Consider the following 104,068-nt stretch of genomic DNA (forward strand, 5'->3'; position numbering starts at 1 on the left):
GTAAAAACCGCCAGCTCATCAATGAGTAAGGAGGAGACCTTTGTTAAATTTGCACTTTCTGATTTTTGTTCTGAATTTTCTTGTATCTTAGCAGTCTGCACAGCTTAATGATTTTGTCCATATTTTTTGTTTGCACTTATAATATAGACTTTTATTTTTTAAGCTGTGCTCTTTTATTAATTAAATACACAAAAAGCAACCATACAGCAAAAGTGAACAAGACCCAAATAAAATACCCAAGCGGGTAATATATTTTAACATATCAATCCGACTGCAAAACACTTAAATAATGAACATTTTGTTATTCCCCTAAATATGGCAGAGGAGATTCATTGTATTCAAAATCTCTTTTCGAATGATTGGAAGAGTAAGTAATCCTGTCATTGGTTTTTGTCGGGTGAAAAGATAAAAAAGTGGTAATTTAGCTCAGTATTCTTTCCGAGTTGTTCGTTTAGCTTATAAATGAAGGTCTAATATAAAAGTAAAAAGCAATGGTGAGATTAAGAAAGTCAATATTGGTATTAGGGATGGCGATGTCACTCCTTGGTATGGGAATGAATCTCTAGTATGCATTGGGTGATTATGGTTGGGCAGACAATTTGATAATACAGGTTTTGGCTATTGTGACTGGTGGTTTTGATACAACAATATATTCAGGTCAACCGGTAGAACCGGGAAAAGTTCGAGATCAAGTGCCATGTATGTATACATATCAGGATGGCTCTTTTACTTCAAGCGTTGCATGGGTTTGTGTTGACCAATATGTATGTCCTTCTTGTAATTGTACTCCGGTCTCATGTGGAGGAATGCCTTGAAAGATAAAAAGGAATTGATTTTTATTTCGTAACAAACGAACAAATGGAATGCTTTATGAAATATATTACAAGTGTATTATTGTTTTTGTGCCTTATGTCATGTCATAATGGACGCCAATCGTCTTGTGCGGATGTCCCGGTAGAGAAAGACTCGCTACAATTACGCGTGATTCCAGTTTCTATTTCGGATACAGCCTATCGGAATGTGGACCAGACTTTCGAACAAATCTCGTATGTGGTATTATCGGACAATGTTGTAATAGGAGAAATAGTCCGTACTCTTGTTTCTGATGAGCGTATCTTTATATTGGATAATCAAAATAAGCTCTTTTGCTTCGATATGAAAGGAAAGGTCGAGTATGTGATTGATGAGCATGGTCCGGGTCCTGACGAATACGGGAATGTATTGGACTTTGCCTTGAACTCTCCGTTGAAGATGTTGTGGGTGTACGATTCAACACGCAGGAAGTTGCATTGTTACGATATGTATACCGGCAAACGTCGTCAATCTATCTCTGCCGCTTATATGGCACCGGAACGCATGGCGATTTGGAACGGCTCTTTTTTCTTTTTCATGGGAGATCATTATAATTATCCTGATAATCCGGAAATGCACTACTCGTTGTTCTATTCCTTGTCCGGAGCTAAAATAGATAAATCCTTTTTTCCCCATGATGAAACGTCAGAGTTTAGGTTTTCCTATGGGAAGGAACATCCTTTTTATTATAATAACGATAAGTTGTATTTTATCAAGGATTATGAAACAGTTGTTTATCAGTTGACATCAGAATCTGTTACACCTGTATATAAGGTGGAATTGCCGGACTCTTTACCGTTGGATGTTCTGATGGAAGTGACACCATCATTGAAGTTGATGCAAACCCGCTACTCATGGTTGTTGAGTAATGCCTATGAAGCGGATGGTTTTTTGAATTTATGGTTTCAGAAACAAGGAAGCTGTTATGCCGTATATTATGATTTGTTGAAAGATAAACTCATATATGCCGGCAAGCAGGTTAATAATCATCCCGTGAAAGATTTGTTATTTATATCTCAAATTCATGGAGTGTATAAAGATTTGTTTTTTTCCGTGGTTCCTTCTTTTGTTGTCCGGTACAAGATATCTGAAAATCCGGATGTTTTTCCGGATGATCTGAAAAATTTAACGGATGAAAGTAATCCGATTATTGGTTTTTATCGGGTGAAAAGATAAAAAAGTGGTAATTTAGCTCAGTATTTTTCCCGAGTTGCTCGTTTAGCTTATAAAACGGTGAAAAATGAAAAAACGGAACAATATTGTTAACTTTAGATTCTTGTTGGGTTTCTTGCTCCTTTACGGGCTGGTAGCGGTTTGCTATTCTCCTGTTTTCACCAACGGTTTTCTGGATTCATGGGATGACCAATGGATGGTGATGAACGTATTTACGGAGAGTGGTTTTCGGATGGAAAACCTGATAGCGGTGTTTACACAATCCTACAAAGGGCAATATAGCCCGTTGGTGGAGTTGAGCTATATGGTGCTGTACGGCTTGTTCGGCTATGATCCGTTTTGGTTCCATTTGATGAGCGTTGTCTGGCATTGTGGATGTGCCACGTTACTCTTTTTCCTGATCTGTCGTTTGTTGGAGATGTCCGGTCTGTCAGAATCCCGTACAAGTTTGCGAGTGGCCGCCTTGTCCACCTTTCTTTTTGCCATTCATCCGGTGAATGTGGAATCCGTTGCTTGGGTTAGTGCGGTGAAGGTTCCGATGTATGTATTTTTTTATTTGTCAGCCTTGTTGTTATATCTTCGTTATGTCCGGTCACAAAAACTCGGTTGTTATATAGCGGCTTTATGTTGTTTTGTCTGTTCGGGTTTGAGTAAGGAACAGGCGTTTGTCTTGCCATTGTCGTTGCTTTTGATTGATTGGTTTATTGGCCGTAATCTGAAATCATCGGATTTGTGGATGGAGAAATTGCCTTTTTTCATTTTGTCGGCAGGCTTTGCCTTGTTGACGTTGGACTTGCAGGGACCTCGTAGTGAGGCGGTGTCTTATACGGCAGTGCAACGTCTGTTGTTCGGCTGCTATTCTTTGTCCTTCATTTGTTGCTATCGCTACATGTCGTAGCCATGCCTCGTTTGGGAATAGTTGCTGATCGTTACCTTTATTTGTCCCTTTCGGGTATTTTGTTGTTAGTCTCATATAAAGTCATAGGTTGGGTGGAAAAAGAGTGTCGTGTGTTTTCTAAGTTCCTGTTGTTTTCATCAATACTTTTCTATAGCCTTTATTTTATGAGCTATACGTATAGCTACAGCAAACAGTGGAAGGATACGGACACCATGAAGCATTATTTGCGTAGTTTTTACAAAGGAGAATACGAAGAAAAAGATATAAACGGTCGTGAAAATCACGACTGAAGTATTAACAAATTAAAAATTTAAAGACAATGGCACAATTAAAGAAAAAAGCCGTGTTGCTAATGGGAGCATTGATGTTGCTCCTCGGTATGGGAATGAATCTCCAGTATGCGCTGGATGATTATGGTTTATACGATAATGATATTGTAATATCTGTTTATGCTCAACGAACAGGTGATTTTAGTGACTCGGACTCCCATACTTGTCAAATAGCGGAAGCTACAAGAACAGAAGCAAGTGGTGGGTGGACCTTTGATGCTGGACTACAACTTATATGAAATTCAATTGGCTTATATCGATAATTTAATATAATATGAAGTTAAATATTTTGTTTTTTATTTTATTGCTGTTGTCTTGCAATAGAAAAAATGAAGAGCTAAGCTCTGTTGGTAGAATAATAAATATAGGCATTCAAAATCTCCATAGCTTAAATATGATTGAGGTATATGATTCGGTTAATTATGTACCGTTAGAGCTTACGGAAAAATCACTGCTTAGTAATATTGATAAGTTATATAAGTCTGATTCATGTTATATCATACTCGATTGTAAACAAATGAATATATTTGTTTATAATTTGGATGGTAGTTTTCGTTGTATAGTGGGTAAAAAAGGGACAGGTAAGGATGAGTATACTTATTGGAATGATATTTATTATTCTCAAGAAGAACGGCGTATTTATGCACATGAAAGGTTCCAGAATCGTATATATGTATATGATACGAATGGGAATTTGATACTTAAAACAAAAAAATCGAAATATCAATTTAACTCATTTGTTAAGACTTCATTGGGATTTTTTGTGTATAGCTGTTTTAAAAAACCGTATAATATGGATGGCTATAATTTAATGCTATTAGATGAAGAACTTCAGGAATTGAAAAAATCATATTTTCCCCAAGAAGAATTTGTAAATGCAGTTGTTAGCTCTACTTTCTTTACATCAAACGGTAATGAATATTTTTATTATCCTTCCAGTAATATCGTATATAAGTTGGGTAATGAGGTGACACCATATTGTAAGTTTGATTTTGGAAAACGAACTATGCCTTATGAGGAAATTATTCGTTTGAAATATATTGAAACATACGAACAAATACTTTCTGGACATGGATATCTTGGTGATATTAGATATTGTTTGGCAAATGAAAACTGGGTGTCTTTTCAATTTTCTGATACAGATTTCAATAGGCCTGTTAAAAATTATTATTGTATGTACAATCTCAAAAATGGAAATGTTTATGTAGATACAGCTCCTTTTGTTAGTTTTGATATGTACCCTATTCATCGTTGTTTGAAATTTTTAGATAATGAAATAGGTATATATTTGCTGCCACCCTATATATTGGAAAAAGAAAGTTTGAAGATGTTATCTGAACAACTGAATGTACAATTGACAGAAGATAGCAATCCTATATTGGTTATTTGTTATTTAAAAAAATATAAGCATGAAATATAAGCTTTTGTTATTATCTGTAATCTCTTTGTTTATATTGTTCTGTATGGTTACAATTAAAATAAAAGAGAATGCTGAGGTAATTGTGGAAAATGTCAAACATGACTCTTTTTTATTAAATGGTTTATATGAAAATTTGAATATACAGTTTCAGAGTAATAATAGTTATATAGGAAATGAGACGAATTTGTTGGATCGATCAGGAAAGTCTGTTTATATGCGCAATGTTGTAGGCAAGATGAAATTTGTTATTCGCTTTAGAGGAACTCAATGTAGAAGTTGTGTGAACGTGTTTAATCAGTATGCTGAAAGATTGAAAACAATGATCTCGGATTTAGGAGTAGAATCAGTTGTAATATTATTGGATTCTAAGAATATATCAGATTTACAAGTTATTGCTGACAAGATGAATTGTGAAGTTTATAGTATTCCCAAAGGGAATCTTCCTATAGAATTAGATAATGAAAATCATGTTATACCATTTTATTTTTTTACGTTGTCAAATTTGTTGATGGTTCAAGATTGTTTTATTCCTGCTGATTATTTAGATGTTTTTTGGGGTATTTATATCGAATTGATAAAACGTGAATTTTATATTTTGGATGGTAATATCTCTTAATGTGATCGTGATCCAATTCTTGACGGTAAAGATAGTTCCGGTGAATCTAATGGTAACTGTTCGATTTGGGAGATTAGGAATCTATCGACAGGAATTGTGATTTTTTTCTTATGTGGAATAGGATTATTTGGAAATTCTGAAAAAATTAAAACAATTTTTCCGTGTATTGATGGATTGGCAGAGAATAAAGCTGTTAATCAAGTTTTGGCTCAAATTGCAGGTAGTACAGAAACAAGTAATCCTCCGGGAGAGAGATGGATCGTTATATATATGATATAATCAGTATGGAAATACAACGGGACAGAGATATGTTTGTTATCAACCGGGGTATAAAAGTTCATGTGTAAGTCATGGTTGTCAATAATTAAGAAAGGATATGGCTTGCCACATCCTTTAGATTTAACAAATAGAATATGAAATATTATATATTAGTCATAGTATTATTGCTTTGCTCCTGTTCAGATGTCGATAATTCGGGAGTTTATGAGATAATGGTTCCGGCTGAGACTAACCAAAAAGAACTATTGCTTTCTGCATTCGTTGAAAATATTCGGATTGTTCCATTAGATATGGATGATGAATGTTTGATTTCTCAAATTGATAAGGTGAAAATTTTCAAAGATGAAATTTATATTTTGGACAAAACGAATAATGCAATCTATATTTATGGAATGGACGGTAAACATCTTCGAACTTTATTTAAAGTGGGGAATGGTCCTGGTGAATATTTACAGTTGATGGATTTTGATATATATGATAATCAGTTGTTTATTTTGGATTTTGGCAGATGCCATATTTTGAAATATGATTGTGATTTGAACTATATAGATCGAATTCAGTATGAAACCTATTCTACACAAATTGCAGTAAACAACGGTTTGATCTATTTGTATAATTTGAAATCCCAAAAAGGAGAGGATTATAAATGTTCCATTTTGAATGATAGTGGTCGGAAAGTTGCGGATAAATTAATTAGAAGAGATCATGAAAATTTGTTTAATTATAATGAATGCAATGCTTTTGCTGTAAACAATGGAGAAGTCTATATTTCTCCCGTGTATGATAATCGGGTTTATCACGGAGAAGACTTGTATCCTGTTTATTGGGTACGATTTGTAGGAAAAGAGTTTCCGGATGAACAGAATGTAGAAGAGCAAGACGTAAATAGTCCAGATTTCAATTATGTGGTCAAAAATAACTATTATGTTTCCAATCGCTATTTTATTTTTGATTATTTGATTCAAGATCAACGTGTTTTTTGTGTGGTGGATAAATCGAATGATAAAGTAGAAGTAGGAGTGGTAAAAAATGATTTGATACAAGGTTATCGCTTCTTTCCACGTTGGGGAGATGAGAAATATTTAGTGGAAGAGATAAATGCGGAAATATTGTACGAATATTTTCCAACACTTTTGGAATCAATGAAGTTACATGATTTGTCACCAGATGATAATCCAGTTATTTTATTATATGAAATGAAAGAATAAAAGGATGAGTGCGCTGAATTTTTGTAAGAAGTGTGAATCTGGATAACGCTAATTTGTATATAATATTAGCTTAATTAGCCCTTTGAGGATAATGGATGAGAAAAATAATTGGAGATGGAGACGTATGCCGGGATGGCGAGAACCGCAAGAAAATGATATCGTCGTTTTTCGTGGCCCTGAAAACCGAAATATGCTTTTGGTAAAGCGGGTAATTCGAATAGCAAGTCGAGATGGTGCAAACCCTGCCATTGGTTTTTATTGGGTGAAAAGATAAAAAAGTGATAATTTAGCTCAGTATTTTTCCCGAGTTGCTCGTTTAGCTTATAAAAAGGTGAAAAATGAAAAAACGGAACAGTATTGTTAACTTAAGATTCTTGTTGGGTTTCTTGCTCCTTTATGGGCTGGTAGCGGTTTGCTATTCTTCTGTTTTCACCAACGGTTTTCTGGATTCATGGGATGACCAATGGATGGTGATGAACGTATTTACGGAGAGTGGTTTTCGGATGGAAAACCTGATAGCGGTGTTTACACAATCCTACAAAGGGCAATATAGTCCGTTGGTGGAATTGAACTATATGGTGCTGTACGGCTTGTTCGGTTATGATCCGTTTTGGTTCCATCTGATGAGCGTTGTCTGGCATTGTGGATGTGCCACGTTACTCTTTTTCCTGATCCGTCGTTTGTTGGAGATGTCCGGCCAATCCGTATCTCGTAAAAGTTTGCGGGTGGCCGCCTTGGCCACTTCCCTTTTTGCCATTCTTGTTGTTAGTCTCATATAAAATCATAGGTCGGGTGGAAAAAGGGTATCGTGTGTTTCCAAAGCTCCTGTTGTTTTCATCAATACTTTTCTATAGCCTTTATTTTATGAGCTATACGTATAGCTACAGCAAACAGTGGAAGGATACGGACACCATGAAGCATTATTTGCGTAGTTTTTACAAAGGAGAATACGAAGAAAAAGATATAAACGGTCGTGAAAATCACGACTGAAGTATTAACAAATTAAAAACTCAAAGACAATGGCACAATTAAAGAAAAAAGCCGTGTTGTTAATTGGAGCATTGATGTTGCTCCTCGGTATGGGAATGAATCTCCAGTATGCGCTGGATGATTATGGTTGGGCGGATAATTTGGCAGTACAGGTTTTGGCAGCAGTGACTGGCGATTTCGACACTTCATGGCCGGATCCAAATAAACCAGTGGAGCCGGGAAAAGTGGCAAGAACAGAATCTTGCGTTTTACAGACTGGAAACGGAGTGACAAATAGTGTTAAGCGGACTTGTTACGAGCAGTATGTCTGCCCGACATGTGGTTGTACCCCGGCTGCTTGTGGTGAGGCCTTTTATAATTGATTTGGTTATGAAATATTTAGTGTGTAGTATATTATTCTTTTCATTCTTTTCTTGTCATAGTAAAAAAGAAAAGAGTTCGATGGACATGTCAGAAGACTCTCTATCTGTTTTGAATATAAATATTGCGATTACAGAAAATACGCTTGACAATCTGGATCGATATTTCGACTTGGACTCTTTTGTAGTCTTGTCGGCTCAGTCATTAGTTGGCGAAATCCAAAGGACGTTGGTAGCGGATGATCGTATATTCATATTGGATAATGTACCAAAAATCGCGTGTTTTGATATGCGAGGCGATTTGGTTTATGAGATAAATAGGCAAGGCGGAGGTCCGGATGAATTCGGTACGTTAGTGGATTTCGGACTGGATGAAGAAGCCGGAATATTATGGTTGTATGATTCTTTAAAGAGGCGTTTGTCCGCTTACGATATGAAAACCGGTCACTACCAATATTCCATATCCGCGTCTTACATAGCTCCGGTTCGTATAGCCGTCAATAAAGGAAGCTTCTTTTTTCATACACCGGACCACTATAATTATGCTACACGTCCGGAGATGCATTATTCCCTTTTCTATTCGGTTACGGGGAAGCGTATAGACGGACGTTATTTTCCGCATGACGAAATAGCTGAATATATGTTTGGTTATAATCCCTTTTATTATAATGAAGGTCGAATCTTGTATATTCAGAATTTTGATAATATGGTGTATCGTTTGTCTGCAGGAGGAGAGATCGTTCCACTTTATAATATCAGTCTTCCTGACCCGTTGCCATTGGAGCTTGTCAAGGAAAAACCGAATCCGATGAAATTGGTAAAGAGCCAATATTCCTGGTTGTTGTCTGAGTGTTATGTTTGTGACAATGTGTTGAATTTTGCCTTTTCAAAAGGCGGTTATTATTATTGGGGACTTTATGATTTGAAGGAAAACCGGATAATCCATGTGGGAAAGGACCAGATGGAAACCGAGTTTCTGATAGATATGGCTTTTGACGGCATTTATAAAGAATGTTTTTTTTCCGTTATATCGTCACAAGTGATAGTCTGGAAAAAAGAGAAGTTTCCGGATCTAATCCCTGATAAATTGCATTCGCTTTCGGAGGAGGATAATCCGGTGGTTGTTTTTTATAAAGTGTGAAAAAATAGAGAGAAAGATATTCCAGTATGCGCTGGATGATTATGGGTTGGCGGATAATACTGTCGTTATTACCGTTTGGGCACAACAGACGAAAACTGGTGATGATCCTGCTGGTACAGGAGACATACAGAAAGGATGTAAGGATTGTAATCTTGCTGGGGGAGGAGGTGCTACTTCTTGTTCCTGTATATCAGGTTCAGTATCTGCATTTGGTGTAACTGCTACAGGTAAAGGATGTGAAGTCTCAACAGGAACTGGTTATTATTCATGCTGTAGGGTAACAAGCGACGGTTTATGCAGATGTCCATCTTGTAAAAATTAAAAATAGGGCTATACCGAAATTATACATTTTTTCCATATTATGATTGATTTGGGGTTCAATGTTAACTTAGAAAAAATTAGATCAGAATTGTCATGACAAAAGTGTATTATAGGAACAGCCCGTTAAACTAAATAAGAATATGAAAAAGAATATTTGTTTGTTGCTAATAGCGGCTCTGATGTGTTCTTGTGCCGGACAAGATCATGGAAAAGATGATTTTATAACTATTTCGATTGATCCTGAAGACTCTCAAATTGTATCCATTGCGGATTTTTTCGAAAAGATTGCAATTGTCCCGTTGGAAACGAATGACACTATATTGATAAATGCAGTGTATAATATTATTCCATTGAATAAATGTTTATATATTTTGGACCGGAGAAGTTCTTCTGTTTTTATTTTTTCTGATCATGGAGAAGCCAAAGCGGTTATCCATGATCAAGGAGATGGTCCCAACAAATATACAAACGCATCAAGCATTGCGGTTAATGAAGAAAAGAAAGAACTGTATGTGATGGATAACCAATTGAAGAAAAAGTTTGTATATGATTTGGATGGTCGTCTATTACGTGTGGATACAATTCCTTATAAAATAAGCCAAATATTGTTTTTAGGGGAAGGAAGGGAAGTCTGGGCACGATCAAGCATTGAACCTGAAGACGGATATATCATGAATTGTTTTAAACAGGATGAGTTAGTGGCACAATATCATCCTCATCATTATGAAAATGGTGCAACCGTTTCTTTTTGGGAGTCTCCGTTCGTTTTGTTTGAAGATGGCTTATATACCCATATTATGTATAATGATACGATTTATAAATATGATTTTGACCACCCCAAAGGAGGTTTAGTGATTAACTTAGGCCATGTCATTCCGAAAGAATTGATAGCTTTGCCGATGCAAAGCAGGGAAGATGAAATATTCAAATATCTCAGGAAAAATAAAAAGGTTGCTCATTCTCCTTATTTATATATTTCCGATGAGACTAAAGTCGGAGTTTCATATCAATATGATGGTTATAATTGCTTTTATATCTACGATAGGCTAAACGGGGAAAGTTGTTCTCTTCGAGGACCTCATATTGGGAAAGTCCATATTGTTGATATCTTATACGGTACAATTGCCTGTGGTGATTATTTCTATTATATACTTGATCCGTCTAAATATCAGGATCTGGAAACGAATAAAAAATCAGAGATACAGTCGTTTTATCCTGAGTTGTTCAACACGCTGGAAAAAGCATCTATTGATGATAATCCGATTCTGATGGTGGCAAAATTAAACAAAAAAATATTTTGAATATGAATAAAACTATACATTTTACATATATGTCTTTGATATTGATCCTGTTCGTTTTATTTATTATAGGTTATATTCGCCAAGGTGATAACAAATTGACTTATGAAGGTTTAAAGAAGGATTCGTATAATTATCATCAAATATATAGTATTAATTTAGAACAAATTAATACTGATAATGTAACAGTTTCAGATACATTGTCGGTTTTGAAAGAAAATGGAGAAAACATATTAGTATCTGAAATTCTAAATACAGGTGATAAATTTGTAATTCGTTTTAATGATGCAGGATGCATATCATGTATGCAATATTTTAAAAAGCACATTGATTATATTAACATGTTTATATCGGAAGTAGGAGCTCAAAATGTAATTTGTTTGTTGAATTCCAATAATCCGAGGATTATACGGTCGTTTAAAAAACAGTATTGCATTTCTTGTGAAGTTTATGGACTTTCAATAGGACTTTTATCTCCTATTATGGAAGTAAGTGATACTGTTGTTGCTTATTATTTTTGTGTTTTATCGAAGGAGTATTTAATGGAAAATTGTTTTATAAATATTCAAGAAATTTCAGAACGAACAGATGCTTATTTTGAATCGATAAAACGTAAATTCGCTGTTTTGGATGGTAAGGGGGATTAAAGTAATCGTTATTGTTGTATTTACTTGTGTGTTGATTCGCCTCTTCCTTGGTGAACCTTGTTACATTCCCTCCGAGAGCATGGAACCGACTTTATGCACAGGTGATTGGGTTTGGGTGGACAAAGTTTCATGTGGAGCTTTGTTACCGAACCGTTTTGCAGATATACCTTTGCTGAATGTTTTTACATGGATTAGCCCTTTGAGGATAATGGATGAGAAAAATAATTGGAGATGGAGACGTATGCCGGGATGGCGAGAACCGCAAGAAAATGATATTGTCGTTTTTCGTAGTCCTGAAAACCGAAATATGCTTTTGGTAAAGCGGGTAATTCGAATAGCAAGTCGAGATGGTGTAAATTGGTACTATATGATGGGAGACAACCGCAATAATTCGGTGGACAGTCGTTTTTTCGGGGAAATCCCGGAAAGTTCGATTGTTGGCAGGATCGGCTGGGTATTGTTTTCTATAAAAGATAAAAAGCGCATATTAAAAAGAATAGAATGATGAAAACGGGCATAGACCTGATATTGCCAGTCTACAATCCGGATAAGGGTTGGGAACTAACCGTTGTCTCGAAATATAAGGAACTGCAAATTTTGTGGAAACATGCAGACATTCATTTATATGTGGTAAATGACGGTTCGGCAAGTGGTGTTGAGGAAAATATTATTGATTATATCCGGCAAAATATACCGAAAGTTCATATTTTGAGTTATTCGATCAATCATGGAAAAGGTTTTGCGTTGCGTAAAGCCGTGTCTGTGTGTAATTCTGATTATATCCTTTATACGGATCACGACTTTCCTTATACGCTTGATTCTATGTCGAGGGTCTTGGATATGCTACAGCGGGGAGTTGATGTGGTTGTATCGACTCGGGATAAAACTTATTATGATCGTTTGCCGTTTTCTCGTCGTTTAATCTCCCGATTTGTTCGTGGATGCAATCGTTATTTATTGAGAATGGACTATTCGGATACGCAAGCCGGTTTGAAAGGGTTTAGTCGCAAAGGGCGTTCCGTTTTTCTTTCTACTTGTATAAATACATATCTGTTTGATTTGGAGTTTGTTTACAAAGCATGTCGTCATCCGGATTTGATCATGGAGGAAGTTCTGGTGAAGTTAAGAGATGCTGTTTGTTTTCCGGCATTTGGAATTGAAACTTGTTGGAAGGAATTTTTACGGAGTTTATATATTATATAAAGTAAAAAGAATTGTCGGATTAGTGATCGTTTTTGTTATATTGGGATGCAATTAATTGAAAAAAGTTCCCTTTTAGTTCAGTAGTTTTCCCGAGTTAGTCGTTTAGCTTAAGTAAAAAGAAATAAAATGGATTTTGATTATAGACTTTTAGCGAAATATTTGACCGATATGCTTTCTCCCGAAGAAATGGAAAAGGTGGAAGAGTGGCGTGCTTTATCAATTGAGAATGAAGAAGTTTTTTCTAAATTGGTGAGACTTCGCGTTTCGTGGAAGTTTACTCAATATAATACGTCTGAGTATATCGAAAAGGCATTGAATGGATTGAATGCCAAGATAAATAGTAGAAGGCGGTTTCAATTGTTTCGTTCCGTGATGAGATATGCAGCCGTAATTTTGCTGCTTGTTTCTTTTTCTTATGTGGGATGGAACTATTTGAAGCCTGCCAATTATGTGACGATTACGGTGAAACAAGGGGAAGATGTGAAAAAAATAGTGCTTGCGGATGGGTCGACTGTCTGGTTAAAATCAGGTTCCTCTCTGAAAATGCCTGAAACTTTTGCAACCGACAACCGTAAACTCTCCTTGCAAGGAGAGGCATTCTTTGACGTTGCAAAGAATGCACAATCTCCACTATATGTTTCGACGGATTATGTGAATATCGAGGTTCTTGGAACCGCTTTCAATGTAAAAACAGACAAGAAACACCAAAGCGTAGAAACCGTTTTAGCAAGAGGTAAAGTTGCTTTACTCGATAAGCAAGGGAAAACCGTTTTAGACATGTCGCCGGGGGAAAAGGTGACATATGACAACAATAAAAACGAATATGCCACAGATGTTGTGGATGTAAATATATGTACGGCGTGGCGACTGAACCAGTTTGTTTTCGAAAATGTCACGCTCAGGGAAATAGTCAACCAGCTCTCCGTAAAATTTAATGTAAACATAAATCTGGAATCATCGAAACTTGCCCGGCGCAAGTTCCGATGTGTGATCAATGAGGATGAAAGCTTGCCTGACATCCTGAAACTCTTGAAATTTTTAGCTCCCATCCAATACCGGATAGAGGGGAAGGAAATCTTTATATATGAATAATAAAAAATGAATGCCTATGGTGAAATAACAGAACAAAAAAGCAAAACACACACAAGCAAAAGAAAACTATAACTTAAGAACTTAGTACTAACATTATTGAATCACATGTATGATTAAAAATGCATCAATTGCTACATTAGCAATGTTTTTGTCAGCCGCATCGCCCGCCATGGCGACAAGCGATGCGCATTCTTTGTATGTGAATCTGGAACTGGCCTTGAATCAAACAACGGTCGGTACCGTCATACGAAGTATCAGCGAACAGACGGGATATGAATTTTCTTATGATGAGACCTTATTGAATAAGAAAATCTCCAAAGTATCTGTTAATCTTAAAAATGAACATATAGAAAATGTTCTGAAAGAGGTATTTAGAAATACGGGTATCTCTTATAAGATAGTAAATAACCGGGTATTCCTGAAGGATGATAATTCTAAAAGAGCTGTCCATTCCGAACCTGTTGTGACGGTAATCCAACAGCAGAAGAAAAAAATATCGGGTGTTATTGTCGATGATACCGGTTTGCCGGTGATTGGCGCGAATATTGTTTTGAAAGATGGAGCAGGGGTTGGAACGATCACAAATATTGACGGGGAATTTACGTTGGATGGAATTCCTGATGGAGCCACTTTGCTCATTTCTTATATCGGATATTTGGATCAGGAAGTTTTAGTGACGAAAGATAAAAGTACATTCCAAATCACCTTGCATGAAGATACCCAGAAATTGGATGAAGTTGTCGTGGTTGGGTACGGTGTGCAGAAAAAGGTAAATATGACAGGATCCATTTCGAATGTGAAGTCGGAAGAACTGTCGGTTATTCCTAATACTAACTTGTCCAATTCCTTGGCCGGACGTGCTCCCGGAGCAACCATTACCGGTAATTCCGGTCTGATGGGAGCTTCTTCTGAGATCCGTATGCGTGGTGGATTCGGCGATCCGTTGTTCGTTATCGATGGTGTTATCCGTGATAAAGAGGCTTTTGATAATTTGGAACCGTACGAAATAGATCAGATGAGCTTCCTGAAAGATGCCGCGTCTGCTTCTATTTACGGATCGGCTGCCGGTAATGGTGTTGTGTTGGTAACGACAAAAGGGGGTGTTAGGAATCAGAAACCTGTGTTTAACTATCAGGGATCCTATGCTTTTAGTAAACCGACCCAAGAACTGTTTGCGGATAGATGGACGGCTATCGATGACTTGGATTATCAAAATGCAGTAGCTCGTTTCCAAGGTACGAAAGAGCCGAACGGTGAGGCGGAATATGCTTACTTCCGTGATAACAATATCAATTATAATGTAAACGATTATATTTGGCAGAATCCTTGGAACACAAAACATTCTTTGAGTGTGACAGGCGGAAGCGAGAAAGTGCAATATTATGTAATGGGGTCTTTCTTAGCTGAAGAAGGTTCTTATGTATCGTTGGAAAATAAGAAATTTTCTTTGCGCTCGAATTTAACGGTGGAATTGAGCAAATACATTAAGATGAATGTCAACTTGGATGCGAATCAGTCTAATGACAAGCGTTTCTATTGGCCGTTCTCGGATGACGACGACCAGGCTGTGTATGATTTATACCGTTGTACGTTCAATGCGATGAAAACAACGCCGTTCTACTCTAATTTGGACGGGACACCTTCTGCTACGATTACAGATTATCCGATTTATCAGGATTATGGTTCATGGCAAGGATGGAATCCTGTAGACCAGGTTGTCGGCAACCGTTATCTGAAGACTCGTCGGCGCAATATGAATGGGATCGTTTCGTTCGATTTTAACTTGGATTTCATTACGAAAGGTTTGAGCACGAAGATTATGGGCAGCTATATTGGGCATGACTATAACCGGAAACGTTTCATGACTTTCCAGAAGAACTATAAATTTCAGCAGGCAGATCCTGAAGGAAATCGTTTCTTGCCGGCTCCTTTAAACTTGAATGAGTACAACACGTTCAATTTCTCTCAGAATTATGAGAACTTGGATTACCGGGCCAAACAGTTATGGACTGAGCAGTTTAACTGGTTTGTGAACTATGCCAATACGTTTGGCAAACATGATGTCAATGCAATGATTGTATTCGAACAAGCTGCTAATGGAGGCGAATGGATACAAGCAAAAGGGGAACAGCCGCTTGCTAACTTGGACCAGATGTTTAATTATTCGAAAGATGCTGAACGTCGTTGGGGTGACGCAGAAGAATATACCGGCGGACGCCTTTCTTGGATTGGCCGTTTTAACTATACATTCGACCAGAAGTATATAGCCGAGTTCTCTTTCCGTTATGATGGGAATACGTTGTTCCCTGATGGACATCGTTGGGGGTTTTTCCCTTCTGTTTCGGCAGCATGGCGTCTAAGCGAAGAATCATTCATGGAAAACACGACCGACTGGTTGAGTAATTTGAAGTTGCGTGCTTCGTATGGTACGACTGGTAATGACTTGGATTTGAGTAAGGATCCGATCGACAAGATTACGGCTTTTTCTTATTTGCAGAAGTATAACACGGGTGGAACATATGTTTTCGGCAGCAATTTGGCCAATACGATCGTGGCCGGGGCTACACCAAACTCGACACTGACTTGGGCGACTTCCACCACATATAACGGTGGTTTGGATTTCGGGTTCTTCAACAACCGGTTGTCCGGTACGTTGGATGTTTTCTACCGGAAAGAAGTGGATATCCTTGGCCCGCGTACGGTGACTCTTCCGAGCACGTATGGCCAGGCGTTGGCTCCGGAAAACTATGCTGAACGTTCTTGGCGAGGAGGTGAGTTGGCTCTGACTTGGATGGATAAGGCGGCTAACGGAGCGATCGACTATTCGGCATATGTAAACTTGGGCTTTGCTCGTGACCGTTGGGATGTTCTGGATGTTGAGGCGACTTATCGGGAAGGAGGAAACCTGTACGCCCTGTCGCCATTAGGTAAAGCTGACGGGATATTGACCGGTTTGATTGCGGATCATTTATTGACGGATCCGGCTGAAGTTGAAGCATTGAAAGCTAAAGGATTCAAACAATACGGACGTGACCCGTATCTGGGCGGTATTTTATATAAAGATACGCGTGGTGACGGATATACGGAAGGTCCCGATGGACGAATTGATGGTAATGATGCGTATAATTTGTTAAGTGAAAACGGTACGCCACGAATCAATTATGGTTTTGGAGGCAATATTAAATGGAAAGGCATCACGATAGACGTGCATTTCCAGGGGGTCGGCAAATATGACCGTTTTGTTGGCGGTGTCGATGGCGGTTTCTATCAGCATGGTGGTGCTGTCCGTCCTTATTTCCCGATTTGGACGAGTGATAAAGTGTACGATCCTGAGTTGAATCCGAATGGTGTTTATCCGCGTATTGTGGGTAACAGTTGGTATGAATCCGGTGCAGGAAATACAAGTTACTGGATGCGTAACGGCGCATACTTGCGTTTGAAGAATTTGAACATCGGGTATGATCTGCCGAAAGCGATCCTTCGCCCATTGGGACTTACGCATGCTCAGGTATTTGCCAATGCGACCAACTTGTTCTGTATTTCGGACGTAACGGAATTTTTGGATCCGGAACAGAAATATTATGATTCCTATCCGTTGATGAGAACATTCTCTTTTGGTCTTAATTTCTCATTCTAATTTTAAATCAGGAAGAATATGAAAATGAATAAAATCAAATATGCCATAATAAGTGCAGCCTTCGTATTGGGAGGAATGGCAACCGGTTGCGATACGTTGGATATCGACAACTTGAACAGTTACGATGAGTCGATGGTTTGGGATGACGTTAATCTGGCTACGGCTTACGTGAACAACCTTTATTCGGAATGCTTTGGCAATTGGAGCGCTTCTGCTGATGGCAATTCGGAGCAGGTAACCGGGATGCCGTGGTATTTAGGAACTATCACGGAGTCGGGAAGTGCTTATAAAAAGTGGGATTACACGACGATCCGTCATATCAACGAAGCTATCAAACGTTTGGAAGAAGGGCTGTTGGATAGCAAAACGGCTAATGGCTTGTTGGGACAGGCCTATTTCATGCGTGCCTATATGTATTATTGGATGGTTTTGCATCATGGTGGCGTTCCATATATAAAGGTTCCGCAAGACAAGGATACGGATGATTTATATGTAAAACGTAATTCTACTCCGGAGTGTTTCCAATTTATGGTTGAAGATTTGGATCATGCCATCACATTGTTGCCTGAGAAGATTGCCGGAAGTTCAGCCGATTACGGACGTATCGACCAGTGTTTTGCCAAAGCATGGAAAGCAAAGACTTTGTTGTTGAAAGCCTCTCCGCAGTTCAATCCGAACAATCCGTATGGCAATGCTTATTGGGAGGAAGCCTATGTGGCAGCAAAAGAAGCTTATGATTTTTGTGTGGCTAAAGGTATAGCTTTGACTCCGGATTATGCGGATATCTGGATACAGGAACAAGGACCGGAGGTGGTTTTTCCGGTGGTAAACTCGAATCCGAATAAAACTTCATCGTGGGAGTACACGACTCGTCCTGCTTCTGTCAGCCGTGACAAATCTTATAGTAACCCGACTTGGGAGTTTGTAAAAAGCTTTCCTATGTTGGATGGAAAACAGTATGATGATCCGAGTAGTAAATATTATGTTGGAGACGAACAGGCTTTACTGAAGTCTTTCTGGCAGAATCGTGATCCGCGCTTCAATAATGTCTGTTTATATAATGGTCGGGAATATCCGGTGGCTGGAAAACATGCTGACTATAGACAATATAATGCATTGGGAGTCAGTAGTCCGGATGATCAGTATGGTGTGAATCCGAATGCGCATACGAATGCTGTGAACAATGATATTTTCTCTGGCTTTTATATTTATAAAGCTGCAGATTTGACATTGACTCAAGATAAGGTGATGACATATGACATTGATTACATTCTGATGCGTTTTGCCGAAGTGATGTTTATCTATGCCGAAGCGGCTAATGAGACCGGACATTCGGATGCCGCTGTCGAAATGTTGAAGCAGATTCGTAAACGTGCCGGAATCGAAGCCGGAAACGATGGACTTTATGGATTGAAAGTCGGAAATCGTGAAGAGATTCGTCAGGCTATTTTGGATGAACGCAATATAGAGCTGTGTTTCGAAGGTCATCGTTTTTGGGATTTGCGCCGTACGCGTAATATGATGAAGTTGGCTGGCTGGACTAAGCATGGACTTGAAGCGATCGCTATCAACTCTGATGGCACGGACATGGATTTGAACACTGCCAGAGCAAAAATCAATAACAATGAGTTGACTACCGGAGATTTTCGTTATGTGATTCATCAAGTTCCTTATACAGAAGCGGCGGAAAGAGAATTTGTAATTGAAGAATCATTCTATTTCTTCCCGATTCAGAAGGCCAACCTTGACGAAAATCCAAATCTCGAACAAAACAATAATTGGGGCGGAACTTTTAATCCGACAATGGAATAAATTATTACTTTTGTTTTTTCATAAATAAAGAGGGAGGCCAAAAAGACTTACAACCCTTTGGTTGTCCCTCTTTTTTTGTTTTCGTTATTTATTAACTTAATCTATATCAGGCGATGAAAACTAAATTCTCTTTATTGATTTTTGCTTTGTTGTTTATGTGTTCCGGAATGATGGCTCAAGATAAGATAACGATCGGGGTCATCCAGTATGATTTGGGCGATATCGATAAAAGCTTTAAAGACCTGCATGAACAGGGATTCGGCTCTTGTGAGCTTAATTATCAGAAAAACAAGTTTACAAAAGATTTTGCTGAAAAAGTAAAGGCGGCATCCAAGAAACATAATATAAAAGTGACAACAGTTGTCGGCGTACCCGGAAGCCATTGTGTTTGGAATTTCCGTCAAGGACCGGCGACGATCGGTCTGGTCCCGAAAGAAGAACGGGCAGAGAAAATTAAAGTATATCACGAGATGATTGATTTTTGCGCTATGGCGGAAGTGCCTGCCATGCACTCCCATTTCGGTTTTATACCGGAAGATCCCTCTTCCGAACAATACAAAGATTTTATCAAGGTTATGCAGGATTTGGCAAATTATGCTAAGGAACGCAACGTGATGATCTATTTTGAAACCGGACAGGAAACGCCGACAACTTTGATCCGTGCCATTAAAGACATAGCTACGGGCAATGTGTTTATCAATTGCGATCTGGCTAATCTATTGATGTACGGGAAAGCGAATTCTCTGGATGCCGTGAAGCAGTTCGGTAGCCTGATCAAGGAATTCCATGCAAAAGACGGTAAATATCCGGACCCGAACAATCCGTATGAATTGGGAGCAGAAGTGCCCATCCCTACCGGAGAGGTGAATTTCCCGGCCGTCATAGCTGAACTGAAGAAGCAAGGATTTCAGGGAGCATTGACTATTGAATGCGAATTGAATGGTGCAAGACATGATTATGTGATAAAAACACGTGAATATCTGCAAGAATTATTAGATAATTAGTATATTTGTCAGATATTGTTTATATTTTTAAATAATAGGTTGCTAATCTATATAAATTATTATTTTATTATGAGAACAAGCAGAAGAGGTTTTCTGAAAACTCTTGGAGGGGTTGCGCTCTTTTCGATTGTGCCGCGCCACGTATTGGGAAACGGGTATATTGCTCCAAGTGATCAATTGACTAAAGGTATTATTGGTACCGGAGGGATGGGAAGAGGCCATGTGGGCTATGCCGGTACACGTTTGGTTGCCGTTTGTGACGTTGATAAAAATCACCTTGAACTGGGAAAGAAACTGGTGAAGGAAAAAATAGCCGCTTATCATGATTTCCGCGATTTGATTCTGGATCCGAATGTCGATATCGTGCACATCGCCACTCCGCCTCATTGGCATGGTATCATGTCCGTCGAAGCCGCTAAAGCCGGAAAAGATATCTGGTGTGAAAAACCGATGACCCGTACGATCGGTGAAGGAAAGCGCGTGATGGAGGCCGTACAGCAATACGGGCGTATGTTCCGCCTGAATACATGGTTCCGTTTTACAGACCAGTTTTACGGACTGGGCACTCCCGTCAAGCCGTTGAAAAAACTGGTACAAAGCGGATTGTTGGGATGGCCGTTGAAGGTGACGATCAGTGCGCATACCGGTTTCAACTGGAAGTTCTTCTGGGTAGGAAAAGAATATCTCGAACCGCAACCGGTCCCGTCAGAACTGGATTACGACATGTGGCTTGGCCCGGCTCCTTACAAGCCTTATAATCCGCATCGCGTACACCAGACTTTCCGCGGATACTGGGATTATGACGGAGGCGGACTCGGAGATATGGGGCAGCACTATATCGATCCCGTACAATATATATTAGGTAAAGACGATACCAGCCCCGTTAAAGTGGAAGTGGATGCTCCGCAACAACATCCGGACGCTGTCGGTACTTGGCGTTCCATTACCTACACGTATGACGATGGTTGTCAGATCGTCCTTTGGGGGGGGGGATTTCGGTGATCCGAATACGCCGTATATCGCCGGACCGAAAGGTAATGTTTATAAGAATTTTGTATGCGATATTCCTGATTGGGAGAAGAAACTTGCCGACTTCCCCGAACCTGAACCGCAGGTTACGGACTTTATCGAATGTGTGAAGACACGCCAGCCTTTCGCCCTGAACGAGAAGAATGGTTTCCGTTCGGCTACTATTGTCAATATGGGAGCGGTGGCTCTACGTTTGAACCGGACACTGAATTTCGATCCTGTAAAACTTGAATTTATTGACGACGAGGCTGCAAATCGTTTGCTGGACCAGCCGATGAGAGCACCCTGGAATATTTAATTCATTCAAAATTCGAAACATAATGAGAAAAGCATATATATCAATAGCTGCCTTACTGTTATGCGGAAGCATGCTGATGGCGCAGACTCCGGCCAACCGTACGGCCAAAACGACCGCTGCCGATGTGTTGGCTCAGATGCCTGCGGCGAAACAAGCGGCGTACAATAAACTGATTGGTGATTTGAGCTCTACCGGCGAAGAAGGTGTTCTGATGCTGGTAAACATGATAAATGCTCCGGGCAAAGGTAGCAACGCAAATGTCGACTACGCCTTGAGCGGCCTGACACATTATGTCATGGCAAAAGGCGAGGAGAATGCCCGGTTGGTGACTGCAAATGCTTATCTGAAGGCGTTGGAAATGGTAAACGAGCGCGAAACGAAAGCGTTTATTATCCGTCAACTTCAGATGTTGGGAAAAGACGAATGCATAGATGTACTGGCTTCTTATCTGAACGATGAGTCGTTGAGCGGTCCTGCCGCCCGTGCGCTGGCTGCCAACGGTAGCGAAAAAGCCGGACAGGCATTGGTTGCAGCCTTGAAGAGCCGTTCCGGTTCTCCTAAAACACAAAAGGATGTGATCCGTGCGATTGCTGATGCCCGGGTGGATGGGGCTGAACCTGTCTTGTTGGCGTTGCAGGGAGCATCTGATCCGAATATGCAGAAAGAGGTCTTGTTTGCCTTGAGTTGCATCGGAGGTCCTAATTCCTTGCCGGTTTTGGCGAAAGCGGCCGAGAACGCCGGTTACACAATGGAAATGACCGGTGCCAACGAAGCTTATATCGCTTTGTTGAAACGATTGGTAGAGAGTGATCGCGTGGCGGTGATGAAGGCCGCAAAGAAATTGCAGAAAGAAGCGGCCAAGGCCGGACAGGAACAGACACGGGAAGCCGCCTTGCAGATACTTTTAGCTACCGAGGAACCGGCCAAAGTATCCAAAATGGTCATCGCTGCCATGAAAGATCCGAGCAAGAACTACCGGAATGCGGCTTTGAGCTACGCTTCCGGTTTTGCGGATAAGGAGTTGTATATCGAACTGATGAAAATGGTTCCGAAAGCCAAACCGGAATTGAAAATAGATCTCTTGAACTGGATCGGACGCGAGGCCAAGAAACCGTCCAAACACGATATTATCCAGAATCTGGAAATACGTTTCGATCTTCCTGCCAAGCAAATCTTGTTGGAGCAGCTCGGTGATGCCGACTTCGACGTGAAGCAGGCTGCCGCTTGGACATTGGTGAAGATAGGTGATAAGTCTTATATCCCTTCGTTGGCCGAATTGCTGAAGAACGATGACAAGCAAGTTGTCTTGTTAGGACAGGATGCTCTGGCCGCTTTCCCCGGAGATATCGACGGAGCGGTGGCGAAGGCTGTCTCTTCTGCTGCCAATGCAGGCAAAATAGCCGGACTCGAATTGTTGGCCATGCGCAAGGCTACTGCTAATATCAACACCGTGCTGGATCAGATCCAGACGGGTGCTCCTGAAGTGAAGGCAGCGGCTTACGTGGCTTTGAAGGATGTGGTGGGAGAACGGGATATAACCAATATGTGCGGTATGCTGGAAACAGCCGACGCATTGGCTGTTCCTCCTATGCAACGGGCTGTTATTTCGGCATTGTCCTCTCTTCCTGCTGCCGACCGGGTAGAAATGGTGACACGCCGTATGTTGCAGGCTGGCAATAAGGATTATTTGTATTATCTGGTGTTGTCTTCTACCGGCCAGCCGGATGCGTTGGCGACGATCGTGAAAGGTTTTCGTTCCAATACGGGGGTTAAACGAGATGCTGCCTTCGAAGCTTTGCTGAACTGGAAGGGTATTGAAGTGGCGGACGAATTATATACGATCTGCAAGGAAAACCCGTCGTCCGATTATTTTGATCCGGCTCTCACTACCTATGTGAAACTGGTTTCCAATCCGGCCTTTACAGGTGAAAACCGTTTGTTGAGCCTGCGTAAGGCAATGGAAATAGCTAAAACGGATGCACAGAAGATCGCCATCCTGCAACAGATTGAAAATACCGGAACATTCTTGGGCATGTTGTATGCCGGCGAATTCCTGGACCAGAAACCTGTGCAACAGGCTGCTGCCAATGCTGTTATGAATATCGCTTTGGGCAATAAGGAATATATGGGGGCGAATGTCCGTGCCTTGTTGAACAAGGTGATGGATGTGCTTGACAATCCGGATGCAGGTTACCAGAAGGAAGCGATCAAGAAACATCTGGCCGAGATGCCGCAGGGCGAAGGATTCGTCTCGTTGTTCAACGGCAAGGATTTGACCGGCTGGAAAGGTTTGGTACAAAACCCGATTGCACGTGCGAAAATGAAACCGGCACAGTTGGCTAAAGAGCAGGTGAAAGCCGATGAAAACATGCGTCGGGATTGGAAGGTCGAAAATGGCCTATTGGTATTCGAAGGAAGCGGTTACGATAACTTGTGTACTGAAAAACAGTATGGCGATTTCGAAATGTATGTGGACTGGATGCTCGATCCGGCCGGTCCCGAAGCGGATGCCGGTATTTACCTGCGTGGTACGCCTCAGGTACAGATTTGGGATACTGCACGTGTAAACGTAGGGGCGCAGGTCGGTTCCGGTGGACTATACAACAACCAGGTGAACGAGAGCAAACCGTCGAAAGTGGCAGATAATAAGTTGGGTGAATGGAACAGCTTCTATATCAAGATGGTTGGTGACCGTGTAACTGTCGTGTTGAATGGAGAGAAAGTTGTGGATGATGTGATCCTGGAGAACTATTGGGATCGTAAACTCCCGATCTTCCCGACCGAACAGATCGAATTGCAGGCTCATGGCAGCAAGGTCTATTACCGGAATATTTATGTAAAAGAGCTGGAACGCAAGGAACCGTTCAAACTTTCAGCCGAAGAAGAGAAGGAAGGATTCAAGATTTTGTTCGACGGTACGAACATGCATGAATGGACAGGCAATACAGTCGATTATACCTTGGAAGACGGTTGTATCTCCATGATTCCGAGCAAGAGCTACGGTGGAAACTTATATACGAAAGACGAGTATGGCAACTTCGTATACCGTTTCGAATTCCAATTGACGCCGGGTGCTAATAACGGTGTCGGTATCCGTACCCCGATGGAAGGGGATGCCGCTTATGTCGGCATGGAAATCCAGATTCTGGATTGCGAACATCCGATTTATAAGGATATTACTCCTTTGCAGCATCACGGTTCCGTTTATGGAATTATCCCGGCTAAGGCGGATCATCATAGTGCGTTCAAACCTGCGGGTGAATGGAATTATGAAGAAATTGTAGCCGATGGCGATAATATCAAGGTGACGGTCAACGGTGTGGTGATTATGGAAGGCAATATCCGGGAAGCGACGAAGAACGGTACGGCCGACCATAAGGAACATCCGGGCCTGTTCAATAAGAAAGGACATATCGGTTTCTTAGGTCATGGCTCTCCCGTCAAGTTCCGTAACATCCGTATTAAAGAGTTGAAATAACGCTTTTTTATCTATAGTTAAATAGCAGCATAGGCAGGAATTAGCTTGTGCTGCTATTTTTTTTATGATAAATGATAGGATTGAAATACCTTGAATATTAAGGGAAATAAAATTTGTTGATCTGATTTATTATAACGACTTTTGTACGGAAGATAACTAAAGTCGTGTTCATGGAAGTAGACCGGTATCAATTAATATTAGATAATGCTCAAGTTGGCTGGTGGGAAGCTGATTTTGAAGAAAGATGTTATATCTGTTCGGACTATTTGATTAGTCTCCTGGAGTTGGATGGCCCGAAAATCCTCTTAGCAGATTTCCTTTTGTTGATCCGTGAAGACTATCGGGACCGTATTGCCAACGAGTTCGCTTTCTTTAAAGGGATTGGCATATACGAACAGATCTTTCCGATGAAAACTTGTTATGGGTACAGGTTTGTCCGCACAAAGATTTATAAACGTGAAAAGGCTCCCGACGGCAAGTTGACCGTATTGGGTATTTTACAGTTGATCCCTTTCAGCGAGACGGAGGAGAACAGGCCTGTTGTGAATGGGCAAGTCGATAGTGTTCTCAGGCATTTGGGGAGCTTGTCCCGTGCCTTGCATTCTTTTATCCAGACAAATGATTTGCACAAATCGATCCATTTGGCTCTTACGGAGATTCTGTTTTCGATCGATACGAAAGGCCGTGTATATATTATGGAATATGGGGATGAAGGGCTGATCGGCTGCACATATGAGGTGTGTAGTGAAGGGATTGAGCCTGTTCGTCTGTCTTTGCAAAACATTCCGGTTGCGACATTGCCCTGGTCTACACAGAAGATACGGAATTTATATCCGGTTTTGATTAACAATCTGGATGAATTGCCTCCTGAAGCGGCAGAGGAAAAACGTTATCTGAAAGTGCGCGGCGTTTGTTCCCTGATTTTGATACCGTTGATAATCAAAGGTGAGCCATGGGGATATATGGGGATAGATATAGTGGATAAATATCGTATGTGGAGCTTGGAGGATTACCAGTGGTTATCGTCTATTTCGAATATCATCAGTATAATAACGAAGATGGCTCGTACCAATGAGGCATTGGACCATAGCGAAAAACTGCTTCGGAATATCTATACCAATATACCGGTCGGTATCGAGCTGTATGACAAGAATGGCTATTTGGTGGATCTCAATAATATGGATGCCGAGATATTCGGTCTTCCCTCCAAAGAGTCGGCTTTAGGGATTAATATCTTTGAAAATCCGATAATCCCCGACGAAGTTCAGAAAAAGCTGATTCGTCAGGAGTCTGTCTCTTTCCATCTTGATTATTCGTTCAATACCGTTAAAAACGATGCTTATTATCCGACGGTAAAGAGCGGTACGATCGATCTTTTTACGAAAGTCAGCATGCTCTATGATATACATGGAGATCTGATTAATTATATGTTCATCAATCTTGATAATACGGATAAGGCGCTCGCCTATAACCGTATCGAAGAGTTTGAACATTTCTTCAGTTTGGTCAGCCGCTTTGCAAAGGTAGGATATGCCAAATTCGACCTGCTGAGTCGTGACGGTTATGCCATCGACCAGTGGTATCAGAATTTAGGTGAAAAAGAGGGAACACCCTTACCGGAAGTCATAGGCGTTTATAACCGGATTCATCCGGAAGACCGAAGAGTTATGCTTAATTTCTTCGAGCGCGTAAAGAAAGGACGGTCTGACTGTATCCGGAAAGAATTAAGGGTGAAGCATGGGGAGAACTGGCGTTGGACTCGTGTGAATGTGATGCGGAATACACAGTCTACCGATCCGACGAAGTTGGAAATGATTTGCGTGAATTATGATATTACCGAATTAAAGGAGACGCAGATGCAGCGTGAGAAAGCGGAAGAGTTGGATCGTTTGAAATCTGCTTTCCTTGCCAATATGAGCCATGAGATCCGGACTCCGCTGAATGCCATTGTCGGATTCTCCACGTTGTTGGTCGATACGGACGATCCGGAAGAAAAGAAGCAGTTTGTCGAGATTATCCAGAAAAACAATGAACTGTTGTTGCAGTTGATTTCCGATGTGCTGGATTTGGCCAAGATAGAATCCGGCATAATCGAATTGAAACTTGTCGAGGTCGACCTGCGTGAACTGTGTAAAGAACTGGTCGTTTCGATGCGCATCAAAGTGCCGGCTGAAGTCGCGCTATGTGTGGCTCCGGACCTGCCTTTCTGTATTATGCGTTGCGATAAGGTGAGGCTGACACAGATCATATCCAACTTTATTAATAATGCCATCAAGCATACCAACAGGGGAACGATCGTGCTTGGTTACGAGGTACGGCAGGATGAAATTGAATTCTCTGTGACGGATACCGGAGACGGTATGTCGCCCGAAGTGCAGCAGCATGTGTTCGACCGTTTCTATAAAGGAAACAGTTTCAAGCAGGGGACGGGTTTGGGACTCTCGATCTGCAAGAGTATAATCGAACAGGTAGGCGGAAGAATCGGGGTAGAGTCCGAAGAAGGGAAAGGTTCCCGTTTCTGGTTTACTTTACCCCATTAGATTTGTATTTTATTCTTTCTCACCGTAAGACAAATCACCGGCGTCGCCTAATCCCGGAACGATGTAAGAATGATCGTCCAGTTCATCGTCGACAGCCGCTACCCATACGGTTGTGATATCGTCCGGCATTTTACGTTGGATATATTCGATTGCCTGCTTGCTGGCAATGATGGAAGCGACATGGATATGTGCCGGGTGCCCTTTGGTGCGCAATGCCTCATAGGCCAGTTCCATGGAGCTGCCGGTAGCCAGCATCGGGTCCGTTATAATCAATGTCTTGTCCGTTAATCGGGGAGAAGCGATGTATTCGATATGAATATCGAAGTTCAGGCGGTCCTTGTATTTCCTGTAAGCGGAAACGAATGCATTTTCCGCATTGTCCAGATAGCTTAGGAAGCCTTGATGGTAGGGAAGACCGGCACGCAGGATCGTACTGATGACGACTGAATCGTCGGGAGTATTCATCGGTGCTATTCCCAGAGGAGATTGAATGTCTTTTGTGCTGTAAGTGAAATCCTTACTGATCTCGTAAGCCATGATTTCACCTATCCGCTCGATGTTACGGCGGAAGCGCATGCTGTCTTTTTGTATATTGATGTCGCGCAGTTCTGCGACAAACCGGTTTAACACCGAGTTTGATTCTCCAAGATTAACTATTTTCATGATTAAATTGTCATTTTCCGGCACCGAAATTACTTATAATTTGGACAGGTCGCAAAAAAGAAGGCAACCTTTTTTAGATTGCCTCCCTTTGTCAGGTAAAAAAAGTATTACTTCTTTTCTCCGGGTTTGTTAATTGCATCCAACAAATACTTACCCGGTTTGAACTTCACGGTCGTTCTGGCTGGAATCATAACAGGTGTTCCAGTCTTTGGGTTACGAGCTAAACGTTCAGTCTGCGGATGCGGTATCAATGTACCGAAACCGATCAATACGATTTCTTCGTTGTTAGACATGGCTTCTGTTACGATGTCGACATAAGCATCCAACAATTTCTTCGCTTTTTGTTTCTGTAATCCCGATCTCTGGGCCAGGGCCTCAATCAATTCTGCTTTGTTCATGAATGTTTTTATTTAATTAATGATATTCAAGGCAAATGTACGCTTTTCATTGATATGTTGTATCTTTTTTTGCATATTAAAGAAATCAGCGTTCATTTCTTATTTAACAACGCGTATATGCATTTGTTACGATTAGCGAAACAAAAAATGTTAAATAGCCTTTGGTTGCTATATTTGGAGCGCTTTTTTATATGCCTGCTGATTGATTTGATATTTATCGTTACTTTTGTCCTGCAAAATAAAAACATACGCAAGATGAGAATAGAAGAGAACTACTCGCTGGAGAGACATAATACTTTTCACCTTCCGGTGAAGACCCGCTGGTTTATGGAGTATACGAATGAAGAGGAACTGGGGCGTATCCTTCGGGACGAATATTTCCAGGAATGTCTGTCGTTGCATATCGGAAGTGGCAGTAATTTGTTATTCATAAATGATTTTAACGGGATTATCTTGCATTCGCAGATAAAAGGGATCTCTGTAGCGGAAGAGACGGACGATTCGGTACTGCTTCGTATCGGGGCTGCCGAGAAATGGGACGACGTAGTCGCTTATGCCGTGTCCAAAGGTTGGGGAGGAATAGAAAACCTCTCCGATATTCCGGGCGAAGCCGGAGCTGCCGCTGTCCAGAATATCGGGGCATACGGTACGGAAATCAAGGATGTGGTCGAGATGGTGGAGACGTATAACCAGCTTTCGTTCGAGAAACGTACGTTTACCAATGAAGAATGCCTCTATGGTTACCGGAAGAGTTTCTTCAAAGATGAGCATAACGATCCGCACATTGTTACTTATATCAATATACGCTTGAGCAAAAAGCCTCGATTATCTGTCAATTACGGCAATTTGAAGGAGGAACTGGCTAAATATCCGGAGATGACGTTGCAAGCCGTGCGGGACGCCGTGATTTCGATCCGTCGTCAGAAATTGCCTGATCCCGATGAATTGGGAAATGCCGGAAGTTTCTTTATGAACCCGGTTATTCCGGTTGCATGTTACGGGAAGTTGAAGGAGCAATATCCGGATATGCCGTCTTACCCGGCGGGAGAGGGAAAAGTGAAAGTGCCGGCAGGCTGGTTGATCGAGCAGTGCGGTTTCAAAGGCAAGTCGCATGGTGCGGTCGGCGTATATGAAAAGCAGGCATTGGTATTGGTTAATTTGGGTGAAGCCAAAGGGCATGAGATCGCATTGGTTGCCGAAAGTATTCGTACGGCCGTTCATGACCGGTTCGGTATCGAGATTATGCCAGAGGTAAAATATGTAGGATAAATGGAAATCATGTTTTTAGGGACGGGTACTTCTACCGGAGTTCCCGAAATAGGTTGTCAGTGCGAGGTGTGTACCAGTCCGGATAAGCGGGATTGGCGTCTGCGTACGTCCGTGCTGGTAGAGACGGATGGTAAACGGCTTCTGCTGGATTGCGGTCCGGATTTCCGTTGGCAGGCGATCCGTAGCAAGACGTACCATCTGGATGCAGTATTGATCTCGCACGAACATTACGATCATGTCGGCGGATTGGACGACCTGCGCCCTTTTTGCCGTGAAAGGGGGGTGGACGTGTATGCGGAAGATAATGTGGCGGAAGCCATCGAGACGCGCATCCCGTATGTGTTCCGTGCCCATAAATATCCCGGAGTTCCGAACCTGGAACTTCACCGGATCGGAAACGCGCCTTTCGTGGTTGCCGGAATCCCGGTCATGCCGGTCCGGGTGATGCATGGGAAACTGCCGATCTTAGGGTATCGTATCGGGAATATGGCCTACCTGACAGATGTGAAGTATCTTCCGGAAGAAGAATATGCCAAACTGGAAGGCTTGGATGTGCTGATCCTGACCGCCCTTCGCCGAGGTTCCCATCCGACGCATGAATCGTTGGAGGAGGCTCTTGTCAATATCGAGCGGATAAGGCCGAAGGAAACGTATCTGATCCACATGAGCCACCGTATCGGATTGCATGCGGAGGTCGAGAAGGAGTTGCCGCCTCATGTTCATCTGGCTTACGACGGGTTGCATGTTTCCTGCATTTCTTCATCTAAGGTATTACCGTCTTGTAAATAAGAGCTTTGAATTTATGTCTTGTCTCATAGCTTTTTATTGCGTAAGTAATAGGATTGGTCTTGTTCGACAATAGTCAAATGCTTGTCCGACATTTGACAAACAAGCGTTTGACTGCTGTCGAACAAGCATTCGATAGTTGACGGTTGAAATAGAAGCAGGCAGGTTTGTGTTAAGAGAATGGCTATTTGATCTTAAATAGCTGCTGACAGATGCAGTATTAATATTATTTCCTTCATCTGTAATAACGTGAATACAAAATATTTAAGTGTACAGATGAAGGATTATTTTTCAAAAACTTTTGTTGGGGGATGAGATCTCTCCGGCAATCAATTCATACCCCTTGTTGTTCGGATGGAGGCCGTCACCTATAAACAGGCTTTCGTCTATTTTGCCGTCTTGCTGCAATAGGGCTGTTCCCGGATTGGCAAATTCGTAACCTTCCGTTTCCACCATCTCCTTAATGTCGAAGTTGATGTTCCTGACCCATTGCTCCTGATTGCGGCGGGGGAGGATGCCGATCACTTTGACGGAGGCTTCCGGTTGTCGCCGGCGGATGGCGGAAAGGAGGAAGCGGAGGCCTTCGACGATCTCTTTGTCACTGTTCAGGCCGCAATTGTTCGTGCCGATCATCAAGACGACTTTTCCGGCCTTATAGCCATCCAGTTCGCCATGGTATATACGCCAAAGCACGTTTTCGATACGGTCCCATCCGCAGCCCAAGTTCTGGAAACCGGCAGGACGCATGACTTTTTCCCAGGTCTCCCGTCCGTTCTTGTTGCGGTGTTCCGGTTCGCCACCCCAATAGTGGGTGATCGAATTGCCTAAGATTACAGCTTTAGGCGGATGGTTGCGTACCTGCTCCAGGAAAGCGCGGTGACGGGAGAGCCATTCGTACATATGCGGTTCCCGGCGTTGGGTGACGGGGATGGTGGTGGTCAGGGAGCCAAGAGGAATATGCAGGATTTCCCGTACCTTTCTTTCTACGACAACCGCCTGTTGCTTCATTCCGAAGTCGGACGGGTGCACATAGTCAACCCAACCATCGGACGGTATGTTCAGGTCTTCGCGGGACAAATAATATATATCTTTAATTCCTTCGGACTGAATCTGCTCGTATGCTTTACGGGAAGCACGGTTAACCAGGGTGACTTCGTTGTATTTTATTGAATCCATATACATATTGCTATAGCCTCCGTGTTCGATCAGCAAGATGGGAGCCGAATGTTTTTCCCGAAGTTGCTTGACGGCGGCGATCGCCAGAGCGGTCACCTCTTCTTCCTTCTGATTGGGCAAGTTTGGCATGCAATCCAGTATGTACAGCCGGGCATCCGTTTCGCCGATGAATTGCAGCACTTCTTTCGCCAGTTTGCCATTGCCGGAAAAGCCGAGGTTTATGAGCGGATAGTCCAGCGAACGTTGGAGGATCGTTCCCCAGGCCATTGCCGGGCGGGAAGCGCAGGCCCCTTGTGCGATCGAAGTTCCGTACAGGACAATCGGCCTTTCGGGAGAAACCGGGATGAATTCCAACTTCGCATCTTCGGGCGTACCGATCTCCAACCATTTCACTCCGTTGTACAAGGGCAGATAAAGCCGGTATTCGAAACCTTGTTTGTGGTAGCGGTCTTTGCCTATATTATTATATGTATAGGTGATCGTGTCCTTGAAAGAATAGTTGCCGAAACAAAAATGCCATTCCCCGTCGCTGTTAATGCTGTAAAGGTCGACTCCCGACACTCCGGTCGAAGGCATATGCGGCATATTCAGGCTACCGGTAACGGTGTAGCGCACTTTGATCTGCGGGGCATTACTGTAGAAATGAATGGCGAGTCCTGCCGAATGCCGCGACAGGTTCCATACCGGTTCGCTCACCACGCCTTTTGCACGTTCGGGCAAGCGCGTGTAAGAATTTCCGATCTCTTTTGTGAATCCTTGATTTTGGATAACCGGAAAACCGGCTTCCATCGGGTTGTGCCATTTCCATTGGGCGGCAGCCGGGAGGAAAAGCAGGCAACAAAACAATAAACAAATAAGCTTTTTCATGGGTATTATCTCCTTAATAACCGTATTATGATACAATATCTACAAAGATAAGACAATTTTGCAAAAGCATTTCCTGATTAATCCTGTATATTTGTCGCCAGTTAATAAAATTTGAAAACCATGAAATTAAAAGTTCTTATTGCGCTCTTCCTGATGGGGAGCATGTCGCTGACGGCTCAGAAAAGCTATCAGTTGCAATCGCCGGACAAAAAACTGCAAGCTGTCGTTACGGTAGGTGACGATATTCGTTTTTCATTTACACACGACGGGACGGAAGTCCTCGCCGCATCTCCGATCTCCATGACGTTGCAGGACGGAGTTGTCTTAGGGGCCAGCCCCAAAGTATCGAAAGTGCTGAAAGCGGCAGTCGATAAAGTGATCCCTTCTCCTTTCTATAAAAAGACGGAAGTGCAGGATGTCTATAATGAAATGACACTTTCGTTCCGGGGCAACTACGGCCTTGTTTTCCGTATGTATAATGACGGCCTGGCCTATCGTTTCACGACGAAGATGAAGAATGATATCGTCGTGATGGATGAAGAAGCCGACTATAATTTTTCTTCCGACCATACGGCCTTTGCACCTTATGTGAACAGCAAGAAGGTTACTTTTGAGGAACAGTTCATGAACTCTTTCGAGCAGCCGTATGTACACGAACCGATCACGAAGTTGAACAGCGAACGTCTGATGATCCTTCCGTTCCTGGTGGAATTGGACGGTGGCAAGAAACTCTGTATCACTGAGGCGGACCTGGAAGATTATCCCGGTATGTTCTTGAATAACTCGACTGACAAGCCGACGTTGAAACCGGTGTTCGCCCCTTATCCGAAAGTGAAAAAGCAAGGCGGCCACAATAATTTGCAGATGTTGGTGGAAGAGCGCGAGGATTATATAGCCAAGACAAGCGGCACGCGTGCTTTCCCGTGGCGTGTGTTTGTCGTTTCCGAGAATGACAAGCAGTTGGCCGATTGCGATATGGTGTATCGTCTGGCTTCTCCTTGCCGCCTGCAGGATGTTTCTTGGGTGAAACCGGGCAAGGTGGCATGGGACTGGTGGAATGACTGGAATATCTACGATGTGGATTTCCGGGCCGGCATCAACAATGAAACCTATAAATATTATATCGATTTCGCTGCCGAACATGGCATCGAGTATGTGATTCTCGATGAAGGATGGTCTGTCCACTTGGCTGCCGACCTGATGCAGGTCATTCCGGAAATCAATATCCCGGAATTGGTGGATTATGGCAAATCCAAGAATGTAGGTATCATTCTCTGGGCGGGCTACCACGCGTTTGACCGGGATCTGGAAAAGGTGGTGAAGCATTATTCCGATATGGGTGTGAAGGGATTCAAGGTCGACTTTATGGATCGTGACGACCAAGAGATCATCGACTTCCTCTACAGAGGCGCCGAAACTTGTGCAAAATATAAGATGATGGTCGATTATCACGGCATCTGCAAACCGACAGGCTTGCAACGTACTTATCCGAACGTGATCAACTACGAAGGCGTTCATGGCTTGGAAAATATGAAATGGGCGGAAAAGAGCTACGATATGCCGCTTTACGACGTGACGATTCCTTTTGTCCGCATGGTTGCCGGTCCGATGGATTATACGCAAGGCGCCATGCGCAATGCGATTCGCAAGAATTATGCTCCGATCTATACCGAGCCGATGAGCCAGGGAACGCGTTGCCATCAGTTGGCTACTTACGTGATCTTCGAGTCTCCGCTGAACATGTTGTGCGATAATCCTTCCAACTATAACCGGGAACCCGAATGCAGGGATTTTATCGCCAATATCCCGACCGTATGGGAAAAGACGGTTGCTCTGGATGGTAAAGTGGGCGAGTATGTAGCCATTGCCCGCCTTCATGGTGATAACTGGTATGTGGGCGCTTTGACAAACTGGGATGCCCGTGAGGTGGAGCTTGACTTGTCTTTCTTGGGCGATGGCAACTATAAACTGGAATTGTTCAGAGACGGCATCAATGCCGATCGTGCCGCTTGCGATTATAAAAAGGAAGTCATACCGGTTCCCGCCGATCGCAAGGTAAAGGTGAAGATGGCTCCCGGCGGTGGTTGGGTTGCCAAGATTTATAAATAAAACGTATTTCCCGTGTAGTTGTAAAACACACGGTCCCCGAATGTCTGCCGGAACAACGCGTATTTGTCTATACCCGTACAATGACAAATACCGATCTGTTCCGGCAGATTGTTTTTCAGGTAGTCCGCTATGATACTGAATTTCTCGTCCTGGGCATTGTGGATATGAAAACCTCCGGCCAGGAGTTTGAATGTATATCCGTGGAAACAGTTGCCGATAGTCCGGAGAATATTGGTGATTCCCCGGTGGGAACAGGCGCTCAATACGGAATATGTGTTTTCTGCTATCAGTGCGACCGCCAGTTCGTCATTGAAAATATCGGGAACAACTCCTTCGGGTGTTTGGGTGAAGAACCGTTCGAAGTGAGTATCTTCAGGATTTATAACCGGAAGGTCCGGGAATAGGAACAATCCTGGAATAAGTTCCGTCTGCCCGGTGATAAAACGGAATCGGGATAAATCCAGCAGGTTGGAGTCAATGACTCCGTTCTCCCGTTTATCTTTAAACTTCCGGTAAAGAGCTTCCTGTTTACAGATAACCGGAGCTTTTTTATTGACGGAAAGGAAATGCCGCAATCCTCCTGTATGATCACTATGTCCATGTGACAGGATAAGGAAATCCACTTCTGCAATATCGATATTCAAAAGTGCCGCATTACGGATAAACAGATCCGACTGTCCCGTATCGAATAATAGTTTATACCCGTCGTTTTCAATAAGCAATGAAAGCCCGTGTTCCGCCTGTAAGTTCCGCCCGTAGACGGCATTCTCCACGAGTGTCGTGATCTTGTAATGCATAATCTTATCCTTTTAATTCCCAATTACCGGACAAAAATAAAAAAGAAGGAGTGTCAAAAATAGAAAACGGAACGCAGATGACACAGATCCGACAGAGAACCGCAGATTTTTTTTATTGATCAACAATAATCAATCTGTGTGAATCCGTCTCATCTGTGTTATCTGTGTTCTAATATACAGATTTATGACATACCCCCTTTTTTAAGGTCCCTGGCGGATTTTAGACCACCAAGATAATATTTTATTCTCAATTGATTATATTTATAGTTCCGCTACTGTAAAACAAATATTCTATTTAAATTTTTTGTTAATGGCTATAAAAATGTGGGAGTAAACTCAATTCCTAAAGCACGAGCAATACGAAAGAAGCTCGAAATCTGTATATCTGTCTCTCCTTTTTCCACACGGGCAATATAGCTTCTTGCTGTACCAACTTTCTCGGCTAACTCCTGTTGGGTTATTTTTAACTCTTTCCGACGATCACGTAATATCTCACCATAATACCATGCAATCGACTTTTCATGGAAAGAAGTTCGAGAATCCGTTCCAGCTTCTCCATATTTATTGTCCAGTAGCTCACCCGCTGTATGCAACTTAGCTAACTTATTTTCATCTAACTTTCTCATAACTCAAAGTCTTTTAATATCCGTTCTGCAATCTTTATTTGTTTACTATAGTCTTTTGTGGATTTCTTCAGAAAACCATTCAAGAGTAGTATCTTCTTTGAAAGAATGATGTTCTCATTATCAACAGCAAAAAGAATCGTTCTATATTCATTCGTATTAACAGAAACCCTCATTTCATACAAGTCCGTATGCTCCAAGTGTTTCACGAACTTCGTACTAAGTACATACTCTGTTCTGATAATATCCATAGTATGTTCAAACTTAGCTTTTACTTTATCTTGCAACATACCGTAGAACTCTGCAAACTCATCTGAGAAATACAGTTCACGTATATCATTATCCTTTTTATCTGTTGCTCTCATAATGCAAATGTAACTAATCAGATACAATTAAGCAAATATAATATAGACTCTTGGATGTATTTAACACAAATCCGAGTTCTTTTTACTATCTTTTCATAGAGCACATCTAAGCCATGATAGACAAATACTTCTGCAATGCAGCTATTTCCGCTTCAACAACCAGCTTCTGAAAATCTTCCGTCAGATGTTCCGCGTGTGACTTTTCTAAAGCCTTGTAGTAGTTTACCTTTGCATCATTACTACCTTTCAAGGTAATAATAACATAGCCATGACGAAGAAGATACAAGTTCATCAACAGACGAGAGGTACGCCCGTTACCATCTATAAACGGATGAATCCGCACCAATTCATCATGTAGATAGGCAGCAATAAGAACAGGATGCACCTTTTCTGCTTCCATTTGCTTGAAACGGAGAATGAAATCTTCCATCTGCTTCTCTATCAGATAAGGTTGCGGCGGCATATGCGTACTACCTGAAATCATAACCGGAACAGTGCGATACCTTCCGGCATTCTCACGGTCTATCCCATGAAGAATAAGGGCGTGTATTTCTTTGATGGTTCGCTCGCTTATCTCTATATCTTGTTTGGCAATATCTTTAATGTAACTAATAGCTTCCGCATGATTGATAGCTTCCAAATGTTCACGCATGGACTTACCCGAAATAGTAACACCTTCGTTCACTACAAGGGCTGTTTCCTGCAATGTGAGCGTATTGCCTTCTATACGATTACTTTCGTAGGTATATTCAATATCCAAAGCATCCTGAATCTTTTTCAAGGCTTCTTCGGGTAATGGGCGTAAAGCTGATAGCTGTTCTTTCTGAACATCCACCTCTTTCAGCATAACATTTATATCTTCACTCATGGTTATTCTATTTCTTTAATTCGTTCTACTTGCTTATTCAGGAAGTAATCGGCATACGGAGAATAATTTCCTGTTTCATAAAAGGCAATCTGTCCTTTCCTGTAGTTCAGTATATCAGCATCCCTTGAAGAATAAACAGGAATAATATCAGCATTCATCAATGCAATGCTTTCCATCATTCGGGAGGTACGTTTGTTCCCGTCTATAAAAGGTTGTAGTTTGGCAATGTTGCAATGAATATAAACGGCTCGCTCCAATGGATTTGTATATTGTTCCTGTTGATAAAGTATTTCGTTCAACTTTACCCGAATGTCATGCAGATTCTTTGGCGGTATATATTCAGTACCACTAATGCGGACAGCCCTTGTTCTTAAAAAGCCTGATTCTTCATCAGAAACCAACCCTGTAGATATAGATTGATGCACTCTGAATAAAGTACGCTCGTCTATCACTTCCTGATTTTTCCCTTTATTGATACACTCCAGTTCAGAGATGAAGGTATTATATAAATTCTTCAACATCTTAGCATCCTCATATTTCTTTTCAGAGGTGATGCCATCTTTGAGCAATGCTTCTGTTTCCACATAAGTATAAGTGTTACCCTCAATTTTTCCTGAATAGTAACACCATACAACGGCTAAGTCCTTTATTTCATTTGAACGCAAATCCGATAGCTTTGCCAAAGGATGATTTATAATGAATTGCGCTTTCTCCTGCTGCTCTTTATTAAATATCTGTTCCATAGCTTATGGTCAAATCTTGTTATTTCCTATAATACTCTTACCTTCATAATACTTAATCCTGCCTTTGAGTTCATCAATATCCTTCTTGATGGAATCAGAGATAGGAATATTATGCTTGTCTAAAAAAGCAGTGAGCTTTTGAAGCTCTTCCTGTACTTCCATTTTCCGGATGCCATAATAATAGGTAGAAGTGAAATCAAATTCATCTTTGGTCATTAATACCCGTGCCACATCTTTAGGCGTGGTCCTGTCGGTGATATGAATATCCGTTTCCAGCATCGAGGATATGTATTTTAAATCCGAAGCATCTGGACTATACTGTTTCTTTAGTATATCAAAGAAATAAGCAGGTTCTACATTAAAGTATTGAGCCATACTTAATAATGTGTCTATTTTAGTAGAGTTTGCTTTGATAATTTTGTGCAAGCTCTGCTCTGTCATACCCAATTCAACAGCAGCCTGTTTCATTGTTACGTTTTTCTTTTCGCACAACTCCTTTATTCTTTCAAGATGAACCATGTAATTGTATTTAAAAGTCAAATACTAAATAAATAGTTTATTTTGGTATATTATTTCTATATTTACAGTATCAAAGATAAGAAATAAAATTTAGTATTCAAATGATAAACAGATTTTCTAACTAAAAAAGTAGAAGCATGGAAACAGTAATTTTCTCCGTTTTACTGTAAAACAATTGTAAAACAAAAGCTGAAAACTATGAAAATTCTTCTTCCAATCCTTTTATTACGGAGGACGTAAGTAGCTGAAAAAACAAAAGGATTAGAAATTTTCATTCTAATCCTTTCTTGCTTTTTGAGGTTCCTGGCGGATTCGAACCGCCGTACACGGTTTTGCAGACCGCTGACTAAGCCACTCATCCAAGGAACCGGAATAAAATAGTAAAAAGTAATTTCCAATTCTCAATTTTGAATTTTCAATTACCAAGAGGTTCCTGGCGGATTCGAACCGCCGTACACGGTTTTGCAGACCGCTGACTAAGCCACTCATCCAAGGAACCGATACATTTAAAAAATAACCATTCCGGTTTTGCGAGTGCAAAGAAAGATAATATATTTGGAATATGCAAATCTTTTTCTCCCTTTTTGTATTCGGGGAGGTTTGGAGAAGTAAGGAAAAAGAAGTTACTTTGTCATCTGTTAGTATAAACAATAAGATAATGACATATATTGAAACTGAAATCCCAGGCGTGTGGATCATTGAACCGAAAGTGTTTAAAGATGCACGTGGATACTTTATGGAGGCTTGGAAGAAGGCGGAGTTTGAAGAACATATCGGCAAAGTGGAATTTGTGCAGGACAACGAGTCGTGTTCGTCGAAAGGCGTGTTGCGAGGATTGCATTACCAACTGGCTCCTTACTCGCAGTCCAAGTTGGTACGCGTGATAAAAGGATGTGTTTTGGATGTGGCTGTCGATCTGCGTAAAGGTTCTTCGACATTCGGGAAATATGTCGCCGTAGAGTTGTCGGACGAGAATAAGCGTCAGTTTTTTATCCCGCAAGGATTCGCCCACGGTTTTCATGTTTTGAGCGAGGAGGCTGTTTTTACTTATAAGGTCGATAATCCTTATATGCCTACCCATGAACGCGGATTGCGTTTTGATGATCCTTCGGTCGGTGTGGATTGGAAGATCATGGATCCGTCTATCCTTAACTTGTCGGATAAAGACAGGAACGCCCCCTTGTTGCAGGATGCCGAATTGAATTTCGAATTATAAATCTAAAATCATAAATCATAAACATGAAGACTTATTTGGTTACCGGAGCCGCCGGTTTTATTGGCGCGAACTTCATTAAATATATGTTGGCGAAATATCCTGAAATAAAGATCGTGGTTCTGGATCTGCTGACCTACGCAGGTAATCTCGGAACGATTGCCGAGGATATCGACGGGGAGCGTTGCGAGTTTGTAAAAGGTGATATCTGCGACCGTGCGTTGACGGACGGGCTCTTTGCCAAATACCAGTTCGATTATGTCGTTAATTTTGCGGCGGAAAGCCATGTGGATCGTAGTATCGAGAATCCGCAGCTTTTCCTGGTCACGAATATATTGGGTACGCAAAATCTGCTCGATTCCGCCCGCAAAGCTTGGGTGACGGGCAAAGCGGCTACCGGTTATCCCGAATGGCGCGAGGGGGTCCGTTTCCACCAGGTATCTACTGACGAGGTGTATGGTAGCCTGGGGGCCGAAGGCTATTTCCATGAAACGACTCCGCTGGACCCGCGCAGTCCGTACAGTGCATCCAAAACGAGTGCCGACCTGTTTGTACAAGCTTACTCCGAAACTTATAAGATGCCGGTCAGCATCACCCGCTGTTCCAACAACTACGGTCCGTATCATTTCCCGGAAAAGCTGATACCGCTGATTATTAAAAATATCCTCGAAGGCAAGCCGCTTCCGGTTTATGGTGACGGGACAAATGTACGTGACTGGTTGTACGTGGAAGACCACTGCAAGGCTATCGACCTGGTGATCCATAAGGGACGGGCAGGGGAGGTCTACAATGTGGGCGGCCATAACGAGAAGCAGAATATCGAGATCGTGAAGTTGACAATCAGCACCATTCGCCGGTTGATGACGGAACAACCCGAATACCGCCTGATTTTGAAGAAAAAAGAGATCGGTGCGGACGGGCGGATTTCCATCGACTGGATCAACGACAGCCTGATTACTTTTGTAAAAGACCGCTTGGGCCATGACCAGCGTTATGCCATCGATCCGACAAAGATCACAAACGAACTGGGCTGGACACCTGAAACTTCTTTCGAAACCGGAATTGTCAAGACGATCCGTTGGTATCTGGACAACCAGAAGTGGGTGGAAGACATCACGGGAGGAGACTATATGAAATATTATGAGCAGATGTACGGGAACCGTTAAGGTTCCCTTTCCTCCGCAGCCTTTACCAAAGCTAAGTTTTTCCCTAACTCCGGTGCCGCTTCCTCGATCTGTTTGCGTACTGCGTCGCGGATATCTTTCCGGATATTCTTGCGTGTGCTGTCCAGTTCCGCCTGCTTGGCCGGCTTGAATATATCCTTGTATTTACATTTCGTGATCTTATATTTGAAATCATCCAGGTTGCCGGTGATGTCGATTCCTAATTTGAAAGGAACGGGCGATTTGAGGACCGATAGATGGTAATTGAATGTCATATCCAGATTGTGCGTTCCGCCGACAGCCACTTTGTAACGGTCCATCTCCACCAGGAATGGGAAAACTTCGATCTTATTGTCTTTGATGGCAAGGTCCACTGAAATACTGTCTATCATATTCCGCTTCTTGTTTTTGAACATCAGTGTCTTGGATATTTCGGTAAATGTTTCTCCATCGAGCAGTACCATATTGTTCCCGTGCAGATAGCAAGACGAGTTGATGGACGGCATAATGAGAGACATGGTCGAATCTATCTTGCAGGTAGCCGTGACCTGGCAATCCAAGACGCCTTCGAACGAACGGAGCATCGGGACTAATGTGTCGATGGAAGGAAAGAGGGCGATCAGCTTCTCCACTTTCACATCTTCCATATCAAGGTCCAAACCGGCGGTCGCCTCCTGTCCGTTCTTAGCCCGGTAGACCATTGTCAGGTTTCCGTTCCCCATATTGGATTGTATGTTGAGCTTGCTCAGGTTGATACTCTGATCGCGCAGGACAATCTCGCCGACCACGTTCTCTAATTCCAAATCCTTGAAATCGATGCGTTTTGCGTTCGTATGGAGAGCCATGTCGAGAAAGGCGGGAAGAACGAATAACTGGCTGGTCGTGTCGGTTCCCGTCTGCGCGATACTATCTTGCAGCGATTCGGTATTGAGTTGTGCGATATTTTCATCACTGAGTACCGGCAGTTCCGAGTTTACCGCATATTGCATACCGTTGTTGATCGCCTGCATCAACTGGTTGCAATCGATATAGTCCGAACTCAGATTGAAATCTCCTTTCAATTTTCCTCCGCGAAGCATCGCCCTCCGGATCTGGCTGATCTCGCCGTTAAGGGTAAAATTGCTTTTGCCGAGATGCAGGCGGGCATCTGTCAGTGTGATGTCGTTTGTGTTGAACTTCATCGTCGTCGGCTCCATCCACATCGGGAGCGGGAACATGCGGCTGAACCCCCGCATTTGTTTGAAAGAGATGCTGCCCCGTGCTTCCCATTTGCGCAAGAATTGGCTTTCTGTTCCGGTGCTGTCGCCGGCGGCGGTTTTCCCGGCCATGTCCTTTCTCTTTTCAGCCAAGCGTGCACGTTGTTCGTCGGTCAGTATGCGCCGTTGCCGGTTTGCCATCTGCTGGCGCCGTGCATCCCGGTAGGGAAGGGCCTCGATCGTAAACGAACTTTCCGTCAGGGAGAGTCCTGTCCGCAGAGGTACACTGATGTATTTCAGCGTGTCGATCGAAATAACGGCGGCAGCTGTCGGGGTTAGTTTGTCGGAAGCGGACGGTTTGATGCCGCCTTTCAGTTCGGAACGTCCGGCTACGATCCAGACGGAATCGGCCGTGCGGGTTCTCAGATGACTGAAAGCCAATCGTCCGGTCATCGGTATGACGGCTGTCGTGTCGATAACAGGCGATGTCTGAGCAAGCATTTCCAATTTGCTTATGTTCGTGCTGATTTGATCTTTATATCGGATGTTCAGGCTGTCTATTCCCATCGTCATCCTCATCAGGTTGGACGATTCGATGTAGAGGCTTTTCTGATGTGTCGTGTCGATTGACAGATGGGCGCCGGAAATGAAAATATCCATACCGAGCGGCTGGCTGAACGCTTTCAGTTTGTCAATGTCGAGTTTTCCCGAACTGTGTATCTTCCCGAACCGGCTTTCGACAAGGTCATTCACGGTAAAAGCGGTCGACAGGTCTGCATCCATTGCGCCTTCCACCAACAGCGTGTCCGGATTAAGGAATTCCTGGCCCAACCGGGTGAAATCCACCTTCCCTTTCATTCCGACCCGGACAGCCGGGTTCTTGAACAGGTTGGTGACTTTGGCTTGCATATCCAATGAAGTGTTGAGTCCTTTCATCGTGAGTTGTTCGAGCGAGACGAAAGAAGAATCCGGGAAAGGTCCGTTTAGATGGATATCCAGATCCATTTCCAGTGTGTCGATACCTTGCTTGATGTCTTTGATATGATAGGAACCGTTTTCTATTTTGCAACACAGGTTCACGTTGGGCACGATACTGTCCCCTAAGAACCCGTGAATGTTTCCTTCCATAAGGATCGAACCCTCCGCCAGTGTCTTGCCGCGATTCTGGAAATACGCATCGGGTATGAATTTCAGCAGATCGTTCATATCCGAAATTTTCAATCCCATATCCATATCGATACGGGTGCGCCGGTCTTCCGGGAAGTGGCGTATGGCGCCGTCGGCAGTGAAAGGCAGATTGTTTACCTTCAATTCCGCATCTTTCAAGGTAATCGAATTGTAGTGTTCGGCGAGCACTAACCGGCTTCTGAGACGAAGCGACAAGTCGTTCTTCAGCGTATAAGTCGGGTTGCTGAATAAAAGGGATGAACAGCCCGTTTCAAAATCGAGCGTATTGGCTCCTCCAGCCAATGAGCCGTCGAGACGCACGAAGAAGCCCTGAATTTCGGTAAAAAGGTCTGACTGGCGGTCGTCATACGTGAAATGTCCTCCGTAAATGCGTACCTTTTGCAAGTCGATAGGTGGCAAGGTTTTTTTGTCTGTATCGGCCTCTGTCGAATCGGTCTCGCTTTTGTAGATATCCCAGTTCGCACGTCCGTTTTTATTGACGAATCCGTAGAAACGCGGGTTCTCGATGGAAAAGTCCTTGATCGTGATCTTGCCGCCGAAAAGGTAATCGAGGGGTTGCAAAGACACGGTTGCCCGGCTGAAAGCAAGCAGCGAATCGGAAGGAATCGCCAGTTCTTCTTCATGGGCGGTCGAATCTTCGGCTGCGTGCGAGATCAGGTGGCCGTTTGTCAGTTTCACGCCTAAATAAGGATAGGTTTCGAAATAGGTCAGTTCCACCCGTTCGCAATCCAAATGTGCATCAATGAACTTATTAGCCTGCTCGATAACCAGCGGCGTCAGCTTCTCCGGCGGCAATACTCCCCAGTTCAGAATGCTGAACCCGATAGCCGGGAGTATGAATATCAGGGTTATGGTTGCCAGAACGATGATCGTCAGTATTTTCTTTTTCCTTTTCATATTTATCTTATGTATGCTTCTGTCAAGAATTATAATATACAAAAGTATGAAAAAGCCGGAGATGACGAAGGTGATCTGTTGCCTTTTTTGAATAATCCGTTTAGTGCTCATTCCGTTTTGCCATTTGAAGATTGGGTCGTGGTTTAAAAAAAGATAGACAAAGTAAGATTAGGATTGCGTGGCGAGCCCCCTTATTGTCAAAAACGATCTGAAATTGCAAAATCTGAGTTAAAATAAACGGTTTGCAGAGGTCTGTTTTCTGTTTAAAAGGTGGTTAGGAAAAGCTTGTTCCCGTGAGGTGCGCAGTTTTTTCCCGCGAAGACGGTCTTCGTTGCCATGACGACCGTCTTTGTATAGGGTGAAGTCGGCATCCTAGGGCGATGAAGTCCGTCTTTACGGCGATGAAGACGGTCGTCACGGAAACGGGGTGCCGGAATCCTTGAAAATACCCTCGGATTTCTTTCCATATTCCCTTACTCTCCCTTTTGTTTCCCCGGATATCCGATTCTCCGGGAGTTTGGCTTTGTCGGAATGTCGGGAATTCCGGTAAAAAGATTGACAAACAGCCGGCTTTTTTCATTTTCCAAGCGGACCTTTTGCATATATGCCACGAAAAGCGCCGCTTCGGTGTGTAAAAGTCAATCTGAAAGCGTTCAGCTTTTCGATTGAAATAGAAAAAACAGGGGATATTGTAAAATTTATCCTTGTGAAATAATAATTGACTTTATTTGAGTTCGTGCCTAAACAATGCAGATGTGCAGTTTTGGACAAATATCGTTTTGCTATATGTATTACGATAAGGCTGTATATTTGTTATGTTAAAAAATATTACCCGCAATACTATTCTAAAAACATGGGATAGAAATCCGATTTTGATGGGGTAGTAGTGACATTTTGATTATCCTTGCTGCGGATAAGAAACTTTTATGTATCTGTCTGAAGACAGTACGAAGCGGAGATTAAGGAAGTTGTTGGTAGCGATTGAGCGACCGTGTAACTGAACTGAACTGCTGCGCTTTGCATCTCGTCAAACAACTCTATTCAAACTTTCAATGCGGCAGGAAAGCCGATGTAAGGCATACACTGGATAACGGCTTCCAACGCATTCAGCACTTTCGGGAATCCGATAATTGGAGAACACTGGTAAATCGCTTCGCGCAATTCAATAGGTGTTACACCGACATTGAGTGCCGCCCCTGCATGACCTTTCAGTTGGGGCAACTGCTGCATGGTGGCAAGGCACACGCAGGTAATCATCCGTTTTTTCGGTTGTTTGGGCTTTTGCTGAGAACGAAACGACGACCAGCAATAAGCCGAGAAATACTTTTTTCATTGTTTTCAAATATTATTTGTTGAATAAATTGCGGGCGTTTTCCGAGAAGAACCGTTCCGAATAGGGCGACAATTCCTTGTCTGCGGTAAATTGTTCACGCATCCGTTGCAGGTTTCCAAGCAATACACCGTCCGGCATATAAGGATAATCCGAGCCGTAGAGAATGTGATCCGGCGAGGTGATTGTCAGCATCATTTTCACGATTTCGGGGCTTGCTCCTCCGGCAAGGTCATAGTACAGACGGGATAAATTACCGTCCCAGTCAATCGAACCCATAAATCCCTTTGCCTGCATAGCCGGATGAATAGCCTTCATGCGGGGGATCGCCATCGGCAAAAACGACCCGCAATGAGGAACAATCATCTTGATGTTCGGATAGCGTACCAACACGTTACGGGAAATCATATTGACAACGGCACGGGTCGTTTCAGCCGGATATTCATAGACCGCAAGCGGGGCGGTGGCTATAATGCCGTCATTGACCGGCGTGGGCTTGTGCGGGTGAATGATTACGGTAACATTTCTACGGTTCAAGACCTCCATCAACGGGTCGAGTGCTTCATCCCCGATATATTGTCCCCGGCTGTTCGTGGCCAGCTTGACGCCATCCGCTCCAAGTGTGTCGAGTGCATAAATCGCCTCTTCGATAGCCGCGTCCACATCGGGCAAGGGCAATGCCGCACAAAATTTGAATTTCCCCGGATAGGTTTCTTTCAGTCGGGCACAATACTCGTTGTACTCCCGAATAATCCGTCGGCTCTCCTGCGTATCTCCGAACCACGGTTGCGGAGCGGGCATCGTCAAGACGGAATATTCGATTCCCGCTTTGCGCATGAAAGCGATATGCGATTCCACATCCCACGCGGGAAGCGGAAAGGTCTCCTCCATCGTGGCATCATGTTTTTCCAGCACTGCCATATAGCCGGGCAATATGTTATGGCAATGCACGTCGATAGTCTGTTGTGCCCCGGCTTGCCTCATAAAGAGTATGGACATGACGATATACAGAATGAATCCCTTTCCCATACCCGTTACTTTTCATCGTTTACATTGGCGAGCCACTCCGCAAATTGCGCTTTCGCCAGCTTCCCGTTCAAGAGTTTTCCCGTACACCAGTCGATTCCGGGGTACGCTTTGCGAAGATTCTTCTCGCAATTTGTCGCCGCTGCCAATTCCTCGGCAGCTTTTCTCGTCGTACCGCTACAAGAGAAATAGGCGACCAAAATCTTTCGACTATCCATATTCTTTTTCATGTGAACGTGTCAGATCATCGGCATTTCCCACGAGCCTCTCGTATCGACACCGGTATTTTCGGCTGCATTTTCCAAACTTTGCATTTCGTCGGCAGTCAAGGAAACCTTTGTCGCTTGCAAGGCGTCCTGCACTTGCGAGGGCTTCGTCACGCCGATAATCGGTGTCGTGCCTTTCGCTATCGCCCATGCCAGAGCCACCTGCGCCGGCGTGATGCCGTACTTGTCGCCCACGGTGCGCATCACGGCAACGAGCCGCTCGATTTGCGGTAACAGCGGATTGTAGGTATCACCCCGCTGGCTGCCGGCGGGCAGTGGGTGCGTGGTATCGTATTTCCCGCTCAACGCTCCTTGCTCCAATACCATGTAGGCCCAGAAGTCGATATTATGTTCTTTGCAATAATCCAGAATACCGGCCTTTTCCGACGAACGGTAGAGCAGGCTGTAATGGTTCTGCACGGCAGAGATATGTACCCCTTCTTTCGAGAGAATCTCCTCCGCACGCTTGATCTGCGCGAGGTTGTGATTGGAGACGCCGACCCGCTTTACCTTTCCGCTTTTTACCAACGGGATAAGGTAAGGCGTCCATTTCTCCACGTCGGCCGGGTTGTGTATCCAGTAGATGTCGATGTAATCGGTGGCGAAGCGTTCGAGGCTTCCTGCCAGCATATCCGCTACCGGGTTCTCCGTGTCGCCCGCAATCTGCGGTGTGAACTTGGTCGAGATAAGTATATCCTCCCGTTTGCAGTTTTTCGTAAATGTCGAAAGCACCGTTTCCGAAGCTCCCATGCCGTACACCACGGCGGAATCCCAGAGGTTCAGCCCGTTGGCCATCGCCTCGTCGAATACGGGTTTCAGTTCTTCCACTCCGAGATTGTTCCCGAATACTTGGTCGCCACCGGCGAATCCTGCGCCCCACGACCATGTTCCTAATGCTATTGACGGTTGATTTTTCATTTTATATTTCTCCTTTACTGCGACGGCACAATGGGCATATTGCAGTCCGTCATGTATTTGTTCATTTGGTCAGTTTTTTGTTGTAACTTCAATTTCAGATAACCATTCCGCTACACGGCTTTCCGCTTGGGAAAGAGTGCCCGATGTCAGCAACAGGCTTTCCGTGTAAGTCGCGTCGGGACAATGTTTCCGGGCGTCACTGACCGAAGTCGATATTCCGCTACTTCCACTGGTTGCGAACAATGCGATGCGCTTGCCTGCCAGTTTTGCCGCGTGTTCATGCAAGAAGGTCTGCATCGGCGTTGCCATATGGCTATACCAGATAGGATAACCGATAAAAATAATGTCATACTCCTCGAAACTCTCGACCGAGGTTTTCACCGGCGGAAAATTTCCCGTCTCGATAGCCGCTTGTTCCTGTTGTGAACGCTCCAACATGGCATTGTAATCCGTGTCGTAGGGCGTTCCGGGTTCCACTTCGATAAGATCGCAGCCGAGTGTCGTTCCGATTCGCTGCGCCACACTTTCCGTATTGCTCGTGCGTGAACAGTAAAGCACCAGATAACGTCCGTCATTATCCGGCGTTTCATCTTCATCATTATCGTTTCCCGGTGTTTCGGGTTGTTCGGTGGCAGAGCCTTCCGGTTCGATAGGATCTCCGTTACAAGCTGTCGCTGTCAAAGCGAGCAGTAGAAAAGGGAAAAATAGTAACTTTCTCATCGTTCTAAAAATTAAATGTTCATATTATTTTGATTTCTCTGCGGCAAAGGTAGGGCGTTTCGGCTGCTCCCGCTGTATCCCGATTACGGATTGAAGTAACAGTATTACGGATTATAAAATCGGGATATAAAACACTTGTAATGAATAGGATGTAGTCGAAATGACGGTTCTGTATACGTATTACGGATATTTGTAACCGTATTCCGGTTTTCACATCGGAAGGTGTCGGATATTTATGTGGAATCCTTATTTTTGCACAAAACAAAATGATAATTGCTATGGAAGAAGTAATAAAGGTCGATACAATCGATCAATATAATAAGTTATTCGGGTTGGAAACTTTGCATCCTTTGGTTGCCGTTGTCGATTTATCGAAAGCTCCGGTATGGCCGGAACATTTCCGGTTCAATTATGGTGTTTATTGTATTTATCTGAAAGATGCAAAGTGCGGGACGATTCGTTACGGACGTCAGACTTACGACTATCAGGAGGGAAGTGTTATCGCTTTCGCTCCCGGACAAATAGCCAATGTCGATATGGAACGGGGCATGAAACCTTCGGGATTGGGATTGCTTTTTCATCCCGACTTGATTCGGGGAACGGCTTTAGGGTGCGAAATCAAACAATATTCATTTTTCTCTTACGACTCGAACGAAGCACTCCATCTTTCCGAGCGGGAACGCACTATTTTCACGGATTGCCTCGATAAGATCGGTCTTGAGTTGGAACACTCCATCGACAAGCACTCCAAACGGTTGATTGCAACCAATATCGAATTGCTGCTCGATTACTGTATGCGGTTCTATGACCGACAGTTCGAGACTCGTTCAACGGTAAACCACGATATACTGGTACGGTTCGAGCGTCTGATGGACGAGTATTTCCAAGATGAACGCTTGCGGCAAAACGGATTGCCGTCAGTCAAATATTTTGCGGACAAAGTTTGTCTGTCGCCCAATTATTTCGGGGATTTGGTAAAAAAAGAATCGGGCAAGACAGCGCAGGAGTATATTCAGGATAAAATCATAGATGTCGCCAAAGAGCAGATCTTAGGAACAAACAAAACGATCAGCGAAATCGCATTCGACATGGGATTCCAATACTCCCAGCATTTCAATCGCGTATTCAAGCGGAGCGTGGGATACACCCCGGCAGAATATCGGAGGATGCAGGCATAATCATGGGAATGATTTTGGATATGGTTAGTATGGAAAACAAGAAATGTGATGGTAATCTATTGAATAATAGATTTTTGAAGAAGAAGAGTGTAACAATGGGTAACGATATAGAAACGAGCCAACTTCTTTAGTTTGCTGTATTTTTCCATTGTTTCAAATAACTCTACCATAAAGACAATCATTCTTAATAAATATTACTCCATTTGTGCGTATCTTTGCAATTGTCATGAAACATTTGCCTGATTGAGTAGTATGGAGCCCTAAACTAATAAAAAATATAAATGAACGTGTAGTAGATGACCTTGATAGCAGATTGTCTTCTAAATCAGAGTTTCTCCGAAGTTAAGTATGGCAAGATTGACAGTTATGACACGTTAATGAGTTTGGTAAAGTAAAAAGTAATATATTTATGGATTTTCGTCTGAAAGTATTTCACAGCGTAGCCACGAATTTGAGCTTTACGAAGGCTTCAAAAGAGTTGTTTATCAGTCAGCCAGCCATCAGCAAGCATATTCATGAATTGGAGGTGCAATATAAAACACCGTTGTTCGATCGGGTGGGAAGCCATATCGGACTGACCCATGCGGGTGAATTGTTGTTGTCGCATACGAAACAGCTGTTGGCTGCATACCGGCAGATGGATTTCGAGATGAACCTGTTGACGGATAATTTTGCCGGGGAACTGCGGTTGGGGGCAAGTACGACGATTTCCCAATATGTGCTGCCGCCTGTCCTCGCCTCTTTTATCAAGAAGTTCCCGGAGATAAAAGTCTCTTTGCTGAACGGGAACAGCCGCGATATCGAACAGGCCTTGCGGGAGGGAAAGATCACCCTTGGCCTGGTCGAAGGAACGGCGCACCAGAGCACGCTTCACTATACCCCTTTTATGAGAGACGAACTGGTCGTCGTGGCGCATACGGGCAGTTCATTGGCGGCCTATGACGAGATTTCGCTCGAACAGCTCCGTACGCTGCCTCTTGTCCTGCGCGAAAACGGTTCGGGAACGCTGGATGTGGTGGAAGCTGCCCTGGCGGAACATCAGGTGAAACTTTCGCAACTGAATGTGGTGTTGCAGATGGGGAGTACGGAAAGTATTAAGTTGTTTTTGGAGAACTCCGAGGCGTTGGGAATTGTTTCTATCCGTGCCGTGACCCGCGAATTGATGTCCGGCAGGCTGAAGGTGATCGAAGTGGAGGGGTTCCGCGCCGAACGGATGTTTACCTTTGCCGAGCCGCAGGGACAGAACGGGGGAGTGGAAGAGAGCTTCATCCGATATGCCTGCCAAAACTGGCGATAACCTGATGTTATACTCTATAAAAACATATTAGGAAAGGATAGAGGAAAAAAGCCTTACTTTTGTCACGGTTTTAAAAAATAATGGATTTTAAACTTGATTGAATATGTTTAGCGAAAAAAGGAGTAACGTACTTCATGGCATTCTGTTGATCGCCCTTTTCTCTTGTTCTGCTTTTTACATAGCAGAGTTTCCCTTTGTCAAAAATCTATCCTTCAGTCCTCTGATCGTCGGTATCCTGTTGGGAATGGTATATGCGAACAGTTTGCGCAACCATCTGCCTGAGACATGGGTGCCCGGTATTTTGTTTTGTACGAAGCAGGTGTTGCGTGCCGGTATCGTGTTGTATGGTTTCAGGCTGACATTCCAGAGCGTGGTCGAGATCGGGCTTCCGGCCATCCTGATCGATGCGATTATAGTGGCGGCTACCATATTCATAGGTTTGTTTGTCGGGCGTTTGCTGAAAATGGATAAAGATCTCGCTTTGCTGACATCCACCGGTAGCGCGATCTGTGGGGCTGCTGCCGTATTGGGAGCCGAGCCGGTCGTGAAAAGCGAGCCGCATAAAACAGCGGTGGCTGTTTCGACAGTCGTTATTTTCGGCACTTTGTCGATGTTTATCTATCCGGCCATGTACCGTGCAGGCATATTGGACCTGACACCTGAACAGATGGGGCTTTATACCGGATCGACCTTGCACGAGGTGGCGCATGTCGTGGGAGCGGGGAATGCTATGGGGAAAGAAATTTCGGATACGGCTATTATCGTGAAAATGATTCGGGTCATGATGCTGGCTCCCGTCTTGGTGATAATGAGTTTTGCTTTGGCGCGTACTGCCGTGAAAGCCGTATCCGGTGGCGTAAAGGGAACGGCTGCCGCTCCCGCAAAACGGGGCAAGATCACGATCCCCTGGTTCGCTTTCGGTTTTCTGGCCGTGATCGGTTTCAACTCTTTTGACCTGTTGCCTCATACGGTTGTGGACGGGATCAATAATATAGATACGTTTATGTTGACGATGGCGATGACGGCGTTGGGAACGGAAACCAGCATCGAAAAGTTTAAAAAAGCGGGAGCGAAGCCTTTTATCTTGGCGGCAGTATTGTATGTCTGGTTGTTAGGCGGCGGCTATTTATTGGCGAAGTATTTGGTTTAACATAAATTGCTTGCTACAGTGGTGAAGGAGTGTCCTATAAATTATTACCTTTGTGCCCAAAACAAGAAAGATAGAGAAAAGTGGCTTCAAAGGTAACAAAAGGTATTATAATTTCGTTCTGGGTGCTGTTTGCCATAGCAGTAGGTGCTGTAGTTTTATTGTTTTCAGCGATAGCCAAAGGCTCGATAGGCTATATGCCTCCGGTCGAACAGCTTGAAAATCCGATTGATAAATATGCTTCGCAAGTGATATCATCGGATGGAAAGACACTCGCAACTTATGCCCACAGTCAGGATAATCGTATTTTTGTCAACTATAACGACCTTTCGCCGGATTTGGTGAAAGCATTGATCGCAACCGAGGATGTCCGTTTTGCGGAGCATAGCGGTATCGACGCGCAGGGACTGTTCCGTGCGGTCGTGAAACGTGGAATCCTGATGCAGAAAAGTGGCGGTGGCGGTAGTACCATTACGCAGCAGTTGGCTAAACAGCTTTTCTCGCCGAGTGCCGACAATGTGATGGAACGTCTGTTCCAGAAGCCGATCGAATGGGTGATTGCCGTTCAGTTGGAACGCTTTTATACGAAGGAAGAGATCATCAATATGTATCTGAACAAGTTCGACTTCCTTTATAATGCAGTCGGCATCCAGTCGGCTGCCCGCGTTTATTTCGGAAAAACGCCCAAGACATTGAAGATCGAGGAAGCGGCGACGCTGGTCGGGATGTGTAAGAATCCTTCTTATTTCAATCCTGTGCGTCATAATGAACGGACACGCGGGCGTCGGAATACGGTTCTGGAACAAATGCTGAAAGCCGGTTACATCACACAGGCCGAGTGCGATTCTCTGAAAAAGTTGCCACTTACCGTACATTTCAACCGTATGGACCATAAAGACGGTTTGGCGCCTTATTTCCGCGAGTTCCTGCGTCTGACCTTGACGGCGAAGAAACCTGAATGTAAAAATTACCGGGGATGGCAGATGCAGCAGTTCAAGGAAGACTCGCTTGCTTGGGAAACAAACCCGATGTATGGCTGGTGTAATAAAAACAAGAAACCTGACGGAGAGTTTTATAACCTGTACACGGACGGGTTGAAAATCTATACGACGATCGATTCCCGTATGCAGAAATATGCCGAAGATGCTGTTCGTGAACATATCGGGGAGTATTTGCAGCCTGCTTTCTTCAAGGAAAAGAAAGGCAAGAATTATGCTCCGTTCTCACGTGATTTGCGGCAAGGTGAAGTCGATACGATCTTTATGCGTGCGATGCATCAGACAGATCGTTACCGCGCGATGAAAAAAGGCGGAGCAAGTGAAAAGGAGATCAAGGCGGCTTTCAACGAACCTGTCGAAATGCGTGTCTTCAGTTGGAACGGAGCGATCGATACGATCATGTCACCGATGGACTCGATCCGTTATCATAAGAGTTTCCTGCGTACCGGGTTTATGTCGATGGACCCGCGTACCGGTCATGTGAAGGCTTATGTAGGAGGCATCGATTATAATGATTTCCAATACGACATGGTGAATGGAGGACGACGCCAGATCGGTTCTACTATCAAGCCGTTCCTTTATTCGCTGGCGATGATCGAGGGGATCAGCCCTTGCGACGAGATGCTGCATGTTCAACAACGGTTGACCGATGAGAACGGCAGGCTTTGGGAACCCCGTAATGCGAATAAGAAACTGATAGGAGAAATGGTTTCCGTACAGTGGGGGTTGCAGAACTCGGACAACTGGGTGACTGCCTGGTTGATGAGCCAGTTATCTCCTTATACGTTCGTCCGTCTGCTGCATTCGTTCGGCTTGAAGAACGAGATGGACCCGGTGATTTCGATTTGTCTGGGTACTCCGGATGTGTCGGTGGGCGAGATGGTCAGTGCCTATACGACTTTTGCCAATAAAGGAATCCGTGTAGAGCCGTTGTACGTGACCCGTATAGAAGATATGTCCGGAAATACGATTGCCAACTTCAACCCCCAGATGAGCGAGGTGTTGACGGAAGATGCTTCCTATAAGATGCTTCACATGCTGAAAAACGTTATAGACGGCGGCACCGGTAGCCGTGTCCGCTTCCGTTACGGCATCAAAGCGCCGATGGGAGGAAAGACCGGTACGACACAGAACAACTCCGACGGTTGGTTTATGGGCTTTACGCCGAGCCTGGTGTCCGGTGTCTGGGTCGGTGGCGAAGACCGTTCCATCCACTTCGACCGGATGGCGGAAGGACAGGGAGCCAGCATGGCTCTGCCGATCTATGGGCTTTATATGCAGAAAGTCTATGCCGATAAAACGTTGGGCTATTCGCAGGAAGAAGATTTCGAGATCCCCGAACAATATCAGAATCCGTGTAAGATGACCTCCGAGGAGGAACGGAAGCAGACGCCGACAGACGTGGGGGGCATCGATAAGATGTTCGAGTAAAGGGCGATTTGCCTTAGAGTGCAATAAAAATGCATGGTTATGGAATTGTCATTCCATGCCCATGCATTTCTTTTTTTATGCCTGTGTGTTTCTTTTTTATGCCGTTGGAACCATAATCGGAATTTATTTGTTAGATTTGTAAGTGTTAACTTTTAATGACGCGGGATATGGAACGGGAATCTATCATTTCTCAATTGTATGACAAAGGCAAGATCTTTGATTTTGTCGTGATTGGCGGCGGCGCTACCGGTCTGGGTGTGGCGCTCGACGCCGTGACCCGCGGATACAGTGTGGCTTTGTTTGAGCGCTCGGACTTTACGAAGGGAACTTCCAGCCGGAGTACGAAACTGGTGCATGGAGGTGTCCGTTATCTGGCACAAGGCGATATCGCTTTGGTTCGTGAAGCGCTTCGTGAACGGGGGCTGCTCCGGCATAATGCTCCCCATTTAGTGAAAGACCAACTTTTCCTGATCCCTTGCTACCGTTGGTGGGAGGGACCTTTTTATACGGTCGGATTGGTGCTTTATGATCTGATGGCGCGTGGTCTCAGTCTCGGAAGATCTGTCTGCATCGGTCCTAAACGGGCGGTCCGGACAGTCCCGATGCTCCGCCGCAAGGGGATGACGGCGGGTGTGCTTTATCATGACGGGCAGTTTGACGATTCGCGCCTGGCCATTAACCTCGTGCGTACGGCGGTCGATGCCGGTGCATGTGTCTTGAATTATATGAATGTAATCTCTCTCCTGAAAGAAGAAGGCAAAGTGTCCGGTGTGCAGGTCCGTGACGAAGAAACGGGTACGGTCTATTCCGTGCAAGCCCGTTCCGTGATCAATGCAACAGGTGTTTTTGCCGATGATATCCTGCAGATGGACAAGCCGGGCAATCGCCCGACCGTGCGTCCCAGCCAGGGAGTGCATCTGATTTTAGATGCTTCTTTCCTGGAAAGCGATTGTGCCGTGATGATCCCGAAGACATCCGACGGGCGCGTGCTCTTTGCCGTCCCCTGGCATAATAAGGTGGTAGTCGGCACGACCGACACGTTGATGGAGCATGCCGAGACGGAGCCGGTCGCACTCGAACAGGAAATACAATTTATACTCGATACCGCAGGGAAGTACCTGACACGGGCTCCCCGGCGGAGCGATGTCCTCTCCGTGTTTGCCGGCCTCCGGCCGCTTGCGGCTCCCCGTAATGAGGGTAAGAAGACAAAGGAAATCTCCCGGAGCCATAAACTGATCCGGGAAAAGTCCGGTTTAATAACGATTATCGGGGGAAAATGGACGACATACAGGAAGATGGCGCAGGATACGTTGGACTATGCGATCCGTTATATGCATATCCCGACACGGGAGTGTGTGACGGAGCATTATCCGGTTCACGGTTCCCGTCCGAATCCGGATTTCTCCGATCCGTTGTATGTTTACGGGACGGATGCGGACGAGATACGGGTTTTAACGGCTTCCTCGCCGGAGATGGGCGAAAGGCTGCATCCCCAATACGCTTTTACCAGAGGAGAGATCGCCTGGATCGTGCGGAACGAAATGGCCCGGACCCTGGAGGATGTCTTGGCACGCCGGTTGCGTGTGCTCTTTATGGATGCACGTGCCGCGATGCAAATGGCTCCTGCCGTGGCCGCTGTTTTAGCAAAGGAACGGGGAAAGGACGAAACATGGCAGGCCGCCCAGCTTAAAGACTTCGAGCGGGTAGCATCAAATTATATATTGAATGGATAACCAAATGAAACGGAAGATATGAATTTCAGAAATAAATACGTGCTGGCTATCGACCAGGGCACGACCTCTTCGAGAGCCATTCTTTTCAGCCATCAGGGCAATATCATCACGCTGGCGCAGAAAACATTCCAGCAGTATTTTCCTAAGCCCGGCTGGGTCGAACATGATCCGAACGAGATTTGGTACACGCAATCGTCAGCCATCAAGGAGGCTATGGCCAAAGCGGATGTGACGGATGCGCATATCGCCTGCATCGGCATTGCCAACCAGCGCGAAACGACGATCATATGGGACCGGGAGACCGGCTTTCCGGTCTATAACGCCATCGTCTGGCAGGACCGGCGTACGGCAGACTATTGCGAGGAGTTGAAAGCAAAGGGGTATGCTTCCCTGATCCAGCAGAAGACGGGATTGGTGATCGATGCGTATTTCTCTGCCACGAAGATACGTTGGATCCTGGATCATGTGAAGGGTGTCCGGGAACGTGCCGAGCGTGGGGAACTTTGTTTCGGTACGGTCGACTCCTGGCTGGTCTGGAAACTGACCCGCGGGACCGAATTTATTACGGATATCACGAATGCCTCCCGTACGATGCTGTTCAATATCCATACGCAGGAATGGGATAAGGAGCTGCTCGACCTTTTCCAAATCCCGGCCTCCATGATGCCGGAAGTGAAGAGCAGCAGCGAGGTCTATTGCGAGACTTCCACCCCTGTCTTTAAGACCGGCATCCCGGTTTCGGGGATGGCGGGTGACCAGCAAGCCGCCCTGTTCGGGCAACTGTGTACGGATATCGGCATGATCAAGACGACATACGGGACTGGATGTTTTATGATCCTGAATACCGGAAGCAAGCCCGTTTTGTCTCAGAATAACCTGTTGACGACGATTGCCTGGAAGTTGGACGGGAAAGTGACGTACGCGCTGGAAGGAAGTGTTTTTGTCGGGGGTGCGGTCGTCCAATGGTTGCGTGACGAGTTAGGGCTGATACAGAGCGCCGCCATCACGGAACAACTGGCCAATTCCGTGCCGGACAACGGAGGCGTCTATTTTGTCCCGGCGCTGACCGGGCTGGGGGCTCCTTACTGGGACCAGTATGCCCGTGGCGCCATCATCGGGATCACACGCGGAACGAGTACCGCCCATCTGACCCGTGCCGCCCTGGAAGGTATTTGCTACCAGGTGTATGATGTCCTGATGGCAATGGAAAACGATATACATGCCAAGCCGAAAGAGATCCGCGTGGATGGCGGGGCGATTGCCAATAACTTCCTGATGCAATTCCAGGCGGATATCTGCCGTTGTCCGGTGGTCCGTCCGCGTGTCCTCGAAACGACGGCTTTGGGCGCCGCCTATCTGGCAGGATTGTCGATCGGCTACTGGAAAGATGTGGACGAGCTGAAAGAACAGTGGTCCTTGGATAATATCTTTAGTGCCGAAATGCATGAAGAGACGGCCGAGGCCTTGCTGACCGAATGGCATAAGGCGGTCGGGAGGAGCTTGAACTGGGCGGCGGAGTAATAGGCAATTTATACATCATAAATCTAATATCATGACTCCATTTATAGCGGAATTTTTAGGAACCATGCTTCTGATCCTGATGGGAGGAGGCGTTGTGGCGAATGTGTGCCTGAGTAAGACGAAAGGGCACGGTGCAGGCTGGATGGCCATTACGACAGCCTGGGCTTTGGGCGTGTTCATAGGCGTAGTGGTGGCCGGCCCCTATAGCGGGGCGCATCTGAATCCGGCTGTTTCCATCGGGTTGGCTATCGGGGGTACTTTCCCCTGGTGCGATGTGTGCCATTATATTATAGCCCAAATGTCAGGGGCGGCTTTAGGGGCGCTTTTGGTCTGGCTTGTCTATAAAGACCACTTCGAGGCGACGGACGATCCGGACGCGATGTTGGGTGTCTTCTGCACCAGTCCGGCGATAAAGAGCCCGGCCATTAATTTCCTGACGGAAGCGGTCGGAACGTTTGCCCTGATGTTTGTCGTGTTTTATATCACGGGCGGCGAGCTTTCTTTGAAGGATAGCAATAGCACGTTGCCGATCGGGTTGGGCTCCGTAGGGGCGTTGCCGGTGGCGTTTACCGTTTGGGTGATCGGGTTGTCGTTGGGCGGTCCGACCGGTTATGCGATCAATCCGGCACGCGACCTGGCTCCCCGTTGCATGCACGCCCTTTTGCCGATAAAAGGGAAAGGCGGGAGCCAGTGGGGATATGCCTGGGTCCCGGTCTTAGGACCGATCGCAGGGGCGGCCGTAGCAGCTATGTTGTATTATATTCTATAATTATATGCCATGAATTTACGAAATAAGGTTTCTCTGCTTGTATTCTTTTTTGTGACGATTCCCTTGTTTGCCCAAACACCGCAACGGGAATTGGAGAGGCTTCGGCAAAACTATATCCGGTCTTTCATATCGAATGACGAACAGACCGCTTCGCTGGTGGAACTTTTGTCCGGCATACAACCTGAGACGGAGATCTCGGACCAGGTCGTTGTCGAGCTTCACCAGCGTTATCCCTTTAACATCGAAAAGATAACGGGTTATATCGAGACGATCCGGGAAGACGGTTCCTGGCCGGATATCGACTACAACGACCGGAAACGTTCGGGTTGGTCTGTCAAGCAACATGCCGACCGGGTGTTGGAACTTGCCAAACTCTACCGGGCGGAAGAGGGCGATTGCCATTGGGGGCCGAAACTCGAATCGGTCATTCATCAGGCATTGGGATACTGGTTCAGGGAGAAACCGGTCTGTAAGAACTGGTGGTATAACCAGATCGGCATCCCCAAGACATTGGGGCCGGCTTTCCTCCTGATGAAAGAACGACTGAGCCCGGAGGAAAAGGCAGGAGCCATCGAAGTTATGGAAAATGCCAAGTTCGGCATGACCGGCCAGAATAAGGTCTGGCTTGCCGGGAATGCGCTGATACGCGGGTTGTTGCAAGATGACTTCGGTTTGGTGAAGGCAGCCCGTGACACCATTGTCTCCGAGATTACGACCGGGATGCAGGAAGGGATCAAAAGCGACTGGAGCTTCCACCAGCACGGGCCTCAACAACAGTTCGGCAACTACGGGCTGGCGTTCCTGACGGAGATGAGTGCCTATTCCGGCCTGTTTGCGGGAACCGTTTTTGCCCTGAGCGAGGCGCAACAGGACATTTTGAATTCTTTCCTCTTGAACGGTTATCGCTGGATCGTCTGGAAAGGATATATGGATGTCAATGCATTGGACCGGCAATTGTTCCATAGCGCACAGATACATAAGGCGTTCAGCCTGGCCTTTGCCACAAACGCCTTGATGCGTGGCAGTTCCGGAGATGATATCCGGCTGATGGATGAGTTCCTGCAAGATAACTATGCGCCCGAAAGAAAAGGAAGCGCTTTCACCGGACATAAGCATTTCTGGGATTCCGACCAGACCGTCCATCGCTCTCCGGCCTGGATGGCTTCGGTCAAGATGGCTTCCGACCGGGTGATCGGGACGGAGCTGGTGAACGAAGATAACCTGAAAGGATTTTATATGGGCGACGGTGCTCTGTACACCTATTGCCGGGGCGACGAATATCTGAATATTTTCCCCTTCTGGGACTGGCGCAAGATTCCGGGCATCACCTCTTATGAGAGCGAAGCTCCCGTGCCCGCCTTTTTCCACTATGGGGCGCATGTGCGGAACAAGACTGCTTTTGTCGGTGGCGTGACGGACGGACAGGCCGGGATGACGGCAATGATCCTGGATCGGGATGGTTTGCAAGCCTATAAATCCTGGATCTTTACCCGTGATTATGTCCTTTGCCTGGGAGCCGGGATTCATTCGGACAGCACTTTGGCGGTTACGACTTCCATCGACCAACGGGTGAAACACGGCGATTTGCTTCGTTATGCCGGCGGCGACTGGTTGCCGGTACAAGGAAAGTATGTTTCTTCCGCGGAAAAACTACGTTTCTTCCATGACAACACTGGGTATATCCTGTTGCAACCCTCCGCATGTGTGGCTGTCTCGGAAAAGCGTTCCGGCCGCTGGTGCGACTTTATGGGTTCGTACGCTCCTAAAACGGTCGAAGGCGAGATCGTCGGTCTATATATCGATCATGGAAAAGAAGATAATGCCGGTTATCAATATCTGATCCTCCCGGCTTCCACTTCCGAAAAAACGGCCGCTTTCCCGGTACAGGATATACGAGTGATCCGTAACGACAAAGCGGTCCAGGCGGTTGCCGCCGGCGACTGTTTTTATGTGACGGCCTATGAACCGCAGAAGTTGGATTTGCAAGAAGACTTGCGGGTCGACATACAGACGCCGGGCATTTATATGTTTCATCGGCATAACGGCAACTGGCAGATCGAAGCGGCCGATCCGACTCATAAACAACCTTTTTTGTCACTCAAAATGAACGGGCAGGATGTAAAGGCCGTCTTCCCTCCCTCGCATGAACCGGGGAAAAGCATTTCTGTGCAGCCCTTTATCAATGCTCCTTCGGTCAAGGGGATCAAAGTGGATGGGAAACGCGACGATTGGAAAATCGCTCCGGCGGTAACTGGGCTGACCGCTCCCTGGGACGGGGCGGAGAAAGACGGGACTGCTTTTTATGTCTGTCACGATAAGAAGAACCTCTATTTCCTGTATGTCGTGTCTGATACGACTTTGGTCTATAATGACGAGAAGACGGAAGCCTCTGTCGGCAATGGCGACCGGATCGAGTTTTTCATGAGCAAAGACCCGGAGATGAAGACCTATTATTGCGCAGAGATCGACCCGCAAGGGAAAGTGATGGATTATGAAGCGCATGCCTATCGTAAGTTCGATTTTAGCTGGGACTTCAAGGACCTGAAGCTGGCAACCTATGTCGGTAAAGATTCCTACCGTGTGGAAGGTTCCATCTCGTTGAAGTCCTTAAAAGCATTAGGGCTGGTTTCTCCTGACGGTGAAATCCGCATGGGGGTTTACCGGGCCGATTATTTCGGGGATGCCGGTGACCGGGTGATCTGGTCGTCCTGGATCGTTCCCGATGCCGCCGAACCGGATTTCCATATTCCGTCTTCTTTGGGGGTATTAAAGCTGGAATAATTAGAAGCCGTTGGCGCAGTTCAGCGCCTTAGGCGGCGCAGTTTAGCGCCTTCGTTGGCGGAGTTTGGCGCCTTCGTTGGCGCTGTTTAGCGCCTTAGGGGGCGCTGGGAATCGACAAGAGCGATTGTTTTGGTAAGAATTCCGTACCTTTGTCACAACTAACATAAAAAAGATATGAATAGAACACTGATAAAAAACGCCACCGTCATCAACGAAGGCCGTACCTTCATCGGTTCGGTACTGATCGAGGGTGATAAGATTGCCGCAGTATATGAAGGAGATGTTCCGGCTTCGGCCGGGGATGCGGCCGTGATCGACGCTACCGGGAAATTCCTGCTTCCCGGCGCTATCGACGACCAGGTGCATTTCCGTGAACCGGGACTGACGCATAAGGGCGATATCGCCAGCGAAAGCCGTGCCGCCGTGGCCGGTGGAGTGACTACCTTCATGGACATGCCGAATACGAAACCTCAGACGACGACCCTTGCCGATCTGGAGTGGAAGTGGCAACGGGGAGCCGAAACGTCGGTCGCCAACTATTCCTTCTTCTTCGGCGGGACGAACGACAATATGGATGAAATCCGTAAACTGGACCGTAGCCGTGTGCCGGGGCTGAAACTCTTCCTCGGTTCTTCCACCGGTAATATGCTGGTCGATAAGAAGGAGAGCCTGGAACGTATTTTCGGCGAAGCCGGAATGCTTATCGCCATCCATGCTGAAAAGGAGGAAGTCATCAAACGGAACATCGCCCACTATACGAGCCTGTACGGTGAAGACCTGGATATCTCCTTCCATAGCAAGATCCGTAGCGAGGAAGCCTGCTATGCCTCCTCGTCCGAAGCTGCCGAACTGGCTGACCGTCTCGGTTCCCGCCTGCATATCCTGCATCTTTCGACGGCAAAGGAACTTTCTTTGCTGAGCAACAAGCTTCCGCTCGGTGAAAAGAAGATCACTGGTGAAGTATGCGTGCATCATCTCTGGTTCCATGAGGACGATTATGAACAGTTCGGAAACCGTATCAAATGGAATCCGTCTATCAAGACGCTGGCAGACCGTACGGCGCTCCGCGAAGCCGTTAACAACAACACGATCGATATCGTGGCGACCGACCATGCCCCGCATCTCCTTTCCGAGAAGGAGGGAAGCTGCCTGAAAGCCGCCTCCGGAGGCCCGCTGATCCAGCATTCGCTCATTGTCATGCTGGAGTTGGCGATGGAGGGCCGTTTCACCTACGAGAAGGTGGTGGAAAAGATGGCGCATATGCCGGCAGAGCTTTTCCGTGTGGATCGCCGCGGCTATATCCGTCCGGGCTATTATGCCGACCTTGTCCTGGTCGATCCGAAAGAAACCTGGACGGTGGCAAAAGAGAACATACTGTATAAATGCGGCTGGTCTCCCTTCGAAGGCTACACATTCCACCATGCCGTCTGGAAAACATTCGTCAACGGGCAACCGGCCTACGACAATGGCCGGGTGAACGATGAGGTGCGCGGGATGGAAGTACGGTATAGTTGAAAATTAAGAATTAAGAATTAAAAATTAAAAATTAAAAGTTGAAAGTTAACTTCGTGTCTTTATCACTTTCATTTTTTAATTTTTAATTTTTAATTTTTAATTTTCAATTGATATTTATCAGCTTGTGTGTCTGCAGGCTGAGACGCCATTGGGGGTGGTGGAGGATATACTCTACCACCTCTTTGGTGTTCCGGCAGGAGCAGGGTTGGAGGAAATGCCAGGTCGCTTTCAAGCCTGCATATTCCGTCAGGTCCTGCCCCGTATAAACCACCTTTACTTCATCGATATGCGCCAGCCGCAAAGGAGCCCCTTTCGGGGAGCAGGTTACCCAGTCGATGCCTTCCGGCAACGGGTTTGTCCCGTTAGTTTCGATGCAGATATATTTCCCCGCACGGTGCAGCAGGTCGATAAACGCCTGGTCGATCCAAAGCGAAGGCTCTCCCCCTGTCAGGATAACGACATTTGAAGGGAAGGCCGAGACTGCCTGTAAAATCTCTTCATCCGACATCGAGGTCCCTTCCTCGTGCCGGGTATCGCAAAAGCTGCATTTCAGGTTGCATCCGGAGAAGCGGACGAAGACGGCAGGCGTTCCCGTATGGAACCCTTCTCCTTGAAGGCTGTAGAATATCTCGTTAATCTTTCTCATAGATCGCCGTGTTTCCTTCTGATTCCTGAACTTCTACTTTATAGCAGGTGGGGAGCTGGTCGCATATCCACCGGGCGATATTCTCGGCCGTCGGGTTAAAAGGGAGCACCTCGTTGAGGTTCCGGTGATCGAACTGATCTTTCACAACCTGCTTGATATGGCTGAAATCGATCACCATACCATCTGCGTTTAATTCTTTGGAACGGCAATGCACAATGATAATCCAGTTGTGACCATGCAGATATTCGCATTTGCTCGGATAGGAAAGCGACAGACTATGGGCTGCCGAAATCTCCATACGTTTGATAACGGTATACATACGATAAAACTGTTTTAGAATGTTATGTCTGCACCTAATGTCACCTCGGTACGTAGTGCAAAATTACAGAAAAATCGGATACTGAAGCGATACTTGATGGGTTGAAATATTAAAAATATCTGTAGCGGTTTGTATGTATTTAAAACAATGCTCCGGGGGGGATCTGTCGTGAAAATGTGTTTTTTTATTGCAGAATAGGAATATTATGTATTAATTTGCTTCATAATCAAAGATATGAGGTGGTTTTGATGTCTCTGAACCGGTATTCCGGCAGCAGTCCAATATTGTTAAAAAATAGAAGAAGCTGCAAATAAGTTTCGATAATCTTAAAAATGTGTTTTATAATATCTTTTTTTATTTGTTCAGTAATTTAAAATGCCTCATCTTTGTAAGCAGATAACCTAAACAATCTTTTTGCCTTAAAGACTAATACCTATTAAAACCTATAAAGAGGACCTTTGAGAAAAGGTCCTCTTTATGATTTTTAGGGGGTTACTCTTCTGTCTCTTCTATTTTTGACGATATTTTCCCGATCGCTTCATTGAGCCTTTCTTCCGGTGGGATCACGTTGAAGTTGCCCCAGAACTTTTCGTCGTAAGCAAATCGGGTTTCCGCAAAGACTGTCCGTGTCGGTAGCGCTTCGCTACGGGCAAAGCGATTTACCCGGTTCGTGTCTATTTTGCAGGTGACCATTTCGAACCAGGTATGCAGCGGGAAAGTTCCGAACAGCTGTTTCCTTTTCTTTATCTTGAAAAAGAGGTCGCCCCGGACATGGTTGATGTAATACTGGCCGTTGTAAGGTTTGTACGTTACGGTATAAATCACCTTTTGGGGAGTGATCTTCAGGTTGCGGCTCTTTTTCTCCACCAGCATCCCGGTAGCCTGTTTGATATGTTTCGGGTTGATTTCGAAGTGGGCGCGGAGCAATGCGTTGTTTTCCGTGTCGATATACAGTTCTCCCCGGTAAAGGGCGGAGCCGATATTTCCTTTTTGCTCGAAATAGATCACATGGGCTAACCGGTCGTCGATCACGGCGATATCGGTAGAGGCATACATATAGGGTTCTATCTTTTCATCCGTCAGAAGAAAGTCGGGCAATTCCTTTATCAAGTCCAGGCTCAGGCTGGCGCTGATTCCCGACTTCATCCGGGCGATGAGCGTGTCTTTTTCCTGTTGGCTGATGATCCGGCGCATTTTGAGCAGTTTGACCTGGTCCGGTGCCGGACCGGGCTTGTAGGCCGATTTGTAAACTTTGAATACGCCCTCCGTCAATCCTACGAATCTATTTTTCCGTTCGATTCCTTCCCGGTAGAAAGTGGTCAGGTAAGCGGGGGATTGCGGGTAATTCTTCCGGATGTTTTCCTTCATGTCGCGAAGCAGGCGGAGCGGGTTGACAATGCGCACCACGACTTCCTGGATCGGGATCACTTTGGCATCGAGCGCGATCACCGTGTTCTGTCCGGCGAGAGGGAAGGCTTCTATCTTGCGGGGTTCGTAGCCCAGGTGGGAGAAGTAGAGCGTGGACCGGCGGAGCGAATCGGGCAGCGTGAGCCGGAATTCCCCGTTTGCGTTGGTGATGCTGCCGATTGAAGTATTAAGGACTCCTATGGTGCCTGCTTCGATCGGTTCATTCGTCTGTTTGTCCTGTAGGATTCCTTTGACAATGAAATGGTGGTCTGTTATTTCTGGAGGAAGGCTATCGGGAAGGGCAACTTGCCCGGCGGATTGCGGCCCGGAGATCAGGATGTGATCGCCTATGACACGTAGGTTCAGCTCTTTGTTTCCTACGATCAGGTAGATTGCCTGCCGGATGGTGTAGTCGCCTTTCGGGATGCGTACCGTTTTTTCATTATCGATCAGCTTGCTGTCATAGATAAAGAGAAAACCGGTCTGCTCCGTTACTTTGTCAAGCAGGCGGTAGACGGTATTTTTTTCTTTGGATAAATGAATCATGCGGGCCAGGACATCATCGCCTCCTCCTGCGCGTAACGGACCTGTCGGAAGCAAAAGCATCCAAAGGCACAGAAAGAGAAGGCGAAAAATCTGAATCATTAGCTTCACTGTATTATAGAAAAACAATCAATTGTAAATTATCAATTGTCAATTGAATAAGAGGATCGTGTTGTCCTGCCGTGTTTTCTTCAGGTCGAGGGCAAGGCAGATCAGTTCAGCCATTGCTTCGGGCGTATCGTTGGAGAAGGTGACGGTAAGCGTCCGGTCCCATAGCTCCGGCGTCGTCTCCAACCGGATATCCGGATTTTGTAGATTGATCACCCGCAGGATATTGCCCAACTTCTCGTCCTTGAACCTGATTCGTTCGGTATAGCGGTCGAACAAGGCCGGGTCGGGCGTCGTGCTCAATTGCAGTCTCCGGGAGAGGAGCGTGACGGTTTCCCCCGCTTTTACGTGGATGTCCTGTCCGTTCTTCTTCAATGTCACTTTTACTTCCCCCCGCTGTACGGACAGTTCGAAAGGAGAGCTACCGTTACTTTTCACATTGAAAGCCGTCCCTAACACTTCGATACGCGTATCTTCGGTTTCGATCACGAACGGCCGCTTGCGGTTACCGGCTATGTCGAATAAGGCATTTCCCTGCAAACTCACTTCCCGCCGGTCGGAAGAGAAATGTTCGGGATACATCAATGAAGCATTTCCTGCCAGATAGACCACGGAACCATCTTCAAGGGTGGTTACCAATGCCGTTGCCGTCTCACTGTTCTGGCGGGTGAGCAGATTCGGGTCCGCATCCTGTCCGGGCCTGCTCAGATAGGCGACAGACACAAGCAGGCAAAGAAGGGCGATGGCGGCTGCCGCTCCTCCTCTCCACGCAAGGCCTCTGAATGGCGAAGCCGGCCCGCCCGAAAGCAGCCCTTCTTCATCCAGGCGTTGGTACAGCGTGTTCCACGCCCGGTCTGTTTTTCTTTTATTTCTTTCTGTTTCAATCATATTTCATGTAAATCTCTAATTCGTCCCGTAGTGTTCGGAGTGCTTTCGTCATTTCGGCCTCGACGGTCTTGACCGACAGGGAGAGGCTGGAAGCGATCTCCGCATATTTCTTTCCTTCAAAGCGATGCATCCGGAATATGCGGAGACGGCGTTCGGGGAGCTTTTCGAGTGTCCGGTTTACCAGGGCTTCCAGTTCCTTGTATTCGATCTGCTCCTGCGGATCGTCCCGCGTGCCGTCTTTGTCCGGGCGGGAGAGGACGGCATCCCGGTAACGGTTGCGTACATCCTGTTGTTCCCAGTACTGGAGGGATTGGTTACGCACGGCTCCATACAAATAGCTCTTTATCGTATGGAACAATTGTAACCGTTCCCTTTCCTTCCAAAACACATAGAATAATTCCTGCACGATCTCTTCCGCGATATCCATTCTCCCGGTTATGCTGGCTGCATACATACAAAGAGGCAGATAATACAGACGGAAAACTTGTTCAAAAGCCTTGACGTCTCCATCTTTGATCTTTGTAAGTATAAGCAGGTCTTTCATGTTTTGTAATTATTCAATGTGCCGATATGCCAATGTTCCGATTGGGAAATGTTGCTAATTTATACATTAATCTATTCATTCGCAAATCGGCAGATTGTTTGATCGGCATATTATTTATGTTGCTTCTTCAGCCTGTTGACGGCATGTTCCAGTGATTCCGTCGGTTCGATGATATTGTAGGAACCCCAGAAATCTTCATCGGCAAAGTTGGAAACCTTGTCCGATAGGGACTGGTTTTGCCTGAATGCCATTTTGTAGGGAATGGTGTTTGCGTTGCTTTCCTTGCCGTCCGTTACGACCATCTCCGAAAGGATGGTGTAATTGGTCGAGAACAATTTGCGTTTCCAGTCGCATTTGAAGCGGACGCCGTTACGGATGTAGCTCAGATATGTCAGCCCGTTGCGATCCTTGTAGTTGACCAGGAACGAGACTTCGACCGGTTTGAACCGTAGCCCGAACGGCTTTTTCCGGAGGATCGCCTGCGTGGCCTTGTTGCGGTCGTTCATGTCGAGGAAGAACTCGGCCCGGGTGAAAGAGAGCCGTTCCTTGTCGATGTATAGTTTTCCGTAATAAAGCGCATACGGCAATATGGCTTGCGGTTCGAAATTGATAACATATTGCGGGCGGTCGTTGATCGTTGTCGCTTCTTCCATCCGGAATTTATAGTAAGGAAGGCTTTCGAGGTCGAGCAAGACATCCGGATTCTTCACCACGTCCACATAGACGGACATGTTAGGACCTCCCAATAGCTTGACAGCCAATGTATCGCTCGCTTTCTGGCTGAGCAGCTTGCGGCCTTTGAATATCTGTACGCGATCGCGGTCTACTCCCTCGTCGTAAGGAGTCTTGTAGATATCGATCACCGCTTCCGAGATGTTGATGTACCGGCGTCCTTTCTGGGCCGTTTCGCGGTAGAACCCGGTCAGGAGGCTATGTTTCGAATTGTAGTTGGCCGGAATCTTCTTTATCGCTTCTTCCACCAGGTAGCGCGGGTCGCGGGCATGGATGATCACTTCGTCGAGCATATTCGTGTAGGGGGTCAGCCATACGGTCTGTTCTTCCACATCCTTGCCGTTGAGTTCTATTTTGCTGTTGAAATATCCGAGGTGCGAAATCTCCACTTCTTTGGCATGGATGGAATCCTTTACCTTGAAGGAAAACTCACCGTCGGCGTTCGTGACCGTGCCGGTCGTACTGCCCGGAATGGAAATATTGACATATTCCAGGCTCTTTTTGCTCTTTTTGTCTTTTACGATACCACTGACCGTGATGTAACCCCCTTCGTCAGCCGAATCCGTTTGCGCCTGCAGAGGAGTGAATCCCGCCAGCAACAGTGTAATGAGCAAGTATCCCCATAATTGTGTATGCATTGCTTTCATATCTCATATAGTTTGATAAGTTAATACTCGTGTCTGTATTACCAAGATGGTTCAGCCGGCAAATACCCTATGCTTCGTCCCGGATTTTTTTATTATGATGGACATAATTTGAAAATTTGACTATTTTTGCGCAGGTTATAGAAGATGAGACGATGACAGAGCAGGAGATCAGAAAATATTTAAGGCAGATCGAAGAAGAGAATTCCCAGACTGCTCTGCGCTGTTTTTATAATCTTTGCTTCGACCGTTTCTTCCGTATAGCCTACTACTACCTGCATACGGAAGAATGGGCGCAGGAGGTCGTCCTCGATGTGTTCCTGAAAATATGGGAACGCCGCGAGTCCTTGCACCATATCGCCAATCTGGAAGATTATTTCTTTATCACGATAAAAAATGCCTCCCTGAACTATCTTGAAAAAGAACAGCGCCGGAAAGACATGGCGGCGGATGCTTTTGACGGTACGCTCCTATCCGGCGAATCACCTGAAGACATCCTGGTTAGTGAGGAACTTTTCGCCCACTATGTCAAGGCCCTCGACCGCCTGCCGGAACGATGCCGTGAAATATTTATCCGTGTACGCGAGGAAAAACAGTCCTACGCCGAAGTCGCGAAAGACTTGGGCATAAGCGTCAATACGGTCGACGTACAGTTGCAGAAAGCGACCGGGAGGTTGCGGGACATGTTGGCGCGTTATATAAGCGGAACCGAAAAATGAATACCTTTTCCGTCCGATTTAACAAGGGAATGAGATGAAAGATATGGATAAATTCATCGCGCAACAGCGTCTTCTCTATCCGGCCGAAGTTCTTGTAGTTATTGTACGGTTTCTCAAAATACCCGTTGGTCCAAATCGAAACAGTAGTGCATGAAATTTGGTTTTCTACCCCGTTTATTTCAAATTTCTATTGCGGGTAATATTTTTTAAGAAACCTTCAAAAGTATAAGGTGCTGGATGACAGATAAATATCAATATCGCTCTTTTAAGGGATGTTATTGTATAATTTAACATTTCAAATAAAGGATGTGCCATCATTTCTTCTGATTATCAAACGAGGTCTTGTCCCCATGAAATATCGGTGAACCTATTCTTTTCCATATGCACTGCAGCGTTTCTTTCTTCCAAAGCATCTTATCGTAAATAGGGATTATCGGACGATGAAGCGGTCCGGATCGTTAAAGTATATATAAATGCTTGGAAACTATTTGGAAACAGCTATATTTGTCAATAAAATGGATGGTTTTTATTAATGAGGCAGAAAGGGTATTAAACTTACCCCCTTGTATTTAGTCTAAAGAGTAGAAAAATTATAAAGTAGAGGAGAAACGAATATGAAACCCATGAAATTAACGTCTTTGATGGTGATGCTTCTGGTTGGCTTCAGTGCCGCAGCCCAGGAGGAGTTCTTTGATGATGTGTATTTCTCTTCCAGCAAAAAAGATAAAAAAGAAAAAACAGAAGAGAAGGTTATACAGCCTAAAGAGAAAGTGGAACGCACGGCAATAGCTTCTACATACAGCACCAGCAAAAGAAAAAGCGCTGTGTCTGATGAAGAACGCGATGTAGATGAATATAACCGCCGCTATACTTCGGTCGACGTGGAAGAACCGTATGACGAAGAATCGGACGGTGAGGTCCTGGCCGAATATAACGACGATATGGATAATGAAGCAACGGTCGCTTCCGGTTCTAAAAAGGAACGCCGTTCGGATACGGAATATACCGAGCGTATCATCCGTTACCATTCACCGAGCAAGATTACGATTGCCGGAGCAGACCAGGTCGATCTGTATCTGAGTGACGGGTATTACGGGTATGGCTACGATACGGACTATTCCAACGGCAATGCCAACGTAAGTGTCAATGTGAACATCGGCAACGGCTGGGGCGGTTACTATGATCCGTGGTACAGCGGATGGTATGGTGGCTGGTACGGCGGTTGGTATGATCCCTGGATCTATAGCCCGGCCCGCTATTGGGGCTACGGTCCGTCCTTCGGCTTCGGCTGGGGTTGGGGCGGCTTCTATGCCGGCTACTGGGGCCCGTCTTGGGGCTGGGGGCCTGGTTACTGGGGACCTGGTTACTGGGGACCCGGTTATTGGGGCGGTGGATATTGGGGTGGCTCTTGGGGGCATCATCACCATCATGCAACACCGTATTATCGTACTAATGCAGGTCGTTCAACTTCTTATGCAAATAGTTATAGAGGTAGCGGAGGTAGAAATGGTAGTTCGACTTATAGGCAGTCTTCGCGTGATAGATACAATAATGGCTCAGCCACTTCTTTGAGAGGAGATGGAAGCACTTCTGTTGTCAGTAACAGAAGCAATCGATCTGGTCGCCCTTCTGCTTCACAGGGTACAACTATCCGAAATGAAAGTATTACAGCGCGTCCATCCTCTTCCAGTAGCTCGGCAAGAACACGTGTAAGCCGTCGGAATGATGCTAATACAATTGGATCATCTTCATCTTCACGTATTTCTTCTCGCTCATCATCTTCTAATTCTTCAAACCGTCAGTACACAGCTCCGGCAAGAAGTAATAATAGAAGTAGTTTTGATAATAGTAGTACTCGTTCTTCTCAGTCAAGAAGCCAGAGCACTTATACACCTTCAAGAAGTAGTAGTTCCGGTTCTTCTTACAGTGGTGGCGGTGGCCGTTCTGGTGGTGGTGGCGGTAGCGGCAGAAGCGGTGGTGGCCGTCGGTAACGAGTTGTTTGTAATATAAAATATTGAGGGGCAGATTTCTGCCCCTTTATCAATAAAAGGTATTAGTAAAAGAAAAAAGTGATGAATAGAATAGCATGCTTATTAGTTTCAGCATTCCTGTTAAGTGGTGGTGCTGCGTTTGCGCAAGGCGAGTTGGATGCCTATAGGTATTCTCAAACCGATTTAAATGGTACTGCCCGCTATTTGAGTATGGGAGGTGCTTTTGGTGCATTGGGGGGGGATATTTCTGCAATGTCTTCCAATCCGGCCGGCCTGGGAATCTATCGTAGCTCGGAAGTGGTTACAACATTGAGTTTGTCATCGATCAAAACGAAATCCGACTGGAATGGTTCAAAGGCTGATGGCAGTAAAACAAAGTTTAATTTTGATAATATCGCCTATGTAGGATATTTTCCCACAGGAAATGATGAAGGGGTAATAGGGTGGAATGTTGGCTTCTCTTATAATCGAGTAAAGAACTTCAATCGTAATTATCGTTTATCCGGTACTCAAAATTTTTCGTTAGCTGACTATGCTGCAGCTAAGGCTTCTTATGTTGGAACTGATAATAATGGTGGCTGGTTTGGTGTTAAAGAAAATGATATGCCTCCATTTAATCAGATTAATAGTGAATCAATTGCAGCATATAATGATTTAGGAGGAGTTTGGTTACCAGGGTTAGCTTATCAATCAGGAATGATTGGAGCAAATAAAAAGGATGCAAATGATGATATGTATCATTCAACTTTTGCAGAGTGGGATGAGGCGAATCAGACGTGGTATCCTGATAGTCGACCGGATCTTTCTTCATTGGAAGTCAGTGAAAGAGGGGCTATTGACCAATATGATTTTTCGTTTGCTACAAATATTTCAAATAAGTTTTTTTTAGGTGCTACTATTTCTGTAACTGATTTGAATTATCGGATGTCTTCTGAATATACAGAAGAATATTATTATACAGATGGTTCTATAGATCATTTGTTTTGGGATAATGAGTTAAGAACCGATGGTACTGGGTATTCATTTAATATAGGAGCAATTATTCGTCCTTCTGATTACCTGCGTTTAGGTGTCGCTTATAATTCTCCTATTTGGTATAAGTTGACAGATTCTTATTTTGGAAGTGCAGAAACGCTTAATGGAAATTTTGATCCAGCAAAAGCAAATGGTGCAACTCCAAGTAATCCGAATCCTTATACAATGTATAAACTTCGTACTGCGGATAAGTGGATTTTTAGTGTTGCTGGTATTATTGGACAAACCGCTTTGATTAGTTTGGATTATGAATTAGGAAATTATAGCTTTATGAAGCTTTCCGACCAGGATGGATATGAATATACAGATATAAATAAAGATTTAATTAAAAAAGATTTTGGTTATGCTCATACGATAAAGCTTGGAACTGAGATAAAAATAACTCCTCAATTCGCTATTCGTGCCGGTGCTAACTGGCGGACAAGTCCGATGAAAAAGGAGTTTAGAGAAGGGGCTTTCGAGGTATTTCCGGCAGGAACAGTTGCCCATTATACCTTGGATAAAGGAACAACTTCGTATTCCGTAGGTTTTGGATATCGTTTTACTCCTAATTTTTATATGGATTTGGCTTGTGTATATCGTCAATATAAGGAAGATGCTTATACGTTTTCTAAAGTTATTATAGAAGATAATAATGGTTTTCACACGCTTGTCGATTCAGAAGCAATCGGGCTGAAAACAAATACTACCCAAGTTGCCCTTACGTTAGGTTATAAGTTTTAACTAATATAGATTATATAATTCATCCTCTATCCGTGTAACTTATTTACGGGTAGAGGTTTTTTTTTGAAAAAACAAACAAAAAATTTGTTTATATGAATGTATTGTATTAATATTGGAGTGTTGATTTATTATTTTTCTGTACAGAGAGTGAATATATCTTAGATCCTTACATTTCTTCCTAAACCTTTGTGTTTTTATCAGAATTTGCCTGATGGAACCAACCTTTTATAAAGAAGTGCTTCTATTTGTTTTTAACTACGTTGTTTTTATGTTTTTTTATTTAAATCTGAATGTTATGGAAATATTAAGTAAGCTATTGGCATGTTTATTAGTATGTAACATGCTCTTTTCATTGTCGTGTCGTGATGAAATAATTCCAGAAAAAGACTCACTTAATAATTTGTGTAAGATCAAAAGAACCATTATTTTTGTCTTATTCTAAAACTGAAGGGAATGTCCGTAGATGCAGTAAAACAAGAACTGTTGGCGAAGTTGAAGCAAGAGCATTGTTTCTGGTCGTACAATGAAAGCTCGGTCAATGAGGTTTCGGATGAAATATTGATAGAGAAAACTTTGTTGCACTTGGATTTGGAAGAAATCAACCAGCTGTTTCAGATATTTTCATTCAAGAAGATAAAACAAGTGTGGCTGGACTATCTTATTCCTCAAGAGGAATATCTTTATACGTTGAACCGCTTTTTTGCTTGGTATTACTTTAAAGTAAAGAAACCGGATGCCTATATCAAATCTATGGCTACTCGCCAGAGTGAAGATTTGGACTTTATGAAGTGGCGTACTTGTAAAACGGAGAAGATGGAAGTCATGTTACGGCGAAGTTATTTCCGTGATTATTATGATATCTTTTCTATTTTGAAAAGTGGTATGTCTATAAATGATTTAATTTCTTTGGCTTTAAGTTATTCCGGGCATAAGTTGAAATCTAAAAATTTGTTGGCTATGCTTACTAATAGCAATCGTTTCACAAGAGATGCCGGATTTGATCAATTGCAACCAGTTTATTCTGTTACTGCACAAGAGATAGAAGAATTTATCAAATCCAGCCTGTTGTGAATGGCGACTTTGTTCGTAAAAGCCCCCTGTTCGTACATAAAACGTACGGGCAGGGGGCTTTTTTGCTTAAAAATAAAGGAAATGTTTGCCTATTTAAAATACTTTTCGTTCTTTTGCCTTTGTAAATATAAATAATAGTATTGTCTAACAATTTTAAACATCGTTGCCTATAGCATAAACATTACTCAAGAAAAAACTAAAAATATAGAAGTAATGAAGACTTTAAGAATGATGACTGACGAAGAGTTGGTTGTTCTTTATGCAGAAGGTAATAATGCTGCTTTCGATGTATTGTTGAATCGTTATAAAAGTAGCATACACTCCTACATTTACTTTATAGTTCATAACAAAGATCTCACAGAAGATATCTTTCAGGAGACTTTTGTCAAGGTGATTATGACTATTAAACAAGGCCGTTATACCGAAAACGGTAAGTTTAAGGCATGGATTACCCGCATTGCTCATAACCTGATTATCGACAACTTCCGCCAGGAACGTAGCGAAAATACGGTTTCAAACGATGAGGTGGAAGTGGATCTTTTCAATAATATCAAACTTTGTGACGGTACGATCGAAGATAACATCGTACGCCATCAGGTATTGTCCGATGTGAAAAAGTTGGTGAAGCATCTGCCCGACAGCCAACGCGAAGTATTGGAAATGCGTTATTATCAGGATCTCAGTTTTAAAGAAATTGCCGATATTACCGGTGTGAGCATCAATACGGCTCTGGGGCGTATGCGCTATGCGATCTTGAATATGCGCCGTATGGCGGAAGAAAACAGTATCGAGCTGTCGATGGCCTGATCGTAAAAAATGAAAATTTATTTTCTTGTCATACAATAAGGAGAAAGCCTTCCCGTTTTATTATCAAACAAGATAAAAAACGAGCTGCCTATGAAGAGACTTTCTACTCAATGTATGAATGAAATAGAAAATAAAACAGACAGGAACCGAAAAGAAAGGAAAACAACGCCGCGTCGGCAAACACTTGATTTCCTTACTCAATTTGCGAGGGTTTATCATTCAGAACCCGCTTTACGCACGGAATTCTGTGGTTTGGTAATGAACTAAGAAATTTGGAAAGAGGATGCCTTTACTGGTATTCTCTTTCTTTTTTCATACCTTTGCAGAAAAGCAAAAAGAGTATGAAACATAAAATAGCACCTTCTCTGTTGGCTGCCGATTTTCTGAACCTGCAGCGGGAAGTGGAAATGATCAATAAGAGTGATGCCGATTGGTTGCATCTGGATATCATGGATGGGGTGTTCGTCCCTAATATATCGTTTGGCTTTCCGGTTCTGGAAGCGTTGAAACCGATCTGCAAGAAACCGATGGATGTACATCTGATGATCGTGGAGCCGCAAAAGTTCATTCCGGAAGTGGCGGCTACGGGCGCCTATATGATGAATGTGCATTATGAGGCCTGTACGCATCTTCACCGTACGGTGGCGGCGATCAAAGAGACGGGGATGAAGGCGGCTGTCACATTGAATCCGCATACGCCGATATCCCTGTTGGAAGATATCTTGCAGGATTTGGATATGGTGTTGCTCATGTCGGTGAATCCGGGGTATGGCGGACAGAAATTTATCGAACATTCGATAGATAAAACGGCTCGTCTGAAAGATATGATCCTGGCAAAAGGATTGAACACCTTGATCGAAGTCGATGGCGGGGTGAATATGCAGACTGCAAAACCTTTGCTTGAAGTGGGTGCAGACGTGCTGGTTGCCGGCAGCTTTGTTTTCCGTTCTCCTGATCCGTTGAAGACGATCCGGGAACTGAAAGAATTATGATAAAAGAATTACAGATCCGTCCATTTGCCCGTCCGCTGCTTGTCTGGATCACGGGGATTATGTTGCAGACCGTTTTTTCGTGTTGTATTTATTCTTGGGTATTATTATTGCTGCCTGTTATAGCACTTGCCACAGCCGGTCTTACCTTGAGAGGGCGGGAATATTTTTGTTATGAAACCCGTTGGCTGTGGGGAGCGGTTTTTTTGTCCCTGTTGCTTTTCCTTTCGATACAAAAGACTGCTTATTCGCAGTCTGAATCTGTATCGGAACATCCGGTTTCCGGCCTTTCCCGTTGGACCCGGGAAGAACAGCAGCGATTATTGGAACCGATCGCAAAACTGAATCTGACCGATGAAGAAAAATCCGTACTGGCCACTATTACCGTGGGTTACCGGCAAGCCATGAGCCGGGAAGTGAGAGACCGCTTTTCAGCTACAGGGGTAGCGCATGTTTTGGCCGTAAGCGGCTTTCATGTGGCAATCGTCTGTGGATTTTTGTCTTTTCTTCTTTCTTTTCTCCCCCGGAACGGGCTTGGCAAGTGGGTCCGGTATCTGTCGACCATTGCGTTGTTGTGGGCTTTCGTTGCGGTGACAGGGTGTGCCGCCTCGGCTGTCCGGGCAGGATTAATGCTGACTTTGTTTCTGACGGGACTTGTCTTGGGGAGGATGACGGAACGGTATAATATTCTGGCGGCTTCGGCTTTCGGCATGTTGGTTTATGAACCGCTTTTTCTGTTCGACATCGGTTTTCAACTAAGCTATTTGGCCGTGTTTTCCATTTTGTATTTTCAGCCCCGGTTACAATATTTGATAGAAATCCGCAATCCCCTTTTTCTGACTCCGTGGAGATGGATCACCGTAACGCTGTCGGCACAAATCGGCACGACGTTCCTCTGTCTTTATTATTTCGGGCGATTTTCAACCGTCTTTTTGTTGACGAATCTGCCACTTACCTTGTTGGCGACGCTGTTGGTGCCTGTATGCCTGGTCTGGATGTTGCTGCCGGCAGGTTTTCCGGGTGCTGAGTGGTTGCAGGTTGTTGTGGAATGGCTCGCGCATCGTTTGCTCTGGATCGTAGATTCTTTTAGCCGGGTGCCGGGAGCGTTTTTTTCTTTCCGGTTCGATTTCCTAATGATGCTGGTGGCGTATGGAATGCTTTTGTCCACCTTATTGTATGGCCATACCGGGCGTTCGCGCTATCTGTTTGTCACGCTGTTTTTGTTGTTAATTATACTCCTTGTCCGGGTGATTGAGAATTTAAAGCTGTGCGGAATCTAAAAAAAGTAGTACCTTTGTCACTGAAAATAAGAGAATATATGATTACGAAAATCATTCACGAAGAGAAAATTCAGAAAGCCAAGAAGTACGTCGAGAAAGGCGAAAGTTTTGTAATAGTGACACACGTTACCCCTGACGGGGATGCTATAGGTTCCGCATTGGGACTGTACCATTTTTTGACAGCCTATGGAAAAGATAATGTGGCGGTAGTGGTTCCCAACGATTTTCCCCAGTTCTATAAATGGATGCCGGGTCATAAGGAAATCGTCATTCATGAGAAATATCCTGATTTTGCCGAGCAGTTGATCCGGGATGCGGATGTCATATTCTGCCTCGATTTCAACGAACCCAAGCGTATCGAGAAACTGGCTCCGGCTGTTGTGGCGGCAGAGGGGCGTAGGGTGATGATCGACCATCATCTGAATCCGGCCGATTTTTGCCGGGTTACGATGTCATATCCTGAAATGTCGTCTACGAGCGAGATGGTTTTCCGTTTCATCTGCCGCATGGGGATGTTCGACCTGATCAATAAGGATTGTGCCGCTTGTATCTATACGGGCATGATGACGGATACCGGTTCGTTTACCTACAACTCGAATAAGCCGGAGATTTATACGATCATAAGCGAACTGATCAAGAAAGGCATCGATAAGGATTTGATCTACCGGAAAGTGAACCAGGTCTATTCGGAAAGCCGTTTGCGCATGATGGGATACGTCTTGTATGAAAAGATGAAGGTTTATCCGGAGCAAAACGCCGCTCTGATCACGCTTTCGTTGGAAGAGATGAACCGTTTCCATTATGTGACAGGCGATACGGAGGGATTTGTCAACCTGCCGTTGAGCATCGAGAATGTGGCTTTCAGTGTCTTTATCCGCGAAGATAAGGATTATGTGAAGATCTCGCTTCGGTCTGTCGGAGATTTTCCCTGCAACCAGTTTGCAAGCCGGTATTTCAATGGCGGCGGACATAAAAATGCTTCGGGTGGAGAATTCCATGGTTCATTGGCCGATGCTGTTGCCGTGTTTGAGGAGGGTTTAAGGGGATTTAATCCTAATAAAACAGAAGATTTAAACAAACATGCCTGAGATATGGCTGAGATTATATACATTTGCCATTCATTTACAATAAATACGTAACAGATGAAGAGAGGTTTTTATATCCTGTTGATTATGTGCACTGCCATAATGGTGGTGTCGTGTGACAAGACAAAGTCATACACTGATATGTTGAAGGCCCAAAGAAAAGCGATCGAGCGTTTGCAGGTTGATAGCGGATTCGTCTTTTTAGATGAATTTCCTAAGGACAGTATTTTTAAGGAAAATGAATTTGTTGAGTTGGATAATGGTGTTTATCTGAATATCGTCAATAGAGGAAACAGCGAACGTGCGGTGTTGGGACAAACGGCGATCCGTTCCCGTTTTATTGCTCAGATGTTTATGGAAAATAGCAGCATGGGAACCGGTACTGTCAACCTGCTCGGGCCGCATTCTAACGGAACGTCTCCAGTTGAGTTCAGGTATGGTTATTACACCAGCCTTTATCCGGATATGGATTATTATTATGATATATTTATTTGCGAAGGTTTAGGTGCCGGACTTCCTTATGTGGGAGACAGCGCGGTTGTCAAACTGATCGTTCCGTTTAAACTGATGAGCAGTGATTTCCAGAGTACGGGAACTCCTGTCTTTTTTGAGAAAGTGAAATATACTTTTATAAAATAAATCTAACTAAATGACACTGATTAAATCTATTTCTGGTATCCGTGGGACAATAGGCGGAAACCCGGAAGACGGGCTCAATCCGTTGGCTATTGTCAAGTTTGTGGCCGCTTATGCTACATTCATTAAGAAAAACACGAAGGTGACAACAAACAAGATCGTGGTAGGCCGTGATGCACGTATCTCCGGTCCGATGGTTAAACAAGTCGTTCTCGGTACGCTTACCGGAATGGGCTTTGATGTGGTAGACATCGATCTGGCTACTACCCCGACCACAGAGTTGGCCGTTGCCTGGGAAGAAGCTTGTGGCGGTATCATTTTGACTGCCAGCCATAATCCGAAACAATGGAATGCCTTGAAGTTACTGAACGAACGGGGTGAATTCCTGAACGCTGCCGAAGGCGCCGAGGTACTGAAGATAGCGGCTGAAGAAAGTTTTGTATTCGTCGATGTCGACAATTTAGGAAAAGTCTATCTCAACAATACCTACAACCAAAAGCACATCGAGAGTGTATTGAAGCTGGATTTGGTGGATGTCGAGGCTATCAAGGCCGCTAATTTCCGTGTCGCTATCGACTGTGTAAACTCGGTAGGCGGTGTCGTTATTCCCGAATTGCTTTCTGCTCTGGGGGTAAAGGAAATTTTCAAGCTGCATTGTGCTCCTCACGGTAACTTTGCACACAATCCGGAGCCGATCCCTGAAAACCTGACGGAGATCTCCGACTTGATGAAGCATGCCAAAGCCGATGTCGGTTTTGTCGTAGACCCTGACGTAGACCGTTTGGCTATTATCTGCGAAGACGGGGAGATGTTCGGCGAAGAATATACATTGGTGGCTGTCAGCGACTATGTTTTGAGCCATACACCGGGCAATACGGTTAGCAACCTGAGTTCAAGCCGTGCTCTGCGTGACGTAACCCGTGCTCACGGTTGTGAGTATAACGCGGCAGCAGTGGGCGAAGTGAATGTCGTGACGAAGATGAAGGATACTAACGCCATCATCGGTGGTGAAGGCAATGGCGGTGTGATCTATCCGGCCAGCCATTACGGTCGTGATGCTTTGGTGGGCATCGCCCTGTTCCTGACTCATCTGGCAAAGAAACAGATGAAGACAAGCGAATTGCGTGCTTCCTATCCTCCGTACTTCATTTCGAAGAAGAAAGTGGAACTGACTCCGGATATCGATGTGGATGCTATCCTGGCAAAGGTGAAAGAGAGATTCGCCCAGTACGATATCACCGATATCGACGGTGTGAAGATCGACTTCCCTGAAAAATGGGTTCATCTGCGTAAGAGCAATACGGAACCGATTATCCGTATTTATTCCGAAGCCCACACGATGCAGGAAGCTGAAGAAATTGGTGACGAGCTGATTCAGATCATTCGTGATATGTGTAAATAATCTTCATCGAGATAAAAAGAAAAGAGGTTATGCTTGATTGCATAGCCTCTTTTTTTGTCTTTTCATAACACCGGTGTTATGAAATCTTTGTTTTCCTTTTTAATGGTGGAACAACCGTATGCCTGTGAATGCCATTGCGATGCCGTATTTGTCACATGTGTCGATCACATGGTCGTCACGGACGGAACCGCCTGCCTGTGCGATATAATCCACGCCGCTCTTATGCGCCCGTTCGATATTGTCGCCGAAGGGGAAGAAGGCATCGGAACCCAATGAAACGCCTTTCAGCGTGTCCAGCCAGGCACGTTTTTCTTCTCGTGTCAGGACTTCCGGTTTTTCAGTGAAGAACTGCTGCCAGATGCCGTCGGCCAAAACATCTTCATGGTCGTCGCTGATGTAGACGTCGATCGTGTTGTCGCGGTCTGCACGGCGGATCTTCTCGATCCAGGGCAGGTTCATTACTTTCGGATGCTGGCGCAAGTACCAGATGTCCGCTTTGTTGCCTGCCAGACGGGTACAGTGGATACGGCTTTGTTGGCCGGCACCGATACCGATGGCCTGTCCGTCCTTGACGTAGCAGACGGAGTTGCTTTGTGTATATTTCAGCGTGATAAGAGCGATGATCAGGTCGCGCTTCGCTTCGTCCGGGAAGTTTTTGTTCTGGGTCGGGATGTTGGTCAGCAGGCTTTCGTCCAGCTTGATCTCGTTACGTCCCTGTTCGAATGTGATACCGAAAACATCTTTGTGCTCGATGGGGGCTGGGCGATAAGCCGGATCGATCTTGATGACATTGTAAGTGCCTTTCCGTTTATTCTTCAGGATTTCGAGTGCTTCCGGCGTATAGTCGGGAGCAATGACGCCGTCGGAAACTTCGCGGTTGATGAGACGTGCAGTCGCTTCATCGCATGTGTCGCTGAGTGCGATGAAGTCACCGTAAGACGACATGCGGTCGGCACCGCGGGCGCGGGCATAGGCGGTTGCAAGAGGAGTGAGCGGAAGGTCGTCCACAAAATAGATCTTTTTCAACGTGTCACTCATTTCGATTCCCACGGCGGCTCCTGCCGGACTTACGTGCTTGAAGGAAGCGGCGGCAGGCAGTCCGGTTGCTTCTTTCAGTTCCTTTACCAATTGCCAACTATTGAAGGCATCCAGGAAGTTGATATATCCGGGACGTCCGTTCAAGACTTCTATGGGCAGTTCCCCTTGCTGCATGAAAATGCGCGACGGCTTCTGGTTGGGGTTGCAGCCGTACTTGAGTTCTAATTCTTTTGCCATTGTTTTATGCTTTAGTGTTTTGCAGTTTACATGAATAACCGTTTGTATTCCCCTTCGAAGTTGGGCGTGAAAACTCCTTTTCCCATATTTTCGAGGATTTCGGCAGAGGACCAGAAACGTCCGCCGTCCAGTTCGGAAGGGTCGGGGGTGACCGGACCCTCGTAAGTGGTGCGGTAGGTATTGACCAACTCTTTTTCTATGGCCGATTCGAATACATAACGGGTGATGAATCGCGGGACGAAATCTGTTATCCCTAATTCTTCCCGTACTTCCCGGCGAAGGGCTTCTTCGACCGTCTCTCCGTAGTCGATATGGCCTCCCACGGCCGTATCCCATTTACCGGGTTGGATATCTTTGTTCATCGAACGCTTTTGCAGGTAGAGATCGCCCGCTTCATTGAAAATATGCAGGTGCACTACTGGATGTAACATCTTCGATCCGCTATGGCACTCTTTGCGCGTCGCCTTCCCTATCGTCTCTCCCTCCTCATTCACCAAAGGAAACCATTCTTCTTTCATTGATTTTTGATTTTGAGAACAAAGATAGAGAAATAAGGTTATCATTGCCAACAAATATATGATATATGGAGCAGGAAGATTTAAATAAGGAGCCTAATCGTTTGCAGGAACCAATGGTTGAGAGTATCATGCGAGACAATCAATTACAAATATTGACTGTCTGGGATAATTGAATGAATCCGGACACATTAAATCGTATTATTTCCCAATCCCGCTAATTACCTTTATCAATTCCTCATCCGATAGTCCGTCGCCGTATGTGGCGTAGTCCATGCGGAAGGTGCAACCATTCTTATATTCGGAACAGCCGTAAGCGGTTTTGCCACGCAGGATGCCGCCTTTTTTGCAGATAGGGCATACCGGCTTTGCGGGAGCGGTTGTTTCTTCCGGCTGACCGGCAGTCTTTTCTTTTTTGGCACGCGGCTTGCGCGGTTTCTTTTCTTTCGGTTCTTTTTCGGCTTGGGGCTTTTCCGGAGCAGCCTGCTCGATCGTGATGGTGCGTCCGGTCTGGTCGGAGAGGACGTTGATCACTACCTGATGGACCATCTGCTTGAGTTCTTCCAAAAAAGTACGGGCTTCATAAGTGCCCCGTTCGATCTGCCGGAGTTTCTTTTCCCAGAGACCGGTCAGTTCAGCGCTTTTCAACAGCTCTTCCTGTATCGTGCCGATGAGTTCCACACCGGTAGCCGTGGGGAAGAGATTCTTACGTTCCTTGCGGATATAATTACGTTTGAACAACGTCTCGATGATGGCGGCACGGGTGGAAGGACGGCCTATGCCGTTTTCCTTCAATGCGTCTCGCAATTCGTCATTGTCCACGAGTTTACCCGCGGTTTCCATGGCGCGGAGCAATGTCGCTTCGGTGTAAGGTTTGGGCGGCTGTGTCCATTTTTCGCCTAATGTCGGTTTGTGGGGGCCGCTTTCTCCTTTTACGAAATCCGGCAGTACGCCTTCTTCGTCTGAAGGTTCGGCATCCGGATCCTTTTGTTCGGCACCGAACACGATGCGCCATCCCGGTTTCAGAATCTGTTTGCCTGTTACTTTGAAATCGACTTTGCCGACTTTACCCAGTACCGTAGTTGTCGAGATTTCGCAATCCGGATAGAAAGCCGCGATGAAACGGCGGGCCACCAGGTCGTACACTTTCCGTTCGTTGTCTGTCAGGTTACGTGCCGGTACGCCGGTCGGGATGATGGCATGGTGGTCCGTCACCTTCGAGTTGTCGAATACACGTTTGTCTTTCCGGATCTTTGCCTTCAGCAATGGAGCTGTCAGATCGGCATAGTCGACCAAGCCGCTAAGCGTGTTGGGAACTTTCGGATAAATGTCGTCACTCAGGAAAGTGGTATCGACACGCGGGTAGGTCGTCACCTTCTTTTCGTATAGCGACTGGATCAACTTCAACGTCTCGTCTGCCGTGAAAGCAAATTTCTTATTGCATTCCACCTGCAACGAAGTCAGGTCGAAAAGGCGGGGAGCATATTCCTTACCCTTCTTTTCAGATATGTCGGTGACGATGAAATCCTCTTGCCGGACTATTTCCAGGAAGGCTTCCCCTTCTTCTTTCTTCGTGAATTTGCCTTTGGTGGCCGAGAAGGTCGTATTTCGGTAAACTGTCTTCAGTTCCCAATAGGGTTCCGGCTTGAAGTTGTCTATTTCAGCTTGCCGGTTTACGATAAGTGCAAGGGTAGGCGTCTGCACCCGTCCGATAGAGAGCACTTGTCGGTTTTGTCCGTAGCGGAGCGTGTAAAGGCGTGTCGCGTTCATCCCTAACAGCCAGTCACCGATGGCGCGGGAAAGACCGGCCTCATACAACTTGGTGAAATCGGACTGTTCTTTCAAGTGTTGGAAACCTTCGCGGATCGCTTCTTCGGTCAACGAAGATATCCACAGGCGGTAGACCGGGCATTTGCAACCGGCCTTTTGCATGACCCAACGCTGGATCAGTTCTCCTTCCTGGCCGGCATCCCCGCAGTTGATGACCATTTCGGCGTTCTGCATCAGCTCTTCGATCGTTTTGAATTGCTGTTCGTATGTGGGGTTGCTGATCAGCTTGATCCCGAACCGGGGCGGGATCATCGGGAGGGAAGCCAGGCTCCATCGTTTCCAGTTGTCCGAATAATCGTTGGGTTCTTTAAGAGTGCACAGATGACCGAAAGTCCAGGTTACCTGATACCCGTTTCCTTCAATATACCCGTTCATCTTTTTTGTTGCCCCGAGAACTTCTGCAATTTCGCGTGCTACACTGGGCTTTTCAGCTATACATACCTTCATCCGTAAAACACTCTTTTTTGAAATAAGCATACAAAAGTACGTTTTCCCGGTGACTTTCCGAAATCATCTGTATGATTTTACCTTGTCTTCGTTATCTTTGGTCCCGTATCCGGCCTGCTGACCGGATGCGTGAAAACTGATAATCTGACCTCCGATCAGGAGGCAGGTGTTTATTCGATATTCTTCCTGATTTTTGTCAGGTATTCCTTCATCCCTTCCGAATCCTTGTCTTTGATGATGCCCTGCAAGATGTCCAGTTCTTCCTGGATGCGTGCGATCTGATGAGGCGTACGCGGGTTGAAAAGGATTTCCGTCAAGAGATAATCATCTTCTGAAAGAAGACCTCTGGCGATCTTCATATGACGTTTGAAGGTTGTACCCGGAGCATCCTGGTGCTTCATCGTGGCAGCGAATACCATTGTAGATGCAAACGGAATTCCGAGCGAGTAGGCCACGACTTTGTCATGTTCCTCGAAAGTATATTCGCAGATATGCAGGCGCAGGCTGGAATAGATATCTTTGAAGAATATTTTCCCCAGATGATCCCCTTCGGAGATAATGATCGTATTCTCTTTTTCCAGTTGTCCCAGGTTTGCGAATGTCGGGCCAAACATCGGGTGGGTGGAAACATACGGGAAACCGCATGTCTCGTAAAATTCCTTCAGATGCGTCTTGACCGATGCGATATCCGAGATGATGCAGTAGGGTTGCAGGTAAGGCATGACATTCTTGAACGCTTCGATCGTATAGCTTAATGTCACGCAGTTGATGACTAATTCAGGTTTGAACTCGGCTACTTCTTCCGGCTTCTGCAGGCGAAGGGCGTTATAAATGAAACGCATCCGCTTCGGATCGTTTTCAAGCACGGCTACTTCATGTTCAAAACTAAGCAAATCGGTGAAGAAAGATCCCATCTTCCCTGCACCTAATATCAGTATTTTCATTATTAATAATTTTTCAATGTGATAATGTGCCAATAATAACGTGCCAATGTGCCAATGAAACATGCCTTCTGATTGACACATTGGCAAATTATTATTATTATTCATTCATGATGATCATCTGTTGGCGTACGGATTCTTCATGGATTTCTTTCAGGATTTCTTTTACAAAGTCCGTGTTCAGTTCCATCTGTTCACCCATATTGGAACGCTTTTCCAGAATCTCGCTGTATCGCGGTGATTGCAGGATCGGCATATTGTGTTCTTTTTTATACACGCCGATCTCGCGGGAGATACGCATACGTTTAGCCAGCAACTCCAATAATTGTTCGTCGATACCGTCTATCTGGCGACGGAGTTCGGCCAGGTTTTCCGTTGTCTGGTTGGAGTCGCGGATAACCAGTAAATTCAGAACGTAATCCAATACATCCGGCGTGATCTGCTGTGAAGCGTCGCTCCAGGCGCAATCCGGGTTACAATGCGATTCGATGATCAAACCGTCGAAACTCAAGTCCATAGCCTGCTGGCAAAGAGGTGCGACCAGTTCGCGTTTGCCTCCGATATGGCTCGGATCGCAGAAGATCGGCAGGTTCGGCATGCGGCGGCGAAGCTCGATAGGAATATGCCAGAGCGGTAGGTTACGGTACATCTTTTTATCGTACGAGCTGAAACCGCGGTGGATGGCACCCAGGCGACGGATACCGGCACCGTAGAGACGCTGGAAAGCACCGATCCACAACTCCAAGTCCGGATTGACCGGGTTCTTGATCAATACAGGAACGTCCACGCCTTTCAGAGCATCGGCGATTTCTTGTACGGCGAACGGGTTAACCGTTGTACGGGCGCCGATCCACAACACGTCGATCCCTGCTTTCAATGCTTCGAACACATGGTCTTTCGTTGCCACTTCGGTAGCCACGTACATACCTGTTTCCTTTTTTACCCGTTTCAACCATTGTAGGCCTTCTGCACCGATTCCTTCGAATCCACCCGGTTTGGTACGAGGTTTCCAGATTCCTGCTCGGAACAGCTTGATGCCTTTGTCGGCGATTCCTTTTGCTGTTTCCATTACCTGCTCTTCTGTCTCTGCGCTACACGGACCGGCGATTACGACAGGGCGTTGCGGGTCTACACCGGGTAACATGATTGATTCTAATTCCATTTCCATGACTGTATGATGATTTATGATTTATAATTTATGATTTATGAGATTATGATTTGATGGCGACGCATAAATCATTAATCTTTTTTACTCTCATTAGCGCTTCTTCCAAAGTCTCGTTTTTGCAACAGAGCGAGATGCGGATGTAACGTTCGCCCTGGCTGCCGAAGATGAATCCCGGTGTCAGGAATACATTGGCTTCGTACAGGACCCGGTCGGCTATCGCTTCGCTGCCTTTTGCCTCGGCGGGGATTTTTCCCCAGAGGAACATGCCCACCTGCTTTTCGTCATATTCGCATCCCAACGTATGCATGATCTGTCCGGCGAGGTCGCGCCGGCTGCGGTAGACGCGGTTCATGTTGTCGTACCATTCTTTCGGGGCGCTCAACGCTTCGACGGCTGCGTGTTGCATCGGCTTGAACTGTCCGGAGTCGATATTGCTTTTCACTTTAAGGATCCACTGTACGAACTGGGCGTTGGAGGCGAGCATCGCCATACGCCAGCCCGGCATGTTGTGCGCCTTGCTCATGGAGTTCATTTCGATACAGATGTCTTTGGCTCCCGGTACGGACAGGATGCTCAACGGATGCTCGTTCAGGATGAAGCTGTATGGATTGTCGTTGCAGATGATAATCCCGTGCTTTTTTCCGAAAGCGACCAGCTTCTCGTACAGTTCCATGCTGGCATTTGCCCCTGTCGGCATATTCGGGTAGTTGGTCCACATCAGTTTGACGTTCGAGAGGTCCATTTTTTCCAGCTCTTCGAAATCCGGTTGCCAGCCCAGTTCTTCTTTCAGTTCGTAAGGGATCAGGTTGGCTTCAACCAGTTTGCTTACCGAACTGTAGGTCGGATAACCCGGATTGGGAACCAACACGCCGTCGCCCGGATTCAGGAATGCCAGCGAGATATGCAGGATTCCCTCTTTGGAACCGATCAACGGCTGGATTTCCGTTTTCGGATCGAGATCGACGTCATACCATTTCTTATACCAGTCGGCGAAACCTTTACGCAGTTCGGGAATGCCTACATACGGCTGATAGCCGTGTTCGTTCGGCTGACGAGCATGTTCACACAAAGTCTCGATGGTCCGTTCCGAAGGAGGAAGGTCGGGACTGCCTACGCCGAGGTTGATCACGTTTTTGCCTGTGGCATTCATTTCGGCTACTTCTTTCAGTTTCCTGGAAAAGTAGTATTCCTGTACGCTACCTACACGGTTAGCGGGTGCAATTGTTTTACACACTTTGTTTTCCTTCTGCATATTCGCCTAATATTTTTAAGTCTTTTGTCAACGGTCTAATAGCATCCAATGCCTGTTTGTAGCGCAGATAATCTGTAAATGTCAGATTGATATAGAACAGATATTCCCATTCGCGTCCGATGATCGGCAAGGATTGTATTTTGGAAAGATTCATGTCGTAGAAAGAGAGGACGGAGAGAACTTTGGAGAGGCTGCCGGCTGTGTGGGGGAGGGCGAAAACGACGGATGCTTTGTTTTTGTCTTCACCTTTGAGCATCTCGTCTGCCGTCCATCGGTCGGCGATTGCCAGGAAGCGGGTGAAGTTGCGTTTGTTGGTTTCGATCCCTTCGGCCAAGACTTCCATGTTGTAGATCTGGGCGGCCAATTTTCCGCAGATGGCGGCGTGTCCTTTCAGCTGGTTTTCCGAAATCCACCGGGCGCTCATGGCGGTGTCTTCCTTTTCGACCACTTTTGCATTGGGCAGCGTATCGAGGAAATCGGTACATTGCATCAAGGCGATCGGGTGGGAGTTGACCTCTTTGACATCGTGGATATTGGTCCCCGGAAGTGCAACCAGCGAGTGGGAGATACGCAGTTTGTATTCACCGATAATTTGTAAACCGCTTTCGCGGATCAACTCGTGGTTTTGCAACAAGCTGCCTGCGATTGTATTTTCGATCGCCATCATTCCTAAAATGGAAGGATCTTTCTTGATGGTCGAAATAACATCTCTGAATGTATTGCAACCGATAATTTCAATCTCTTCACCTTCGAAATAATTACGGGCGGCTATGTCGTGATACGAACCGGCTATTCCCTGGATTGCTACTTTCTTTTTCATCTTCTCTTTATCTATTAATTTTCAATTCTCAATTTTCAATCACAAAAAAAGTCCCACCGAAACCGGCAGGACTTCATATTTTGTTATTGATATATACATTCATTCATCAACGCTTCACATACAAACTCCTGCCTTCACTCTGCTAAAGTAAAAGTAATAAAAGTAATATGTAAAGCTAAATCGATTCATTTTGTCTCTTTGTTTTTAAATACGCAGCAAAAGTAACGCTTTTTTGGAAACTACAAGCATAAAGTGATAATTTTTTTCATTACATCCGAAATATTTATTCCGTCAGGGTTGTCTTCTTAGCCAGATAGACATGAATCGGTCGTATATCATGTATCCTTTTGCCGACTTGTAGGCAATCTCTCTATCAATCAGTTTTCCTAATGCCGTGTTCACGCTGCTGGCGGCTTTCAGCTTGTATTTCGAGATGAATTTTCCGGAGTTTATTTCGGCTACGGTTCCCTCTTTCGCTATCGCTTTCATTAATTTGGCCGCCATTCCGAAATAGACTGCTATCAGATTTTGGTATCCATAGACACCTTCGTCCGTCAGTTCCTGTATGGTGCGATTGGTGAATGTTTTGTCTGTTATATCTGTGTCATAACCGTATAATCTGTTTATCAGTGCCTGCATATACCTGGTATGTCCTTCAAACTCGTCATACATATAATAGAACGTGACACTGTCGAATTTCCGGTTTACCTCTTGGAAGAAATGACAGGTAAAGTCGTAGTACTCTTCCTTCCGGCAAAGATAAAGCGGGCATTGGGAACAAATTGGATATAAGAACGTAGCAGGGCTTCGACCCCTTTTTCCGGATATTCGTCAATCTGCTGAAATTCGTCAATTGTGAAAGTTAATAAAGCGAAGGTAAAAAGAAATGTGCTATGAAAAACGAGTACTTGATATCTTTATGCGTGCTATTTTTATATTTTGCAATCTTCACTTTTCCCTAATTCAAGCTTCTGGAGTGAAAAGCGAGTGAGATTAGGCGAGGTTTTGGAAATGGTCTAAATCATTTTTCAAATCATCTGAATGTTTTCTTGAAACTATTGGGATGATTTCGGGCAGTTATACTGATGATTGCTGAAAATGATTTAGATCATTGGAGGAAAGTGGTTCGAGAAAACGAAAAAGTTGTCCTGTCTTTCTTGGATAATATGTTTTCAAGCAGTTTTTTAAGGTTGAAAGAGCTATAAAAAGGAATGAATCCCAATTGTCTTCCTGATGAAAAAAGAACCTTTTTGCTGACGATCTTCCGGGGATGACCTGCATAAAAGTCAAATCGATCAACGTTGTGTCACATAAATTGGCAAAAGAATAACTTATTGCCGGACCTTAACTCCCGGAGAATCGTTTCTATAGCTTCTTTCCTTGCCTTCTACACTTGCACGACAAAGAAAAGGCAGTTGTTTTATCATTTTGTAAATTACTTCTCCTTTTGCGGTTTGGTGACTGTGAATTTGGAATACTTTTCATATTGGCTTCCTCGGCTGAAGACATCCGGCAAATGTTTGGCGGCGAACCGTAATTTTTCTTCATCTGTATGGAAGTCTTCCCCTTCGCAATATCTTTCTATGGTTGCGGCTGCCCCAATAAGAGCGTTCTTTTGAGATTCTGTCACGATCGGCAGTTCGGCGAAGTCCGTCTCAATCACGTTTTGGGGATTTACAGGCGCAATTATAAAGATTTTTTCGTCACATTCTCCTTCTTTCAACCGGAATAGCCGGTACTGTTCATCTGTAAGTTCAAGGAAATCTTCTTCCTGAGGAATAAATCCCAATTGGAATATAGACTGGAGTGCTTGCCCTCCCAAACCGAATAATAAATCAAAAACATCCATAGTGTAAATTTTATTATAGTCAATTAGACAATCCGATGATAAACAAGGTGGTCTTTTTCAGACCACCTTCAATCCCGCTTGCAGCGTACGCATTTCTTTTGGAACGGATTTCCGGATACTTTCGATCAGAATACTTGAAACCGAATGCCGGATAAAATCCTTGCGGGTTATCCAGACGATTTCGCGTGCCGGTTTGGGGATGGCGAACGGGCGTACCAGTTCTTTTTGCTGTTCGCTTAACTGATAGGTAGCCAACTCCGGAATGAAAGTGACGCCATTGCCGCTTTCTACCATACGCATAAAAGTTTCCAGGCTTCCCAGGCGGTAAGCTGCCTGACGGAGTTTGACTTTTTCCATTTGGCAGAAACGCATCAGCTGGTCACGGAAACAATGCCCTTCATCCAACAGCCAAAGACGTTCGTCGCTGATGTCTGCGGAACGGACCATCTCTTTCTTGAACACGTTTTCGTTGCGGGCTACATAAGCATAAAACTGTTCGTAGTATAGGAGGTCTCCCTGTAGCTGCATCTCCGTCGGTTGGTTCGCAATAATGGCGGCGTCTATCTCGCCGTTGAGGAGAGCTTTCATTGTAGGGGCCGTTTGCATTTCCAGGATGCGGATGTCCAGATCGGGGTGCTTCTCCGATATTTGCTGGAAAAAGCGGGGGAGCAGATAAGGAGCGATCGTCGGTAATACGGCGAGGCGGAACGTGCCTTTCAAAGATTGCTCTTCTTCGTTTACGATATCTTTAATCAGAGAAGTCTGGTAGAGGACGACGCGTGCTTGGTCGATCACCTTACGGCCGGCAGGGGTAGGGCAGACCGGCTGGATATTTCGATCGAAAAGCTTCACGCCCAGTTCATCTTCCAGTTTCTGGATCATCATGCTTAATGTCGGTTGAGTTACGCGGCAATGTTCTGCAGCTTTGGCAAAATGGCGGTAGGTGTCTACAGCCAGGATGTATTCGAGTTGTTGTATATTCATATTCTTTGCTTTAATAGTCACGAAGGTAGGAAAAAAAACGTGAAATACACATTTATTTCGATTATTTTGTCGAGGTTGTCTACTTAGCCGTATAGACATAAATCGGTCGAATATCATATATCCATTACCAACTTGTAGATGTCTATTTATCAATTAGTTTTGCTAATGCCGTGTTCGCGTTGCTGGTGACTTTTCTATTTGTGCATGATCATATAACATGTTTAACCGTGTCTGTAAATATTAGGTATGTCCTTCAAACTCACCATACTTATCTTATGTTCAAATTATCAAATTTATTCATTCTTGATTTTTTTGTGGAAAATTGGTGTGGTTATTCTGTTTTTTTGTATTATTGCAATATGTAATAATTGGTTGGCTTTTATCTAATATTTATGAGTGAAGCGGAACGAAGTACAAGATTGACAAATATTGCAGATTATCTGATTGTTAATGCCAGTTTCTTGAATGATATAGGATTGTATCATGGAAAAATGGGGATTAGCTTGTTTTTTGCGTATTGTGCATCCTATTTTCAGAATGATATATATAATGACTTCGCAAAGGTCTTGTTAATGGAGGTCAGTGATGAAATATCTGAAGACATGAATATGAGTTTTGAAAATGGGATTTCAGGAATAGCATGGGGAATACTCTGTCTATGGGAAAAAGGCCTTATATCTGGGAATTTGAATGATTTATTGAAAGATATAGATTGTAGAATGATGGAAATTGATTTGTTAAGACTATCAAACTATTCTTTGCAGAAGGTTGGTAAAGGCATTTCTTGTTACATAAAATATCGTTTAAGATTAGTTGATGATGATATTGAAAAGACTTCGTTCGACAAACTATATATATCGGAATGGATAGAGATGAGAAAGAAACTAACGGAGTTGGATGATATGTCGCTTGCAAGTATTGTTTCAATGAATCAATTTAAATATGATTTATTAACCAGTCGGGTCTGGAAACTTGGTTTGCAAGATGGCTGTGCTGGTTATGGGCTTAATTTGATTATGTTATGAAAAAGGTTTATTTGCTTTTGGAAAATAATAGGTCATCTTTATATGGCATTGGCACTTATGCTACTCAAATTTCTCGATTGGTAGAATATTGTAACAGTATTTCATTCAGTATAGTCCGACTACATGCAAATGTGAATTTTCCAATTGTGAAAAAACATGATTCATATATGGAATATTCAATACCAGATAGTAATGTCTATGGTGTTAAGAATGATTCTATCTATTATAGAAATATATGTTTTGTCTTGCAAAGATATATACATAGAGGTGAAGGTGTGGATGTGATTTTTCATTTGAATTATTATCAACAATATTATTTGATAGATTATTTAAAAGAATGGTTTGTTGGATGTAAAATAGTTTTCACTATTCATTATCAAGAATGGTGTTTCTTCTTGAATGGAAATACAGATTTGTATAAAAAAATTTTGCACCAAGAAATATTGGGATATGATCAAATCTTGGACTGGTACAAAGGGGAGTGTAGTTTGTTTGAAAAAGTTGATAAAATAATTTGTTTATCAGCTTATACAAAAAGATTGTTAATAGATGAATATCCTGTTACTGAAGATAAAATATCACTTGTTTATAATGGACTTTTTGATGAATATCAAGTTACAACAAATGAATATAGGCATGCTGTGAAAAAGAAGTATTGTCTGCCAGTTGATAAAAAAGTAATATTGTTTGTTGGAAGACTGGATGAAATAAAGGGTGTGGAATTTTTGATTTCTGCCTTCTTGAAATTGCAAGAAGGAATTGATGATTCAATATTGGTAATAATAGGGGATGGAAATTATTCTAAATATTTAGAATTAAGTCGCTATTGTTTGAGTAAAATATTTTATACAGGACGTCTAAATAAAAATGAATTATATGATTTTTATCGTATTGCAGATATCGGTGTTATGCCTTCAATGCACGAACAATGTAGTTTTGTTGCAATTGAGATGATGATGTTTAATATTCCTTTAATTATATCTACTACTACAGGTCTAAATGAGATGATGGAGAGAGAATATAATATAAGAGTATATAGTAAAGGTGATTCGATGGAAATTTCTTCTGTGGAGTTGACTGAAAAAATTAAAAAAATATTGAATATGTATGATGTGATTAATCGAAAATGTAGGGATAAATATTTGAAATTATATACGCTTGATAAAATGATGTCAAATATGAAAAATATATACTTGAGTTTATGAAAAAGATTAGTGATAATATATTAATAGCTACTCTTCAGTTATTGAAAGTAAAACATACAGAATATTATTCTCGTAATTATTATGAAAATCATCCGTATAAATATAATTTGTATGGTCTATCTATGATGTTTGATCATTATGGGGTAGATAATGTTGCATTGCAATTGGAACCTCAGCGTCTTTTAGCAATAAAAACTCCTTTTATTGCTTTTGTTGATAATGACTTTGTAGTTGTTTTTGATAAAACTGATATAATGGTTAGTTTCTATTGGAGAGGAAAAGATATAACTATTAGAAAAGAGCAATTTTTTAAAATTTGGTCGGGAATAGTACTCTTGTTAGATCCTGATTTAGAAAAAAGTGGTGAACCTGATTATTGGATGCATCAAAAAGAAATTTATTTTTCGATAGTTGCTAATCTATTGTTATGTTTTTGTTTTATTGCTTTTTCTTTAATTGTTTATTCAAAGCAACAAGCATTAGTTGATTTGAAAATGAATATGTTGCTTCTTTTAAATGTATTGGGAATTATATTTACTTATGTTCTTGTATATAAGCAGTTATATAAAAATGAAAAATGGGTTGATAGAGTTTGTTCCTTGTTTAAGGGTGCTGATTGTAATTCTGTATTAGATTCTCCAGCTTCCAAAGTGCTTAATTCCTCGTTTACATGGAGTGAAGTAGGTATTAGTTTTTATGTTTCAAATGTGGTAATTTTGTTGCTATTTCCATATTTTTATTGGGGTGTTGTAATTATAAATGCAATAATATTACCATATTCATTTTGGAGTATATGGTATCAAAGATACAAAGTAGGTCAATGGTGTATATTGTGCATTCTTTCTCAATCTGTATTTTGGTTGACATCTATTTATCATTATCAGCTTGGTTTTTTTTCTTTAGATTCAGTTTCTATATTAGATATAGTTCCTTTGTTTTTCCTTTATTTGTTGGTGTTGCTTTGTGTGAGGAAAATTGTACATACTTATGAAAAAATTGAAAGTTTAAAATATCAAGAGAGAAAAGTTAATAGTATAAGGTTGAAGGAAGAAGTATTTTCTATTCTATTAAATGAAGAGAAGAGATATGATGTATGTAATTCATCTTCATTAGTGTGGGGCGATATAACTGCTAATATTCAAATATTATTGGTTACTAATCCATATTGTTACCCGTGTGCTAAAATGCATAAAATAGTAGATAATATTTTTAGATTAATTGGTGATAAAATTTGTCTTAGATATGTGTTGTCCTCTTTTAATAACAATTTAGAAGAAACGAATAAATTACTTATTGCGATGTATATGCATACAGATTCTAATATCTCATTTGATCTGTTTTGTAACTGGTATGATAATTTGCATAGACAGGATATCGGTTTTTTGAGAGAGTATGAAAATAAGATAGATAATGTAGTTCAAGAAGAGTTTTTTCGGCAAAAAAAGTGGTTGTTTGATAATGCAGTATCCGTTTCTCCATTGCTTATTGTTAATGGATTTAAGTTTCCAGAGTATTATTCAATTGAAGATTTGAAGTATTTTTTGGAGATAGATGTTTAGATTTTTTAAAAAATGAAGAATAAATGTATTGTTTGTTAATGTCTTTAAATCTTGTTTAAATATAATGTTTAATTTAAATTTTAAAGCGTATGAGTTTTTTAAGTAACATGAAAGATTCCTTATCAATGGATGAGAGAATTTTGACGAAAAAGGAAATGAAAAATATCCAAGGAGGAAGTTCTTATGGATATGGTGTAGATGGCTGTTCGATGACACGTTGCGGTGGTGTTTGTTATTCGGACACGACAGGTTCTGTAAAAGGAAATTGTACTCAATTTGTGGATACGAACGGCTCTCCTGTTTGTAAATGTGTTTATCATTAATCATCTAATGCATTGTGCTTAGTAATGAGTGCAATGCATTTTAAATGAAACGAACGTCTTATGAAGAAGTTGTTATCTTTTGGGATGTTTGTCCTTTTGTCGGCGAGTTGTTATGCTTCCGATACGACCTTGCAGGTCGTGGCCGGTAATTTGAAGCGTTTATACAACTTATATCCCATTGAGAAAATCTATATACATCAGGACCGGACGATCTATCGGGCTGGAGAAACGATGTGGTTGAAAGTATATCAGGATTTTCTTTCCGAAAGTGAAGGCAAAAGTCAAGTTGTTCATCTTCAACTGATCGATGGATATAACCGGTTGGTGCTTGAAAAGCAATGGCCGTTGAGGGATGGGAAGGCGGTAGGTGATGTGCTGCTTCCGGATACACTGCCTACGGGAAACTATCAGTTGCGCGGTTATACGAATTATATGCGGAATTTCGGCGAGGAGCACTTCTTTACGCGTGAGTTGAAGATTGAGGGGCTTGGTGCTTTGTCTCAGATTAAAATAGACTTTTCGGTCAGACAGAATAACGTGTCTGTCCAACTGAACGTACCTTTGAAATTGAGGCAAGAGAAGAAATTACGTTACTGTGTGAGGGTTAATGGCAACGAATCCCGAAGTTATTCATTTGCAGCAGATGAAGCAGGGGATGCCCGATTTGATATTTTGTTGCCGGATGAGGTGAAGAGGGAGGACGAGATTGAGTTTGTGCTGTTTGTGGGTGAGCAGAAACATTCCTATCCGGTCCCATTCAAACAGACGACGGAGCTGGCCTTGCTGCCGGAAGGCGGCTATTGCGTGGAGGGGTTGGTTTCGAAGGTTGCGGTCAAGCTGACCGGTTCGAACGGGAAAGGCTTGGCGGCAAAGGGGTGTATATTGGATTTGACTGATGACGAGGAACGTCCTTTCCATACTTCCGATTTGGGGTTCGGATCGGTTTATTTCCAGCCGGAACCGGGGCACGAATATGTTGCGGTGGTGGATAGTTTGCAGTTGCGAGTTCCTATGCTCGAACCTTTGAAGCAGGGAATCGTCCAACAAATCAGATATTGGAATGGGCGTATGCGCATCATGCTGTCTCAAAATTTGGGTGCGGATGTTCCGGTCTTTCTTCTGATCCATCACCAGGGAATGATTTATTATCATGCCAAACTGCATTTAACAGAGGAAAAGACCGTGATGGATATCGCCTACGACCTACTTCCGGCAGGACCTTTTACAGTCACGCTCTATGATGGGCAGGACCGGGTTTGTAGCGAACGTCTGGCTTTTGTCAAATATCCGGAATGTATGCCGGTTGCCTTGTCTGGCGATAAGGCCTGCTATGGACATCGTGAAAAGGTGACACTTGAAGTCAGGGTTGATAGTCTTTTGCATAGGGCGATGGATGGTGATTTCTCGTTATCGGTTGTACGAAAAGAGTTGGATCCGATTTCAGAGCGGAGCAACTACTACGTGGATTATTATTTGGGAAGCGAGTTGAAGGGGTATATAGAAAACCCGAATTCCTATTTTGAAGAACGGGATTCCTTGTCGTTATCCCGTTTAGACTTGCTGTTGTTGACGCATGGCTGGAGGCGTTATTCATTAAAAAATATATTGCAGGGCGGTTTGCTTGAGATGCCTTATCCGGTCGAACGGAGTTTAGGATTTTCGGGTTGTATTCTGGATGGTATGCGTTTAAAGCCGGAAGAGATGGAGATCAACGCTTTGTTTAAACAAGATACGATTGCCCAGACTTTTACATTCCATCCGGCACGGGGTGGTGTGTTCCGTTTTTCCGGATTCGATTTTACAGGGACGAGCGAGATGTTGCTGTCTGTCACTGACAAGCAGAAGAATGCGCTGGATTTTACATTGATGGAGTCGAAATCTCCCCGGTCTGCCTATTACAGTCCTCTGCTGACCTTGCAGGATTCGTTAGCCCAACTGTCTGTTCGGATGTCCCGGTATGGGAATGTCGGGAAGGTGAAAGATATTGATAAGGTTGTCCATGAATTGCCGGAAGTGACGATCATGAAGCGCAAGAAACACACAAAAAGTTTTAGTCTGCACAATGAGGACTTTGCCAGTCATTCGTATGTGGTGCGCGAGAATGAACATTTTTCCCCGAATAGCATGGCTTCTTTGCTGTCTCGGGTTCCGGGACTGAAGGTCTATCCTTCGCCGGATGGTTTGGGTACGAGAATACGGGTAAACGGTGCTGTAACGACTGGCGGTTTTAGTAGGGGAGGAGGCAGTAGTTCTAACAACTCTAACGAGAATAAAGCCCCGACCCCGGTATTCAAGGGAGCTTCTGCGGGTGCATTGGATCCGGTAATCGTATTGGATGGAGTGATCGACTATATCGGCTATGCATTGCAGATGGATCCGAATCGGGTTAAAAAGGTGGAAGTCCTGGTCGGTACCGCGGCAATGGTTTATACTCGGAACTCTTTTGCCGGCGTGGTGGTAATCCACACGAAGTCGTGGAAAGACCGGATTGACTCGACACCCGTAAAGTCGAAAAACTACCGGTTTGTAGGCTATGACCAGGTGAAAGAGTTCTACTCTCCGGATTATTCGTTGGAGAAAGATCGTTCCGGCTGGGTGGATGAGCGGAACACGTTGTATTGGAATCCTTCGGTGACGCTGAATGGAGAGGGAAAGGCGGAACTTTCTTTTTACACATCGGATATGAAAGGCGAATATGAGGTGATTTGTGAAGGCCGTTCCGGAGGGAAGATCGGAATTGGCCGAGGTGTCATAGTGGTGAAGTAACGGCTGTGTGTAGGTATGCGACGAAAACAAATGCAGGCCGGATGAAATATTTGTGTAAAAAAGACATTTTATTGCCGAAATACTTTTATAAGTCTGAGAAATAGATTTTCTTTGTGCTTGTTAACTGAGATATATAACCTACAACAAATAAAGTCTATGCTGCAAAAATTAGTGTTAGCCATTGGAGTCACGGTTGCCCTTGGCGCCTGCCATTCCACTTCGTATCATTCCGACGAACCTATAGTCGAGGTACCTTTTACAGAGGTGCATGTGACGGATCATTTCTGGGCACCCCGTATCGAGGTGAACCGGACTGTTTCTATCCCTTCCGCTTTCAGGCAATGTGAAGTAAACGGACGTTTCGATAACTTTGCTTTGGCCGGCGGTTTGATCAAAGGAGAACATAAGGGGGATTTTCCCTTCGACGATACCGATCCTTATAAAATCATCGAAGGAGCGTCTTATTCACTTGCCGTTAAATACGATCCGAAGTTGGATGCTTACTTAGACAGTGTCATTACGTTGATCGGAGCGGCACAAGAACCGGACGGCTACCTGACTACCTGTGTGACGAACAAGTGCGAACGGCTGAATCGCTGGTGGGGGACGCACCGTTGGGAAAAGCTGAACAGTCATGAACTATATAACAGCGGCCATCTTTATGAAGCGGCTGTGGCCCATTACCAGGCGACAGGCAAACGCAATCTGCTCGATGTTGCCATAAAAAACGCTGATTTGGTCTGTAAGGATTTCGGGCCGGACGAAGGGCAGAAACATGTACCTTCCGGACATCCGATTATCGAGATGGGACTTGCCAAACTGTATAAAGTGACCGGGGAACGGAAGTATCTGGATATGGCGAAATATTTCGTCGAAGAAACCGGGCGGGGTACGGATGGACATCGCTTGAATGCCTACAGTCAGGATCATAAGCCGATTTTGCAACAGGATGAGATCGTGGGCCATGCTGTCCGTGCCGGTTACCTGTATTCCGGTGTGGCCGATGTCGCTGCATTGACGAAAGATACGGCCTATTTCCATGCGATCTGCCGGATATGGGATAATATGGCGACTAAAAAACTATACATCACGGGAGGGATCGGATCGCGTGCGCAGGGAGAAGGTTTCGGACCGGAATATGAATTGCACAACCATAGCGCCTACTGCGAGACTTGTGCCTCCATTGCCAATGTATATTGGAACCAGCGCATGTTCCTGGCTACGGGAGATGCCAAATATATAGATGTACTGGAACGGGCTTTATATAATGGTGTAATATCAGGCGTATCATTAAGCGGAGACAAGTTTTTCTATGACAACCCTCTTGAATCGATGGGGCAGCACGAAAGGGCTCCCTGGTTCGGCTGTGCCTGCTGTCCGGGTAATGTCACCCGGTTTATGGCCTCTATTCCCAAGTATATGTATGCGACACAGGGAAACAACCTCTATGTGAATTTATATGTGGGTAGCGAAAGCCGGGTTGCTTTGGCGAACGATACGATCACATTGGTTCAGGATACGGAATATCCCTGGGATGGACTGGTCAAATTGACTGTTTCACCGCAAAAGGCCTCTTCTTTCGGCTTGAAACTCCGTATTCCTTCCTGGACAGGTAACGAGCCGGTTCCCGGAAGTGATTTATATACATACGTAAAGAAAGACAGGGAACCTTGTGCCGTTTTTGTAAATGGAACGCCTTTGAAAGAGAAAGCGCATCATGGATATGTCGTGATCGAACGGAAGTGGCAACCGGGCGATGTCGTCGAACTTCGTATGCCGATGGAAGTCCGGCGGGTAAAAGCGCATGAGAAGGTACGGGCGGACGAAGGTTTGCTGGCTGTTGAACGCGGTCCGGTCATGTATTGCCTGGAAGGGGTGGATATGCCTGATCGTCATGTGTTCAACAAATATCTTCTGGAGGATGCCGATTTCACCTGCCAATATGAGAAAGATAAGTTGAATGGTATTGTGGAGCTAAGCACTACGGTGAAGGAATTGGACCGTAATAAAGAAAACGGCGTTGTCTCGGAAACGGAAGTTCCGGTGAAACTGATTCCTTATTCAACTTGGAATAATCGTGGTAATGCCGAGATGGCTGTCTGGATTCCGGCTTCAGCCGATTATGCGAAACCGACACCGGAGCCTGACATCGCTTCCCGTGCGAAGTCTTACACGATTGTCAGTGCGCCGATCCAGAAAGACGGCATTGCCCGTGAACGCCGTGAGTGGTGTTATGGAGTGAATGATCAGTGGGACCCGAAGAGTTCGGATGACATGTCGAAACCTTACTGGTACTTTTGGTTGAAAGAAGGGACGCAGGAATCGATCGAGTATGTGTTCGACCGGCCGGAGACGGTCCGGAATGTCGCGGTGTACTGGCTCGATTTCGATCATTACGATGGAAATTACCGTGTTCCGGCAAGCTGGAAAGTACAGTATAAGGCTGGGGACAACTGGAAGGATGTCGAGGCTAAAGGTGAGTACGGTTGCCGGAAGGATTGTTATAACTCTGTCGACTTTACTCCTGTGAAAACTACCGGATTGAAGCTGGTTATCCAGTTGCAGGAAGGTGAGTCGGGCGGTGTGATCGAATGGAAAGTAAATTGATACTGAATATGAAACGAATCTTATTATTTGCACTTGCCGGAATCAGTTTGGCCGGCGGTGCGCAGACACATGATGGCGGATATCCGATTACGCCTGTACCTTTCACTTCTGTAAAAGTGACCGATAGCTTTTGGGGACAAAGGCTGAAGGCCAGCCGTGAGGTAACGATACCGCTTGCGTTCAGCAAATGCGAGGAGACCGGGCGATATGAAAACTTTACAAAGGCGGCTCATCCTAATAGCGACTATAAGGTGGAAGGCTTCTCGTTCGATGACACGGATGTGTATAAAACAATCGAGGGGGCAAGCTATTCGATGCAGACTTATCCCGACAAGAAGCTGGACAAGTATATCGATAGCGTATTGACGGTAGTAGCGGCTGCACAGGAACCGGACGGTTATCTGTATACCGCCCGTACCATGAACCCGCAGCATCCGCATGAATGGGCGGGAAGCGAACGATGGGAAAAAGTGGAAGACCTGAGCCATGAGTTTTATAATCTGGGACATATGGTCGAAGGAGCTGTCGCACACTATCAGGCAACCGGTAAAAGGACATTTCTGGATGTGGCGATCAAATATGCCGATTGTGTCGAGAAAGCGATAGGCGACAAGCCCGGGCAACTCGTCCGTGTACCGGGACACCAGATTGCCGAGATGGCGCTCTGTAAACTTTATTTGGTGACGGGACAAAAGAAATATCTCGACCTTGCCAAATTCTTTCTTGACAAGCGGGGATATACGCAGCGTAAGGATGCCTACAGCCAGGCGCATAAACCAGTGCTGGAGCAGGACGAGGCAGTCGGGCATGCCGTCCGGGCCGCTTATATGTATTCCGGTATGGCGGATGTGGCCGCTTTGACAGGCGATACGGGATATGTCCATGCGATCGACCGTATATGGGAGAATGTGGTGACGAAGAAATTATATATTACGGGCGGTATAGGCGCCACTAACAATGGGGAAGCCTTTGGCGAGAATTACGAGCTGCCGAATCTGTCGGCCTATTGCGAAACTTGTGCCGCAATAGGGAATGTGTATTGGAACTATCGCCTGTTCCTGCTTCATGGCGAATCCAAATATTATGATGTACTGGAGCGTACCTTATATAACGGACTGATTTCGGGTGTTTCCCTTGAAGGCAACGGATTCTTTTACCCGAACCCGTTGGCATCGACCGGTCAGCATCAGCGTAAACCCTGGTTCGGTTGTGCCTGCTGTCCGTCTAATATTTGCCGATTTATTCCTTCGTTACCGGGGTATATATATGCAGTTCATGACAAAGATGTATATGTCAATCTCTTTATGAGTAATTCTTCCGATTTGAAAGTTGGCGGCAAGAGTTTGAAGCTGACTCAAAGTACCGGATATCCTTGGGACGGTGATATCCGTCTGGATGTGGCTCCTAAAGGCAAGCAAGACTTTACGTTGAAAATCCGTGTCCCGGGTTGGGTAAGAGGCGAAGTGGTTCCGAGTGACCTATATACATTTTCCGACAGTAAACAGTTGGGCTATTCTGTCAAAGTAAACGGCGAACCGGTGGAAAGCAATCTGGACAAAGGCTATTTCTCTGTCACCCGCCAATGGAAGAAAGGGGATGTGGTAGAGGTCCATTTCGATATGGAGCCGCGGACGGTCAAAGCCAACGTGAAGGTGGAAGCCGATCGCGGACGTGTAGCCGTAGAGCGTGGTCCTGTCGTTTACTGTGCCGAATGGCCCGATAATAGCTTTGGTGTCATGAACGTATTAATGAACCGGAAACCTGAATTTACAGTCGAACGCAAATCGGACTTGTTGTACGGCATCGATGAGATCAAAGTGGCGGCTCAGGCTTTGAACTATGGCCGGGACGGGCGCCTGTCTGTCCAAGATGTGACGTTGACTTTGATCCCTTACTATGCTTGGGCACACCGTGGGAAAGGGGAGATGATCGTTTGGTTGCCCCAGGAAGTGAATGCCGTATCTCCGGTATCGGACCGGTAATCCGTTCTGTCGGAAGCGTGATAGAATAGGTCTATTTGCATATAAAAATTATCTGTTTGACAGGCACTTATATCTGATGTATCTTTGCAGTACAAGAAAAACAAAAAGTATAACAATTAAAAAGTAAAGTATTATGAAGACATTAGATTATATCCATTTGGATGCAGTTGCAGCAGGTAAAGTAGTTGAAGCATTACAACAGTTATTGGCCGATTATCAGGTATTCTATACAAACCTTCGTGGTTTTCACTGGAACATCAAGGGACACGGTTTCTTTGTTCTTCACAGCAAATTCGAAGATATGTATAATGATGCCGCCGAAAAGGTGGACGAACTGGCTGAGCGTATCCTGATGTTGGGGGGTGTTCCGGTAAACAAGTTCAGTGAATATCTGAAAGTTGCCAAAGTTAAGGAAGTATCGGGCGTATCTTGTGCAGACGAAGCGTTGGAAAACATTCTGAACACTTACGGCCAGTTTATTGCCGAAGAACGTAAGTTGCTCTCTATGGCTTCCGAATCCGGAGACGAGGCAACAGTAGCATTGATGAGCGATTACCTGAAGGAACAGGAAAAATTGGTTTGGATGTTAGTGGCTTACTCTTCTTGCGACTGTAAGAAATAATAAGTGTGTAAGTAATTAATAATTTATTCGTTGCGTTTGGAAAAGGCGGCCTCGTGAGGAGACCGCCTTTTTGATTTGTGCCCGAACCATACGAAAGTGCGTTTTGGACAATTATCAAAATGACACTACCTACCGGGTAAATCGGATTAATATACCGGGTAAAATAAAAGGGTCTTGTTCACTTTTGCTGCCTTATACACAAATCATCATTCTTTTGAGTAGTTCTATGCTTCCT

At 44.6% G+C, this 104,068-nt stretch carries 83 protein-coding genes, 2 tRNA genes and 3 pseudogenes; 55 read left to right on the forward strand and 33 right to left on the reverse strand.

The genetic code is table 11. From position 1 onward, the window contains the following. Nucleotides 1–909: 909 nt before the first annotated feature. From ACW6QF_RS11680 to ACW6QF_RS11790, 23 genes and pseudogenes are all read left to right on the forward strand, one after another. Nucleotides 910–2,028, forward strand: coding sequence for a 6-bladed beta-propeller (locus ACW6QF_RS11680; RefSeq protein ID WP_456087957.1), 1,119 nt, complete (start codon nucleotides 910–912; stop codon nucleotides 2,026–2,028). Between the two features lie 64 nt (nucleotides 2,029–2,092). Next, nucleotides 2,093–2,923 carry a hypothetical protein gene (locus ACW6QF_RS11685; protein WP_456087958.1) on the forward strand — a complete coding sequence of 277 codons (831 nt, stop codon included), beginning with the start codon at nucleotides 2,093–2,095 and terminating at the stop codon, nucleotides 2,921–2,923. A 164-nt stretch (nucleotides 2,924–3,087) separates the two neighbouring features. After that, nucleotides 3,088–3,213, forward strand: coding sequence for a hypothetical protein (locus ACW6QF_RS11690; RefSeq protein ID WP_456087959.1), 126 nt, complete (start codon nucleotides 3,088–3,090; stop codon nucleotides 3,211–3,213). Between the two features lie 29 nt (nucleotides 3,214–3,242). After that, complete coding sequence (locus tag ACW6QF_RS11695; protein ID WP_456087960.1) at nucleotides 3,243–3,491, forward strand: hypothetical protein; 249 nt, start codon at nucleotides 3,243–3,245, stop codon at nucleotides 3,489–3,491. A 35-nt stretch (nucleotides 3,492–3,526) separates the two neighbouring features. Then, the gene (locus tag ACW6QF_RS11700; protein ID WP_456087961.1) at nucleotides 3,527–4,672 is read left to right on the forward strand and encodes a 6-bladed beta-propeller; all 1,146 of its coding nucleotides are present in this window, start codon (nucleotides 3,527–3,529) and stop codon (nucleotides 4,670–4,672) included. A gap of 43 nt (nucleotides 4,673–4,715) precedes the next feature. Then, entirely contained in the window at nucleotides 4,716–5,288 is a 573-nt protein-coding gene (locus ACW6QF_RS11705) for a hypothetical protein (protein WP_456087962.1), read from the forward strand. 413 nt (nucleotides 5,289–5,701) lie between these two features. Continuing rightward, nucleotides 5,702–6,775, forward strand: a complete 1,074-nt coding sequence (locus ACW6QF_RS11710) for a 6-bladed beta-propeller (protein WP_456087963.1) — start codon at nucleotides 5,702–5,704, stop codon at nucleotides 6,773–6,775. A 124-nt stretch (nucleotides 6,776–6,899) separates the two neighbouring features. After that, entirely contained in the window at nucleotides 6,900–7,049 is a 150-nt protein-coding gene (locus ACW6QF_RS11715) for a hypothetical protein (RefSeq protein WP_456088019.1), read from the forward strand. A 64-nt stretch (nucleotides 7,050–7,113) separates the two neighbouring features. Continuing rightward, complete coding sequence (locus ACW6QF_RS11720; RefSeq protein WP_456087964.1) at nucleotides 7,114–7,554, forward strand: hypothetical protein; 441 nt, start codon at nucleotides 7,114–7,116, stop codon at nucleotides 7,552–7,554. 85 nt (nucleotides 7,555–7,639) lie between these two features. Continuing rightward, a complete protein-coding gene (locus tag ACW6QF_RS11725) occupies nucleotides 7,640–7,765 on the forward strand; it encodes a hypothetical protein (RefSeq protein WP_456087959.1) in 126 nt (41 codons plus the stop codon). A gap of 29 nt (nucleotides 7,766–7,794) precedes the next feature. Beyond that, nucleotides 7,795–8,127 (forward strand): hypothetical protein, encoded by a 333-nt coding sequence (locus tag ACW6QF_RS11730; RefSeq protein WP_456087965.1) that lies wholly within the window; start codon nucleotides 7,795–7,797, stop codon nucleotides 8,125–8,127. A gap of 79 nt (nucleotides 8,128–8,206) precedes the next feature. Continuing rightward, nucleotides 8,207–9,265 carry a 6-bladed beta-propeller gene (locus ACW6QF_RS11735; RefSeq protein ID WP_456087966.1) on the forward strand — a complete coding sequence of 353 codons (1,059 nt, stop codon included), beginning with the start codon at nucleotides 8,207–8,209 and terminating at the stop codon, nucleotides 9,263–9,265. Nucleotides 9,266–9,726: 461 nt separating this feature from the next. Beyond that, the gene (locus tag ACW6QF_RS11740) at nucleotides 9,727–10,887 is read left to right on the forward strand and encodes a 6-bladed beta-propeller (RefSeq protein WP_456087967.1); all 1,161 of its coding nucleotides are present in this window, start codon (nucleotides 9,727–9,729) and stop codon (nucleotides 10,885–10,887) included. A 2-nt stretch (nucleotides 10,888–10,889) separates the two neighbouring features. After that, on the forward strand, nucleotides 10,890–11,531 hold the full coding sequence (locus tag ACW6QF_RS11745) for a hypothetical protein (RefSeq protein ID WP_456087968.1): 642 nt from the start codon (nucleotides 10,890–10,892) through the stop codon (nucleotides 11,529–11,531). Continuing rightward, nucleotides 11,515–12,036: a signal peptidase I gene (lepB, locus tag ACW6QF_RS11750; RefSeq protein ID WP_456087969.1), complete on the forward strand. Its 522-nt coding sequence runs from the start codon at nucleotides 11,515–11,517 to the stop codon at nucleotides 12,034–12,036. Before ACW6QF_RS11745 ends, lepB begins: the two co-directional genes overlap by 17 nt. Then, the gene (locus ACW6QF_RS11755; protein ID WP_456087970.1) at nucleotides 12,033–12,734 is read left to right on the forward strand and encodes a glycosyltransferase; all 702 of its coding nucleotides are present in this window, start codon (nucleotides 12,033–12,035) and stop codon (nucleotides 12,732–12,734) included. The genes lepB and ACW6QF_RS11755 overlap by 4 nt, the downstream gene beginning before the upstream one ends. A 126-nt stretch (nucleotides 12,735–12,860) precedes the next feature. Continuing rightward, entirely contained in the window at nucleotides 12,861–13,826 is a 966-nt protein-coding gene (locus ACW6QF_RS11760) for a FecR family protein (protein ID WP_456087971.1), read from the forward strand. A gap of 109 nt (nucleotides 13,827–13,935) precedes the next feature. Further along, entirely contained in the window at nucleotides 13,936–17,463 is a 3,528-nt protein-coding gene (locus tag ACW6QF_RS11765; protein ID WP_456087972.1) for a TonB-dependent receptor, read from the forward strand. A gap of 18 nt (nucleotides 17,464–17,481) precedes the next feature. After that, on the forward strand, nucleotides 17,482–19,275 hold the full coding sequence (locus ACW6QF_RS11770) for a RagB/SusD family nutrient uptake outer membrane protein (RefSeq protein WP_456087973.1): 1,794 nt from the start codon (nucleotides 17,482–17,484) through the stop codon (nucleotides 19,273–19,275). A gap of 113 nt (nucleotides 19,276–19,388) precedes the next feature. After that, nucleotides 19,389–20,279 (forward strand): sugar phosphate isomerase/epimerase family protein, encoded by an 891-nt coding sequence (locus tag ACW6QF_RS11775; protein ID WP_298553685.1) that lies wholly within the window; start codon nucleotides 19,389–19,391, stop codon nucleotides 20,277–20,279. A 69-nt stretch (nucleotides 20,280–20,348) separates the two neighbouring features. Then, nucleotides 20,349–21,606: pseudogene (locus ACW6QF_RS11780) on the forward strand (Gfo/Idh/MocA family oxidoreductase). A gap of 22 nt (nucleotides 21,607–21,628) precedes the next feature. Further along, the gene (locus ACW6QF_RS11785; RefSeq protein WP_456087974.1) at nucleotides 21,629–25,084 is read left to right on the forward strand and encodes a family 16 glycoside hydrolase; all 3,456 of its coding nucleotides are present in this window, start codon (nucleotides 21,629–21,631) and stop codon (nucleotides 25,082–25,084) included. A gap of 170 nt (nucleotides 25,085–25,254) precedes the next feature. After that, nucleotides 25,255–27,624 carry a sensor histidine kinase gene (locus ACW6QF_RS11790; RefSeq protein ID WP_456087975.1) on the forward strand — a complete coding sequence of 790 codons (2,370 nt, stop codon included), beginning with the start codon at nucleotides 25,255–25,257 and terminating at the stop codon, nucleotides 27,622–27,624. 9 nt (nucleotides 27,625–27,633) lie between these two features. Here ACW6QF_RS11790 and upp read toward each other — a convergent pair whose 3' ends face one another. Next, nucleotides 27,634–28,287, reverse strand: coding sequence for a uracil phosphoribosyltransferase (gene upp / locus ACW6QF_RS11795; protein WP_456087976.1), 654 nt, complete (start codon nucleotides 28,285–28,287; stop codon nucleotides 27,634–27,636). Nucleotides 28,288–28,394: 107 nt separating this feature from the next. Further along, nucleotides 28,395–28,685, reverse strand: a complete 291-nt coding sequence (locus ACW6QF_RS11800) for an HU family DNA-binding protein (protein ID WP_298553672.1) — start codon at nucleotides 28,683–28,685, stop codon at nucleotides 28,395–28,397. Between the two features lie 246 nt (nucleotides 28,686–28,931). Between ACW6QF_RS11800 and murB the strand changes: the two genes are divergently transcribed. Together murB and ACW6QF_RS11810 are read left to right on the forward strand one after the other, a co-directional pair. Beyond that, entirely contained in the window at nucleotides 28,932–29,954 is a 1,023-nt protein-coding gene (murB, locus tag ACW6QF_RS11805) for a UDP-N-acetylmuramate dehydrogenase (RefSeq protein ID WP_456088020.1), read from the forward strand. Next, entirely contained in the window at nucleotides 29,955–30,743 is a 789-nt protein-coding gene (locus ACW6QF_RS11810) for an MBL fold metallo-hydrolase (protein WP_456087977.1), read from the forward strand. 288 nt (nucleotides 30,744–31,031) lie between these two features. Here the strand turns inward: ACW6QF_RS11810 and ACW6QF_RS11815 are convergent, their stop codons facing one another. Further along, on the reverse strand, nucleotides 31,032–32,783 hold the full coding sequence (locus ACW6QF_RS11815; protein WP_456087978.1) for an SGNH/GDSL hydrolase family protein: 1,752 nt from the start codon (nucleotides 32,781–32,783) through the stop codon (nucleotides 31,032–31,034). Between the two features lie 120 nt (nucleotides 32,784–32,903). Here ACW6QF_RS11815 and ACW6QF_RS11820 point away from each other — a divergent pair, with 120 nt between their 5' ends. Next, a complete protein-coding gene (locus ACW6QF_RS11820; protein WP_456087979.1) occupies nucleotides 32,904–34,892 on the forward strand; it encodes a glycoside hydrolase family 97 protein in 1,989 nt (662 codons plus the stop codon). Here ACW6QF_RS11820 and ACW6QF_RS11825 read toward each other — a convergent pair. From ACW6QF_RS11825 to ACW6QF_RS11860, 8 genes are all read right to left on the reverse strand, one after another. Beyond that, nucleotides 34,883–35,689 (reverse strand): MBL fold metallo-hydrolase, encoded by an 807-nt coding sequence (locus tag ACW6QF_RS11825; RefSeq protein ID WP_456087980.1) that lies wholly within the window; start codon nucleotides 35,687–35,689, stop codon nucleotides 34,883–34,885. The two genes, ACW6QF_RS11820 and ACW6QF_RS11825, sit on opposite strands and share 10 nt — an antisense overlap. A 314-nt stretch (nucleotides 35,690–36,003) precedes the next feature. Beyond that, a complete protein-coding gene (locus ACW6QF_RS11830; protein WP_456087981.1) occupies nucleotides 36,004–36,315 on the reverse strand; it encodes a helix-turn-helix domain-containing protein in 312 nt (103 codons plus the stop codon). Then, nucleotides 36,312–36,677, reverse strand: coding sequence for a type II toxin-antitoxin system RelE/ParE family toxin (locus ACW6QF_RS11835; protein WP_456087982.1), 366 nt, complete (start codon nucleotides 36,675–36,677; stop codon nucleotides 36,312–36,314). Before ACW6QF_RS11835 ends, ACW6QF_RS11830 begins: the two co-directional genes overlap by 4 nt. A gap of 106 nt (nucleotides 36,678–36,783) precedes the next feature. Further along, nucleotides 36,784–37,545 (reverse strand): Fic family protein, encoded by a 762-nt coding sequence (locus ACW6QF_RS11840; protein WP_456087983.1) that lies wholly within the window; start codon nucleotides 37,543–37,545, stop codon nucleotides 36,784–36,786. Nucleotides 37,546–37,547: 2 nt separating this feature from the next. Further along, nucleotides 37,548–38,288, reverse strand: coding sequence for a Fic family protein (locus tag ACW6QF_RS11845; RefSeq protein ID WP_456087984.1), 741 nt, complete (start codon nucleotides 38,286–38,288; stop codon nucleotides 37,548–37,550). A 9-nt stretch (nucleotides 38,289–38,297) separates the two neighbouring features. Next, the gene (locus ACW6QF_RS11850) at nucleotides 38,298–38,807 is read right to left on the reverse strand and encodes a helix-turn-helix domain-containing protein (RefSeq protein ID WP_456087985.1); all 510 of its coding nucleotides are present in this window, start codon (nucleotides 38,805–38,807) and stop codon (nucleotides 38,298–38,300) included. Between the two features lie 297 nt (nucleotides 38,808–39,104). Next, nucleotides 39,105–39,176, reverse strand: a tRNA-Cys gene (locus tag ACW6QF_RS11855). A 58-nt stretch (nucleotides 39,177–39,234) separates the two neighbouring features. Beyond that, nucleotides 39,235–39,306: transfer RNA gene (locus ACW6QF_RS11860), tRNA-Cys, on the reverse strand. 159 nt (nucleotides 39,307–39,465) lie between these two features. Here ACW6QF_RS11860 and rfbC point away from each other — a divergent pair. Together rfbC and rfbB are read left to right on the forward strand one after the other, a co-directional pair. Next, a complete protein-coding gene (gene rfbC, locus ACW6QF_RS11865; RefSeq protein WP_298549584.1) occupies nucleotides 39,466–40,023 on the forward strand; it encodes a dTDP-4-dehydrorhamnose 3,5-epimerase in 558 nt (185 codons plus the stop codon). 23 nt (nucleotides 40,024–40,046) lie between these two features. Beyond that, nucleotides 40,047–41,186, forward strand: a complete 1,140-nt coding sequence (gene rfbB / locus ACW6QF_RS11870) for a dTDP-glucose 4,6-dehydratase (RefSeq protein WP_456087986.1) — start codon at nucleotides 40,047–40,049, stop codon at nucleotides 41,184–41,186. Here rfbB and ACW6QF_RS11875 read toward each other — a convergent pair. The 6 genes and pseudogenes from ACW6QF_RS11875 to ACW6QF_RS11900 form a co-directional block, all read right to left on the reverse strand. Continuing rightward, the gene (locus tag ACW6QF_RS11875; protein ID WP_456087987.1) at nucleotides 41,183–44,464 is read right to left on the reverse strand and encodes an AsmA-like C-terminal region-containing protein; all 3,282 of its coding nucleotides are present in this window, start codon (nucleotides 44,462–44,464) and stop codon (nucleotides 41,183–41,185) included. The two genes, rfbB and ACW6QF_RS11875, sit on opposite strands and share 4 nt — an antisense overlap. Before the next feature lie 1,041 nt (nucleotides 44,465–45,505). Then, a pseudogene (locus ACW6QF_RS11880) lies at nucleotides 45,506–45,778 on the reverse strand (carboxymuconolactone decarboxylase family protein); the annotation flags it as partial. 31 nt (nucleotides 45,779–45,809) lie between these two features. Continuing rightward, nucleotides 45,810–46,823, reverse strand: a complete 1,014-nt coding sequence (locus ACW6QF_RS11885) for an amidohydrolase family protein (protein ID WP_456087988.1) — start codon at nucleotides 46,821–46,823, stop codon at nucleotides 45,810–45,812. 5 nt (nucleotides 46,824–46,828) lie between these two features. Then, a complete protein-coding gene (locus ACW6QF_RS11890; RefSeq protein WP_456087989.1) occupies nucleotides 46,829–47,038 on the reverse strand; it encodes a flavodoxin in 210 nt (69 codons plus the stop codon). Nucleotides 47,039–47,059: 21 nt separating this feature from the next. Continuing rightward, nucleotides 47,060–48,004, reverse strand: a complete 945-nt coding sequence (locus ACW6QF_RS11895) for an aldo/keto reductase (protein WP_456087990.1) — start codon at nucleotides 48,002–48,004, stop codon at nucleotides 47,060–47,062. A 69-nt stretch (nucleotides 48,005–48,073) separates the two neighbouring features. Beyond that, the gene (locus tag ACW6QF_RS11900; RefSeq protein WP_298549573.1) at nucleotides 48,074–48,724 is read right to left on the reverse strand and encodes a flavodoxin; all 651 of its coding nucleotides are present in this window, start codon (nucleotides 48,722–48,724) and stop codon (nucleotides 48,074–48,076) included. Nucleotides 48,725–49,002: 278 nt separating this feature from the next. Here ACW6QF_RS11900 and ACW6QF_RS11905 point away from each other — a divergent pair, with 278 nt between their 5' ends. The 9 genes from ACW6QF_RS11905 (at nucleotide 49,003) to ACW6QF_RS11945 (ending at nucleotide 63,094) form a co-directional block, all read left to right on the forward strand. Next, nucleotides 49,003–49,902, forward strand: coding sequence for a helix-turn-helix domain-containing protein (locus ACW6QF_RS11905; RefSeq protein ID WP_456087991.1), 900 nt, complete (start codon nucleotides 49,003–49,005; stop codon nucleotides 49,900–49,902). Nucleotides 49,903–50,311: 409 nt separating this feature from the next. After that, nucleotides 50,312–51,199, forward strand: a complete 888-nt coding sequence (locus ACW6QF_RS11910) for a LysR family transcriptional regulator (RefSeq protein ID WP_456087992.1) — start codon at nucleotides 50,312–50,314, stop codon at nucleotides 51,197–51,199. A 103-nt stretch (nucleotides 51,200–51,302) separates the two neighbouring features. Continuing rightward, nucleotides 51,303–52,349, forward strand: coding sequence for a YeiH family protein (locus tag ACW6QF_RS11915; protein WP_456087993.1), 1,047 nt, complete (start codon nucleotides 51,303–51,305; stop codon nucleotides 52,347–52,349). 80 nt (nucleotides 52,350–52,429) lie between these two features. Then, nucleotides 52,430–54,775, forward strand: coding sequence for a transglycosylase domain-containing protein (locus ACW6QF_RS11920; RefSeq protein WP_456087994.1), 2,346 nt, complete (start codon nucleotides 52,430–52,432; stop codon nucleotides 54,773–54,775). 167 nt (nucleotides 54,776–54,942) lie between these two features. Then, a complete protein-coding gene (locus ACW6QF_RS11925; RefSeq protein WP_456087995.1) occupies nucleotides 54,943–56,508 on the forward strand; it encodes an FAD-dependent oxidoreductase in 1,566 nt (521 codons plus the stop codon). An 18-nt stretch (nucleotides 56,509–56,526) separates the two neighbouring features. Then, nucleotides 56,527–58,029, forward strand: coding sequence for a glycerol kinase GlpK (glpK, locus tag ACW6QF_RS11930; protein ID WP_298549566.1), 1,503 nt, complete (start codon nucleotides 56,527–56,529; stop codon nucleotides 58,027–58,029). 31 nt (nucleotides 58,030–58,060) lie between these two features. Beyond that, entirely contained in the window at nucleotides 58,061–58,798 is a 738-nt protein-coding gene (locus ACW6QF_RS11935) for an MIP/aquaporin family protein (RefSeq protein WP_456087996.1), read from the forward strand. A 9-nt stretch (nucleotides 58,799–58,807) separates the two neighbouring features. Further along, nucleotides 58,808–61,579 carry a polysaccharide lyase family 8 super-sandwich domain-containing protein gene (locus ACW6QF_RS11940; protein WP_456087997.1) on the forward strand — a complete coding sequence of 924 codons (2,772 nt, stop codon included), beginning with the start codon at nucleotides 58,808–58,810 and terminating at the stop codon, nucleotides 61,577–61,579. A gap of 174 nt (nucleotides 61,580–61,753) precedes the next feature. After that, nucleotides 61,754–63,094, forward strand: coding sequence for a dihydroorotase (locus ACW6QF_RS11945; RefSeq protein ID WP_456087998.1), 1,341 nt, complete (start codon nucleotides 61,754–61,756; stop codon nucleotides 63,092–63,094). A gap of 103 nt (nucleotides 63,095–63,197) precedes the next feature. Here the strand turns inward: ACW6QF_RS11945 and ACW6QF_RS11950 are convergent, their stop codons facing one another. From ACW6QF_RS11950 to ACW6QF_RS11975, 6 genes are all read right to left on the reverse strand, one after another. Continuing rightward, nucleotides 63,198–63,740 carry a 7-carboxy-7-deazaguanine synthase QueE gene (locus ACW6QF_RS11950; RefSeq protein ID WP_298549558.1) on the reverse strand — a complete coding sequence of 181 codons (543 nt, stop codon included), beginning with the start codon at nucleotides 63,738–63,740 and terminating at the stop codon, nucleotides 63,198–63,200. Further along, complete coding sequence (gene queD, locus ACW6QF_RS11955; RefSeq protein WP_298549557.1) at nucleotides 63,727–64,059, reverse strand: 6-carboxytetrahydropterin synthase QueD; 333 nt, start codon at nucleotides 64,057–64,059, stop codon at nucleotides 63,727–63,729. The genes ACW6QF_RS11950 and queD overlap by 14 nt, the downstream gene beginning before the upstream one ends. A 492-nt stretch (nucleotides 64,060–64,551) precedes the next feature. Further along, entirely contained in the window at nucleotides 64,552–66,111 is a 1,560-nt protein-coding gene (locus tag ACW6QF_RS11960) for an STN and carboxypeptidase regulatory-like domain-containing protein (RefSeq protein WP_456087999.1), read from the reverse strand. Between the two features lie 48 nt (nucleotides 66,112–66,159). Further along, complete coding sequence (locus tag ACW6QF_RS11965) at nucleotides 66,160–67,005, reverse strand: FecR family protein (RefSeq protein ID WP_456088000.1); 846 nt, start codon at nucleotides 67,003–67,005, stop codon at nucleotides 66,160–66,162. Further along, the gene (locus ACW6QF_RS11970; protein ID WP_298549553.1) at nucleotides 66,998–67,549 is read right to left on the reverse strand and encodes an RNA polymerase sigma-70 factor; all 552 of its coding nucleotides are present in this window, start codon (nucleotides 67,547–67,549) and stop codon (nucleotides 66,998–67,000) included. The genes ACW6QF_RS11965 and ACW6QF_RS11970 overlap by 8 nt, the downstream gene beginning before the upstream one ends. A 110-nt stretch (nucleotides 67,550–67,659) precedes the next feature. Continuing rightward, nucleotides 67,660–68,928, reverse strand: a complete 1,269-nt coding sequence (locus ACW6QF_RS11975; RefSeq protein ID WP_298549552.1) for a carboxypeptidase-like regulatory domain-containing protein — start codon at nucleotides 68,926–68,928, stop codon at nucleotides 67,660–67,662. 152 nt (nucleotides 68,929–69,080) lie between these two features. Between ACW6QF_RS11975 and ACW6QF_RS11980 the strand changes: the two genes are divergently transcribed. The 10 genes and pseudogenes from ACW6QF_RS11980 (at nucleotide 69,081) to glmM (ending at nucleotide 80,663) form a co-directional block, all read left to right on the forward strand. After that, nucleotides 69,081–69,644: an RNA polymerase sigma-70 factor gene (locus ACW6QF_RS11980; protein WP_456088001.1), complete on the forward strand. Its 564-nt coding sequence runs from the start codon at nucleotides 69,081–69,083 to the stop codon at nucleotides 69,642–69,644. A gap of 623 nt (nucleotides 69,645–70,267) precedes the next feature. Next, entirely contained in the window at nucleotides 70,268–71,635 is a 1,368-nt protein-coding gene (locus ACW6QF_RS11985) for a hypothetical protein (protein ID WP_456088002.1), read from the forward strand. Between the two features lie 81 nt (nucleotides 71,636–71,716). Then, a complete protein-coding gene (locus tag ACW6QF_RS11990; protein ID WP_298549548.1) occupies nucleotides 71,717–73,393 on the forward strand; it encodes an OmpP1/FadL family transporter in 1,677 nt (558 codons plus the stop codon). Nucleotides 73,394–73,846: 453 nt separating this feature from the next. Beyond that, a pseudogene (locus ACW6QF_RS11995) lies at nucleotides 73,847–74,155 on the forward strand (hypothetical protein); the annotation flags it as partial. Between the two features lie 522 nt (nucleotides 74,156–74,677). Continuing rightward, nucleotides 74,678–75,271 (forward strand): RNA polymerase sigma factor, encoded by a 594-nt coding sequence (locus tag ACW6QF_RS12000; RefSeq protein ID WP_186931137.1) that lies wholly within the window; start codon nucleotides 74,678–74,680, stop codon nucleotides 75,269–75,271. 341 nt (nucleotides 75,272–75,612) lie between these two features. Then, nucleotides 75,613–76,263 (forward strand): ribulose-phosphate 3-epimerase, encoded by a 651-nt coding sequence (gene rpe / locus ACW6QF_RS12005; protein WP_456088003.1) that lies wholly within the window; start codon nucleotides 75,613–75,615, stop codon nucleotides 76,261–76,263. Continuing rightward, nucleotides 76,260–77,540 carry a ComEC/Rec2 family competence protein gene (locus tag ACW6QF_RS12010; protein WP_456088004.1) on the forward strand — a complete coding sequence of 427 codons (1,281 nt, stop codon included), beginning with the start codon at nucleotides 76,260–76,262 and terminating at the stop codon, nucleotides 77,538–77,540. Before rpe ends, ACW6QF_RS12010 begins: the two co-directional genes overlap by 4 nt. 38 nt (nucleotides 77,541–77,578) lie before the next feature. Continuing rightward, nucleotides 77,579–78,628, forward strand: a complete 1,050-nt coding sequence (locus tag ACW6QF_RS12015; protein WP_456088005.1) for a DHH family phosphoesterase — start codon at nucleotides 77,579–77,581, stop codon at nucleotides 78,626–78,628. 54 nt (nucleotides 78,629–78,682) lie between these two features. Then, nucleotides 78,683–79,264 carry a DUF4827 family protein gene (locus tag ACW6QF_RS12020; RefSeq protein ID WP_298549543.1) on the forward strand — a complete coding sequence of 194 codons (582 nt, stop codon included), beginning with the start codon at nucleotides 78,683–78,685 and terminating at the stop codon, nucleotides 79,262–79,264. A 10-nt stretch (nucleotides 79,265–79,274) separates the two neighbouring features. Continuing rightward, nucleotides 79,275–80,663 (forward strand): phosphoglucosamine mutase, encoded by a 1,389-nt coding sequence (gene glmM, locus ACW6QF_RS12025; protein ID WP_298549541.1) that lies wholly within the window; start codon nucleotides 79,275–79,277, stop codon nucleotides 80,661–80,663. Between the two features lie 99 nt (nucleotides 80,664–80,762). On the opposite strand, the gene ACW6QF_RS12030 is transcribed toward glmM, so the two are convergent. The 10 genes from ACW6QF_RS12030 to ACW6QF_RS12075 form a co-directional block, all read right to left on the reverse strand. Further along, on the reverse strand, nucleotides 80,763–81,938 hold the full coding sequence (locus ACW6QF_RS12030; protein ID WP_456088006.1) for a phosphoribosylaminoimidazolecarboxamide formyltransferase: 1,176 nt from the start codon (nucleotides 81,936–81,938) through the stop codon (nucleotides 80,763–80,765). A 26-nt stretch (nucleotides 81,939–81,964) separates the two neighbouring features. Continuing rightward, nucleotides 81,965–82,456, reverse strand: a complete 492-nt coding sequence (locus ACW6QF_RS12035) for an NUDIX hydrolase (RefSeq protein ID WP_456088007.1) — start codon at nucleotides 82,454–82,456, stop codon at nucleotides 81,965–81,967. 198 nt (nucleotides 82,457–82,654) lie between these two features. Continuing rightward, the gene (locus tag ACW6QF_RS12040) at nucleotides 82,655–84,730 is read right to left on the reverse strand and encodes a DNA topoisomerase 3 (protein ID WP_456088008.1); all 2,076 of its coding nucleotides are present in this window, start codon (nucleotides 84,728–84,730) and stop codon (nucleotides 82,655–82,657) included. Between the two features lie 170 nt (nucleotides 84,731–84,900). After that, nucleotides 84,901–85,674 carry a prephenate dehydrogenase gene (locus tag ACW6QF_RS12045; RefSeq protein ID WP_298549537.1) on the reverse strand — a complete coding sequence of 258 codons (774 nt, stop codon included), beginning with the start codon at nucleotides 85,672–85,674 and terminating at the stop codon, nucleotides 84,901–84,903. Between the two features lie 97 nt (nucleotides 85,675–85,771). Further along, complete coding sequence (locus ACW6QF_RS12050; protein ID WP_298549536.1) at nucleotides 85,772–86,839, reverse strand: bifunctional 3-deoxy-7-phosphoheptulonate synthase/chorismate mutase type II; 1,068 nt, start codon at nucleotides 86,837–86,839, stop codon at nucleotides 85,772–85,774. A gap of 43 nt (nucleotides 86,840–86,882) precedes the next feature. Next, the gene (locus ACW6QF_RS12055; protein ID WP_456088009.1) at nucleotides 86,883–88,091 is read right to left on the reverse strand and encodes a pyridoxal phosphate-dependent aminotransferase; all 1,209 of its coding nucleotides are present in this window, start codon (nucleotides 88,089–88,091) and stop codon (nucleotides 86,883–86,885) included. Beyond that, entirely contained in the window at nucleotides 88,066–88,911 is an 846-nt protein-coding gene (locus tag ACW6QF_RS12060; protein WP_298549533.1) for a prephenate dehydratase, read from the reverse strand. The genes ACW6QF_RS12055 and ACW6QF_RS12060 overlap by 26 nt, the downstream gene beginning before the upstream one ends. Nucleotides 88,912–89,202: 291 nt before the next feature. Beyond that, a complete protein-coding gene (locus ACW6QF_RS12065) occupies nucleotides 89,203–89,550 on the reverse strand; it encodes a hypothetical protein (RefSeq protein ID WP_456088010.1) in 348 nt (115 codons plus the stop codon). Nucleotides 89,551–90,346: 796 nt separating this feature from the next. Beyond that, nucleotides 90,347–90,760, reverse strand: coding sequence for a hypothetical protein (locus tag ACW6QF_RS12070; RefSeq protein WP_456088011.1), 414 nt, complete (start codon nucleotides 90,758–90,760; stop codon nucleotides 90,347–90,349). 57 nt (nucleotides 90,761–90,817) lie between these two features. Beyond that, on the reverse strand, nucleotides 90,818–91,744 hold the full coding sequence (locus tag ACW6QF_RS12075; protein WP_456088012.1) for a hydrogen peroxide-inducible genes activator: 927 nt from the start codon (nucleotides 91,742–91,744) through the stop codon (nucleotides 90,818–90,820). Nucleotides 91,745–92,136: 392 nt separating this feature from the next. Between ACW6QF_RS12075 and ACW6QF_RS12080 the strand changes: the two genes are divergently transcribed. The 8 genes from ACW6QF_RS12080 to ACW6QF_RS12115 all read left to right on the forward strand — a co-directional run bounded on the left by ACW6QF_RS12080 (nucleotide 92,137) and on the right by ACW6QF_RS12115 (nucleotide 103,833). Further along, nucleotides 92,137–92,769 (forward strand): lanthionine synthetase LanC family protein, encoded by a 633-nt coding sequence (locus tag ACW6QF_RS12080; protein ID WP_456088013.1) that lies wholly within the window; start codon nucleotides 92,137–92,139, stop codon nucleotides 92,767–92,769. Then, nucleotides 92,766–93,974 carry a TIGR04157 family glycosyltransferase gene (locus ACW6QF_RS12085; RefSeq protein WP_456088014.1) on the forward strand — a complete coding sequence of 403 codons (1,209 nt, stop codon included), beginning with the start codon at nucleotides 92,766–92,768 and terminating at the stop codon, nucleotides 93,972–93,974. The genes ACW6QF_RS12080 and ACW6QF_RS12085 overlap by 4 nt, the downstream gene beginning before the upstream one ends. Continuing rightward, entirely contained in the window at nucleotides 93,971–95,533 is a 1,563-nt protein-coding gene (locus ACW6QF_RS12090) for a vitamin K epoxide reductase family protein (RefSeq protein WP_456088015.1), read from the forward strand. Before ACW6QF_RS12085 ends, ACW6QF_RS12090 begins: the two co-directional genes overlap by 4 nt. 125 nt (nucleotides 95,534–95,658) lie before the next feature. Then, on the forward strand, nucleotides 95,659–95,856 hold the full coding sequence (locus tag ACW6QF_RS12095) for a bacteriocin (RefSeq protein ID WP_456088016.1): 198 nt from the start codon (nucleotides 95,659–95,661) through the stop codon (nucleotides 95,854–95,856). Between the two features lie 60 nt (nucleotides 95,857–95,916). Continuing rightward, the gene (locus tag ACW6QF_RS12100; RefSeq protein ID WP_456088017.1) at nucleotides 95,917–98,622 is read left to right on the forward strand and encodes a hypothetical protein; all 2,706 of its coding nucleotides are present in this window, start codon (nucleotides 95,917–95,919) and stop codon (nucleotides 98,620–98,622) included. Between the two features lie 147 nt (nucleotides 98,623–98,769). Beyond that, on the forward strand, nucleotides 98,770–101,229 hold the full coding sequence (locus ACW6QF_RS12105) for a glycoside hydrolase family 127 protein (RefSeq protein ID WP_456088021.1): 2,460 nt from the start codon (nucleotides 98,770–98,772) through the stop codon (nucleotides 101,227–101,229). An 8-nt stretch (nucleotides 101,230–101,237) separates the two neighbouring features. Next, complete coding sequence (locus ACW6QF_RS12110; protein WP_456088018.1) at nucleotides 101,238–103,211, forward strand: glycoside hydrolase family 127 protein; 1,974 nt, start codon at nucleotides 101,238–101,240, stop codon at nucleotides 103,209–103,211. Between the two features lie 133 nt (nucleotides 103,212–103,344). Continuing rightward, a complete protein-coding gene (locus ACW6QF_RS12115) occupies nucleotides 103,345–103,833 on the forward strand; it encodes a Dps family protein (RefSeq protein ID WP_298549517.1) in 489 nt (162 codons plus the stop codon). Nucleotides 103,834–104,068 lie beyond the last annotated feature (235 nt).

It is taken from the genome of Parabacteroides sp. (genome assembly GCF_977054455.1).

Bases quoted from the DNA above. Each gene is read 5' to 3' on its own strand.
- ACW6QF_RS11680 (WP_456087957.1), top strand. From the start codon at position 910: ATGTCATGTCATAATGGACGCCAATCGTCTTGTGCGGATGTCCCGGTA.
- ACW6QF_RS11685 (WP_456087958.1), top strand. From the start codon at position 2,093: ATGAAAAAACGGAACAATATTGTTAACTTTAGATTCTTGTTGGGTTTC.
- ACW6QF_RS11690 (WP_456087959.1), top strand. From the start codon at position 3,088: ATGAGCTATACGTATAGCTACAGCAAACAGTGGAAGGATACGGACACC.
- ACW6QF_RS11695 (WP_456087960.1), top strand. From the start codon at position 3,243: ATGGCACAATTAAAGAAAAAAGCCGTGTTGCTAATGGGAGCATTGATG.
- ACW6QF_RS11700 (WP_456087961.1), top strand. From the start codon at position 3,527: ATGAAGTTAAATATTTTGTTTTTTATTTTATTGCTGTTGTCTTGCAAT.
- ACW6QF_RS11705 (WP_456087962.1), top strand. From the start codon at position 4,716: ATGGTTACAATTAAAATAAAAGAGAATGCTGAGGTAATTGTGGAAAAT.
- ACW6QF_RS11710 (WP_456087963.1), top strand. From the start codon at position 5,702: ATGAAATATTATATATTAGTCATAGTATTATTGCTTTGCTCCTGTTCA.
- ACW6QF_RS11715 (WP_456088019.1), top strand. From the start codon at position 6,900: ATGCCGGGATGGCGAGAACCGCAAGAAAATGATATCGTCGTTTTTCGT.
- ACW6QF_RS11720 (WP_456087964.1), top strand. From the start codon at position 7,114: ATGAAAAAACGGAACAGTATTGTTAACTTAAGATTCTTGTTGGGTTTC.
- ACW6QF_RS11725 (WP_456087959.1), top strand. From the start codon at position 7,640: ATGAGCTATACGTATAGCTACAGCAAACAGTGGAAGGATACGGACACC.
- ACW6QF_RS11730 (WP_456087965.1), top strand. From the start codon at position 7,795: ATGGCACAATTAAAGAAAAAAGCCGTGTTGTTAATTGGAGCATTGATG.
- ACW6QF_RS11735 (WP_456087966.1), top strand. From the start codon at position 8,207: ATGGACATGTCAGAAGACTCTCTATCTGTTTTGAATATAAATATTGCG.
- ACW6QF_RS11740 (WP_456087967.1), top strand. From the start codon at position 9,727: ATGAAAAAGAATATTTGTTTGTTGCTAATAGCGGCTCTGATGTGTTCT.
- ACW6QF_RS11745 (WP_456087968.1), top strand. From the start codon at position 10,890: ATGAATAAAACTATACATTTTACATATATGTCTTTGATATTGATCCTG.
- lepB (WP_456087969.1), top strand. From the start codon at position 11,515: ATGGTAAGGGGGATTAAAGTAATCGTTATTGTTGTATTTACTTGTGTG.
- ACW6QF_RS11755 (WP_456087970.1), top strand. From the start codon at position 12,033: ATGATGAAAACGGGCATAGACCTGATATTGCCAGTCTACAATCCGGAT.
- ACW6QF_RS11760 (WP_456087971.1), top strand. From the start codon at position 12,861: ATGGATTTTGATTATAGACTTTTAGCGAAATATTTGACCGATATGCTT.
- ACW6QF_RS11765 (WP_456087972.1), top strand. From the start codon at position 13,936: ATGATTAAAAATGCATCAATTGCTACATTAGCAATGTTTTTGTCAGCC.
- ACW6QF_RS11770 (WP_456087973.1), top strand. From the start codon at position 17,482: ATGAAAATGAATAAAATCAAATATGCCATAATAAGTGCAGCCTTCGTA.
- ACW6QF_RS11775 (WP_298553685.1), top strand. From the start codon at position 19,389: ATGAAAACTAAATTCTCTTTATTGATTTTTGCTTTGTTGTTTATGTGT.
- ACW6QF_RS11785 (WP_456087974.1), top strand. From the start codon at position 21,629: ATGAGAAAAGCATATATATCAATAGCTGCCTTACTGTTATGCGGAAGC.
- ACW6QF_RS11790 (WP_456087975.1), top strand. From the start codon at position 25,255: ATGGAAGTAGACCGGTATCAATTAATATTAGATAATGCTCAAGTTGGC.
- upp (WP_456087976.1), bottom strand. From the start codon at position 28,287: ATGAAAATAGTTAATCTTGGAGAATCAAACTCGGTGTTAAACCGGTTT.
- ACW6QF_RS11800 (WP_298553672.1), bottom strand. From the start codon at position 28,685: ATGAACAAAGCAGAATTGATTGAGGCCCTGGCCCAGAGATCGGGATTA.
- ACW6QF_RS11810 (WP_456087977.1), top strand. From the start codon at position 29,955: ATGGAAATCATGTTTTTAGGGACGGGTACTTCTACCGGAGTTCCCGAA.
- ACW6QF_RS11815 (WP_456087978.1), bottom strand. From the start codon at position 32,783: ATGAAAAAGCTTATTTGTTTATTGTTTTGTTGCCTGCTTTTCCTCCCG.
- ACW6QF_RS11820 (WP_456087979.1), top strand. From the start codon at position 32,904: ATGAAATTAAAAGTTCTTATTGCGCTCTTCCTGATGGGGAGCATGTCG.
- ACW6QF_RS11825 (WP_456087980.1), bottom strand. From the start codon at position 35,689: ATGCATTACAAGATCACGACACTCGTGGAGAATGCCGTCTACGGGCGG.
- ACW6QF_RS11830 (WP_456087981.1), bottom strand. From the start codon at position 36,315: ATGAGAAAGTTAGATGAAAATAAGTTAGCTAAGTTGCATACAGCGGGT.
- ACW6QF_RS11835 (WP_456087982.1), bottom strand. From the start codon at position 36,677: ATGAGAGCAACAGATAAAAAGGATAATGATATACGTGAACTGTATTTC.
- ACW6QF_RS11840 (WP_456087983.1), bottom strand. From the start codon at position 37,545: ATGAGTGAAGATATAAATGTTATGCTGAAAGAGGTGGATGTTCAGAAA.
- ACW6QF_RS11845 (WP_456087984.1), bottom strand. From the start codon at position 38,288: ATGGAACAGATATTTAATAAAGAGCAGCAGGAGAAAGCGCAATTCATT.
- ACW6QF_RS11850 (WP_456087985.1), bottom strand. From the start codon at position 38,807: ATGGTTCATCTTGAAAGAATAAAGGAGTTGTGCGAAAAGAAAAACGTA.
- rfbC (WP_298549584.1), top strand. From the start codon at position 39,466: ATGACATATATTGAAACTGAAATCCCAGGCGTGTGGATCATTGAACCG.
- rfbB (WP_456087986.1), top strand. From the start codon at position 40,047: ATGAAGACTTATTTGGTTACCGGAGCCGCCGGTTTTATTGGCGCGAAC.
- ACW6QF_RS11875 (WP_456087987.1), bottom strand. From the start codon at position 44,464: ATGAAAAGGAAAAAGAAAATACTGACGATCATCGTTCTGGCAACCATA.
- ACW6QF_RS11885 (WP_456087988.1), bottom strand. From the start codon at position 46,823: ATGGGAAAGGGATTCATTCTGTATATCGTCATGTCCATACTCTTTATG.
- ACW6QF_RS11890 (WP_456087989.1), bottom strand. From the start codon at position 47,038: ATGGATAGTCGAAAGATTTTGGTCGCCTATTTCTCTTGTAGCGGTACG.
- ACW6QF_RS11895 (WP_456087990.1), bottom strand. From the start codon at position 48,004: ATGAAAAATCAACCGTCAATAGCATTAGGAACATGGTCGTGGGGCGCA.
- ACW6QF_RS11900 (WP_298549573.1), bottom strand. From the start codon at position 48,724: ATGAGAAAGTTACTATTTTTCCCTTTTCTACTGCTCGCTTTGACAGCG.
- ACW6QF_RS11905 (WP_456087991.1), top strand. From the start codon at position 49,003: ATGGAAGAAGTAATAAAGGTCGATACAATCGATCAATATAATAAGTTA.
- ACW6QF_RS11910 (WP_456087992.1), top strand. From the start codon at position 50,312: ATGGATTTTCGTCTGAAAGTATTTCACAGCGTAGCCACGAATTTGAGC.
- ACW6QF_RS11915 (WP_456087993.1), top strand. From the start codon at position 51,303: ATGTTTAGCGAAAAAAGGAGTAACGTACTTCATGGCATTCTGTTGATC.
- ACW6QF_RS11925 (WP_456087995.1), top strand. From the start codon at position 54,943: ATGGAACGGGAATCTATCATTTCTCAATTGTATGACAAAGGCAAGATC.
- glpK (WP_298549566.1), top strand. From the start codon at position 56,527: ATGAATTTCAGAAATAAATACGTGCTGGCTATCGACCAGGGCACGACC.
- ACW6QF_RS11935 (WP_456087996.1), top strand. From the start codon at position 58,061: ATGACTCCATTTATAGCGGAATTTTTAGGAACCATGCTTCTGATCCTG.
- ACW6QF_RS11940 (WP_456087997.1), top strand. From the start codon at position 58,808: ATGAATTTACGAAATAAGGTTTCTCTGCTTGTATTCTTTTTTGTGACG.
- ACW6QF_RS11945 (WP_456087998.1), top strand. From the start codon at position 61,754: ATGAATAGAACACTGATAAAAAACGCCACCGTCATCAACGAAGGCCGT.
- ACW6QF_RS11950 (WP_298549558.1), bottom strand. From the start codon at position 63,740: ATGAGAAAGATTAACGAGATATTCTACAGCCTTCAAGGAGAAGGGTTC.
- queD (WP_298549557.1), bottom strand. From the start codon at position 64,059: ATGTATACCGTTATCAAACGTATGGAGATTTCGGCAGCCCATAGTCTG.
- ACW6QF_RS11960 (WP_456087999.1), bottom strand. From the start codon at position 66,111: ATGATTCAGATTTTTCGCCTTCTCTTTCTGTGCCTTTGGATGCTTTTG.
- ACW6QF_RS11965 (WP_456088000.1), bottom strand. From the start codon at position 67,005: ATGATTGAAACAGAAAGAAATAAAAGAAAAACAGACCGGGCGTGGAAC.
- ACW6QF_RS11970 (WP_298549553.1), bottom strand. From the start codon at position 67,549: ATGAAAGACCTGCTTATACTTACAAAGATCAAAGATGGAGACGTCAAG.
- ACW6QF_RS11975 (WP_298549552.1), bottom strand. From the start codon at position 68,928: ATGAAAGCAATGCATACACAATTATGGGGATACTTGCTCATTACACTG.
- ACW6QF_RS11980 (WP_456088001.1), top strand. From the start codon at position 69,081: ATGACAGAGCAGGAGATCAGAAAATATTTAAGGCAGATCGAAGAAGAG.
- ACW6QF_RS11985 (WP_456088002.1), top strand. From the start codon at position 70,268: ATGAAATTAACGTCTTTGATGGTGATGCTTCTGGTTGGCTTCAGTGCC.
- ACW6QF_RS11990 (WP_298549548.1), top strand. From the start codon at position 71,717: ATGAATAGAATAGCATGCTTATTAGTTTCAGCATTCCTGTTAAGTGGT.
- ACW6QF_RS12000 (WP_186931137.1), top strand. From the start codon at position 74,678: ATGAAGACTTTAAGAATGATGACTGACGAAGAGTTGGTTGTTCTTTAT.
- rpe (WP_456088003.1), top strand. From the start codon at position 75,613: ATGAAACATAAAATAGCACCTTCTCTGTTGGCTGCCGATTTTCTGAAC.
- ACW6QF_RS12010 (WP_456088004.1), top strand. From the start codon at position 76,260: ATGATAAAAGAATTACAGATCCGTCCATTTGCCCGTCCGCTGCTTGTC.
- ACW6QF_RS12015 (WP_456088005.1), top strand. From the start codon at position 77,579: ATGATTACGAAAATCATTCACGAAGAGAAAATTCAGAAAGCCAAGAAG.
- ACW6QF_RS12020 (WP_298549543.1), top strand. From the start codon at position 78,683: ATGAAGAGAGGTTTTTATATCCTGTTGATTATGTGCACTGCCATAATG.
- glmM (WP_298549541.1), top strand. From the start codon at position 79,275: ATGACACTGATTAAATCTATTTCTGGTATCCGTGGGACAATAGGCGGA.
- ACW6QF_RS12030 (WP_456088006.1), bottom strand. From the start codon at position 81,938: ATGGCAAAAGAATTAGAACTCAAGTACGGCTGCAACCCCAACCAGAAG.
- ACW6QF_RS12035 (WP_456088007.1), bottom strand. From the start codon at position 82,456: ATGAAAGAAGAATGGTTTCCTTTGGTGAATGAGGAGGGAGAGACGATA.
- ACW6QF_RS12040 (WP_456088008.1), bottom strand. From the start codon at position 84,730: ATGAAGGTATGTATAGCTGAAAAGCCCAGTGTAGCACGCGAAATTGCA.
- ACW6QF_RS12045 (WP_298549537.1), bottom strand. From the start codon at position 85,674: ATGAAAATACTGATATTAGGTGCAGGGAAGATGGGATCTTTCTTCACC.
- ACW6QF_RS12050 (WP_298549536.1), bottom strand. From the start codon at position 86,839: ATGGAAATGGAATTAGAATCAATCATGTTACCCGGTGTAGACCCGCAA.
- ACW6QF_RS12055 (WP_456088009.1), bottom strand. From the start codon at position 88,091: ATGCAGAAGGAAAACAAAGTGTGTAAAACAATTGCACCCGCTAACCGT.
- ACW6QF_RS12060 (WP_298549533.1), bottom strand. From the start codon at position 88,911: ATGAAAAAGAAAGTAGCAATCCAGGGAATAGCCGGTTCGTATCACGAC.
- ACW6QF_RS12065 (WP_456088010.1), bottom strand. From the start codon at position 89,550: ATGCAGGCACTGATAAACAGATTATACGGTTATGACACAGATATAACA.
- ACW6QF_RS12070 (WP_456088011.1), bottom strand. From the start codon at position 90,760: ATGGATGTTTTTGATTTATTATTCGGTTTGGGAGGGCAAGCACTCCAG.
- ACW6QF_RS12075 (WP_456088012.1), bottom strand. From the start codon at position 91,744: ATGAATATACAACAACTCGAATACATCCTGGCTGTAGACACCTACCGC.
- ACW6QF_RS12080 (WP_456088013.1), top strand. From the start codon at position 92,137: ATGAGTGAAGCGGAACGAAGTACAAGATTGACAAATATTGCAGATTAT.
- ACW6QF_RS12085 (WP_456088014.1), top strand. From the start codon at position 92,766: ATGAAAAAGGTTTATTTGCTTTTGGAAAATAATAGGTCATCTTTATAT.
- ACW6QF_RS12090 (WP_456088015.1), top strand. From the start codon at position 93,971: ATGAAAAAGATTAGTGATAATATATTAATAGCTACTCTTCAGTTATTG.
- ACW6QF_RS12095 (WP_456088016.1), top strand. From the start codon at position 95,659: ATGGATGAGAGAATTTTGACGAAAAAGGAAATGAAAAATATCCAAGGA.
- ACW6QF_RS12100 (WP_456088017.1), top strand. From the start codon at position 95,917: ATGAAGAAGTTGTTATCTTTTGGGATGTTTGTCCTTTTGTCGGCGAGT.
- ACW6QF_RS12110 (WP_456088018.1), top strand. From the start codon at position 101,238: ATGAAACGAATCTTATTATTTGCACTTGCCGGAATCAGTTTGGCCGGC.
- ACW6QF_RS12115 (WP_298549517.1), top strand. From the start codon at position 103,345: ATGAAGACATTAGATTATATCCATTTGGATGCAGTTGCAGCAGGTAAA.